We start from the raw sequence: 115343 nt of genomic DNA on the forward strand, positions 1-115343 counted from the left end.
CCCGCACCGCCTCGACGCGCGGCGATTCGGCCACGGGCAGCGGCCACGGGCGGATCGAGTGCGGCGGCATGGTGGGATCGCGGCGGGCGCCGTGCTGCGGTGCGGTTCGTGCTGCGGACATCGGGGATGCTCCTTCTCTGGCGATGCGGTTCGGGGATGGTCGGGTTCGGGCGGCCGGGGCTACCGGTCGTCGGCGCGGAGCCGGCTCGCGAGCGTGCCGGGCCCGTATCCGGCGGGGAATCGTCCGGCGGCGACGAGGGCCGGGACGACCTCCTCGGCGAAGAGCTCGAGGGAGCGCCAGGAGCCCATGGGCAGGGCGATGACGCCGTCGGCCGCGCCCGCGTCGAGCCGCTCGAGGATGCGATCCGCGGCGGCGCGCGGGGTGTCGGCGACGGTCCAGTGCCGGACGTGAGCGGGCGCGCGGATCCCGCTGCGCTCCGCCGACTCCCGGGCCTCCTGCCGCGTCTCGGCCAGCCAGAGCGAGAGCCCGGGCAGGATGCGGGGCGAGGGGCGCCCGGCCGCGGCGGCGAGCCGGGCGGCCTCGCGACGGAGCCGGATGCCGTCCTCGGGCTCCGCGGTCATGGCGAAGATCGCATCGGCGCGGCGCGCGGCGAATGCCAGCGAGGCCGCGGAGCCCCCGGCGTGGAGGAGCGGCAGCGCCGACTCCTCGAACGCCGGCGCGGTGAGCGGGCCGGTCGCGCGGAACGGCCCGTGGGGCTCCGCCGTGCGCACCGCGCCGGGGTCGGCGAACTCGCCCGACTCCCGGTTGAGCCGGAGCACGCCGGCGGGGAAGGTGGCCCGCAGCTCCTCGACGGCCGCGACGAACTCCTCGGCCCGGCGGTACGGGTCATCGACCGGCGGGACGTCGGGGAAGCGGCCGGGATCGGCGAGCGAGGTGACGACGTTCCAACCGGTCCGGCCCTCGGAGAGCCGGTCGAGCGACTGCAGCTGCCGGGCGGCGGAGTACGCCTGCGCGAACGTCGAGGAGAGCGTGGGGACGAGGCCGATCCGGGAGGTCGTCGCGGCGAGCGCGCTCATCACGACGATCGGGTCGAGCGAGGCGAACCCCGGCTCGCGGGACATCGGGGCGGGATCGAGCACGATCGCGTCCGGGCGGAACACGAAGTCGAGCCCGGCGGCCTCGGCGAGTCTCGCCGCCCGCAGCGGGAACTCGAGCGAGAACATCGTCTCGACGCCGCTGTCCCGGCGCCGCCAGGCGTCGCCCTTCAGCCAGGTGGGCGAGAGCGAGAGGCCGATGACGGCGCGCTCGCGAGCCGCCGGGACGCCGTCCGCGGCCGTCACGAGGAGGGGGCCGCGGTGCTGCTGGCGATCGGCACGACCATCGGCGTCTCGAACACGGGATCGCTGAGCACCCGGGCGGTGAGGCCGAAGACGTCCTCGAGCAGGGGCTCGGTGAGCACCTCCTCGGGCCGGCCGCTCGCGGCGAGCGCGCCGTCCTTCATCACGACGAGATGATCGGCGTACCGGGCGGCCTGGTTCAGGTCGTGCAGCACGAGCACCATGGTGCGCGACTCCTCGCGGTTGAGGCGCCGGCAGAGCTCGAGCACGTCGAGCTGATGGGCGATGTCGAGGAACGTGGTCGGCTCGTCGAGGAGCATCGTCGGGGTGTCCTGCGCCAGCAGCATCGCGATCCAGACCCGCTGCCGCTGCCCGCCGGAGAGCTCCTCGACGGCGCGGTCCGCGAGGTCGATCACGCCAGTCGAGCGCATCGCGAGGTCCACGGCGCGCTCGTCGTCCTGCGACCACTGCTGCAGCATCCGCTGATGCGGGAACCTGCCGCGGGCGACGAGATCCGCGACGGTGATGCCGAACGGCGCCGTCGAGGACTGGGGGAGCAGTCCGAGGCGCTTCGCGAGCGTTTTCGGGGCCAGCGAGCGGACGTCCTCCCCGCCGAGCAGGACGCGCCCGGCATCGGGGACGAGCAGGCGCGAGAGCGCGCGCAGGAGGGTCGACTTGCCGCACGCGTTCGGGCCGATGATGATCGTGACCTCGCCCTCGGGGATCGAGACGGTGAGATCGCGCGCGATCTCGCGGGCGTCGTAGGAGAGCGTGACGCGCTCGGCGTGGAGCGAGGAGGGGGATGGCATTGGGGATCCTTGCATGTCAGACCTGCTTGGAGCGGGTCAGGAGCCAGATGAGGTAGAAGCCGCCGATGATGCCGGTGATGCGGCCGATCGGCAGCGTCGCGGTGACCGGCAGCAGCTGGCCGATGAGGTCGGCGACGAGGAGCATCGCGGCGCCCATCGCCCCGGCGCTGAACACCGGCATGGACCGCGAGCGCGAGAGGCGGATGACGAGCTGCGGCGCCGCGAGCGCGATGAACGCGATCGGGCCGGCCGCGCCCGTGGCGAGCCCGGCGAGCACCACGGCGGCGAGCATGAGCAGCAGCCTGGTCCGCTCGACGCGCACGCCGAGCTGCTGCGAGAGGTCGTCGCCCATCTCCATGAGGGAGGCGCGGCGCCCGAGCGCGCCGATGAACGGCACGATGAGGACCACGCCGATCATGACGGGCAGGGCGTGGCCCCAGTTGCGGGCGTCGAGCGAGCCGGAGAGCCAGAGGTTCGCGGCGATGGCGTTGTCGAGCTCGCCCAGCACGAGCATGAGCCCGTTGAGCGCGCCGAGCACCGCGCCGACCCCGATGCCCACGAGCACGAGCCGGTAGCCGCCCGTCACCCCGCCCTTGCGGGAGAGCAGGTACACGGCGGCGGCGGTGAGGATGCCGCCCGCGACCGCGCTCAGGGCGATCTCGAGCGGGGTGCCCTGGAAGATCACGATCTGCGTGATCGCGCCCGTGGCGGCGCCGGTCGTGAAGCCGATGATGTCCGGCGAGCCGAGGGCGTTGCGCGAGACCGACTGGAAGACGGCGCCGGAGACCCCCAGCGCGGCGCCGGCGAAGATCGCGGTGAGCACGCGGGGGAGGCGCAGGTTCTGCACCACGTGCGTATTGCGCCCGTCCTCGCCGCCGAAGAGCGCCGAGAGCACGTCGCCCATGGAGATGTCGAGGCTGCCGACGGTCATGGCGAAGACGCCGAGGACGAGCAGCAGCGCGAGCAGCACCGCGGTGACGGCGACGAGCCGCGGCGAGACGAGCACGGAGAAGCGCCGGGTGCGCCAGACGGCGCGGCGGGGCGGGGCTTCGGTTCGGGTCACAGTTGCACCATCCTGCGGCGGCGGACGAGGTAGACGAAGAAGGGGCCTCCCAGCAGCGCGACCATGATGCCGACGCTCACCTCGCCCGCGACGGGCAGGGCGCGCCCCAGCGTGTCCGCGAACACGAGCAGGAAGGCGGAGATGAGCGCGGAGTAGGGCAGCACCCAGCGGTGGTCGACCCCGACGATGAGCCGCGCGAGGTGGGGCGCGGCGAGCCCGAGGAAGGCGATGGGGCCGGCGGCTGCGGTGGCGGCGCCCGCGAGGACGATCACGACGACCCCCGAGAGGGCCCAGACGCGCGAGGGGTTGCCGCCCAGGGATTTGCTGAGGTCCTCGCCGAGCATCGCGGCATCGAGCGCCCGCGAGAGGAAGAAGGCGGCGACCAGGCCGAGCGCGACGACCGGGGCCACCGCGGCGAGCACGTCGTAGCCGCGGCCGGCGAGGGAGCCGACCATCCAGTGCCGGTACCGGTCGAAGACGTCCTCGGGGCCGTTCACGAGCACGAACTGGGTGAGCGCCGTCATCACGACCGAGAACGCGGCCCCGGCCAGCACCAGGCGCACGGGATTCGTGCCGCGGCGCACGCCGCCGAGCAGGTACACCGCGACGCCCGCCGCGGCCGCGCCGACGAAGCCGAGCAGCATGTACCCGAAGACGTTGGCGATGCCGAAGAACGAGATGCCCGTCGCGATCGCGAGGGCGGCGCCGCCGTTGACGCCGAGGATCCCGGGCTCGGCCAGCGGATTGCGGGTGAGCGACTGCATGATCACGCCCGCGACCCCGAGCGCGAGCCCGACGACCACCGAGAGCAGGGCGCGCGGGATCCGCTGATGGAACACCAGCAGGTGCGCGGAATCCTCCGGGTCGAACGCGAAGATCGCCTGCCAGGTGTCGGCGAGCGCGATCTCGCGGACGCCGATGCAGGCGCTGAAGAACATCGTCACCGCGATCGCGATGACGAGGGGGACGACTCCGAGCCGGCGCCGACGGCGCATCCGCGCGGTGACGGGGGAGGACGACGGGGCGGGGCGGCGCCGGGCGGACCCGGCGCCGCCGCGCCGACTAGTTGCCGAAGTGGTTGACAACGCTGTCGACGATCTCCGTGGCGCTGTACTTGTCGATGCGGAAGGAGTTCAGCCCGAGGCCGTACACCTGCCCGTCCTGCACGGAGGGCAGATTGGCGAGGGTCGGGTCCTCCACGAACGCCTTCGCGCCCTCGTCGTCCTGGCTCAGGATGAATGTGGTGTCGGCGGTGAGCTCGGTGAGGTTCTCGTAGGAGGCGAAGACGAAGTCCTCTCGCTCCTGCGGCTGGGTGTGCCAGTCGGGGTTCGGCTCCTCGATCTCGAAGCCGAGCTGGGCGAGCAGCTGCCCGTGCGGGCCCTCGGCGCGGCCGATGGGGTTGCCCTCGCTGGGGCCGTTGTAGGAGACGATGTTCGCCTGGCCCTCGGGCACGGTGATGCTCGAGGCGGCGTCCTCGACGTAGGCGTCGAACTCGTCGATGCTCGCCTGCGCCTGCTCCTCGAGGCCGGTGGCCTCGCCGAGCTCGACCGCGAGGTCCTGCCAGGTCTGCGCGCCGTAGTCGACGACGATCGTCGGCGCGATCTGCTGCAGCTCGGCGACCTGGTCGGCGACGGAGTCGGCGCCGGTCGCGGCGACCACGATGAGGTCCGCGTCGTAGGCGTAGGCCGCCTCGATGTCGACCTCGCCCGCCGACCACAGGTTCTCCACGCCCTGCTCCTCGGCGACGTCCGCCCACTGGGCGAAGAAGTCGCCGGCGGCGTCGGTGCCCGAGGCGACCAGCGGCGCGTCGATCGCGAGCAGCGTGCCCGAGACCGAGACGGAGGTCGAGACGATGTTCTGCGGCTGCTCGGGGATCTCGGTGGTGGTGCCGTCCGCGTTCTCGAAGGTGCGGGGCCAGGTGCCGCCGTCGGTCGAGGAGGCATCGCCCTCGCCGGTGGATTCGGGCGCGGCGTCGGAGGCGCAGCCGGCGAGCGCGAGGGCGCCGACGGAGAGCGCGGCGAGCCCGGCCAGCAGTCGGGAGCGCGTGGAGCGCGAACGGTTCATGATCGTCCTTTCGGGGGTCGACGATGCGTCGAAGGCCGGCACCGCGGCGGCGAGGGATTCGCGTGGCCGTGGAAGGGCCGGATTCGCGCATCACTGAGCATTGGCTAGGCAAGGCTAGCCTAACCGGAAGGTGTTCGGAATGCCGGGACGCGAACCGGGGGAGAACGGGCTGAAAAACAGCGAGGGGCCGGCGCCGCGATCAAGCATCGCGGCGCCGGCCCCTCGCCGTCGCTAGTGCACGTCGTAGGGGCTGGAGCCGACGCGGCCCGTGCCGTCGAGCGGATCGAGCGCGTCGATCGCCGCGACCTCCGCGTCGTCGAGCGCGAAGTCGAAGACCTCGAGGTTCTCCCGCAGGCGCTCCTCCCGGACCGACTTCGGGAACACGATGTGGCCGTGCTGCAGGTGCCAGCGGATGACGGCCTGCGCCGGGGTGATGCCGTGGGCCGCGGCCGCCTCGGCCACCGCGGGCTCGCCGAACAGGTCGTACTTGCCCTGGCCGAGCGGTCCCCACGCCTCGACGCGCGCGCCGTGCCTCGCGCACCACTCCTTGACCGCGCGCTGCCCGTGCGCGGGATGGAGCTCGACCTGGTTCACGGCCGGCACCACGCCCGTGGCCGCGAGGATGTCGTCGAGGTGCTCCGGCTCGAAGTTGGACACGCCGATGCTGCGGGCGAGGCCAGCGTCGCGCAGCCCCACGAGCGAGGTCCACGCCTGCACGTGATTGCTCCGCCGGGGCGTCGGCCAGTGCACGAGGTAGAGGTCGACCTGTTCGAGGCCGAGCCGCTCGAGGCTCTCCTCGGTCGCGGCCCGGGGCTCCTCGCCCTCGTGGCGGTCGTTCCAGAGCTTGGTGGTGATGAAGAGCTCGTCGCGCGGAATGCCGCTGCTCGCGATCGCGCGGCCGACGCCCTCCTCGTTCCCGTAGATCGCGGCGGTGTCGATGTGCCGGTAGCCGATCTCGAGGGCGCGGCTCACGTGCCGCTCCGTCTCCTCGGGCGGCACCTGGAAGACGCCGTAGCCGAGCTGGGGGATGCTGTTGCCGTCGTTGAGTTCGATCCGGGGTATATCTGCCATCCGGCGATGATAGACCCGCGCCCCGGATCCCATCCGGCGACGGGCGCTATCGTGACGGCATGGGACGCATCATCTTCGACGCGGCGACGACGATCAACGGCTGGATCGCCGACGAGCGGGACTCGCTCGACTGGCTGTTCGAGGTCGAGCAGGGCGCGGAGCCCGACCCCGGGATCGGGCTGCCGACGGACGCGACGGTGCTCGTGGCGGGCTCGACGACCTACGAGTGGATGGTCGCGCAGCTCGAGCTGCTCGAACATCCCGAGCGGTGGCGCGAGAGCTACGGCCGGGCGGTGCTGTTCGTGTTCACGAGCCGCGCGCTCGAGACGCCCCCGGGACTCGACGTCCGGCTGGTGTCCGGGCCGGTGGAGGGGCGGCTGCCGGCGATCCGCGCCGCGGCCGGGGGCGGCGACGTCTGGCTGCTCGGCGGCGGCGATCTCCTGGGCCAGTTCCTCGACGCGGACGCCCTCGACGTGCTGGCGCTCTCGATCGCGCCCGCGGCGCTGCCGGCGGGTGCTCCGCTCCTGCCGCGCCGGGTCGGCGCCGACCGGCTCCGGCTCGTGGAGGCGAGGGCCGTGGGCCAGTTCGCCCGGGTGGTCTACGAGGTGCGCGCCGACGCCTCCGCGCGCCAGCAGCCGGCGAGGTGATCGTCGACCATCCCGGTGGCCTGCATGAGCGCGTACATCGTGGTCGGGCCGACGAACCGGAATCCGCGCGCGCGGAGCGCGGCGCTCATCGCCGTGGACTCCGGCGTGATCGCGGGCACCTCCCGCAGGGAGCGCGGCCGCGGCGCGGCGGCGGGGGCGAATGACCAGAGCAGCTCGTCGAACCCGCCGGGCGCCATCTCCGCGACGAGCCCGGCGTTGGTGATCGCGGCGAGGATCTTCTGCCGGTTGCGGATGATGCCCGCGTCGGCGAGCAGGCGCTCGACGTCGGCGTCCGTGTAGCCGGCCACCGCGCGCGGATCGAATCCGTCGAACACGGCGCGGAACCGGGGCCGCTTGCGCAGCACCGTGATCCACGAGAGCCCCGCCTGGAAGCCCTCGAGCACGAGGCGCTCGAAGAGCGCGGCGTCGCCGTGCACCGGATGCCCCCATTCCTCGTCGTGATATCGCGTGTAGTCGGGCGTCCTGCCCGCCCAGCCGCAGCGGGCGGCGCCGTCCTCGCCGGTGATGAGATCGCTGTCCATGCCGTTCAGCGTACGGTCCTTCCGGGCGCGGCGCGGCGCCCATCCACACCGGCCGGACCTGTGGATGCATGCGCCGCCCACGGCGGAACTGCGAGGATGTCGGGTATGAATCCGAACTCGCAGCCGCCGAATCCGCAGCAGCCGCACCCGCAGTTCCAGGGCCGGCCGGGGCAGGGCCCGCAGCCGTTCGCGAACGCCGGGTCGCCGCGTCCGGCCGCCGGGGGCGTTCCCGGGCAGCCCCCGCGCGGCCCGCAGGGCTTCCCCGCCGAGCCGGTCGGCGGAGGCCGGCCGCCGGCCGTAGGCGGGCCAGCCCCGCAGGCCCCGAACCGCCGGCCGGAGGACGGCATCCGCGAGCGCCGGGCGATCTCGATCAACGGCCTGCTGGGCCTGCTCATCGGCCTCGGGCTCATGGTCGTGGGGGTCGTCGTCGGGTTCAACGGCGCCCGGGCCGCCGGCGACTCCGCGCCGGGCGGGGGCAGCGGCGGCGGCGTCCTGGCGATCGTCCTGGGCATCCTGCTCTTCGTGCTGGGATGGCTGCTGCTGCAGAGCCTCACGATCAACGGCCCGGGCGACTCCAAGGTCGTCCAGTTCTTCGGCTCCTACATCGGCACCATCCGCGCCGAGGGGCTGCGCATGACCGTGCCGCTCACGCGCAAGCGCCCGGTGTCGGTGAAGGTGCGGAACTTCGAGACGCACGAGCTCAAGGTGAACGACGCCGACGGCAATCCCATCAACATCGCCGCGATCATCGTGTGGCGGGTGGCGGACACCGCCCGCGCCGTCTTCTCGGTCGAGCACTTCCAGCAGTTCGTGGCGGTGCAGTCCGAGTCCGCGCTGCGGCACGTGGCCTCGACCCACCCCTACGACGACCCCGGCCCGGGGGAGACCTCGCTGCGGGGCTCGGCCGAGCTGATCTCGCGCGAGATCGCCGAGGAGGTCGCGGCGCGGATCGGCATCGCGGGCCTCGAGGTCGTCGAGGCCCGGATCTCCTCCCTCGCCTACGCGCCGGAGATCGCGCAGTCGATGCTGCAGCGCCAGCAGGCCTCGGCGGTGATCGCGGCGCGCGAGCGCATCGTGGAGGGCGCCGTGACGATGGTGCAGCAGGCCGTGCAGCGGCTCGAGGACGACGGCACCGTGGCGCTCGACGCGGACCGGCGCGCGGAGATCGTGTCGAACATGCTCGTCGTGCTCACCTCCGACCAGACGGTCACGCCGGTCATCAACACGGCGGCGAACCGCCCCGGCTGAACGGAGCGGTAGTCCGCATGCGATGCGGATGCAAGCCCCAGGAACCTCCAGGGGCAGATCGTTACTCTGTCGTAATGAGCACCAGAGGTCGAGGCCGTCCCCCAGTCACCACGCATGAAGCGGTCGAGGAGACCGCGCTCGCACTGTTCGAGGAGCGCGGCGTCGAGAACACGACCGTCGTCGACATCGCCGAGGCGTGCGAGATGAGCAAGACGAGCTTCTTCCGCTACTTCGCCTCGAAGAACGAGATCCTCTGGCGGCCCTTCGACGAGCACGTCGAGCGCATCCGCGAGGGCCTCGCGGACCAGCCGGAGGACAGGCCCGTGACCGCGGCCATCGACGACGCGCTGCGCGCCGCGCTCACCTCGGAGGTCGACATCGCCGGGGTGTGGCTGCGCCGGCTGCGCTTCCAGAGCGCCCCGGACCAGCAGGCGGTCGCGGCGGAGCACTGGGCGCGATGGACGCAGCTCATGGCGCGCTTCATCCGGGTGCGCTCCGAGCCGGCCGAGGACGACCTGCTGCCCGAGACCGTCGCAGGCGCGGTGACCGGCACCTTCACGGCGTTCGTGCGCATCCTCGTGGTGCGGCACCAGATCTCGCCCGACGAGGTGCTGGCGCGGTACGACGAGAAGGTGTCGCCGATCATCCGCGAGCTCCAGCCCTTCGTCGAGCGCATCGAGCGGTAGCCGGGGCGCCCGTCAGGGCGTCGACCGGCGCGCGAGCCGCGAGGGCCACCAGGCCCGCCGGCCGAGATCGTAGACGAGGGCGGGCACGAGCAGGGTCCGCACGACGAACGTGTCGAGCAGCACGCCGAAAGCCACGATGAAGGCGAGCTGCACCAGGAACAGGATCGGGATCACCGAGAGCGCGGCGAAGGTCGCCGCGAGCACGACGCCGGCCGAGGTGATCACCCCTCCCGTGATGGTGAGCCCGCGCAGGACGCCCTGTCGGGTGCCGTGCTCGAGCGATTCCTCGCGCACCCGCGTCATGAGGAAGATGTTGTAGTCGATGCCCAGCGCGACGAGGAACACGAAGCCGTAGAGGGGTACGGCGGGATCGGCGCCGGGGAGGTCGAGGACGCCGTTGAAGACGAGCGCCGAGACGCCCATCGCGGTGCCGAAGGACAGCACGGTCGTGAGGATGAGCAGCACCGGCGCCACCAGCGCGCGCAGCAGCAGCATGAGGATGAGCGTGATCACCACGAGCACGATCGGGATGATGAGGTTCCGGTCGTGGATCGAGGCGTCGTTCGTGTCCACCGCGGTGGCCGTCACCCCGCCCACGAGCGCGTCGGGGCTCGTGCCGGCGAGCTCGGCGCGGAGCGCGCGCACGGTGTCGGCCGCCGCATCCGAGTCGGCGGCGTCCGCGAGCGTGGCCTGCAGCAGCACCTGGCCGTCGACGACGGTCGGCTCGGGGGCCGGCGTCCCCGGCGGGCCGGCCGCCTCGATGCCGGCCTCCGTCACCGGGGCGGTGCCGCTCGGCGAGTCCGCCGCGGCGATCGAGACCGCGTCGAGCCCCTCGTGGCCGAGGAGCAGCTGCGCGGCGTCGTCGAGCTCCGACTCGGGGAGGAGCACGTAGACCGGGCTCCCGGAGCCCTGGGGGAAGTGCTCGCCGAGGGCGACCTGGCCGTCGCGGGCCTCGGACTCGCCGAGTACGAGGTCCGATTGGGGGACGCCGTCGGCGTCGAGCTGGGTCGCCGCGAGGGCGCCGAGCACGAGCACGCCGCTCGTGGCGAGCCACACGACGCGCGGCCGGGCGCTGATGAGCCGCGCGGTGCGCGCCCACAGCCCGCGGTCGGCGACGGCGTGGGGATCGGCCTGCGGCCGGTACTCCGGCCGGCGGGGCCAGAACGCGGCACGGCCGAAGAGGAAGAGGATCGACGGCAGGAGGGTCAGGGCCGCGAGCATCGCGAAGACGATGCCGATCGAGGCCACGGGGCCGAGCGTGGAGTTCGACTTGAGGTCGCTGAGCAGCAGGCACAGCAGGCCGGCGATCACGGTGCCGCCCGAGGCGAGGATCGGCTCGAGCGTGCCGCGCACGGCGTTCCTCGTGGCGAGGCCCTTGTCGGTGGTCTGGCGGAGCTCCTCCCGGTATCTCGCGACGTAGAGCAGCGAGTAGTCGGTGGCCGCGCCGATCACGAGGATGAAGAGGATGCCCTGCGTCTGCCCGCTCAGCAGCAGCACCTCGGCCTTCGCGAGCCACCAGACCGTGAGCAGCGCGACGCAGAGCGCGAACATGCTGGTCGACAGCACGGCGATGGGCAGCAGCAGCGAGCGGTAGACGAGGACGAGGATGACGAGCACGGCGAGGAGCGCGACGCCCAGCAGCAGGCCGTCGATGCCGGCGAAGCCGGCGATGAGATCGGCGCTGAACCCCGCGGGGCCGGTCACCGAGGCGGCGACGCCCTCGGGCAGATCGGCGTTCAGGGCGTCGTGCACGGCGGCGACCACGTCGCCGATCTCCGCGTCCGAGTCGATGGGGAGGAAGGCCTGCGCCGCGAGGCCGTCCTCGGAGGGGAGCACGGGGGAGACGTCCGCCGCGACGCCGTCGATCTCGGCGGCGCGGTCCACGGCCGCGCCGATCGCGTCGAGCGCCTCGTCGTCGAGGGCCTCCTCGCCGACGAACACGACCACGGCGGGGATCGCGTCCGAGTCGCTGAACTCCGGCAGCAGCAGCTGCACCCGCGTCGCGTCGGCCGAATCGGGCAGATAGGCGGTCTGATCGTTCGAGGAGACCTCGGACACCTTGCCGAAATACGGCCCGCCGACGCCCGCCCCCGCCAGCCACAGGAGGATGAGGAGGGCGGGGACGAGCACGCGCGCCCACGTCCGGCCCCGGCTCCGCGTCCCGGTCCGCCCCGATGCATGTGCCATACCGCGAACCTACACCGAAGCCGCCGGACGCGGGCGGAGGCCGGCGATCAGGAGAAGCGCGCGATCTCGATCCTGCGCATCGTCATGAGCGTCTCGTACGCGCGCGGCCGGGTCATGAGGTCGTCCATGTCCTCGGGGACGATCTGCCAGCTCACCCCGAACTCGTCCTTGCACCAGCCGCACGCCTCCGCGTCGGGGACGGCCGAGAGGGCGTGCCAGTACCGGTCGATCTCGGCCTGATCCCGGCAGTTCACCTGCAGGGAGACGCCCTCGGTGAAGGTGAAGCCCTGCTCGACGCCGCTGTCCATCGCGGCGAAATGGCCGCCGCCGAGCACGAAGCGGCCGTGCATGACGGACCCGGGGGAGGCCGGCCCCGTCTGCTCGGGGTACTCGGCGACGGCGCCCATCCGGGAGTCGCGGAAGATCCCGGTCCAGCGCTCCATCGCCGCGCGGGCCCGATTGACGACGGGGCCGCCGAACATGAACGTGGGGATGATCACCGGCTGGAGCTCCCCGGTCGGCTGCGAGAGGAGGAGCTGCCAGCTCGTGCCGAAGCGGTCCTGCACCCAGCCGTACAGCTCCGAGAAGGGGTACGCGTCGAGGGGCATGAGGACCTCGCCGCCCTCGCCGAGCCGCTCCCAGAGCCGCTCGATGTGCCCGCGGGCGTCCGCCCGCGCCGAGGGGTCGACGTTCACCGTGAACGAGATCGCGGGGTTCGGCCGGAACTCGTCGCCCGCGTTGATCGCGATGAACTCTGTGTCGGCGATCTGGAACCCGATGGTCAGCACCTCGCCCGCCATGCTCCGCTGGAACTCCGGCAGCCCCTCGGACGGGTAGTGGGATATCGAGGTCCTGACGGCCTCTGGGAAGGCGCCGAGGTAGAAGTCCACCGCCTCCTCGGCATCGCCGTCGCACCAGATGTTCGGCGTGATGAACTGCATGATGGCTCCTTCGCTCGCAGCGGCGCGGGCGCCGCGCCCGCGCCCTCAGGCTAGGAGCGCGGGCGGGGAATCGCCCGGACGGGAGGTGGGAGAACCGCTCAGGGGGCCGAGACGTACTCCCGCAGGTGCCGCCCGGTGAGCGTGCCCGCCTCCGCCACGAGCGCTCGCGGGGTGCCCTCGAAGACCACGCGGCCGCCCTCGCTCCCGGCCCCGGGGCCGAGGTCGATGATCCAGTCGGCATGGGCCATGACCGCCTGGTGGTGCTCGATCACGACGACCGACTTGCCGGCGTCCACCAGCCGGTCCAGCAGCGCCAGCAGCTGCTCGACGTCCGCGAGGTGGAGGCCGGTGGTGGGCTCGTCGAGCACGTAGACGCCGCCCTTCCCACCCATCCGGGTGGCGAGCTTGATGCGCTGCCGCTCGCCGCCGGAGAGCGTCGAGAGGGGCTGCCCGAGCGTGAGGTAGCCGAGCCCCACGTCCTCGAGCCGGTCGAGGACCTTCGAGGCGGCCGGGGTGCGGGCCTCGCCCTCGGCGAAGAATTCGCGGGCGCGAGAGACGGAGAGCCCGAGCACCTCGCTGATGTCGAGGCCTCCGAGCGTGTACTCGAGCACCTCGGCCTGGAAGCGCTTGCCGCCGCACTCCTCGCAGATGCTCGAGACGGTGGCCATGACGCCGAGCTCGGTGAAGACGAGGCCGAGCCCCTTGCAGGCCGGGCAGGCGCCGGCCGAGTTGGCGCTGAACAGCGCGGGCTTGACGCCGTTGGCCTTGGCGAAGGCCTTGCGGATGGGGTCGAGGAGCCCCGTGTAGGTGGCGGGGTTGCTGCGGCGCGAGCCCCGGATCGCGCTCTGGTCGATGGCGATGAGCTCCTCGCCTTCCCCGATCGCGGCGGGCAGCGAGCCCTCGACGAGGGAGCTCTTGCCGGAGCCCGCGACGCCGGTCACGACGCAGAGCACCCCGAGGGGCACGTCCACGTCCACGTGCCGCAGGTTGTGCGAGTGCGCGTCCCGGATCTCGACGCGGCCGCGGGGCGCGCGGACCTCCTCCTTGAGCGAGGCGCGGTAGGCGAGGTGGGCTCCGGTCAGGGTGCCGCTCCCGCGGAGCGCGGCGACCGAGCCCTCGAAGGTGATCTCGCCGCCGGCGGCGCCCGCGCGCGGGCCGAGGTCCACCACGTGGTCGGCGATCGCGATCGTCTCGGGCTTGTGCTCGACCACGAGCACGGTGTTGCCCTTGTCGCGCAGCTGCAGCAGGAGCTCGTTCATCCGCTGGATGTCGTGCGGGTGCAGGCCGATCGTGGGCTCGTCGAACACGTAGGTGACATCGGTCAGGGCCGAGCCCAGATGGCGGATGAGCTTGGTGCGCTGCGCCTCGCCGCCGGAGAGCGTGCCGGCGGGGCGGTCGAGCGAGAGGTACCCGAGGCCGATGTCGATGAAGGAGTCGAGGGTGTCCGCGATGCTCTCGAGCAGCGGGGCGAGCCCGGGCTCGTCGATGCCGCGCACCCACTCCGCGAGCTCGGTGATCTGCATGCGGCACGCGTCCGCGATGCTCGTGCCGTCGATCCGGGACTCGCGGGCCCCCTCCGCGAGCCGGGTGCCCTCGCAGTCGGGGCAGGCGGTGAACGTCACGGCGCGGTCGACGAAGGCGCGGATGTGCGGCTGCATCGAGTCGCGGTCCTTCTGCAGCATCGACTTCTGGATCTTCGGGATGAGCCCCTCGTAGGTCATGTTCGCCCCCTCGAGCCTCACCTTGACCTGCTCCTTGTAGAGGAAGTCGTGGAGCTCGCGCTTCGTATAGCGCTTGATGGGCTTGCCCGGGTCCATGAACCCGGAGGCGGCGAAGAGCTTCACGTACCAGCCGTCGGCGGTGTAGCCGGGCACCTTGATCGCGCCCTCGCGCAGGCTCAGGTCCTCGTCGTAGATCTCGCCCAGGTCGATGTCGTTGATCACGCCCATGCCCTCGCAGCGGGGGCACATGCCGCCGGTCTGCTCGAAGGTGGCCTTCTCGGCGATCGTGTTGCCGCGCTTGACGGTGATCGCGCCGCTGGCCTGCACCGAGGGGACGTTGAAGGAGTACGCCTGCGGCCCGCCGATCTGCGGCTGCGCGAGACGGCTGAAGAGTATGCGCAGCATCGCGTTCACGTCGGTGGCGGTGCCGACCGTCGAGCGGGGGTTCGCGCCGAGCCGTTCCTGGTCGACGATGATGGCGGTCGTGAGGCCCTCGAGCCGATCGACCTCCGGGCGGGCGAGCGAGGGCATGAACCCCTGGAGGAAGGCGCTGTAGGTCTCGTTGATCATGCGCTGCGACTCGGCGGCGATCGTGCCGAAGACGAGCGAGCTCTTGCCGGAGCCGGAGACGCCGGTGAAGACGGTGAGCCGCCGCTTGGGGATGTCGACGCTGATGTTCTTGAGGTTGTTCTCCCGTGCGCCGATGACGCGGATGACGTTGTGGCTGTCGGCGATGTGGACCGAGGTGTCGCTCATGAGGAACGAGTGTATGCGCGATCCCCGTCGGGCATGGCGAGCCGCAGCACGAGCGCGGCGAACGGCACGAGCGCGATGATGCTCAGTGCGATCGGCAGGGTGAACAGGTCGCCGAGCCCGGCGATCGAGGGGGTCAGCGCGATCAGCCCGAGCCGCATCGTCCAGGCCACGAGCGTGACGCCCGTGTGCTCGCGGATGCCCGGCACGGCGTCCGCCTTCGCGAAGGCGAGGGGGACGGTCACGGCGCTGCTGCACCCCGCGATCGCGAAGCCGACGAGCGTGAGCGCCGCGTCGGGCGCCCAGGCCACGAGGCCCACGCCGAGGAGGATGCCGATGAGGCTCGCGACGATCGTGCGGTTCGCGCCGAAGGCGTTGATGACGGCGTCGCCGAGCAGCCGGCCCGCGAACTGGGCGGCGAGCAGCACGGTGAGCCCGATGCCCGCCGAGGCGGGCTCGATGCCGCGCTCGCCGCTCAGCAGCACCGCGGACCAGTTGTTGCCGATGTCCTCGACGGTGATGCCCGCGATCGCGACCAGCGACAGCGGGATGAGGAACCGCCACGCCGAGGCGGGCACCCTGCCGGGCCGCTCCTCGTCCTCGCCCCGATCGGCGGGGATGAAGGCGGTGCCGGCGATCGCGACGGTCGCCGTGAGGAAGGCGCCCCACACGAGCAGGTGGAGGACGAGCGGCACGCCGAGCGTGGCCGCGAGGGTGCCGACCGCGCCGCCCGCGGCGGCGCCGATGCTCCAGCCCGCGTGCATCGAGGTGAGCACGGATCGCCCCAGCTCCTCCTGGACGCGGAGCCCCTGCGCGTTCTGGGCGACGTCGACGGTCGAGTCGAGGAATCCGGCGAGGAGGAGGCCGAGGACGAAGACCCAGAGCTGCAGCGTCAGGACGCCCACGGCCGCGAGGACGAAGGCGAGGGCGATGCCGCCGGTGCCGAGCACCGTCACGGCGCGCGCCCCGAACCGCCGCAGCAGGACGCCGGGGAGGTGGAGGACGGCGGCCATGCCGATCGTTGTCGCCACCACGACGAGGCCGAACGCGCCCGTCGTGAGCCCGAACGTCTCCTTGACCTCCGCGTAGCGGGCGAGCAGGGTCGCGGGCATGGCGCCGTTCACCATGAACGCGGCGGTTGCGCCGATCCGCGCCCGCCGAAGGGTCCTCGTGTTCCCGTCCGATGCCATCAGCACAGGGAAGCACACGTCGCGGCGCGAAGAAAACCGACGGCCGGTCCGGCGCGCCTCCGAGGAGGGGCGCCGGACCGGCCGGTTGGGACGCCTTCCGAGCTAGTAGCGCTTGAAGGGCTTCCGCCCGCCGCCGTCCCAGTCGTCGCGCCGGCCCCGTCCGCCGCGGTCATCGCGGTCGTAGCCGCCGCGTCCGCCGCGGTCGTAGCCGCCGCGGCCCCGGCGGTCGTCGCGGTCGTAGCCGCCGCGGCCTCCCCGGTAGCCGCCGCGGTCGTCGTTCCGCCCGCCGCGCCCCCGGCCGCCCTTGTCCGGCTTGATGTCGATGTCGCGCCCGCCGACCTGCGTGTTCCGCAGCCGGTCGAGCACCGACCGGTCGAGGTTCTCGGGCAGCTCGACGATCGAGAAGCTCGGGAAGATCTTGATCGAGCCGATCTGCTCGCGCGAGAGGCCGCCCTCGTTCGCCAGGGCGCCGACGATGCGGCCCGGCATCGCGCCGTCGCGCTTGCCGACCTCGATGCGGTAGCCCGTCAGGCCCTCGGAGCTCCGCTCGCGGCGGGGCCCGCGCTCGCGGTCCTCGCCGCGGCGCTCGCCCCGGCCCGAGGTCCGCAGCTCGTCCTTCTGGGGGTCGAGCAGCAGGCGGTCCTCGCCCTGGCCGACCACCGCGAGGGCGGCGGCGACGTCGAGCTCGGGCACGTCGTGGTGGCGCACGTAGTGGTCGATGATGTCGCGGAAGGCGGAGACGCGCTCGGTCTGCTCGAGCGCCTTGGTGATCTCGTCGTCGAACCTGGTGAGCCGCGTCTCGTTGATGTCTGCGACCGAGGGCAGCTGCACCTCGGTCATGGGCTGCCGGGTGGTGCGCTCGATGTGGTTGAGCAGGCGCCGCTCGCGCGGGGTGACGAAGCTGATGGCGATGCCCGAACGGCCCGCGCGGCCCGTGCGGCCGATGCGGTGCACGTAGGACTCCGGGTCGGTGGGGATGTCGAAGTTCACGACGTGCGTGATGCGCTCCACGTCGAGGCCGCGCGCCGCGACGTCGGTGGCGACGAGCACGTCGAGCCGGCCCGACTTGAGATTGTCGACGAGCCGCTCGCGCTGGGCCTGCGGCACGTCGCCGTTGAGCGATCCCGCAGAGAACCCGCGGGCGCGGAGCTTCTCGGCGAGCTGCTCCGTCTCGCTCTTGGTGCGCACGAAGACGATCATGCCCTCGAACTCCTCGACCTCGAAGATGCGCGTGAGGGCGTCGACCTTCTGCTGGTAGGAGACGATCAGGTAGCGCTGCTCGATGTTCGAGGAGGTGGTGGTCTTCGACTTGACCGTGATCTCGGCGGCGTCGTTGAGGTACTTCTGCGAGATGCGGCGGATCTGCGGCGGCATGGTGGCGGAGAACAGGGCGACCTGCTTCTCGGCGGGCGTGTCCGCGAGGATGGTCTCGACGTCCTCCGCGAAGCCCATCTTCAGCATCTCGTCGGCCTCGTCGAGCACGAGGAAGCGGAGCTGGGTGAGGTCGAGGGTGCCCCGCTTGAGGTGGTCCATGATGCGGCCGGGCGTGCCGACCACGACATCCACGCCGCGGCGCAGGGCCGAGAGCTGGCCGCCGTAGGCCTGGCCGCCGTAGATGGGCAGCAGGCGGACGTCGGGGAGCTTTGACGCGAAGCTCTCGAACGCCTCCGCCACCTGCAGCGCGAGCTCTCGGGTCGGGGAGAGCACGAGCGCCTGCGGCGCGCGCTGGCCGGGCTCGATGCGAGAGAGCACGGGCAGCGCGAACGCGGCGGTCTTGCCGGTGCCGGTCTGCGCGAGGCCGACGACATCCCGGCCCTCGAGGAGGGTCGGGATGGTCGCCGCCTGGATGGGGGACGGGCGCTCGTAGCCGATCGCGCTGATCGCTTCGAGCACGGGTGCGCTCAAGCCGAGTTCTGCGAATTTGGGGGTGGCATCGGGCGCCTCGGAGGCGGAACCGTTCGTTTCGGGGCCATTGGAATGAGGCGTCATGCCCTCAAGGCTACTCGCTCCGGCTACCCTTCGACCGCCGTTCGGAAGATCGAGGCCACCGGGGAGTCGTCCGGCAGATCCGCCCGGCGCACCGCGACGACGCGACCGCCGGTGCGCAGCACCCGCGCCGCGATCTCGTCGACGAGCCGGTAGGTGGTCGGCCCGGGCTCCGGGACCGGGAACACGGCGCCGAACTCGTCGATGACCCCCTCGTCGTTCGCCTCGATGTCGAACAGCAGCTCCTCCACCTGGCCGGCGCTGGCCGCCTTCGCCACCGCCTCGAGGTTCGAGCCGGCCCGGCGGTGCGCCTTCTGGGTGCCGAAGCGCTCGCACCACTCCGCGAGGCCGCGCCGGTACTCGCGGTCGAGGACGGCGCGGCCGCGCTGCTCGAGATCCGCGAGCGAGAGCGAGGCGGGGTTCGCCGAGATGCCCTCCTCGAGCAGCGCGCCGTAGCGGTTGACCTGCCGGTACGCCGGATCGAGGTCGGCGGCCGCGGCGAGCACGAGCGGCACCGAGTCCTCGCCGATCTCGGCGAGCACCGCGTCCTGCACGATGGTGCAGTAGCGCCGCTGCTCGATCTTCGGTCCGAGCGTGCCGTCGGCCCGATGCCGGTCGAACCGTCCGGTGGTGACGGAGTTGCTCAGCACGTCCGAGGCGTCCTCGGGGAGCGAGCGCAGCTCGATGCTCCGGCTCGTCGCCGCCGAGTCGAGGTAGAGCAGCCGGACGTCGCCCTCGGTGACGGCGAGCACGTAGCCGGTGTGGGCGAAGCTCGAGGCGCGCACGAGCGGGCCGACGTCGAACCGGTCGCCGACGGCGGTGAGCGGCGCGAGGCGGTTCATCAGGCGGAAGGCGCGGATGCCCTCGGGCGAGGCGAAGACGGCGACGCTGCGAGCCTGGGTGCCCCAGAAGTCGCGATCGCCCTCGAGCTCCCGGATCCGCTCGGCGATCGCCTCGCGCTCGGGCTTGGGGATGTCGATCTCGGCGAGCTCCGCGAGCGCGGCGTTCGCGGCTGATCGGAGCGAGAGGCGCGCGGCCTCGGTGTCGTGGGCGATCGGGGGACGCTGGCCGTCGTCCTTCCCGTGCTCCGCGGCGCTCACGTAGATCGACACGCTCGCCACGTCGCGGTGCCTGGTCAGCTGGGCAAAGTCTTCTGCGGAAGGAATATCGATGCTCATCCCCGCAGGCTAGCCAGCGCCGATCAGAGCCGCCTCAACGCCGAGCGGGCGTGGCCCCGGGCGGATCAGCGAGCGGGGCGCTTCACGCCGCGGCGGGGCTCTGCGGCGAGCGGATCCTCGGGCCACGGATGCTTGGGGTAGCGGCCCCGCATCTCGGCTCGCACCTGGGCGTAGGGCCCGGCCCAGAACGACTCGAGATCGTCCGTGATCGCGACCGGCCTGCCCGCCGGGGAGAGCAGCTGGAGCAGCAGCGGGACGCGGCCGTCGACGAGCCGCGGGGTGCGGAGCCACCCGAAGCACTCCTGCAGCTTGACCCGCAGGACGGGCCGGGGCCGCTCGGTTCCCGGGTCCGGGTAGTCGACGCGGATGCGGGAACCGCTCGGCACCTCGATGCGCTCCGGCGCGAGCTCGTCGAGGCGCGCGGCCTCGGGCCAGGGCAGGAGCCGTCGGAGGGCGCCGAGCACGTCGACGCGCCCGAGCGGGGCGCCGCGGGAGACGGCATCGAGCTCGGGGCCGAGCCACTCCTCGAGCCGCTTCCGCAGCCCGGCGTCGGAGACGTCCGGCCACGGCTCGCCCAGCTCGCCGCGCAGCAGCGCGAGGCGGTTGCGCAGCTGCACCGCCGCGGGCGGCCACGGCAGCATCGAGAGGCCGTCCCGTGCGAGGGCCTCGGCGAGCGCGGCCCGCGCCTGCGCGGGGCTCGGCGCGACCGGGGCGGCCGAGAGCTCGATCGCCCCCAGCCGGCGGATGCGCCGCGCACGGGCCTTCCCGTCCCGCCATCGGGTCTCCACGCGCTCCTCGAGGAGGGGCCCGGCCAGCTCGATGGCGAGATCCGGGTCGATCGGGGCCGCGGCGCGGATGACCGCCCCGCCGGAGGGCCTCCTGCCGAGGTCGGCGATCGCGAGCCAGGGCTGGCCGCGAAGCGCGGCGTCCCGGGGGAGCGAGGCGCCGGTGCCGCCGGCGAGCAGGTAGTCCTCGGACCCCTCGCCGCGGGCCCGGGCGAGCCGCTCAGGATAGGCGAGCGCCGCGATGACGCCGAGCGCCGTGTCGTCCGAGGAGGGCGGGGCGGGGCGGCCGCCCGCAGCCCCCGCGATCCCGGCGAGCCGGTCGGCATCCCGCCGCCAGCGCCGGGCCTCGCGCGAGGAGCCGTCCCGGAGCCGGCGCAGCGCGGCCGCGAGGTCGGCGCCCGGCGCGCGCTCCGCGCTCTCGATCGCGGCGACCAGCTCACCCGCGCGCCGGGGCCCGAGCCGCTCGGCGCCGTCCAGCAGCGCCCGGGCGAGGCGGGGATGCGCCGGCACCTCGGCGAGCCGCCGGCCCCGGGCCGTGACCGCCACGCGCTCCCCGTCGAGCTCGATCGCGCCGAGCGAGCGGAGCGTCTCGTGGGCCAGCGCGAGCGCGCGCGGCTCCGGCGCATCGGGCAGCGCCATGCCCCGGCCGCCGGGGGCGCCCCAGACCGCGAGGGCCAGGGCGGCGGCCGTGAGGTCGCCGCTCAGCATCTCCGGGCGGGCCTCGCGGGGGAAGCCCGCCCACTCGTGCTCGGCGGCGCAGCGGATGGCGATCCCAGGGCCGAGCCGGGCGGCACGGCCCGCCCGCTGGTCGCCCGAGGCCTGCGAGACCGATTCGGTGACGAGCCCCGAGATATTGCGCTCGACGTCGAGCCGCGGCACCCGGGCGAGCCCCGAATCCACCACCAGCCGGACATCGGGAACCGTCAGGGAGGACTCCGCCACCGAGGTCGCGACGATGGCGCGCCTCGGCCCGGGCGCGAGCGCGGCGTCCTGCTCCGCGCTCGAGAGCGAGCCCGTCAGCGGCAGCGCGTCGACGCCGAGGGCCCGCAGCTCGCGCACGACGGCGTCGACCTCGTAGCCGCCCGGCAAGAAGACGAGCACCGAACCCGAATCCGAGGCGCGCATGGCCCCGGCGGCGGTGCGCGCCACGTGCGCGAGGAACTCGCGCGAGACGCCCCGCCGGTCGAGCCGCGCGCCGGCGAACGGCGCCCAGCGGATCTCGAGCGGATGCGGCGCGGCCGGCGCGCGGACCACGGGCGCCGCCTCGCCCGCCGCGCGCCCCAGCAGCGACGCCCAGCGGCCCGCGTCGAGCGTGGCCGACATCGCGAGGATCGCGAGATCCTCCCGCAGCGTCCCGACCTCCGCGAGCATGGCCGCCGCGAGATCCGTGTCGAGATGCCGCTCGTGCACCTCGTCGAGGACGACGGCGTCCACCCCCGGCAGCTCCGGATCCCGCAGCAGCCGGCGCAGCAGGATCCCGGAGGTCACGAACTCGATCCTCGTCGCCGGGCCCGCCCGGCGCTCGCCCCGGATCGAGTACCCGACCGCCTCGCCCACGCGGGTCCCCGCCAGCGCCGCGAGCCGGGAGGCGGCCGCGCGGGCCGCGATCCGCCGCGGCTGCGCCACCAGGACGCGACCGCGCGCGTTCGCGACCGCGGGCGGCACGATCGTCGTCTTGCCGGAGCCCGGCGGCGCCTCGACCACCGCCCGGCCGCGATCGCGCACGGCCCGGTCGAGATCGGGGATCAGCCGCGCCGCGGGCAGCCCCGCCGCGATCGCCTCGAGATCGAACATGGCATCCAGCATGCCACCGTCTGCGTCGCACGAGAGCCGGTCCGGCGCGCGCCGCATCCGACCGCGGCCGGATGCGGCGGGGGAGGCGGCTCGAGGATAATCGTCTCAGTTCATCCTCGGCCCAGGTCACATCGCGACGGAAGGCGATGCCGACCCGCCGGCACAACGCATGAAAGGCCCATCGCCTATGGACTTCGTCCTGACACCCCTGCTGATCGTGGGCGGCATCGTCGCGCTCGTGATCATCGTCGTGATCGCGATCGTGTTCGCGATCATCACCCGCACCTGGTACCGCACCGCCGCAGCCGACGAGGCCCTCGTCATCACGGGCAAGGCCAAGCGCGGCGCCGAGTCCTCGAAGATCGACGTCGTCTCCGGCGGCGGCCTCTTCGTCAACCCCTTCACGCAGCGCTCCTCCAAGCTCTCGCTGCGCTCGCGGTCGATCGAGATCAAGCCCACCGCGCAGGCCGCGAACGGCGTGACCGTGGACGTCGAGGGCATCGCGCTCGTCAAGGTCGGCTCCAACCCCGACTACATCCGCCGGGCCGCCGAGCGATTCCTCTCGCAGGACCGCGCCATCGAGGCCTTCACCACCGAGGTGCTCGAGGGCGCCCTGCGCGGTGTGGTCGCCACGCTGACCGTCGAGACGCTCATGAAGGACCGCAAGGCCCTCGCGGCGCAGATCGCGGAGGGCATCGAGGGCGACCTCGAGCGCCAGGGCCTCGTGCTCGACTCCTTCCAGATCCTCGGCATCACCGATCAGGGCGGCTACATCGAGGCGCTCGGCGCGCAGGAGCTCCAGCGCGTGCACCGGGAGGCCGACACCGCGCGGATCGACGCCGAGCGCGCGGTCGCCAAGCGCCAGATCGAGACGAACACCGAGACGCTCGGCGAGCGTACGGCGTTCCAGGAGTCCGAGGCCGCCGCGAAGGCGAAGGTCGGCCGCGCGAACGCCGAGGCCGAGCAGGCGGAGGCCCTCCGCCGCGCCGAGCTGCAGCAGGCGGTGCTCGAGCAGGAGGCGAACAACAAGCAGTCCGAGCTCGACGCCGAGGTGAAGAAGGTCGCCGACGCGAACCTGTACGACCAGGAGCGGAAGGCCGACGCGCGCGCCTACCAGGAGTCGAAGGAGGCCGAGACCCGCAAGAAGGTCGCGGACGCCGATGCGCAGGCGCGCACCACGGCGGCCCGCGCGGAGGCCGCGGCCCGCACCACGCACGCCGAGGCCGAGGCGGCCGCGAGACGAGCCGAGGCGGATGCCGAGGCCCACGCCCGCCGCGTGCAGGCCGAGGCCGAGGCCGAGGCGATCCGTCAGGCCGGCGAGGCCGAGGCCGCGTCGCAGCTCGCGATCGGCGAGGCGATCGAGAAGCACGAGCAGGCGCTCATCACCCAGAAGCTCATCGACCAGCTCGTGCCGATGGTCGCGGAGTTCGCCAAGGCGCAGACCGCGATCGGCGGCTACACGGTGATCTCGGCCGAGGGCGCGGCGGAGCACCAGGCCGCGCAGTCGGCGGCGACGCTCAAGGCCCCGTTCGACGCGATCAACGCCGCGACGGGCATCGACCTCGGCGCGCTCATCCAGTCGGGCGTGCAGGGAGAGCGCACCGGCTCGGCCCTCGCCGAGGGGATGCGCCGGCGCGAGTCCGCGGAGCCGCAGGAGTAGGCGCTGCGGCGGGTCGCGCGGCGACACGCGTGCGGAGGGGTCCGGCCGGTCGGCCGGGCCCCTCCGTGCATACTGGCAGGCAGCCCGCCGGGCTGGGCGCCGATGCCTTCCTGCTCGGGCCCTTCCATGCATACTGGCAGGCATGACGACCGAATCCAGCGCCGAGCCGAATCGGCTGCCGCCGATAGCCCCCATCACGACCGCCATCGGCCCCGCGGGCCCCCGCGCCCAGGAGGGCCCGCTGCTCCTGCTGCTGCACGGATTCGGGTCGAACGAGCGCGATCTGCCGGGGATCGTCTCCCGGCTCGGGGACGGGTGGGACTGGTGCTCGGTGCGCGCGCCATACCCCGTCCCGACGATGGGCGGTTCCGCGTGGTTCCCGATCGGCCAGTACGCCGAGCTCGATCGCGGGGCCGTGGATGCGGCCGCGGCCGGGCTGGTGGAATTCGTGGACGAGCGGATCGAGCCGGGGCGGCCCGTCGTGCCGGTCGGCTTCTCGCAGGGCGGGCTCATGGCGCTCGAGCTGCTGCGCGCGCGGCCCGACCGGGTGCCGGCGGCCGCGGTGCTGTCGGGATTCGTGGACCCGGCGCCGCACGAGGGCGACGAGGGGCTCGCGGCCCGGGCGCGGCGGGTGTTCTTCGGCCGCGGCGACCGGGACGACTCCATGATCCCTCCCGAGGCGTTCCTCATCACGGAGTCATGGCTGCGGGAGCACTCCGAGGCGACGATCCGCGTGTATCCCGGGCTCGGCCACGCCGTCTCGGAGGAGGAGATCGGCGATCTCGCCGACTTCCTCGCCGGCGCCGTCGAGCGCGGCTGACCGGTCGACCGACCCGCTCCGGGCCGGCGCACCGACCGGGTCAGTCCGCCGGGCCGGAGGCGGGCTCCGCCACGATCTCGCTGGCGCCGTCGGGGCGCACGCGCACGTCGAGCTGCGCCGGGATGCGCTCGTGCATCGAGCGCACATGGCTGATCACGCCGATCGTCCTGCCGCCCTGCCGCAGATCGTCGAGGGTCCGCATCGCCAGCTCGAGGGTGTCGCCGTCGAGCGATCCGAAGCCCTCGTCGATGAACATGGTGTCGAGGGCGATGCCGCCGGCCTGGGCGGAGACGACGTCGGCGAGCCCGAGCGCGAGCGCGAGGGACACGAGGAAGGTCTCGCCGCCCGAGAGCGAGGCGGGGGTCCGCGACCTGCCGTTGTAGACGTCGAAGATCCGCAGCCCGAGCCCGGACTGCCGCTGCCTGCCGGCGAGGCCGTCGTCGAGCTCGAGCTCGTAGCGGCCGGCGGTGATGCCCCCGAGGCGGGCATTCGCCGCGGCGATGATCTCCTCGAAGTGGCCGGCGAGCACGAACGCCTCGAGGTTGATCCGGCGCTCGTTCTGCCCGGAGAGGTCCGACGCGAGCTGCCGCTCGGCCTCGGCGCGTTCGCCGAGCTCATCGAGCCGGCGCATCGCGGCGCGCGCCCGCTCGGCCTCGTCGGCCGCGGTACGGTGCAGGCGTTCCGCGGCCCCGATACGGGTCGCCGCCGCGTTGAGCGCGTCCGCAGCCGTGCGCTCCGCGGTGCGGAGCGGCTCGAGGTCGACCCGGGCCTCGGGCAGGCCGTCGAGGTCCGGCTCCGCGAGGGCGCGGAGCGCCGTGCGCAGCGCGGTGCGATGGGCGTCGAGCTCCTCGGCGAGCGCCCGCCTCGTCGAATCCTCGAGATGCGCCGCGCGCACGGCCCCGGCATCCTCGAACCCGCTCTCGGCGAGCGCGGCGACGAGCGTCTCGCGGGCGGCGTCGGCCTCCTCGCCGGCCGACTCGGCGGCGCGCTCGGCCCGGTTCCGGGCGCGCACGGCCTCGAGCAGCGCCTCCGTCCGCCGCAGTCGGTCCCGTACCGTGTCGAATGCTCCCCGGAGGGCGCGCTGCTCGGCGCGCAGCTGCTCGAGCGCGCCCGCCGCGCGGGTCGCCGCGGCGCGATGCTCCTGGAGTCGCCGGTCGAGCGCCCGGCCGGCCCTCGCGTCCTCGGCGTCGGCGGCGTCGAGCGCCTCGATCTCGGCCGCGAGGGCCGCGGCCCGCTCATCCGCGTCTCGTGCGCGCCCCACCTCGGCGAGCGCCGCCTCGACCCGCGCCGCCGCTGCCGCGATATCGAGTCCGCCGGTCTCGGCGGCCCTCGCGGCGTGCTCCTTGCTCGCCGTCTCGGCGCGTTCGCGGGCCTGCGCGAGCTCCGCATCCGCCTTCGCCGCGGCGTGTTCGGCGGCGTCGATCTCGGCGTCGGAGACCGGCTCGATCGACGCGGCGGCTGGAGCGGGATGCTCGAGCGAGCCGCAGACGGGGCAGGGGCCGCCCGGCCGCAGATCCGCGGCGAGGTGCGGGGCCGCCCCTCGCCAGCGGCGGTCGTAGCGCTCGCGCACCGCCCGCTCCGCCTCGTCGGCGTCGGCCTCCGCCCGCCGCACCGCGGCGAGGGCGGAGCCGAGACGCTCCTCGAGCTCCGGCAGCGCCCGCGCGGCGGCCTCCTGGTTCCGAAGGCGCTCGAGCGTCTCGTCGGCGCGCTCGAGACTCTGGGCGCTCGCGCGCGCCTCGGCCCGACGCTCCGCGAGGCGCTCCCGCGCCTCCGGCCGCTCGGCGCGCCGAAGCTCGAGCTCGGCCGCGCGCGCCTCGAGCTCGCGTACCGTCTTCTCGAGCTCGCGGCAGCGCTCTGCCTCGGACTCGATGCGGTCGTCCAGGTCGGCGCCGTCCGAGAGCGACCCGAAGAGCTCGGTGAGCACCCGCTCCGCGGCCTCGCGAGCGGCGGCGGCCTCGTCGGGAGCCCGGCTCTCCGCGCCTGCCGGAGGCGCTCCGGCGTCACGATCGGAGGGTTCCCCGACGCGCAGGCCGTCGTGCGGCAGGGCGCGGCCGGCCGCCGCCTCGATATGGCACTCCTCGAGGAGATGCGCCCGTGCCTCCTCGAGCCGTTCGAGGGCGGCCGAACGCACCGCACGGCGGCGCTCATCCGCGGCCACGGCGGCGAGCAGCGGACGGGCGCGCTCGTCCGCGGCGAGCCGGTCGGCGACCTCGCTGTCGATGCGCTCCCGATCCGCCTCGCGCTCGGCGCGCTCGGCGCGGGCCGCGTCGCGACGGCGCTGCAGGTCGAGGGTGCGCTCGCCGAGCCGGCGCCGCTCGGATGCGCGCTCGAGCGAGCTCCTGCACCGCGCCTCTCGGGAGCGGCAGTCGGCGAGGTGCGCTTCGCCGCGCTCCAGCAGATGCCCGAGCCATTCGGCGTCGAGAGGCGGATCGTCCGCGGCGGAGCCGGGCGCCGTGCCGCGAGGCTCCGCGTCATCGGGAGCCGTGCCGACGGATTCCCTGCCGACGGATTCCCTGCCGACGGACTCGGTGCCGACGGACTCGGTGCCGAGGCGCCTCGCAACGTCGGATGCGGCGCCGGTCTCGTCCCCGGCGGCGGCATCCCCGGCGCCGTCGATCTCCCGCTCCGCGGCGTCGAGATCGGCCTCGACGCCGCGGAGGCGCACCGCCACGTCCTCGAGCCGCCTGCGCTCGGCCGTGAGCTCCGCGCCCGAGGTCTTCGCGCGTTCGACGACGAGCCCCGCGATCCGCTCGTACCGCCGGGTCCGGAAGAGCGTGCGCAGCAGCCGCTGCCGATTCGCGGAATCGGCGCGGAGGAACTCCTGGAACTTGTTCTGCGCGAGCATGACGACCTGCAGGAACTCGCCCGCCGTGAGGGGGAAGATGCCCGCGAGGAGTTCCGCGACGTCGCGCGCCCTCGTCGCCAGCGCCACCCAGGTCGCCCCCTCGAGCCGTTCGAGCCGCTGGGCCGACGGGCGCACGGTCGTGCCGGTGCCGCGCGCCTTGGCGGCCTCGTACTCGGGCGCCCGGGTCACCCGATGGCGCGCGCCGCCGTGCTCGAACTCGAGCATCACCGAGGTGGGCTCCTCGAGGGAGCAGAACGTGCTGCGCACCTCCTTCGACGCCCCCTCGTAGCGGGGCGTGCTGCCGTAGAGCGCGTAGACGATCGCGTCGAGCACGCTGGACTTGCCGGCCCCGGTCCTGCCCCGGATGAGGAAGAGCCCCTCCTCGTCGAAGCGCGCGAAGTCGATGCGCTGCGGGTCGCGGAACGGCCCGAAGCCCCGGAGCTCGAGGGCGAGGAGCCTCATCGCGATGCCTCCTGCGCGGCGTACTCGTCGAGCGCCTCCTCGAGGATGCGCCGCTCGGCCTCCGTCGGGCCCTGCCCGTTGCGGGTGTGCTCCAGGAAGCGCTCGATGCGCTCCGCGTCGGTCGGGGCCTTCGCGAGCGTCGCCGCGTAGCCGCCGTGCTCCCGCCCGCGTCGCTCGGCGGGGGCGTGCTCGACGTGCACGGCCCGGGGGAACCGCGTGCGCAGCCGGGACATCGCGTCCACGGGGCGGCGCTCATCGGTGAGGGTCGCGGCGACCCAGTGCTCGCGCACGGCCTCATAGTCGGGCGCCTCGAGCAGCGCCCGGAGCGAGTCGCGCAGGCGCACGAGGGGGCGCGGGACGGGCAGCGGCAGCCACTCGGCGCCGGCGAACCCGTGCGCGTCCAGCTCGACCAGCCAGGCGCCCCTGGGGGAGCCGGCCTCGGAGAACGAGTAGTGCAGCGGCGAGCCGGAGTAGCGGACGCGGTCGCGCAGCGTCGCGCGGCCGTGGATGTGCCCGAGCGCCACGTAGTCGAAGCCGTCGAAGACCTCGACGGGCACGACGTCGAGGCCGCCGGCGGTGAGGTCGCGCTCGATGTCCTGGGCGTCCGCGGAAGCAGGCACGCCCGCGGCGAAGCAGTGGGCGATCAGCAGGGAGCGGGGCGAGCCGGAGGCGTCCAGATCGGCGCGCGCGAGGTCGGCGGCCCAGCGCATCGCCGCCTCCTGCGTCCGGCTCGCCGGCGCGCCCTCGACGTGGCGGATGAGGGCCGGCTCGAGATAGGGCACGCCGTAGACGCGCACGGGGCCGTGCTCGTCCCGGAGCTCGATCGCTCCGAAGGCCGACTCGGGATCGGCGATCACGTGGATCCCGGAGGCGCGCGCCCAGCGGGACTGGAAGCGCAGCCGCGAGGCGGAGTCGTGGTTGCCGCTCGTGAGCACCACCCGGGCGCCGGTCTCGTGCAGCGCGACGAGGATGTCGGTGAGGAAGTCGAAGGCCGCGGCCGAGGGCATCGTCGAGTCGAAGACGTCGCCCGCGACCACCACGGCGTCGACCTCGTGCTCGCGCGCCGCCGCGACGAGCGCGAGGAGGGCCTCGCGCAGCTGCGCGGAGACGTCCTCGCCGAAGAACGTCCGGCCGATATGCCAATCGGAGGTGTGGAGAATCCTCATGCGCGCAGGCTAGCGCGAGCCCGCGACATCGGGCTCGGGCAGCACCCGCCGGGCCTGCGCGACGACGAACCAGACGAGCAGGACGGCGATCACGACGTCCGCGGCGATGTAGAAGTAGTGCACCGTCGAGCCGCCGTCGTCGAGGCCGGCGAGCACCGCGTCGGTGTGCCCCGCCAGCAGCGGCCGGATGACGAGGAGCTTGACGAGCAGGACCGCGGCGAGCGCCCCGAAGAGCGTCCAGCTGCGGCGGTCCGCGCGGGAGCGCCGCAGCGCCGCGGCGAGCAGCGCGGCGGTGACGAGCTCGGCGATGTTCATGGCGAGGAAGACGAGGCGACCGATGCCGAGCCCGAGCGGGATCGTGATGCCGGGGGCCTGGAACTTGAGCGGCGCCTCGATGACGTCGATCGCGATGATCATGCCGATCCAGATCGCCGGCAGGACGAGGCGGAGCGCGAGGGAGGCACGGACTGACACGAGGCCGATCCTACTCCCCAAGGCTCAGCCGCCCGGGGCGGTCACGAAGTCGATGAGCTCCTCGACGCGGCCGATCATCGCCGGCTCGAGGTCGCGCCAGTCGCGCACCCGCCCGAGGATCCGCTGCCACGCGCGCGCGATGTCGGCCTGATCCTCGTGGGGGAGGCCCAGCGCCGCGCAGATGCCGTGCTTCCAGGACTGCCCCTTGGGGATCACCGGCCAGGACTCCCGGCCGAGCCGCTGCGGGCGCACGGCCTGCCAGACGTCGACGTAGGGATGGCCGACCACGAGCACCGCGTCGGCGCCGAAGCGCTCGGCGATCGCGTCCGCGATGCGCGACTCCTTGGAGCCCCGCACGAGGTGGTCCAGCAGGACGCCGACCCGTCGCGCGGGGGCGGGGCCGAACTCTGCGAGCACCTCGTCGAGGCGGTCGGCGCCCTCGAGGTACTCGACCACGACGCCCTCGACGCGGAGATCGTGGCCCCAGACCTTCTCGACGAGCTCCGCGTCGTGCCGTCCCTCGACGAAGATCCGTCCCGACCGCGCGACCCGCGCCGTCGCGTCCTCGACGAGGAAGGAGCCGGAGGTGCTGCGGGCGCGGGCCTTCGGCTCGGGCGCGCGGAAGACGAGCCGGACGGCGCCCTCGTCGTCGAAGAAGGTGCTGTGCCGGGGGAACGAGCGCCGGGCGCCGTCGGCATCCTGCAGCGTGACGGTCTCGCGCGTCGCGGAGACGAGCCGGCCGTAGAACTCGGTCACCGGGTCCTCCAGCCACATGCCGCGCCGGGCGGTCGCCTCCCGCGGCGGCCGCGGCTTCCGGCCCTCGCGGAACGCGATCAGGGGATCGCCGTCGTATCGCTCATCGAAGTCCACGCCGTGCAGTGTAGCCGTCGACCCGGCTGAGCGATGTCCCAGGTACTCCGGGGAAGATTGGGGGAGTTTTCGCACCAGTGCCCATGCGGTAGGCTGGAGCATCTTGACCAAGCAGGAGGAATTCATGGCGCAGTTCGACGAACGAGACTCCGAGCAGAGCTCCACCGCCGGCGCCAACCCGGAGGGCGACACCTCGTCGACGATGTCGTTCACCGGGGACTTCAGCGCGCAGCTTGCCGCGCTCATCGCCGGCGGCGTCTCCAAAGAAGAGATGGACTCGATCGGCGCGCTGCCGTCCGGGTCGGCCCTGCTCATCGTTCGCCGCGGCAACAATGTCGGCGCGCGCTTCCTGCTCGACACCGACCTGCAGATCGCGGGCCGCCACCCGAACGCCGAGATCTTCCTCGACGACGTGACGGTCTCGCGGCGCCACGCGGAGTTCACCCGCCAGGGGCGGCACTTCCAGGTGCGCGACCTCGGCTCGCTCAACGGCACCTACTACAACGGCGAGCGCATCGATCAGGTGCAGCTGGCGAACGGCGGCGAGGTGCAGATCGGCAAGTACCGGCTGACCTTCTACGCGTCGCCGCTCGACGCGAACGCCGCCCCGATGGCCGCCGAGTAGCCCGCATGGGGTTGAGTTCCGCAGCGTCCCGCAACTCCGGGGCGCTTCCCAAGCTATCGATCGGGCAGGTGCTCCAGCGCCTCGGCGGCGAGCATCCCGAGCTGACGCCCTCGAAGATCCGCTTCCTCGAGGAGCAGGGGCTCGTGCACCCCGCTCGCACCTCCTCGGGCTATCGCAAGTTCTCGGACGACGATGTCGAACGCATCCGCACGATCCTCTCCCTGCAGCGCGACTACTACCTGCCGCTCAAGGTCATCGGCGAGCACCTCGAGGCGCTCGACCGCGGCGAGCGCCCGGAGCTGCCCGCGCTGGCATCGGCGCGCCCGCAGCACTCCTCCGGCAGCATCCTCGAGGACGCCGCCGAGCTGACGCGGGAGGAGCTGCTGCGCCGCTCCGGCGCGTCGAAGGAGCTGCTCGAGCAGTCGCAGGGCGCCGGGCTGATCCCGCGCGCGGGGCGCTTCCACGAGGACGACCTGCTCGTGCTGTCCGCCCTCATGGAGCTCGAGTCGAGCGGCATCGGGCCGCGCCATCTGCGCCCCTTCCGCACCGCCGCGCAGCACGAGGTCGGGCTCGTCGAGCAGGCGCTCGGGACCCTCAGCCGCAAGCCGGAGTCGACGCATCGCGCGCGCACGGAGGCGAAGGCCGAGGAGCTCACCGCGGCGCTCGAACGGGTCCGCCGGGGGCTCGTGCGCCAGTCGCTGCGGGATCGTCATCAGCACCGATGATCACGGTTTGGTCTCAACCTCAAGTTGAACCTGAACTTCACGGCGTGGCTCCCGAACCGGCCCTCGCGATCTGACACGATCACATCGTTGTTGTTTCGACACTCGAGGTCTGCGAAGGCCTCCCATAGACTGTGTGTGGCCTAGTGGTTCGCCGAAGTCCTCACGCGTCCGCAGGCGCGCCTCGCACGGGGTGTCGTTTCCTGCGGTTAGCGTGGGACGACTCCGCGTCAGGCAAGAAAGGTGACGTCATGAGCGTTGAAGACGGTAGGGAAGCGAAGCGGGAGGTCCGTGAGGAGTTCCTCTTCACCGACGGGCTGCCCGACCTGGACCCCTCGATCGGCTACCGCGGCGCCGTCGCGGCCCGAGTGGCCGGGATCACCTACCGCCAACTCGACTACTGGGCGCGCACCGAGCTGGTGGGGCCGAGCATCCAGGACGCCAGCGGCTCGGGATCGAAGCGCCTCTACTCCTTCCGCGACGTGCTCGTGCTCAAGCTCGTGAAGCGCCTGCTCGAGACCGGCATCTCGCTGCAGCAGATCCGCATCGCCGTCGAGCAGCTGCACGATGCGGGCATCACCGACCTCGCCCAGACGACGCTGATGTCGGACGGTGCGAGCGTCTACCTCTGCACCTCCAACGACGAGGTGATCGACCTCGTCCAGCGGGGGCAGGGCGTGTTCGGCATCTTCGTCGGCCAGGTGCTCCGCGAGGTCGAGGGCAATCTCGTCGACATCGAGACGGATGCCGCCGACCCCATGGACGAGCTCGCGGCCCGCAGGAAGAGCCGCGCCAGCTGAGGATGATCAACTTGTAGGCGTACTACAAGAACCAGGCTCGTAACTTGTCCCAAGTTCGGATATATTGAGTCCGAAATTGTGATTCGGCCAAAGGGGGCTTGGGTGTTCCGAAAAATTCTCGTTGCGAACCGTGGTGAGATCGCCATTCGCGCGTTCCGCGCCGCAGTCGAACTCGGTGTGCGCACGGTGGCGGTCTATCCGTTCGAGGACCGCAACTCGCTGCACCGGCTCAAAGCCGATGAGGCCTACGAGATCGGCTCGCAGGGCTCCCCGGTCCAGGCCTACCTCGACATCGACGAGATCATCCGCGTCGCCCTCGAGAGCGGTGCCGACGCGATCTACCCGGGGTACGGGTTCCTCTCCGAGAACGCCGACTTCGCCCGCGCGTGCGCGGAGAACGGGATCACCTTCATCGGGCCCGCCTCCGAGATCCTCGCGAACGCGGGCAACAAGGTGCACGCGAAGGAGCAGGCCATCCGGGCCGGCGTGCCGGTGCTCGCCTCCTCCGATCCCTCCACGGATGTGGACGCGCTCGTCGCGGCGGCGGAGGAGATCGGCTTCCCGGTCTTCGCCAAGGCGGTCGCGGGCGGCGGCGGTCGGGGCATGCGCCGCGTCGAGCGGCCCGAGGATCTCCGGGATGCGCTCGAATCCGCGATGAAGGAGGCCGAGGCGGCCTTCGGCGACGCGACGATGTTCATCGAGCAGTGCGTGCTGCGCCCGCGCCACATCGAGGTCCAGGTGCTCGCGGACTCGACGGGGCACGTGGTGCACCTCTTCGAGCGCGACTGCTCGGTCCAGCGCCGGCACCAGAAGGTGATCGAGATCGCCCCGGCGCCCTTCCTCGACGAGGACATCCGGCAGGCGCTCTACCGCGACGCGGTCGCCTTCGCCGAGTCCATCGGCTACGTGAACGCCGGGACCGTCGAATTCCTCGTCGACACCGCGGGGGAGCGGGCCGGTCAGCACGTGTTCATCGAGATGAACCCGCGCATCCAGGTCGAGCACACGATCACCGAGGAGATCACCTCGGTGGACCTCGTGCAGTCCCAGATGCTCATCGCCTCGGGCTCCTCGCTCGAGGAGCTCGGCCTCACCCAGGACCGCATCGAGATGCGCGGCTCGGCGATCCAGTGCCGGATCACCACCGAGGACCCGACGCACGACTTCCGCCCCGACTCCGGCACGATCACCACCTACCGATCGGCGGGCGGCTCCGGCATCCGCATCGACGGCGGCACGATCGCCACCGGCTCCGAGGTGCTGCCGTACTTCGACTCGCTGCTGCTCAAGCTCATCGCGCACGGCAAGGACTTCGCCACCGCGGTGCTGCGCGCGCGCCGGGCGCTTGCGGAGTTCCGGGTCCGCGGCATCGCGACGAACATCCCGTTCCAGAGCGCCGTGCTCGGCCACGCCGACTTCCTCGCGGGCGAGCTGTCCACCGGCTTCATCGAGGAGCGCCCCGAGCTCTTCGAGTACCGCAAGCCCGGCGACCGCTCGACCAAGATCCTCAACTGGCTCGCCGACGTCACCGTGAACCAGCCCAACGGCGAGCGCCCGACCGCGGTCCGCGCCCGCGTCAAGCTCCCCGAGCTGCCCGGCGGGGAGCTGCCCGAGGGGGAGCGCGACCGCCTGCTGCGGCTCGGCCCCTCGGAATGGGCGAGGGCGCTGCGCGCCGAGACGGGGCTGCGGGTCACCGACACCACGTTCCGGGACGCGCACCAGTCGCTGCTGGCGACGCGCGTCCGCACGAAGGACCTCCAGCTCGCGGCGCCGTACGTCGCGCACCGGCTGCAGGGCCTGCTCTCGGTCGAGGCCTGGGGCGGGGCGACCTACGACGTGGCGCTGCGCTTCCTCGGCGAGGACCCGTGGGAGCGGCTCGAGAAGCTCCGCGAGGCCATGCCGAACGTGCCCATCCAGATGCTCCTGCGCGGCCGCAACACCGTGGGCTACACGCCCTCGCCCACCGCGGTGACGAACGCCTTCGTCGGGGAGGCCGCCACGACCGGCGTGGACATCTTCCGGATCTTCGACGCGCTCAACGACGTGAAGCAGATGCGCCCGGCGATCGACGCGGTGCTCGAGACCGGCACGGCGGTGGCGGAGACGACGCTCTGCTACACCGGCAACCTCCTCGACCCCCGCGAGGACCTCTACACGCTCGACTACTACCTCCGGCTCGCCGAGGAGATCGTCGAGGCGGGGTCCCACGCGCTCGCCATCAAGGACATGGCCGGACTGCTGCGCCCGGCCGCCGCGAAACGGCTCGTCTCGGCGCTGCGCGAGCGGTTCGACGTGCCCGTGCACCTGCACACCCACGACACCGCGGGCGGCCAGCTCGCGACCCTGCTCGCCGCCTCCGAGGCGGGCGTGGACGCGGTGGACGTGGCCGCCGCCCCGCTGTCCGGCACCACGAGCCAGGTGCCGATGAGCGCCCTCGTCGCCGCGCTGGAGGGCACGGAGCGGGACACCGGGATCGACCTCGACGTGGTGACCGACTTCGAGCCCTACTGGGAGGCCGTGCGCCACATCTACCGGCCCTTCGAGTCCGGTCTGCCCGGCCCGACGGGGCGCGTCTACCGCCACGAGATCCCGGGCGGTCAGCTCTCGAACCTCCGTCAGCAGGCGATCGCGCTGGGGCTCGCCGACGAGTTCGAGCGCATCGAGGACATGTACGAGGCCGCCGACCGCATCCTCGGCCGCATCCCCAAGGTGACCCCGTCCTCGAAGGTGGTCGGCGACCTGGCCCTGCACCTGGTCGCGGTGAACGCCGACCCGGAGGACTTCGAGGCGAACCCGGAACGGTACGACATCCCGGACTCGGTGATCGGCTTCCTCGCCGGCGAGCTGGGGGAGCTCCCGGGCGGCTGGCCCGAGCCCTTCCGCTCCAAGGCGCTCGCCGGCAAGCACCCGCAGATCGAGGTGAAGCCGCTCACCGCCGAGGAGCAGGCGGGCCTCGAGGGGGAGTCCGCAACGCGCCGCTCGACCCTCAACCGGTTCCTGTTCCCGCAGCCCAGCGCGATCTTCGAGGACGTGCGCGAGCTGTTCGGCGACCTCTCCGTGCTCGACACCCTGGACTACCTCTACGGCCTCGAGCCCGGGACGGAGCACCGGGTGCGCCTCGGCAAGGGCGTGGACGTGTTCATCCAGCTCGAGGCCATCGGCGAGCCCGACGAGGACGGGAAGCGCACGGTCATGGCGATGGTGAACGGCCAGCTCCGCCCCGTGCTGGTCCGCGATCGCAGCGTGCAGGTCGACGCCGTGGTGCGGGAGCAGGCCGACCCGAACCAGCTCGGCCACGTGGCGGCGCCCTTCTCCGGCGTGGTCACCGTGCGCGTCGAGCCCGGCGCGAAGGTGAACCAGGGCGACCAGGTCGCGACCATCGAGGCCATGAAGATGGAGGCGTCCATCACGGCCACCTGCACGGGTATCATCGACCGAGTGGTGCTGCACGCACCCGAGGAGGTAGACCACGGCGATCTGCTCGTGGTGATTCGACCCGACGACGCCGCGGGAGCCTCCGACGTCGAGTGACACCGGCGCCGGCCATGGCTCGACGCGGAGAATGCGAGGAGCCATGGCCGGCAGTTCCGCCGAGCAGCCCGGTGCGGAGGAGGTCTTCGATCTCATCGTGATCGGAGCGGGGTCAGGGAACTCGATCCCGTCCCCGGAATTCGCGGATCGCAGGATCGCGATCGTCGACGACGGCCGATGGTTCGGCGGCACCTGCCTCAACGCGGGATGCATCCCCACCAAGATGTTCGTCCGCCCCGCCGAGATCGCTCGCGAGGCGCGGGAGGGCGGCCGCCTCGGCCTCGCCGCGGACTCGGTCCGGCTCGACTGGGCCGCGGTCCGCGACCGCGTGTTCGGGCGCACCGACTCGATCTCCCGCTCCGGCGAGGAGTACCGCGAATCGGGGGAGCGGAACGTCTCCCTCGTGCGGGAGACGGTGCGCTTCACCGGCCCCCGCACGCTGGTCACCGAATCGGGGCGGATCCTGCGCGGCGAGCGCATCGTGATCGGCGCCGGCTCGCGGCCCCGGGAGCTCGAGCTGCTGCCGTTCGGCGGCTCGGTCTTCTCGAGCGACGACGCGCTGCGGCTCGACGCGCTCCCGCAGCGCCTCGCGGTGCTCGGCGGCGGGGTGGTCGCGTCCGAGTTCGCGGCGATCTTCTCGGCGTTCGGCGCGGAGGTGGTGCAGGCCAACCGCTCCCCGCTGCTGCGCTCGCTCGACGGCGAGGTCTCCGAATCCTTCAACCGCATCGCCGCCCGCAACTGGCGCGTGGAGACCGACGCCGCCCTCGAATCGGCCGAGCACGGGGAGGGCGGCTGGCGCCTGGGCTTCGCCAACGGCGCCGCGGTCGAGGTGGACGCGGTGCTCGTGGCCGTCGGACGGGTGCCGAACAGCGATCGGCTCGACACGGCCGCCGCCGGGTTCGACCACCACGAGGACGGCCGGATCGAGGTCGACGCCCATCAGCGGGTTCTCGCGGGCGGCAGGCCGCTCGAGGGCGTCTACGCGCTCGGCGACGTGAGCTCCCCGCATCAGCTCAAGCACGTGGCCAATCACGACGCGCGCGTCGTCGCGGCCAACCTGCTGGCCGAATCCGAGGGGCGGGCGCTCGTCGAGAACACGCTCGGCCCGGTCCCCTCGACCATCTTCAGCTGGCCCGAGATCGCGGTGTTCGGCAGCACCCTCGAGGAGGCGCGCGCCGCCGGCGCGGACGCGCTCGAGGTGCGCCAGGACTACGGCGGGACCGCGTGGGGCTGGGCGCTCGAGGACGAGGAGAGCTTCTGCAAGCTCGTCGTCGACCGCGGCTCCGGCGCGCTGCTCGGCGCGCACATCATCGGCCCGGACGCGCCCATCCTGCTGCAGCCGCTGCTGCAGGCGGCGAGCTTCGGCGCAGGCGTGCGCGGCCTCGCGCGCGGACAGTACTGGCCGCATCCCGCGGCCACCGAGATCATCGAGAACGCCCTGCTCCAGGCAGAGGCGGAGCTGACGGCATCCGCGCCGTCGCAGTCACAGGAGGACGACTAGCAGTGGCAGTTCGCAATATCCGCTACTACGGGGACCCGGTGCTCCGCACCCCGTGCGACCCGATCGCCGAGATCGACGACAGCGTGCGCACGCTCATCCAGGATCTGCTCGACACGACCGACATGGAGGGCAGGGCGGGCGTCGCCGCACCGCAGATCGGCGTCGGCCTGCGGGCCTTCAGCTGGCACATCGACGGCCGGACCGGCTACATGATCAACCCCGTGCTCGAGGAGGTCTCGGGCGAGCCCGAGGAGATCGACGAGGGCTGCCTCTCGGTGCCCGGCCTGTGGTTCAAGACGAAGCGCTACCCCTATGCGCGCGCCCGGGGCATCGACCTCGACGGCGAGGAGATCGTGCTGGAGGGGGAGGGCCTCATGGCGCAGATGATCCAGCACGAGTGCGGGCACCTCGACGGCACCGTCTTCGTGGACACGCTCGCGAAGGACGAGCGCCGCGCGGCCATGCGGCAGATCCGCGAGTCGGACTGGTTCTGAGCCGTTCCGGAAGCGCCGCGCCCCGGGTCCCGATCGGGACCCGGGGCGCGGCGCTTCCGGCTCCTACACCGTGGGGATCGAGGAGGTCCCCGAGTAGATCCGGTCGATCACCGGGGCGATCTGCTCCATCGCGACGTTCCGCTTGAGGGAGAGCTTGGGGGTGAGCGTGCCGTCCTCGATCGTGAACGTGCGGTCGAGGACCTCGAACTTGCGGATGGACTCGGCGCGGGACACGCGCCGGTTGGCGCGGTCGATGACGCCCTGGATGTGCTCGCGCACCCGCGGGTGCGCCGCGGCCTCCGCGAGCGGCATCCCGGGGTCGAGGTCGTGCAGCTCGAGCCACTTCGGCAGCATCTCGGGGTCGAGGGTGACCACGGCCGCGATGAAGGGCTTCTGATCGCCGACCACGATGCACTCGCCGACGATGCCGTCGGCGCGGATCGGATCCTCGAACGCGGCGGGGGCCACGTTCTTGCCGCCCGCCGTGACGATGATGTCCTTCTTGCGGCCGGTGATCGTGATGTACCCCTCCTCGTCGAGCTGCCCGAGATCGCCGGTGCGGAACCAGCCGTCCTCGGTGAACGCGGCCTCCGTGGCCTCGGGGTTGTTCCAGTACTCGCGGAACACGTTGATGCCCCGGGTGAGGATCTCCCCGTCCTCGGCGATCCGGACGCCGCAGCCCGGCAGCGGCGGGCCGACCGTGCCGATCTTGAACCTGCCCGGCAGGTTCACCGAGACCGGCGCGGTCGTCTCGGTGAGCCCGTAGCCCTCGAGCACCTGCACGCCGAGCGCCCGGTAGAAGTGGCCGAGGAAGAGCCCGAGCGGGGCGGAGCCGGAGACCGCGTGCTGGACGCGCCCGCCGAGGGTGGCCCGCAGCTTCCTGAAGACGAGCAGGTCGAACAGCCGGTACTGGAGCCTGAGCCCGAGGGAGGCGCCGCCCGAGTCCATCGCCCGCGAATACGCGACGCCGACGCTCACCGCGCGTCGGAAGATCTTCTCCTTGCCGCCCTCGGACGCCTTCTGCAGCGCCGAGTTGTAGACCTTCTCGAAGACCCTGGGCACCGCCAGCAGGAAGGAGGGCCGGAAGGAGCCGAGGGAGGGCACGAGCCGGGTGGTGTCGTGCTGGTGGCCGACGCGGATGCCGTAGGCCACGCCGATCACCGAGATGAGCCGGGCGAAGACGTGCGCGAGGGTCACGAAGAGCAGGGTCGAGGAGCCCGGCACGTCGATGACCTCGCCGAGGGGCTCCTGGATGTTCCGCGAGAGCTCCACGAAGTTGGAATGGACCAGCACCGTGCCCTTGGGCCGCCCGGTCGTGCCGGCCGTGTAGATGAGCGTCGCGATCGAGTCGCCCCGGGCGTGCGAGCGGGCCTGCTCGAGCCGCTCGTCGCTCACCTCGGCGCCCGCCCCGCGCAGCTCGTCGAGGGCGCCCTCGGCCATCGAGAGCCGCCAGCGCAGCTCGGGGCGGTCGCCCTCGATCTCGTCGTACTTGGCGTCGAGCTCCGGCGTCTGCGAGATCAGCCCCTCCGCGCCGGAGTCCTGCAGGATCCACTGCAGCTGCCCGGGCGAGTTGGTCTCGTACACCGGCACCATGATGGCGCCCGCGTACCAGAGGGCGAAGTCCACGAGCGTCCACTCGTAGCTCGTGTACGCGATGAAGGCGATCCGGGTCTCGGGGACGATGCCCTTCGCGATGAGACCCTTGGCGATGGCCCGCACGTCGTCGTGGAACTCCTTCGTCGTGATGTCGCGCCAGGACTCGCCCTCCGGCACCGCGAACAGCGGCCGATCGGGGGTGGCGGCGACGCGCGCCTCGAGCAGGTCCGTCGTGTTCTGCTCGGGCGCGGGGGCGGCGATGGGCGGAGTGATCCACTCACGTCGGGCTCCGGGAGCCACGGCAGCGGTCGGCGAGTCTGTCATGAGCGTTGCGGCCTTCCAATCGGGGGAACGGGCCGGCGCGGATTCGGCGGCCGCGCATCGTCAGACGATTCGCGGCAGCTCTGCCGCGCCGATGTCCCCCAATAGTAGACAGTCGGGCGCCGGTTTCCGTCAGCCATCGGACCCGCGAGGCGAATCGCGCCCGCACGAATAATAGGGACGGCCGTTCGGTGGGTATGATGTGAGTCGCCCGACGGGAGGATCACCGCATGTTCTATTGGCTGCTCAAGCATCTTGTTGCCGGCCCCGTCGCGCGTCGGCTCTTCCGGCCCCAGGTGGAGGGGGCGGAGAACATCCCCGATAAGGGCGCCGTGATCCTGGCCTCCAACCACCTCTCGGTCATCGACTCCTTCCTGCTGCCCATCGTCATCAAGCGCCGGGTGAACTTCCTCGCGAAGTCCGAGTACTTCACCGGCAAGGGGATCAAGGGCGCGATGGTGCGCTGGTTCTTCACGACCACCGGGATGCTGCCCATCGATCGCTCCGGAGGCAAGGCCTCGGAGGCCTCGCTCCGCACGGGGCTCGAGCTGCTCGAGCGCGAGGGCTGCCTCGGCATCTACCCCGAGGGCACCCGCAGCCCGGATGCGCGGCTGTACCGCGGCCGCACGGGCATCGCCCGGATGGTGCTCGAGGCGGAGACGAACGTCGTGGTCGTCCCCGTGGTCATGGTCGACACCGAGAAGGTCATGCCGATCGGCGCGAAGCGGCCGAAGGCCGGGAAGATCGGCGTCAAGGTGGGCAAGCCCATGGACTTCTCGCGCTACCGGGGGATGCAGCCCGGGCGCTTCGTCCTCCGCTCGGTCACCGACGAGATCATGTCCGAGATCGCCGCCCTCTCGGACCAGGACTACGCTGATATCTACGCGCCGAAGAAGCGCCCCGCGGCGTAGCGCCATCGGCGCCGCCCGTCTTTCTTCCATCCACCCCAATTCCAGCGACATCAAAAAAGGGAACCATGACGATTACCCAGCAGCTTCAGCAACAGGTGAGCGCAGCGGCGGGCCTCGACGCCTGGCGCGAGCTCCCGATCCGTCAGCAGCCGAACTGGCCTGACAAGCAAGCTGCCGCCGCCATCGCCGAGCAGATCGCGACGCGCCCGCCGCTCGTGTTCGCCGGGGAAGTGGATCGTCTCCGGGAGCGGCTGGGCCAGGCCGCCGCCGGCAACGCGTTCGTGCTGCAGGGCGGCGACTGCGCCGAGACCTTCGCCGGCGCCACCGCGGACAAGATCCGCGCCCGGGTCTCGACCATCCTGCAGATGGCGCTCGTCCTCACCTACGGCGCCTCGATGCCGGTCGTGAAGATGGGCCGCATGGCCGGGCAGTTCGCGAAGCCCCGCTCGAAGGACACCGAGACGCGGGACGGCGTCACGCTGCCCGCCTACCGCGGCGACATCGTGAACGGCTTCGCCTTCACGGAGGAGTCGCGCACGCCGGATCCGCAGCGCCTGCTCGACGGCTACCACGTGGCGGTCTCGACGCTCAACCTCATCCGCTCGTTCACGACCGGCGGCTTCGCCGACATGCGCGAGGTGCACTCCTGGAACCAGGGCTTCGCGAAGAACCCCGCCAACGCCCGCTACGACCTGATGGCCCGGGAGATCGACCGCGCGCTCAAGTTCATGACCGCCACGGGCGCCGACTTCGAGGCACTCAAGGAGGTCGAGTTCTACGTCGGGCACGAGGGCCTGCTGCTCGAGTACGAGCGCGCCATGACGCGCATCGACTCGCGCACGAAGCTGCCCTACGACACGTCGGCGCACTTCATCTGGATCGGCGAGCGCACGCGCGATCTCGACGAGGCGCACATGGACTTCTTCTCGCGGGTCAAGAACCCCATCGGCGTCAAGCTCGGCCCCGGCACGGACACCGAGACGATGCTGCGCATCATCGATAAGCTCGACCCCGAGCGCGAGCCGGGCCGCCTCACCTTCATCACCCGCATGGGCGCCCAGAAGATCGGCGACGTGCTCCCGGGCCTGCTCGAGTCGATCAAGGCGGAGGGCTCGACGCCGCTGTGGATCACCGATCCCATGCACGGCAACGGGTTCACCACGGAGCGCGGCTACAAGACCCGCAACTTCGACGACATCGTAACCGAGGTGAAGGACTTCTTCGCAGCCCACAAGGCGGCCGGGACGCACCCGGGCGGCATCCACGTGGAGCTCACGGGCGACGACGTCGCGGAGTGCCTCGGCGGCTCCGACCGGGTCGACGAGGCCGCGCTCGAGACGCGCTACGAGTCGCAGTGCGACCCGCGCCTCAACCACAAGCAGTCGCTCGAGCTGTCCTTCCTCGTGGCGGAGCTGCTGCAGCAGTTCCCCTCGGCCGAGGTGCCGGTGGGCCAGGACAACTGGTAGCCCGAGGCTCGCGCGGAGGCGCCCCGTCGATTCGGCGGGGCGCCTCCGCGTTTCCGGCGGGGACCGCAATGGCGACGCGGACACGTGCTCCGCGAGGGACGGATGACCGCGCACGTCCCGACACGGGAGTACGGCGCCCGGACCGGTCCTGCCGCGGCGAAGCCCCCTGCCGCGGCCGCGGCGGCGAGGAGTCCCGCCGCGGCTAGAACTCGTAGGTCGCCTGGATCGACACCGTCGAGCCGCGCTCGATCTCGTCGCCTCCAGACGGCGACTGGGCGGAGACGACCGCGTCCTCGAGCAGCACCGAGGGGATCGAGTGCGAGACGGAGAACCCGGCGCCCTCGAGCGCCGAGATGGCGTCCTCCGCGTCCATGCCCACGACATCGGGCACCTCGACGAGGTCGGGGCCGAGCGAGACCACGAGGCCGATGTCGGCTCCCGGACGGATCGGGCCCTCGCCGTTCGACTGGCTGATCACCACGCCGGCGGGGATATCGGAGCTGTACTGCTCGTCGGCCACCACGCCGTTGAGACCGACCGCCTCGAGGCTGGCCACGGCCTCCTCCTGCGACTGCCCCGCGACCTCGGGCACCGGCCCCGCGGAGAGCACGAGCCGGATGACCGACTGCTCCGCCATCTGGTCGGGGAGCGCCTCGCCCGCCTCGTCGGTCGCGTAGAGCACCGTATCGGCGTCGGCGGAGTCGAAGACCACCGCCTCCTGCTCCTGCTCGTCGCTGTAGACGAATCCGGCCTCCTCGATCGCGGCCACGGCCTCCTCGCGGGACTTGCCCGCGAGGCTCGGGACGGTGAGGATCTCGGGACCGCCGGAGACGATGAGCGCGATGGCCGAGTCGGGCGCGAGCCTCGTGTCGGCCCCCGGATCCATCGCCATGACGACGCCCTCGGCGACGTCGAGGGAGTGCTCCACCGAGACGTCGCCGACGACGAAGCCCTGCGCGGCGATCTGCGAGGCCGCTTCGTCCTGGGTCTGGCCGACGACGTCGGGGGCGGCGAGGTAGGAGCCGGGGCCGTACCCCTGCCACCAGCCGATGCCGCCGGCGAGGGCCATGAGCAGCAGCACGACGAGGGCGGCGACGATGCCCGAGCGGCGCTTCTGCCGGTTGATCTTCTCGAGGCGCACCGCGGCGAGCGGTGCGCCGTCGGTCTCGGGCGCCGTCACGGCGGCGCCGCCGAGCGCGGCCTCGACCGAGGACGGGTCGGTGGGGGTGGTGAGGCGGTCCCAGTCGGATGACGGCTCGTGGGTCTCGGCCAGCAGCTGCGTCTCGGGATCGACGGGCACCGGCGTGAGCCGCGCGGTCGGGGGAACGGTCGCGCTCGAGGACTCCGCGATGTCCCGCTCGGCCTGGCGGAGCGCCGCGAGCATCGCGCCGGCGTCGGCCGGGCGGTCCTCGGGCTCGCGCTCGGTGGCCCAGACGACGAGGTCGTCGAGCTCCCGCGGCAGCCCCGGCTGATGCTCGCTCGGGGGCGGCACGTTGTCGTTGGCGTGGCGGTAGGCGATGTTCACCGGCTCGTCGCCGCGGTACGGCTGCTCGCCCACGAGCATCTCGTACATCATGATGCCGGCGGAGTAGATGTCGGAGCGGACATCGGCCGTGCCCTGCGTGACGAGCTCGGGCGCGAGATAGGCGATGGTGCCGAGGAGCACCGAGCCGGAGACGGTGTTGGAGGTCGTGGCGCGCGCGAGCCCGAAGTCCGAGAGCTTGATGCGGCCGTCGTCGGCGAGCAGCACGTTCTCGGGCTTGATGTCGCGGTGGATGATGCCCTGCCGGTGGGCGACCTGCAGGCCGGCGAGCACGGCATCCATGATGTCGATGGTCTGCTCCACCGTGAGCCGGTGGTGGTCGTGGAGGAGATCGCGCAGCGTGATGCCGGGCACGTACTCCATGACGATGTACGCGAGCCCCTCGTCCTCGCCCTGGTCGTACACGTTGACGAGGTTCGGATGGGCGAGCTTGGCGGCGGCCTTGCCCTCGCGGATGAACCTGGCGCGGAACGCGTCGTCGGCCGCGAGGTGGTCGTGCATGATCTTGACCGCGACCCGGCGCTCCAGCCGGAGATCGGTGGCCACGTACACCGTGGCCATCCCGCCCCTGGCGATGAGCGAGCGCACCTGGTAACGGCCGTCGATAAGACGGCCGATCAGGGTATCCGGGTTGGCGGGGCTCACGAAGGCGAGGGTAGCCGTCTTTGGCGGAAAAATCGGACTGAAACTCCGATCCGCCCCGCAGCGGGTGCGCGCATCTGCGACTATTGAATCGTGTCAACGCAATACGCAACTACAGAATGGTTCACCCTTCCCGAGGCGGCCGCCGAGCTGGGCGTCTCCTCGGGCCGGCTCCACCGGCTCCGGGAGGAGCGGTTCCTGCTCGCCGTCAAGCACGACGGGCAGCCGAGGATCCCGAAGGACTTCATCCGGGACGGCGAACCCCTGGCCGGACTGCGCGGGACGCTGACGCTCCTGGCCGATCACGGCGTCGTCGACCACGAGGCCATGGAGTGGCTGCTCTCGGTGGACGAGTCGCTCGGGATGACGCCCACCCAGGCGCTGCAGGAGGGGCGGAAGTCCTCGGTGCGCCGCTCGGTGCAGCTCCTCGCGATCTGAACGATCCGGCGGGCCCCGCCGAGCGGGTTCCGCCGTCAGCGCTCGCGCCGGGCGGCGGCCGTGGCGAGCGCGCGGAAGCGCTCGCGCGAGGCCTCGTCGAGGTCGATCGCGTCCATCGCGGCGAGCGCCTCCTCGAGCCAGGCCTGGATGCGCAGCTCGACGGCCTCGAGGGCGCCGAGGCGCTCCAGGTCGCGCTGCATCCGGCCGATCTCGGCGGGCTGCAGATCGGCCGCCCCGAGCCGCTGCTCGAAGAAGTCCCGCGTCGACGCGTCGGCGCGGCGCTCGAGCTCGGCGATGAGCAGGGTCCGCTTGCCCTCGCGCAGGTCGTCGCCCGAGGGCTTGCCGGTGACGCGCTCGTCGCCGAAGACGCCGAGCACGTCGTCGCGGAGCTGGAAGGCGAGTCCGAGGGGGAGCCCCATCGCCCGCACCCGGCCCACGAGCGCGTCGTCCGCGCCGGCGAGCCGCGCGCCGATGACGAGCGGGGCCTCCACCGAGTAGCGGGCCGACTTCGACGTCGCGACGGCGATGGCCCGGTCCGCGCGCTCGTCGCGCGGGATGCGCTGCCATGAGCTCTCCGCCGCCACGTCGAGGACCTGCCCGGCGGTGACCTCCGTGCGCATCCGCACGAACTCCGCGGTCGCCGCCGCGGCGCGCTCGGGGCGCACCCGCCCCGCCCCCTCGATGCGGAGGTCGTCGCTCCACATCAGGAGCAGATCGCCGGCGAGGATCGCGGCGGAGACGCCGAAGTGCTCGGCGTCGCCCACCCAGCCGCGGTCCTCGTGGAGCCGCTCGAACACGCGATGGGTCGAGGGCCGGCCGCGACGCGTGTCGGAGCGGTCGAGGATGTCGTCGTGCACGAGCGCGGCGGCGTGGAAGAGCTCGAGGGAGGCGGCGAAGGCCACCACGGCCTCGGGCAGGCCCGGGTCCGCGTCGGCGGCGGGCATCCGCGCGCCGGCGGCGAGGAACTGCGCGCGCGTGCGCTTGCCGCCGGAGGTGAAGGCCTCGAGCTGGTCGAGCAGGACGCCGAGCTCGGGCCCCATCGCGAGCAGCGCTGGTCGGTGCTCGTCGAAGAGGGATTCGAGGCGGGCGGCGATGGACTCGACGAGGGGGAGACTTTCAGGCACGCTCCCAACCTTATAAGGGTGCGCGCCGTACAATGGAAAGTCACGAACGGACGGCGGGCCGGGCCCGCAGAGCGCGAGGGAATCATGGCACTTTCTGAGCAGGAGCAGCGATTGCTCGAGGAGATGGAGCGCAGCCTCTATCAGAACGATGCGGATGTGGTGTCGACCACGCCCAAGAGCGGCGGCGGCATCTCCGCGAAGGCGATCACCATCATCGTGCTGTCGATCGTCCTCGGAGTCGCGGTCGTGGTGGCGGGCATCGCGTTCCGCGTGCCGTGGCTCGGCCTGGTCGGCTTCGTGCTGATGATCGCCGGCATCATGTGGGCGATCCGCGGAAACGGCGGCGGCGGCGAGGAGTCCGTCTCCGCCGGGCCGACGCCGGCCAGCGGCGGCAAGGGCGCCGGCCGCAAGCCCGCGAAGAGCGGCGGTTCGTTCATGGGCAGGCTCGAAGACCGATGGGAGCGGCGACAGGACGGCGACCTCTAGCCGCCCCACTTCCCTCCCCAACGCCCCCGGGGCCGATCGAAGGATCGGCCCCGGGGGCGTTTTCCATGCCTTTTTCCGGCTACCGCGCTCCACGGGAGGGAAATTCCCTCCACATCCCTCCCCACGGCTGCATGGCAGTGCTTTCAAGGGAACTGCCAGGAAGCGGAGTGCGGAAAAGGGGACTTGGGGCTGGTCTGTGGGGTGATGTGGAGTAAAGTGGGGGCCGGTGGAATCCCCGGGAGAGCGAAGGAGGGCGGGTCATGTTCCTCGGCACGTACTCGCCCAAGCTCGACGACAAGGGGCGGCTCATCCTTCCCGCCAAGTTCCGAGAGGACCTGGCGGAGGGGGTCGTGCTCACGCGCGGCCAGGAGCGCTGCATCTACGTGTTCTCGAACGCCGAGTTCGAGGGCTTCCACGCGCAGATCCGCCAGGCGCCCGTCACCAGCAAGCAGGCCCGCGACTACCTGCGGCTGCTGCTCTCGGGCGCGCACGCCGAGACCCCCGACAAGCAGGGGCGCATCACGATCCCCGCGCAGCTGCGCAAGTACGCCGGACTGGACCGGGAGCTCGCCGTCATCGGTGCCGGCACCCGGGCGGAGATCTGGGATTCGAATGCTTGGAACGACTACGTCGAGGCCAACGAGGCCTCGTTCTCGGAGACCGCGGAGGAGGTGATCCCGGGACTGCTCTAGTCCGACTTCGAGGACTCCGGCCGTTCGACGCTCTGAGGCACCTTCCCCGGCAGCAGAGCGGAGCACGGCTCGGGTTCTGGAAGCTCGGACGCTCGACCCCTCGAGTCTCGAGCGAATCCGGAGGACCATGAAGGATCACGACGACATCGCCGCCATCCACACGCCCGTCATGCTCGACCGCGTCGTCGCGCTCGTGGCGCCCGCGCTCGACCATGAGGGCGCGGTGTACGTGGACGGCACCCTCGGCATGGGCGGGCACGCGGAGGCGGTGCTGCGGGCCTGCCCCGGGGCCCGGCTGATCGGCTTCGACCGGGATGCCGACGCGATCGAGATCGCCTCGGCCCGGCTGGCCCCCTTCGGGGAGCGCGTGCGCACGGTGCATGCGGTGTACGACGAGCTGGCCGACCGCCTGGACGATCTCGGGGTCGAGCGGATCGACGCGGCCTTCTTCGACCTCGGCGTCTCATCGCTGCAGCTCGACGAGGCCGAGCGCGGGTTCTCGTACATGCGGGACGCGCCGCTGGACATGCGCATGGACCGGCAGCACGGCGAGACCGCCGCGGAGGTGCTCGCCGCCCTCGGCGAGCGGGAGCTGCGCGACCTCTTCCACCGCTATGGCGACGAGAAGCTCGCGGGCCGCTATGCCGCGGCCATCGTCGCGGCGCGCGCCGAGGCGCCCATCCGCACGACGGGCCGGCTCGTCGAGATCCTGCAGGCGGCCACGCCCGCCGCGCGCCGGAACTCGGGGCACCCCGCCAAGCGGGTCTTCCAGGCGCTGCGCATCCGCGTGAACGGCGAGCTCGACGCCCTCGAGGCGGCGCTGCCGCAGGCCATGGACCGCCTCCGCGTCGGCGGCCGCCTCGTCGTGGAGGCGTACCAGTCGCTCGAAGACCGCTTCGTGAAGCGCACCTTCGCGGATGCGTGCGAGAGCAGCGCCCCCCGCGACCTCCCCTTCGTGCCCGAAGAGATGCAGCCCCGATTCCGCCTCCTCACCCGGGGAGCGGAACAGGCCCCCGACGAGGAGGCCAACCTCAACCCCCGAGCCAAGCCCGTACGACTGCGGGCGATCGAACGAATCCGGAGCCGGAACGCATGAGCGCAGCCACCCGCATCGCTCCCGCGCGGGAGCAGCCGACCAGGACCACCGAAACCGGCGGGGCGCGGCCCCGCCTGCGCCTCGTCGAGGGGCTCCGCGGCGTCGCGAGGATCTCGCAGCGCGGGGTCTGGGTCGCCCTGGGGCTCATCGCGATCGCCTTCGTCGTGCAGCTGTGGCTCAGCTCGGTCATCGTCGAGGACGCCTACCGGGCCGATACGCTCGAGCAGCAGCACATCGAGCTCGAGCGCGAGCACACCGCCGCGCTGGAGCAGGCCAACGCCGCCGCCTCGCCCCAGCACCTCGCCTCCGAGGCGACCGAGCTGGGCATGGTGCCGGCGGGCGGCAGCGCGTTCCTCGACCTCGACTCGAACTCGGTGGTGTCCGACGGCGCGAGCACGGCGCCGTTGTCGGCTGTCGAGCCGGATCTCGTGGGCAACGCGGTGCTCGATCCCGAGGCGGAGTTGCGCGAGGACGCCGGAGCGTCGGAGGAGAATCCGGCGCAGCCTGCCGTACCGTCTGAGTTCGAAATGGACTCGCCGAGCACGCGATAGACCGTCCGATGCGCCGCCGAGAATGACGAAAGGGAAGGGACTTGGCCTCAGCCCGCCAGAAGAATCTGCGCTCCACCTTCCCGATGATCGCGGTGGGCCTCGTGGTGATCGTCGTCCTGCTGCGGCTGTTCAACCTGCAGGTCGTGGAGGCCGCGACCATCAACTCCGAGGCGGACGGCCGCCGCGGCGTCGTCTCCACGCTGTGGGGCACCCGCGGCTCCATCGTGGATGCGAACGGGAATGAGCTGGCGAGCTCCGTGGACCGCTTCCACGTGACCTACGCCCCCGTGAACATGAGCGACTTCCCCGTCATCAACCCCGCCACCGACGAGGAGGAGACCGTCACGGTCGAGGACTCGCTCGCGGCCATCGCGGAGATCACCTATCAGGACCCGCAGGAGCTGCTCACGAGCGTCGAGGCGACGGTGGCGGCGAATCCCGAATCGCAGTTCGGCTACCTCGCGAGAAGCATCACGCTCGAGCAGTACCAGGAGATCCGGGATCTGCGCATCCCGTGGGTCTACTTCGAGCGCCTGCCGCAGCGGGTGTACCCGAACGGGGCCGTGGCCGGGAACGTCACCGGCTTCATGGGGGACGACGGCCCCCTGGCCGGGATCGAGCTGCAGTACGACTCCTGCCTGGCCGGGCAGAACGGCGAGGAGACGTTCATCCGCTCGCGGGACGGGGTCGCGATCCCCGGCTCGGTGGTGACGCTCACCGAGCCGACGCAGGGCGGCACCATCCACACGACGATCGATCTCGACACCGACTGGCGCATGCGCCAGATCCTCGCCGAGCAGGTCGAGGAGATGGAGGCGAAGTACGGCACCCTCACCGTGGTCGAGATCGCCACGGGCGAGATCGTCTCCGCCGCGGAGTACCCCGGCGTCGACCCGAACCCGGACGCCTTCACCGAGGTCGATCCCGAGTACCGCGGCGCGCTCACGTTCTCCGCACCCTACGAGCCCGGCTCGATCATGAAGCCCGTCACCGCGGCGATGGCCTACGACGCCGGGGTGGTCTCGCCCGACGAGACGATCCGCGTGCCCGACACCTGGCCGGGCTCCGAGGCGGAGTTCGGCGACGACGTGTCGCACGCGCCGGCCGATATGAACATGAACGGCGTCATGGCGGTGTCCTCGAACGTGGGCATCGTGATGTTCGGTCAGCGCATGGACTCGGCCACGCGGTACCAGTACCTGCAGGACTTCGGCTTCGGCTCGCAGACCGGCGTGGGTTTCATCGGCGAGGAGCCGGGGCTGCTGTACCCGCCCGAGCAGTGGGACTCGCACACGAACCTGAGCATCATGTTCGGCCAGGGCGTCTCGACGACGGCAGCGCAGATGGCGGGCGCGTACCAGATCCTCGGCAACGGCGGCACCCAGGTGCCGCTGCAGCTCGTGTCGGGGTGCGAGGCGGCGGACGGCACCATGACCGAGGTTCCGGACGGGCAGACCCAGCAGGTGGTGTCGGCGGAGGCCGCCGCGCTCTCCCTCGAGGCGATGGAGGCGACCGCGACGACCGGCTCGGTGGCCGACCAGGTGCAGGTTCCGGGGTATCGTGTCGGGATCAAGACCGGTACCGCGCAGGTGGTCGATCCCGAGACCGGCCTGTACGAGGAGGACAGCTACATCACGTCGATGGCCGGCGTCGCGCCGATCGACGATCCCAAGTACGTCGTGCTGGTGACCCTGGCCAACCCGGTTAAGATCACTGGTAGCGCCGCGACCGCTCCGGCCTGGCAACAGGCGATGTCGTACGTGCTCGCCGCCAACGAGGTGGCGCCGTCACCGCAGCCGTGGCCCGAGATCACGGTCGAGAACTAGAACACCGCAGGAAAGCATGCCCCGATCCAGCCTTCGTCCGCACCATCCCCGGGCGCGCATCCTCTCCGAGATGTGCGCCGAGTTCGGGATCGAACCCGTGAGCGACGGCTTCGACGCCGACCAGGTCGAGGTCACCGGCGCGGTGAGCGCCGCGGACGGCGTGGAGGAGGGCGACATCTACGTGGCCGCGCCGAGGTGGGTCGACGCCCCCGGCGAGGCGTTCGCGACCGCGGTGGAGCGCGGCGCATCCTGCATCCTCACGGACGCCTCCCTCGCGCCGTACGCGGAGGGACTCGACGTGCCCGTGCTCGTCGTGGAGGACGCGCGGCTCGCGCTGGGCCACATCGCGCAGTGGGTCTACCGCACCGACCCGAAGACGCCCCGGCTGATCGGGGTCACCGGCTCCCTCGGCAAGACCTCGATCGTCTACCTCCTCGACAACCTGCTCGACGCGCTCGGGGTGAAGACCGGCATGTCGACGAACCGGCAGCGCCACGTGGGCGAGGAGCGCATGGACGCCGGCGGGCTCGCGCCCGAGGCCGACGAGCTGCACGCGATGCTCGCGCGGATGCGCGAGGTCGGCGTGCACGTCGCCGCCGTCGAGCTGACGGACGAGGCGGTCTCGGAGCACCACATCGCGGGGCTGTACTTCGACGTGGTCGGCTATCCCGACGCCGGGACGGCGCTCGAGGGCGGCGCGGCCGCCCGGTTCGAGGCCTCCGTGCAGCTGTTCGCCCCGGAGCACGCCCAGCGGGGCGTGGTGAACGTCGACGGGGAGATGGGGCGCCGGCTCGTCGAGGAGACGCGCATCCCGGTGACGACCATCGCCTCCGCCGCCGGCGAGGGCGCCGACTGGTGGGTCGAGTCGGAGCCCCTCGACGAGGGCATCCGGTTCACGATGCACGGCCCGGAGGACCGCGAGCTCCGCTCCTGGACCTCCCAGGAGGGCCCCTACGCAGCGATCAACGCGGGTTCCGCGGTCCTCATGCTGGACAGTGCGGGCTGGGACGTCGAGCAGATCCAAGCCGCCCTCGACCGAGTCGACGGCATCCACCTCGCCGCGGAGGGATCCGCGGCGCCAGAGAGCAGGGGGAGCGCATGATCCCGATGACGCTCGGCGAGATCGCCGACCGCCTATCCGGCCGTCTCGTCACGACTGAGTCCACCGATGCCGGCGCCGTCGTCCGCGGCCGGAGCGACACCGACTCGCGCAATATCGGCGCCGGCGACATCTTCTTCGCGAAGCCGGGGGAGGCCACCGACGGGCACCTGTTCGCGCCGAAGGCCGAGCAGCAGGGCGCGGCGCTGGCCGTGGTCGAGCGCGAGCTCGAGCTCGGCATCCCGCAGATCGTCGTGGAGGACGTCGTCGCGGCGCTCGGGGCGCTGGCCACCGAGGTCGTCGCCCGCGTCCGCGCGCTCGGCCGCATGCGCGTCGTGGCGGTCACCGGGTCGAACGGGAAGACCACGACGAAGAACCTCCTGAAGGCGATCTTCGAGCGGCACGGCAACGTGGTCGCGCCGATCGCCTCCTTCAACAACGAGGTCGGCGCGCCGACCACCTTCCTCCAGGTGGACGAGGGCACCGACACCCTCATCGCCGAGATGGGCGCCAGCAAGGTGGGCGAGATCCGCACCCTCACGGAGATGGCGCGGCCCGACATCGGCATCGTCCTGATGGTCGGCCTCGCCCACGCGGGCGAGTTCGGCGGCATCGAGAGGATCGAGCAGGCCAAGTCCGAGATGATCGAGGCCCTGCGCGAGGGCGGCATCGCGGTGCTCAACGCCGACGACCCGCGCGTCGCCCGCATGGCGGCCAAGGCCCCCGGCCGGATCGTGCGCTTCGGGCGCGGCGAGCAGGCCGACGTGCGGGCGAGCGGCATCGAGGTCTCCCAGGAGGGGACCCGCTTCGTGCTGCACGTGCCCGATCACGAGCCGGTCCAGGTGCGCTTCCCGGTCATCGGCGAGCACCACGTGATGAACGCCCTGGCGGCGACGGCGGCGGCGTACGCCGCCGGCATCCCGGCGACGGACGTCGTCGCCACGCTCGCCGAGGTGACCCGCGCCGAGCGCTGGCGCATGGAGCTCCTCGTCCGGGAGCCCATCACGGTCATCAACGACGCCTACAACGCCAACCCCAACTCGATGGCCGCGGCGCTCCGCACGCTCGCGCAGATCGCCCGGCCCGGGCAGCGCACCGTCGCGGTGCTCGGCGAGATGAGCGAGCTGGGCGAGCAGTCGGTCGCCGAGCACGACAAGCTCGGCGAGCTCGCCGTGCGCCTCGGCATCGCCCAGACCGTCGTCGTGGGGCGCGGGGCCCGGCCGCTCTACCTGGCGGCGGTGGCGCAGGGGAGCTGGGATAATGAGGCGACGTTCGTCGAGGACGCGGATGAGGCCTTCGACTTCCTCCGCGACTACCTGCGCAGCGGGGACCTCGTGCTCGTGAAATCCTCCAACTCGGCCGGCCTGCGGGTACTGGGCGACCGGATCGGAGACTATGTGAAGGGACTCCTCGCTTGATCGCAATACTCGCGGCCGGTGCAATCGGCATGCTGTTCACGCTCTTGCTCACGCCGGTGTTCATCAAGATGTTCAACCGGCTCCGCTGGGGGCAGTACATCCGCGAGGACGGGCCCAAGGAGCACTACGCGAAGCGGGGCACGCCCACGATGGGCGGCATCGTGTTCGTCCTCGGCGCCACCGTGGCCTACTTCGCGGCCACGCTGCTGACCGGGGAGCTGCCCACGGCTGCGGGGCTCGTCGTCGTGTTCATGATGCTCGGCCACGCCCTGATCGGCTTCATCGACGACTTCCTCAAGGTGCGCAAGCACCAGTCGCTCGGCCTCGGCGGCTGGCAGAAGATCCTCGGCCAGGTCATCGTCTCGTCGATCTTCGCCCTCATCGGGCTCCAGTTCGCAAACGAGCAGGGCATCCCGCTCGTCTCGAGCTCGATCTCGATCATCCGCGACACCGGCTTCGACTTCATGATGTTCGGAGCCGTCATCGGGACGATCCTCGTGGTGCTGTGGATCGTGCTCATCACCACCGCCACCTCGAACGCCGTGAACGTCACCGACGGGCTCGACGGCCTCGCCACCGGCGCCTCCATCTTCGCGATCGGCTCCTACGGCGTCATCGGCTACTGGCAGTTCAACCAGGCCTGCGGCACCGACCGGCTCAACCCCTCGGTGGTCCAGGCCTGCTACGAGGTGTACGCGCCGCTGGACCTCTCGATCGTCGCGGCCGCCATCGTCGGCGCCCTCGTCGGCTTCCTCTGGTGGAACACCTCGCCCGCGCAGCTGTTCATGGGCGACACCGGCTCGCTCGCGCTGGGCGGCGCGCTCGCCGCGTTCGCGATCCTCACCCGCACCGAGCTGCTGCTCGTGGTCATCGCGGGCCTGTTCGTGATCGACACGGGCTCGGTCATCGTGCAGCGCCTGTACTTCAAGCTCACCGGCGGCAGGCGCATCTTCCTGATGAGCCCCATCCACCATCATTACGAGCTCAAGGGCTGGGCCGAGCAGACCGTGGTCGTGCGCTTCTGGATCATCGGCGGCCTCTTCGCCGTGATCGGCGTCGCGCTCTTCTACGCCGAGTGGTCGCTCATGAGTGGGGTGCTCACCTGATGGCCGCGCCGCTCGATGCGCTCACGAGCTGGCACGCGGACTGGAAGGGGCTGCGCGTCGCGGTGCTCGGCCTCGGCATGACCGGCTTCTCGGTGGCCGACACCCTCGCCGAGCTCGGCTGCGAGGTGCTCGTGGTCGCCGGCGCGCCCGACGCCGACCGCGAGCAGATCCTGCAGGTGCTCGGCGTGCCCGTGGTCATCGCGGAGGACGCCGACGCGGTGCCGGACCGGCTGCGCGGGTTCGGCGCCGACCTGGTGATCGCCTCGCCCGGCTATCCGCCCCACCACGCGCTGCTGCGCTGGGCCGCCGCGGAGGGCGTCCCGGTGTGGGGCGATATCGAGCTCGCGTGGCGGCTGCGCGACAAGGTCGGCGCGCCCTCCGAGTGGGTGCTCGTGACGGGGACCAATGGCAAGACCACCACCACCCAGCTGGCCGCGCACATGATCGCCGCGGGCGGCGCGCGGGTCGCGCCGGCCGGGAACATCGGCATCCCGGTGCTCGACGCGGTCCGCGACCCCGAGGGGTTCGACGTGCTGGTGGTCGAGATCTCGAGCTATCAGCTCCACCACATCCGCACCGTGTCGCCGTGGGCGGCGGTCGTGCTCAACGTGGCCCGCGATCACATCGACTGGCACGGCTCGTACGAGGCCTACCGCGAGGCGAAGGGGCGCGCCTACGAGCGCACCCGGGTCGCCTGCGTCTACAACCTCGCCGATGAGACCACCCGGCGCCTCGTCGAGGAGGCCGACGTGGCGGAGGGCGCCCGCGCGATCGGGTTCGGCGTGGACGTCCCCGCCGTGAGCGACTTCGGGGTGGTCGACGGGATCCTCGTCGACCGCGCGTTCCTGGCGGAGCGGCGCTCGAACGCGCTCGAGCTCGCGACGCTCGACGACCTCCGCGAGCGGGGGCTCGGCGCGCGGCACCTCGTGGAGGACGTGCTCGCGGCGGCCGCCCTCGCGCGCTCGCTCGACGTGCCGCCCGCGGCCATCCGCGAGGCCATCCGCAGCTTCTCCCCGGACGCGCACCGCAACGAGCGGGTGCTCGAGTCCGAGGAGATCCTCTGGATCGACGACTCCAAGGCGACCAACGCCCATGCGGCGGACGCCTCGCTGCGGGCCTACCGCTCGGTCGTCTGGGTGCTCGGCGGGCTGCTCAAGGGCGTGGACATCTCGCCCCTCATCGCCGAGCACGCGGGCCGGCTCCGCGCGGCGATCCTCATCGGCGCCGACCGCCGGCCCCTCCTCGAGGCGTTCGCGCAACACGCGCCCGGCGTGCCGGTGATCGAGGTGGACGTGAGCGACACTGATGCGGTGATGCCGCGGGCCGCCGCCGAGGCGCGCCGGCTCGCGCAGGCGGGGGACACCGTGCTCCTCGCCCCGGCCGCCGCCTCCATGGACCAGTTCGCGAGCTATTCCGATCGCGGCGACCGCTTCCAGCGGGCCGTCCTCGAATCGACAGGGAAGGGAGTGGACGACGATGCAGACCACTCCGAGACGACCGGGGACGGGAGCGGCCACGGCGCCTGAGCGCGAGGGCGTGCAGACCCTCGCGGAGGCGCCGAAGGGCCGCTCCTTCCGGGTCCGGCTCCCCAAGGCGGATACGCCCGCGAACCTGAACAGCACGCTGCTCGTCGCGATCGTGCTGCTGCTGGTGGGCTTCGGGCTCATGATGGTGCTCTCGAGCTCGGCGGTCGAGGAGTTCGCCGCCGGCCGGGCCTTCTCCTCGAAGTTCCTCCGGCAGGCGATCTTCGCCGCCATCGGGTTCCCCGTCATGTACGCGATCTCGCGCATCCCGCTGCAGTGGCTCACCGGCAACTTCGCGTGGGTGGCCCTCGTGGCGGTGATGGGCCTGCAGGCGCTCGTGTTCACGCCCCTCGGCGTGGAGATCAACGGGAACCGGGCGTGGCTGGACTTCGGCGTCACCACCGCGCAGCCGGCCGAGTTCGCGAAGCTGGCGCTGTGCCTGTGGCTCGGCATGATGACCATCCGGCTCGGCCGCCGCATGGACGACTGGAAGCAGGTCTGGCTCCCGATGGGCGGCCCGGTGCTCGTCGTGCTCGCGCTCGCCATGCTCGGCAAGGACCTCGGCACCGTGATGGTCATGGGCGCGGTGGTCCTCGGCGCCCTCTGGTTCGGGGGCATGAAGATCCGCTACCTCGTCACGGCCGGGATCCTCGCCGTCGGCGGCGCGATCGCGATGGCGATCATCTCGCCGAACCGCGTGGCGCGCATCACCTCCTTCTTCGAGGGGGACTGCGACTACGAGGGGCTCTGCTGGCAGACGGCCCACGGCTTCTACGCGCTGGCGAGCGGCGGCGTCTTCGGGCAGGGGCTCGGCAACTCCACGGCGAAGTGGTCGTGGCTGCCCGAGGCCGACAACGACTACATCTTCGCGATCATCGGCGAGGAGTTCGGACTGCTCGGCTGCGCCGCGGTCGTGCTGATGTTCGCCGCGCTCGGGCTCGTGCTGGTCCGCATCTGGCGCCAGACCGAGAACCCCGCCGGCCGGGTGATCGTCGGCGGCGTCTTCTCCTGGCTCATGTTCCAGGCGTTCGTGAACATCGCCGTGGTCATCGGCCTCCTGCCGGTGCTCGGCGTGCCGCTGCCCTTCCTCTCCTCGGGCGGCTCGGCGCTCGTCACGACGCTGGCCGCCATCGGGCTGGTCCTCGCGGTGACCCGTGAGAACGCGGCCCGCGAGCCCGACCGGGCCCCGACCCGATCCACCGCACCGGGGCGCGGGCCCCGGTCCACGAGAAAGCGACACACCGCATGAGCATCTATCTCCTCGCCGGCGGCGGCACGGCCGGGCACGTCAACCCCCTGCTGGCCACGGCGGATGCGATCCGCGCGGAGCATCCCGAGGCCGAGATCGTCGTGCTCGGCACCCGGGAGGGGCTCGAGTCGAGGCTCGTGCCCGAACGGGGGTACGAGCTCCTCACCGTCGACAAGGTGCCCTTCCCGCGTCGCCCGGATCTCGCGGCCCTCCGCTTCCCCGCACGGTTCCGGAAGGCGGTGCGGGCCGCGCGCCGCATCATCGCGGAGCGGGGCGTGGACGTCGTCGTGGGCTTCGGCGGCTTCGCCTCGACCCCCGCGTACGTGGCTGCCCGCGGGCGGGTGCCCGTGGTCGTGCACGAGGCGAACACCCTGCCCGGGCTCGCGAACAAGCTCGGCGCGCGCTGGGCGGCGGCGACCGCGATGGTGTTCGAGAACACGCCGCTGCGCGGGGGCCGGGTGGTCGGCATGCCGCTGCGCCGCGAGATCGCGGACCTCGACCGGGCGGCCGCCCGGGACGAGGCGATCCGGTACTTCGGCCTCGACCCCGAGCGCAGGACGCTGGTGGTGACGGGCGGCTCGCAGGGCGCCAGGCGCATCAACGAGACGATCCGGGCGCTCGGCCCGCGGATCGCGGGGGAGCGGCACGGGGAGCACGACTGGCAGGTCGTGCACATCGTGGGGCGGATCTCGCCCTTCGAGGATCCGCACCTGCCCGGCTATCACGTCGTCGAGTACTGCGACCGCATGGACCTCGCCTTCGCGGCCGCCGACCTCATCATCTCCCGGGCTGGGGCCTCGACCGTCTCGGAGCTCGCGGCGGTCGGGCTCCCCGCCCTGTACGTGCCCTACCCGGTCGGCAACGGCGAGCAGGCGAAGAACATCGCGACCTTCCTCGAGGCCGATGCGGCGCTGACGATCCGCGACGCCGAGTTCCTGCCGGAGCCCGCCGCCGCCGTGATCCTGCCGCTCCTGGCGGACGAGGCGCGCCTCGAGGCGCTCGGCAGGCGGGCCGGCGAGCTCGGCATCCGGGACGCGGCGGAGCGCATGGTCGCCCTGATCGACGGCACGCTACGCTAAGACCCGAATGCGCCCCGCCGGGCCCTCCCGGCCCCGTGCGCACCGACCGCATAAGGAGCACTCGACTTGATTAGTCCGGACGCACAGGCACAGATCCCCGAGCGGATCGAGAAGGTCCACTTCATCGGCATCGGCGGGTCGGGGATGAGCGGCATCGCGCGCATGTTCCTCGGCCGGGGCGTCGCGGTCTCGGGCTCCGACCGCTCGGCGAACTCCGCCACGGAAGCGCTCGGCGAGGCCGGCGCCGAGATCTTCATCGGCCACGACGCGGCGCACCTCGCGGAGGACGTCGACACCGTGGTGGTGACCTCGGCGCTGTGGCCCGACAACCCCGAGCTCGTGCTCGCGAAGCGGCGCGGCCTGCACGTCCTCCACCGCTCCCAGGCGCTGGTCTGGCTCACCCGCGGCTCGCGGCTGGTCTCGGTGGCGGGCGCGCACGGCAAGACCACCTCCACGGGCATGATCGCGAGCGCGCTGCTCGAGCTCGGCGCCGACCCCAGCTTCGTCAACGGCGGCGTCATCCAGTCGCTCGGGACGAACGAGCACGACGGCGCCGACGCCGAGTTCGTGGTCGAGGCCGACGAGTCCGACGGCTCCTTCCTCTTCTACGACACCGCGATCGCGCTCATCACGAACATCGACAACGACCACCTCGACCACTACGGCACCGAGGAGGCCTTCGAGGAGGCGTTCCGGCAGTTCGCCGACCGGGCCTCCGAGGCCGTGGTCATCTCCTCCGACGACGAGCAGGCGCGCGCGCTCACCGGGCGGCTCTCGCATCCGCGCATCGTCACGTTCGGCGAGGACGAATCGGCGGTCGTGCGGGTGGACGGCATCGAGGGCTCGGGCGCCGGGGTGCGCTTCGACATCGAGTACCGCGGCGAGCGGGCGGCCGGGGAGCTCGCCGTCCCCGGCAGGCACAACGCCCTCAACGCGGCGGGTGCGACGGCCGTGCTGCTCCAGCTCGGCTACCCGCTGGCGGATGCGGTCGCCTCGCTGCGGGCGTTCGGCGGGACGAAGCGCCGCTTCGACCTCCAGGGCGTCGTGGGCGGCGTCTCGGTCTACGACGACTACGCGCACCACCCCGCCGAGGTCGAGGCCGCGCTCTCCGCGGCCCGGTCGGTGGTCGGCGAGGGCCGCATCATCGCGGTGCATCAGCCGCACCTCTACTCGCGCACCCGGGCGATGAGCGACGTGTTCGCCGAGGTCTACGAGCGCCTCGCCGACCACACGATCGTGCTCGACGTCGACGGCGCTCGGGAGGACCCGGTGCCGGGCGTGACGGGGGAGTTCGTCTCGCGGGAGTTCCGGGATCCGAGCCGCGTCGAGTACCGGCCGGACTGGGGGGAGGCCGCCCGCGCGGCGGCCGCCCGGTCGGAGCCGGGGGACTTCGTCATCACCTTCGGATGCGGCAACGTGTACCGGATCGTGCCGCAGCTGCTCGCGGCGCTGGAGTCCGCGTACGGCCCCGAGGCGCCGAAGGTCGCGTAGCCGATGGCCGAGGAGCAGTCCGAGCGGCGCGGCGGCCCGTTCGCGTACTGGCGGGCGGCCTTCGCGAAACGGCATCACGAGCATCGCGAGGTGCGGCGCTTCACCCGCGGCCGCCGGCGCCGGCTGACGGGCTGGCTCATCGCCGGCGGCACGGCGCTCTTCCTGGCCGCGTTCGTGGCGATCGCCATCCTGTCGCCCATCATGTCGGTGCGGGACATCCGCATCGAGGGGGCGGAGCGCCTCGACCCCGAGGAGCTCTCGGCGGCGCTGGCCGATCTCGAGGGCGCCCCCCTCGCGCAGCTGCAGGCCCAGGACGTGGGCGAGCGCCTCGAGCAGTTCGATCTCGTGCAGAGCTACTCCGTGCAGCGGCTGCCGCCCTCCGAGCTCGTCGTGCGCATCGTCGAACGGGTCCCCGTGGGCGTCGTGGTCTCGGACGACCGCATCGACGTGGTCGACGCCGCGGGCGTCACGCTGTGGAGCGACGCGGAGGCGGGGGCGAGCCTGCCGGTGATCCGGGTCGAGGGCGACACGGCCTCCACGGCCTTCGCCGGGGCCGCGCACGTCTCGCTCTCGCTCCCGGCGGAGCTCCGCGCCGAGGTGGAGGCGATCACGGCGAGCTCGCCCGAGGATGTGCGGCTCGAGCTGCGCGACGGCACCGAGGTGCTGTGGGGGAGCGTGGACGATTCGGCGCACAAGGCGAGGGTCTTCGACTCCCTCCGCATCGCGACGGCGGACCAGGGCGTGACCCTCTACGACGTGTCGAGCCCGGAGCGCCCGGTCACCCGCTGAGCATCCGCGGGCGCCCCGCAACCCTCAAGCGCGGGTTGAGACGAGTTTCGGAACTCGCGCAACACGCCCCGCCGCGTGAATGCTCTCCGGAGCCTCGCCGCCTAGCGTTTCCAGAGCAACACCACCCGACCGAAGAGCTCTTCCCTTAAACCGCAACTCGAAGGTTCGCAACGCGCGACCGGACACGGCGCGGCCAGCAGGGCGAGAGTGCGACCACGACAAGGGGACTGTCACGTGTCGAACACCACCTCGCAAACCAATAACTACCTCGCCGTCATCAAGGTCGTCGGCGTCGGCGGCGGCGGCGTCAACGCCGTCAACCGCATGATCGAGATCGGTCTGCGCGGCGTCGAGTTCATCGCCATCAACACCGACGCGCAGGCGCTGCTCATGTCGGACGCGGACGTCAAGCTCGACGTCGGGCGCGAGCTCACCAAGGGACTCGGCGCGGGCGCCGATCCCGAGATCGGGCGCCGCGCCGCCGAGGACCACGTCGAGGAGATCGAGGAGGCGCTCGCCGGGGCCGACATGGTGTTCGTGACCGCCGGCGAGGGCGGCGGCTCCGGTACCGGCGGCGCCCCCGTCGTCGCGCGCATCGCCAAGTCCATCGGCGCGCTGACCATCGGCGTGGTGACCAAGCCGTTCAGCTTCGAGGGCCGCCGCCGCATGGACCAGGCCGAGCAGGGCGTCGCCGCGCTCAAGGAGCAGGTCGACGCGCTCATCGTTGTCCCCAACGATCGGCTGCTCGCCATCAGCGACCGCGGCATCTCGATGCTCGAGGCGTTCGCCACGGCCGACCAGGTCCTGCTCGCCGGCGTCCAGGGCATCACCGACCTCATCACCAACCCCGGCGTCATCAACGTCGACTTCGCGGACGTGAAGTCGGTCATGCAGGGCGCCGGGTCCGCGCTCATGGGCATCGGCACCTCGAGAGGCGCGGACCGATCCGTCAAGGCGGCCGAGCTCGCGGTCGCCTCGCCGCTGCTGGAGGCCTCCATCGAGGGCGCCCATGGCGTGCTCATGTCGGTGCAGGGCGGGTCGAACCTCGGCATGTTCGAGGTGGCGGAGGCCGCACAGCTCGTCCGCGACGCCGTGCACGAGGGCGCCAACATCATCCTCGGCACGGCGGTCGACGACACGCTCGGCGACGAGGTGCGGGTCACCGTGATCGCCGCCGGCTTCGACGGGGGCGACCCCAAGCCCCGCACCGACGGCAATGCCCAGGCGACGCTCGAGGACACGCTCGGCAGCGGCAGTCTCGCGGCGCCCTCGGAGCTGCCCTCGCTCGCCGACGCCACCGCGCGCAATCAGGGCGGGGACCAGCAGGCGGAACCCGAGCAGCGGCCGGTCGACCCGGCCCCCGCCAAGGCGGAGGCGCCCGAGCGGCCCACGGCCCCGGCGCAGAACACCGCCGCCGAGGAGCCCCCGCGCCTCGGCCAGAGCCCGGCCTGGTCGACCGCCGAGGCGCCGACGGTCTCCCCGCGGCAGACCGAGTCCTTCAACGACGACGACTCGGACCTCGACATCCCCGAGTTCCTGCGCTAGGGAGGGCCCGTTGACCGACGGATCCGACGAGCGGCGGGCGCGCGAGGAGGGCGACCTCGAAGCGCGCCTGCTGCGCGTACGGGAGGAGATCGCCGACGCGGCGCGGCAGGCGGGTCGCGATGCGCGGGAGCTGACGCTCATCGCGGTGACGAAGTTCCACCCCGTGGAGCTGCTCGACGCCCTCTACGAGCTCGGCATCCGCGAGTTCGGCGAGAACCGGCATCCCGAGTCGCGGACGAAGGCCGAGCACCTGCACGGCCGCCACCCGGACGCGCGACTCCACTTCATCGGGCAGCTGCAGCGCAAGAAGGCCCGGCAGGTGGGCCGCTACGCCGACATGCTCCAGTCGGTCGACCGCCCCGAGCTCGTCGAGGCGCTGGCATCGCTCGAGCGCGACGCCCCGAGCGCCGGGAGGCCGCTGCCCGTGCTGCTGCAGCTCTCGCTCGACGGCGATCCCGCCCGCGGCGGAGTCCCCCTCGACGCCGCGGCACCGCTGGCGGAGTCGGTGGCGGCGACGCCCGCGCTCGAGCTCCGGGGCGTGATGGCGGTGGCCCCGCTCGGCGCGGATCCGGACGCGGCCTTCGAGCGGACGAGGCTCGCCTCCGAGCGCATCCGCGGGGTGGTGCCGGGGGCGGACATCATCTCGGCGGGGATGAGCCACGACTTCCGCTCAGCGATTTCACAGGGTGCGACACACCTGCGAATCGGCGCGGCAATCACGGGAAAGCGGCCCGAGCGCCCGTAACGTATTCGGCACGGCACATTTCGTCTAAGGAGGCAGCAACGATGGCCAATCCGATTCGCAACGCCATGGTCTACCTCGGTCTCGCCGAGGAGCAGGAATCCGAGCAGGCGGTGAACCAGACCGCCTCGAGGGAGCGGCAGCAGTCCATCCCCACCGAGAACGTCGAGCCGGCGCCCCGCGAGGAGCGGCCCGCGCCCGTCACCCCGATCAACCGCGCGGCCGCGAGCGCCCCCGCAGCGCCCAAGCCGGCCGCGAAGCCGACCCCGATCCCCAATGCAGTTGGAGCGATGAACGAAATCCTTACCGTCCACCCGAAGGCCTATGACAAGGATGCTCAGCTCATCGCCGAGTCCTTCCGCGACGGGGTGCCCGTCATCATGAACCTCTCGCAGATGACCGACGCCGACGCCCGGCGCATCATCGACTTCGCCTCGGGGCTGACCCAGGGGCTCAACGGCAAGATCGAGCGCGTGACGAACCGCGTGTTCCTGCTCACCCCGGAGCACGTGAACGTGCACGGCGAGGAGCAGGGCAAGCCCTCCGAGGACCCCACCTTCTTCGCCTAGCCCCGACCGGGCCGGCGGCGATGTGCCGATACGCCGAGAGCGTACCCGCGGGTACGCTCTCGGCGTTCTTCGTCCGTGGCTGCGAGAATGGACCGCAGCGCCCGGTCCCCGGTCCGCGCCAGTTCCCGGAGAGAAAGATCCTCGACGTTGCTCATCCTTGCTCAAGCGCTCCTCCTGGTCATCAGCCTCTACCTGGCGGTGATGTGGATTCGGTTCATCCTCGACTGGGCGCGGGTGCTCGCACCGCGGTTCCGGCCCCGGGGCATCCTGCTCGTGCTCTTCGAGTTCGTCTACACGCTCACCGACCCGCCGCTGAAGTTCCTGCGGCGCTGGATCAAGCCCCTGCGGGTCGGCCCGGTCGCGCTCGACCTGGCCTGGATCGTGCTGCTGTTCGGCATCCTGCTGCTGCGCTACGGCGTGCAGATCTGGATCTTCACGGGGCTGCGGTAGCGGGCCCGCGCGGCTCGTGCGCACGCCGACGGCTCCTGCGTCTTCCGTGGCCGATGTGACGCGCGAGGCGGTTGTGCCGTAATGTGATCGTTACGCGTTTTGAGCGAACCACGCTCGGAACAGTGCCCCGCGGGGAAACTCGCGATAGGGTTTCACCACTGACCGCAAGCCGTACAGAAAGGGCCGCCATGGCACTGACTCCGGAAGACGTTGTCAATAAGCGCTTTCAGCAGACCAAGTTCCGTGAAGGTTACGACCAGGACGAGGTGGACGACTTCCTTGACGAGGTCGTCGTCGAGCTCCGTCGTCTGACCGCCGAGAACGAGCAGCTCCGCGCTGAGAACGAAGAGCTCCGTGCCGCCGCCTCCGCCGCGCCCCAGGCCGCCGCGGAACCCGTCGCCGAGCCCGCCGCGGTCGAGCCCGAGCCCGCACCGGTCCCCGAGCCGGCGCCGGCGCCGGCCCCTGCGGTCGAGCTGCCCGCGCAGGGCGACGACGCCGAGACCTCCTCCTCGCTGCTGGTCCTCGCCCGTCGCCTGCACGACGAGCACGTGGCCGAGGGCGCCCGCAAGCGCGACGAACTCATCGCCGAGGCCGAGTCGCGCGCCGGCACGCTCGTGCGGGAGGCGGAGAGCGAGTCCCGCCGGCTCCAGGAGGAGTCCGAGGGGCGCGCCCAGCAGATCGTCCGGGATGCGGAGCAGCACGCGCAGAAGGTCGTCGGCGAGGCCGAGACCAAGGAGCGCGAGATCCTCTCGAACCTCGAGACGAGCAAGAGCAAGCTCGAGGAGCGCATCGAGGAGCTGCGCGTATTCGAGCGCGACTACCGCACCAACCTGCGCAGCTACATCGAGAGCCAGCTGAACGATCTCAACGTGTCGAACGCCGAGTTCGACGGCGCCGCCGGCACCCGCTAGCCCCGGGTGACCGAGCGCATCGATACCGAGCGACCGCGATCGTCGCCGCATCGGCCCACCGTGGCCATGCTGGCGGGGATCGCGGTTCTCTGGTTCGCCGTCGATCAGCTGCTCAAGCAGCTCGTCGCCTCGACGATGACCGAGCATCAGCGCATCGAGGTCATCGGCGAGGCGCTCCAATGGGTGTACGTCCGCAACCCCGGGGCCGCGTTCTCCATCGCCTCCGGCCAGACCTGGATCATGACGCTCGTGGCCTCCGCGGTCGTGGTCGCCGTCGCGATCCTCGCGCGGCGCATCCGCTCGCGGCTCTGGGCGGTGGTGTTCGGCATGGTGCTCGGCGGGGCGCTGGGCAACCTCTTCGACCGCCTCTTCCGCGAGCCCGGATTCTTCCAGGGCGAGGTGGTGGACTACATCTACACGCCGTGGATGATGCCGGCGATCTACAACTTCGCGGACATCGGGGTCGTCGTCGGCATGATCGCCTTCGTACTGCTCACCCTGTTCGACGTGCAGCTCGACGGCACCCGGCTCAGGCGGGGCCGGAAGGACGCCGAAGAAGAGGCATCGGCATGATGGAATCGCGGATGCTGCCGGTCCCCGACGGCCTCGACGGCGCCCGCGTCGACGCGGGGGTCTCCAAGCTGCTCGGCTTCAGCCGGACGCGCGTCGCGCAGCTCGCCGAGCAGGGGAGCATCCGGCTCGACGGCCGGGCGGTGGGCAAGTCGGATCACCTCGTCGCCGGCGCGATGCTCGACGTCGAGTGGGAGCCGGAGCGCCCCGTGACGGTCGAACCGATCGAGGTGCCTGAGCTCCAGATCGTGCACGACGAGCCCTCGTTCGTCGTCGTCATGAAACCGGTCGGGGTCGCCGCGCATCCCTCCGTCGGCTGGACGGGCCCCACTGTCCTCGGGGCGCTCGCCGCCGCGGGGTTCCGCATCTCCACCTCGGGCCAGCCGGAGCGGCAGGGCATCGTGCACCGGCTCGACGTCGGCACCTCCGGGCTCATGGTCGTCGCCAAGACGGAGCGCGCCTACTCGGTGCTCAAGCAGGCCTTCCGGGACCGCACGGTGCACAAGGTCTACCACGCCGTCATCCAGGGCCTGCTCGACCCGCTCGCCGGCACGATCGACGCCCCGATCGGCCGGGCCCCGGGCGCGACCTGGAAGTTCGGCGTCGTGGCCGACGGCAAGCCGTCGATCACCCACTACGAGACCCTCGAGGCCTTCCGCCGCGGCTCGCTCGTGGAGATCCATCTCGAGACGGGGCGGACGCATCAGATCCGCGTGCACATGTCGGCCCAGCACCATCCGTGCATGGGCGATCCGCTCTACGGCGCGGATCCGCGGCTCGCCGCGGCGCTCGGGCTCGAGCGCCAGTGGCTGCACGCCGTCGAGCTCGGCTTCACGCATCCGGAATCGGGGGAGCGGGTCGCCTTCGTCTCGGAGTACCCGGCGGACCTGCAGGACGCCCTCGACACGCTGCGCGCCGGGCGGGTCTAGGCGCGACCCGCCGAGCCCGTCGGGGCCGTCAGTAGGATGGATACCCCGCATCTTCCTGGAGGTTCAATTTGGGCGCCAACGACCAGTTCGTGCATCTGCACAACCACACCGAGTACTCCATGCTCGACGGCGCGGCGAAGATCGACGAGCTGATCAAGACCGCCGCGGAGATGGGCATGCCGGCCATCGCCACGACCGACCACGGCAACATGTTCTCGGCGTACGAGTTCTACCGCACGGCGAAGAAGTACGACATCAAGCCGATCATCGGCACGGAGGCCTATCTCACCCCGGGCACGCACCGCGGCGACAAGTCCCGGGTGCAGTGGGGCAACGGCGGCGGCGACGACGTCTCGGGCGGCGGCGCCTACACGCACATGACGATGGTCGCGGAGACCACGGAGGGGATGCACAACCTCTTCCGGCTCTCGAGCTACGCCTCGATCGAGGGCCAGTACTTCAAGCCCCGGATGGACCGCGAGCTGCTGCAGCGGTACGCGAAGGGCGTGATCGCGACCACCGGCTGCCCCTCGGGCGAGGTGCAGACCCGGCTGCGGCTCGGCCAGTGGGACGCGGCCGTCAAGGCGGCGGGGGAGTTCCAGGACATCTTCGGGAAGGAGAACTTCTTCCTCGAGCTGATGGACCACGGCATCTCCATCGAGCGGCGGGTGCGCGACGACCTGCTCAAGCTCGGCAAGCACCTCGACATCCGCCCGCTCGTGACGAACGACCTCCACTACACGCACAAGGAGGACGCGGTGCACCAGGAGGCGCTGCTGTGCGTGCAGTCGGGCTCGACCCTCGACGACCCGCACCGGTTCAAGTTCGACGGCGAGGGGTACTACCTCAAGTCGGCGGAGCAGATGCGGCACCTGTGGTCCGATTTCCCCGAGGCCTGCGACGAGACGCTCGCGATCGCCGAGCGCTGCACCGCGGAGTTCGACGAGTCGGCGAACTACATGCCCCGCTTCCCGGTGCCCGAGGGGCACACCGAGGCGAGCTGGTTCCACGAGGAGGTGCAGCGCGGGCTGCACTACCGCTACGGCGAGACCATCCCCGACGAGTCGCAGGCCCAGGCGGACTACGAGACCGGCATCATCACCCAGATGGGCTTCCCGGGGTACTTCCTGGTCGTCGCCGACTACATCCAGTGGGCCAAGGACAACGGCATCCGGGTGGGCCCGGGCCGCGGCTCCGGCGCCGGCTCGATGTGCGCCTACGCGCTGCGGATCACCGACCTCGACCCGCTCCAGCACGGCCTCTTCTTCGAGCGCTTCCTCAACCCGGACCGCGTCTCGATGCCCGACTTCGACATCGACTTCGACGACCGCCGGCGCTCCGAGGTGATCCGCTACGTCACCGAGAAGTACGGCGACGAGCGCGTCGCCCAGATCGTGACGTACGGCACGATCAAGTCGAAGCAGGCGCTCAAGGACGCCTCGCGCGTGCTCGGCTACCCGTTCTCGGTGGGCGACCAGCTCACCAAGGCGATGCCGGACGCGGTCATGGGCAAGGACATCCCCCTCGCCGGCGTCTACGACCCGGACCACGAGCGGTACAAGGAGGCCGGGGAGATGCGCGCCGTCATCGACGCGAACCCCGACTTCCAGAAGGTCTTCGAGACCGCCAAGGGCCTCGAGGGGCTGAAGCGCCAGTGGGGCGTGCACGCCGCCGGCGTGATCATGTCCTCGGAGCCGATCATCGACGTGATCCCGCTCATGAAGCGCGAGCAGGACGGCCAGATCGTCACGCAGTTCGACTACCCCTCCTGCGAGTCGCTCGGCCTGATCAAGATGGACTTCCTCGGGCTGCGGAACCTCACGATCCTGTCGGACGCCATCGAGAACATCGAGGACAACCGGGACGAGACGATCGACCTCGAGACGCTGCCGCTCGAGGACGAGGGCACCTACCAGCTGCTGAGCCGCGGCGACACGCTCGGTGTCTTCCAGCTCGACGGCGACGGGCTCCGGAGCCTGCTGCGGCTCATGAAGCCGGACAGCTTCGAGGACGTCTCGGCGACGATCGCGCTCTACCGCCCCGGGCCCATGGGCGCGAACTCGCACACGAACTACGCGATGCGCAAGAACGGGCAGCAGCAGATCACGCCCATCCACCCCGAGCTCGAGGAGCCGCTCAAGGAGATCCTCGCCGAGTCCTACGGCCTCATCATCTACCAGGAGCAGGTGATGGCCATCGCGCAGAAGGTGGCGGGCTACTCGCTGGGACAGGCAGACCTGCTCCGCCGGGCGATGGGCAAGAAGAAGAAGGCCGAGCTGGACAAGCAGTTCGACCGCTTCAAGCAGGGCATGAACGACAACGGCTTCTCGGACGCCGCCGTCCAGGCGCTGTGGGACATCCTGCTGCCCTTCTCGGACTACGCCTTCAACAAGGCGCACTCGGCGGCCTACGGCGTCGTGTCCTTCTGGACCGGCTACCTCAAATGCCACTACGGCCCCGAGTACATGGCCGCGCTGCTCACCTCGGTGGGCGACTCGCGCGACAAGCTCGCGGAGTACCTCAACGAGTGCCGGCACATGAAGATCCAGGTGCTCGCCCCCGATGTGAACGAGTCGACGCTGCGCTTCCGCGCGGTCGGCCAGGACATCCGCTTCGGGCTGGGCGCCGTGCGCAACGTCGGCGCCCAGGTCGTGGCCGACATCGTCCGCGAGCGCGAGGAGCACGGCAAGTTCGCCTCCTTCCACGACTTCCTCAAACGCGTATCGCTGAACGTGCTGAACCGTCGCACCGTCGAATCGCTCATCAAGGCCGGGGCCTTCGACTCGATGGGGTACACGCGCCGGGCCCTCGTCGAGATCCACGAGTCGGCCATCGACGCCGCCGTCTCGCGCAAGCGCAACGAGGCCCACGGCCAGGTCGACCTCTTCGCCGGCCTCATGGAGTTCGAGGAGGAGGAATCGGTCGTCCCCGCGCGTCCCGAGTTCACGCGGCGCGACAAGCTCGCCTTCGAGCGGGACATGCTCGGCCTGTACGTCTCGGACCACCCCCTCAAGGGGCTCGAGGTCGAGCTCTCGAAGCTCAGCGCGATGCCCATCCTCAACCTGCTCGGCGACACGACCGTGCGCGATGGCGAGCAGGTGCAGATCGCGGGGCTCATCACGACGGTGCAGCATCGCATCGCCCGCAATTCCGGCAACCCCTACGCGCTCGTGACGGTCGAGGACTTCGGCGGCGAGATCACCGTGATGTTCCTCGGCAAGACCTACCTCGAATACCAGGCCGAGCTGCAGAGCGACGCCATCGCGGTGGTCCGCGGGCGGGCGCAGCATCGCGACGACGGGCTGAACATCACCGCGCAGGGGCTGACGATCCCCAACCTCTCGGTGGGGGAGGACCGCCCCGTCACGCTCACGATCCCCGATACCCGGGCCACCGAGACGCTCGTGCAGGGCCTCGACGAGCTGCTGCGCCGCAACGCGGGCGAATCGGAGGTGCTGCTGCGGCTGCAGACGCCGCAGTCGATCCGCAAGTTCGAGCTGCCGCACCGGGTCGAGGCGGGCTCGGCGCTGTTCTCCGAGCTCGCCGCGCTGCTCGGACCGGGATGCGTGGAGTAGGGGCGGAGGCGCCTCGTCGCGCATAGAATGGGGTCATCATGATGCAGACGATCGATCTGCGCGGCCGTGACCTCTCCACGAGCGAGCTGCGCGCCACCCTTCCCCGCCCCGAGCTCGACGTGACGGAGGCCCTCGAGGGGGCGACCAGCCTCATCCGGGACGTGTGGGAGCGCGGGGAGTCGGCGCTCCTCGAGCAGGCCGAGCGCTTCGACCGGGCCCGTCCCGAGCGCATCCGCGCCGAGCGCGCCGAGATCGACCGCGCCGTGGCGGAGCTCGACGGCGAGGTGCGCGCGGCCCTCGAGGAGATGATCGCCAGGGTCCGCAAGGGCTCGGCGGCGCAGGTGCCGCCGCCGGTGCGGACCGAGCTCGCCCCCGGCGCGGTGATCGAGCAGCGCTGGGAGCCGGTCGAACGGGTCGGACTCTACGTGCCTGGCGGCAAGGCCGTCTACCCCTCCAGCGTGGTGATGAACGTCGTCTCGGCGCAGGCCGCCGGGGTGCGCTCGATCGCGATCGCCTCGCCGCCGCAGGCCGAGTTCGGCGGCGCGGTCCACCCCACCATCCTCGCCGCGGCGGGGCTGCTCGGCGTGCACGAGGTGTACGCGATGGGCGGTGCGGGCGCCGTCGGCGCCCTCGCGCACGGCGTGGCCTCGCTCGGGCTCGAGCCGGTGGACGTGGTCACCGGCCCCGGCAACGTGTGGGTGGCGGCCGCCAAGCGCGCCGTCTCGTCCGTGGTGGGCATCGACGCCGAGGCCGGGCCGACGGAGGTGCTGATCATCGCGGACGGCACGGCCGACGTCGAGCTCGTCGCCGCCGACCTGCTCGGGCAGGCGGAGCACGACGAGCTGGCCTCGGCCGTGCTCGTCACCGACGACGCCGCGTTCGCCGGGCGCGTGGACGAGGCGGTCGAGCGGATCACCGGCGCGACCAAGCACCGCGATCGCGCGGAGGCCTCGCTGCGGGGACGCCAGTCGGCGCTCGTGCTCGTCGACGACCTCGCCGAGGCGGCCCGGGTCTCGAACGCCTACGGCCCCGAGCACCTCGAGATCCAGACGGCGGACGACGAGTCCGTGCTCGCGGGCATCACGAGCGCCGGCGCGATCTTCATGGGCCCCTATTCCCCGGTGCCGCTCGGCGACTACATCGCGGGCTCGAACCACGTGCTCCCCACGGGCGGCCAGGCGATCCACTCGTCGGGCCTCGGCGCGCACACCTTCCTGCGGGCCCAGCAGGTGATCCGCTACGACCGCGCCGCCCTCGACGCCGTGCGCGGACACGTGCGCGCGATCGCGGTCGCCGAGGACCTGCCCGCCCACGCCGACGGCGTCGACGCCCGGTACGGGGAGGGCCCCGCCGCCGCGCGCTCCGACACCGGCAACTGACGAGGAGACCCCTGTGCACTGCCCCTTCTGCCGACACGACGACTCGCGCGTGGTGGATTCGCGCCTCATCGACGACGGGAACGCGATCAGGCGGCGACGCCAGTGCCCGAACTGCTCCAAGCGCTTCTCGACCATCGAGACCGCCAGTCTCAACGTGATCAAGCGCACCGGGGTCGCCGAGCCCTTCTCGCGCGACAAGGTGGTCTCGGGGGTGCGGAAGGCCTGCCAGGGTCGCCCCGTCACCGACGCCGATCTCGCCCAGCTCGCCCAGAAGGTCGAGGAGCGCATCCGCGCGAGCGGCAGCTCGCAGGTCGAGGCCAACGACATCGGCCTCGCGATCCTGCCCTTCCTCCGGGAGCTCGACGACGTGGCCTATCTGCGATTCGCCAGCGTGTACCAGAGCTTCGCCTCGGTCGAGGACTTCGAGCAGGCCATCGACCGGCTGAAGACCGACGGCCTCACCCCCAAGTACGCGAACGAGGATCTCGACGACGAAGCCGTCGATGACGCCGCCGATCGCTGACCGACCCCGACAACGAAGGACTCCTCCGACCGTGCTGACCCGTGGAGCGCGCTGCGCCTATCGAATCGTCTTCAACTCGGTGCTCCGGCGCATGGACGCCGAGCGCGCGCACGCCTTCGCGGCGAACGTGATCCGCATGATCGGCGGCAACGCGATCCTGCGCCGGCTCGCGACCGCGGTCGCGCGGCCCGACCCGTCGCTGCGGGTGCGCGCGCTGGGGCTCGAGTTCCCCTCGCCGTTCGGCCTCGCGGCCGGGTTCGACAAGAACGCCGCCATGATCGACGGGCTCGCCGCGATCGGGTTCGGGCACGTGGAGGTGGGCACCGTCACCCCGCTCGCGCAGCCGGGCAACCCCCGGCCCCGCATGTACCGCATCCCGCGCGACCGCGCGCTCATCAACCGGATGGGCTTCAACAACGACGGCGCGCAGGCCGCCGCGGACGCGGTGGGGAGGCGACGTACCGACAGCGCGATCGTCGGCGTCAACATCGGCAAGAACAAGGCGACGCCCGCCGAGCGGGCGGTGGACGACTACGTCGCGGCGGCCAGGGCGGTGCGGGCCGTCGCCGACTACCTCGTGATCAACGTCTCCTCGCCGAACACCCCGGGGCTGCGCGGCCTGCAGGAGCTCGACGCGCTCGAGCCGATCCTGCGCGAGACGAAGGCCGCGGCGGAGGGCGTGCCGCTGCTGCTGAAGATCGCGCCGGACCTCGAGGACGAGGCGATCCGCCGCATCTGCGGGCTCGTGGTCGAGGTCGGCCTCGACGGGCTGATCGCGACCAACACCACGATCGCGCGCGAGCCCCTCAGCGAACGGGCGCGCGTGGTCGAGGCCTACGGCGCCGGCGGGCTGTCGGGGCGGCCCCTGCGCCGGCGCTCGCTCGAGGTGCTCGAGGTGGTCCGGGCGGCGCTGCCCGAGGACTGCTGCATCATCTCCGCCGGCGGGGTGACGGACGCCCACGACGTCCGGGAGCGCCTCGAGGCCGGCGCGACGCTCGTGCAGGGCTTCACCGCGTTCATCTACGAGGGCCCGCTGTGGGCGGCCTCGATCAACCGCGGGCTCGTCGGGAAGCGCTGAAGACAGGGGCGCGGGGCCGGTTCCCCCGAACCGGCCCCGCGCCCGCGCCCCGGACTCAGCGGCCCGTGAACTCGACCTTCGTGAAGCGCTTGACCTGCGGCTTGGGCATGCGCATGAACCGCATCTGCATCGATCGCCCGACGGCGCCGAGGATGAAGCCCTTCTCGACGCGGTCCTGGCCCACCACCTCGGCCACGCGCTTGCGGACGATCCGGCCGTAGACGATGCCCTCGATGATGCAGACCGCGAGGAAGGACCAGATGAAGGCCATGGCCCAGATCGCCGCGTACGTGGTGGGGAAGAACGTGGCGATGATCACGAGGAACATGAGCGGGATGAGCAGCTCTCCGAGGGTGAAGCGGGAATCGATGTAGTCCCGCAGGAACCGCTTCTGCGGGCCGCGCTCGTTCGGCCGCAGGTAGCGGTCGTCGCCGCGCGCCATCCCCTCGCGGGCCTCCGCCTGCTGCATGCGGGTCCTGGCCTGCGCCTGCCGGCGCGCCTCCTTGCGGTCCTCGGGCACGAGCGGCCGGAAGTTGGCGGCCTGCGCGTCGCGACGGCGGGGCGTCGGCCCCTTCTTGCCGCTCCCGGACTTGGGGGCGTCCTGGGGGGTCTCCTCGCGTGCCGGTTCTTGCTTGGCCATGAGTTCCTTCGTCGGTGATGGGAGGGAGAAAGCGGAAGGGCTGCGCCCGTAACCTCTCAAGCTTAACCCGTGGCGCGCGCCGCCCGGGGCGAGGGGCGAGCGCTCGCAGCGAACGCCGCCACTATCAGGTGCGGCGGCGCGAATCGACTCGGCCGGGCGAACATGACGCGGCATGACGCAGATGACGGCATGCGTCGCCGGATTACGTAACAATTCACCGGGCCGACGCGCGGCTTCCTAGGCTCTCACCAGCGCGGCGGACCGGATTCCGCCGCAGACGGTATCCACCACGCTCTCGGCTCGATCGCCGAAGGACCGGAAGGCTTCGATGACACATCGCACGCGCATCCTCACGACCGTGGCCGCCACCTCCGCGGCAATGCTGCTGCTGGCCGGGTGCGGCGGCAACGGGGGCGGCGGGGGAGACGCCGCCGGCGAGCCGGTGCAGGGCGGCACGCTCGCGTTCGGCATCCCCGACGACATGGGCTGCATCGACCCGCAGCAGGTCTCCAGCAACGACAACATCAACATGGCGAAGCAGACCGTGGCCTCGCTGACGGCGCAGGACCCGGAGACCTCCGAGATCGTCCCGTGGCTCGCCGAGGCGTGGGAGATCAACGACGACTCGACCGAGTTCACGTTCACCCTCAAGGAGGGGACGAGCTTCGCCGACGGCACGCCGATCGACGCCGAGGCCGTGAAGGCCAACCTCGAGGCGATCCAGGGGCTCGCCGAGGCCTCGCCGCTCGGGGCGACCTACCTCGAGGACCTCTCGGAGATCGAGGTGGTCGACCCGCAGACGGTGACCATCCGCTTCGCGGAGCCCTCCGCCCAGTTCCTGCAGGCGACCAGCACGCACGCGCTCGGGCTGCTGAGCGTCGACTCGCTCGACCTCTCGCTCGAGGAGCGCTGCGCCGGCGACTACGTGGGCTCGGGGCCGTTCACGCTGGTGGAGTACACGCCCGAGAGCTCCGCGGAGTTCGCCGGCCGCGAGGACTACGCATGGGCCCCCGCCTACGCCGAGAACCAGGGCGCGCCCTATCTCGCGACCCTGCAGTTCACGGTCATCCCGGAGGCGTCCACGCTCACCGGCGCGCTGCAGTCGGATCAGATCCAGTCCTCGGCGAACATCTCCCCGCTCGACCAGCAGGTGCTGGCCGACGCCGGCTTCAGTCTCGAGAACCGGGCGAATCCCGGCATGGTCTACTCGTGGGTCCCGAACCACGACCACCCGGTCTCGGGCGACCCCGCCGTGCGCGAGGCGATGATCCACGCGCTCGACCGCGACGCGTTCGTCGAGCTGCTCACCGAGGACGACCGCCCCGCGACCTCCCTGCTGTCCGACGTCACGCCGAACTACACCGACCACTCCGAGCTGCTCTCCCATGACTCCGGCCACGCCGAGCAGGTGCTCGAGGACGCGGGCTGGATCGAGGGCGAGGACGGCATCCGCGAACGCGACGGCGAACGGCTGACCTTCACCGTGGACTACTGGCAGCCCACGACCGATCAGCTGCAGCTCATGCAGCAGCAGCTGCGCGAGGTCGGCATCGACATGCAGCTCAACCTCATCACCGTGTCCGAGATGTTCTCGACGATCAACGACGAGGGCAACACCGGCCAGTGGGCGAACCTGACCCGCGCCGACGCGGACGTGCTCCGCTCGAGCCTCGGGGACAACGCGCTCTACACCAGCCACCGCGACAACCCCGAGGCGGACGGGCACATGATCGCGCAGTCCCAGATCACCGACCCCGAGGAGCGCCAGGTGGAGGTCGACGCGGCGGTCGAGAGCTTCCTCGAGAACGCGGACGTCATCCCCGTGTTCCAGCTGTCGACCACGATCGCCTCGACCCCGACCACCCACGGCGTCTCGTTCGACGGCTCGAGCCGCATCGAGTTCCAGAGCGCCTGGACGGAATAGCGGATGGCGGGATACATCCTCCGACGAGTCGGATTCGGCCTCTTCATCGTGTGGGCCGCGTTCACCATCGTCTTCGGGATCCTCTACCTGCTGCCGGGCGACCCGGTCGCCGCCGCGGTGGGCGCCTCCGGGGTGGGCAGCGAGGCGGCGATCGAGCAGCGCCGCGAGGAGCTCGGCTTCAACCGGCCCTGGTACGAGCAGTACTTCTCGGCCCTCGTCGCCGCGATCACGGGCGGCTTCGGGCGGACCATCGCCACGAACGAGGTCGCGCTCGACGTCATCCTCCGGGCCCTGCCCAACACGCTGCAGCTCGCGGGCCTCGCACTCGTGTTCACCGTGGTCATCGGGGTGGGCGTCGCGGTGCTCGCGACCCTGCCTCGCGCCGGGTGGCTGCGCCGGCTCATCGCCGGGCTGCCGCCGGTGGCGGTCGCGATCCCGACCTTCTGGCTCGGCATCGTGCTGCTTCAGGTGTTCTCCTTCGGGCTGGGCTGGTTCCCGGCCTTCGACCGCAACGACTTCCCCTCGCTCGTGCTGCCGGCGCTCACGCTCGGCATCGCGACCGGCTCGTACCTCGCGCAGGTGCTGACGGCCGGGCTCCGCACGGAGATGGCCTCGCCCTATATCGAGCAGGTGCGCGCCAAGGGCGCCTCCCGCAGCCGTCAGGTGTTCGGCCACGCCCTCCGCAACGCCGCCCTCCCCGGCCTGAACATCGCAGGCGTGCTCGTCGGGGGCCTCGTCGGGGGCACCGTGGTGACCGAGACCGTGTTCTCGCGCGACGGTCTGGGACGGGTGATGATCGATGCGGTGAACAAGCAGGAGACCCCGATCGTGCTGGGGGTCGTGGTGCTCGCGGCCGTCACCTTCGTGATCGTCACGCTGCTCGTCGACCTCATCACCCCGCTCATCGACCGCCGCATCGTCGTCCGCGCGCAGCGGGCGAGCGCCTAGGAACGGAGGGAAGACCATGAGTGAAGCAGTCGCCACCGCGGCCGTGCCCGCGCCCGTCGAGCCCTCGGGGCCGCGTCGCCGGGCGACGCTCGGCCGCGGACGCCGGGTGCTCGGCAACCTCGGGCTCGGACTCGCGATCCTCGTACTGCTCGTCGTGATCGCGTGGGCGATCTGGCCGGGCTTCTTCGCCCCCTACGACCCGCGGCAGCCGATCTCGGGCGCCCGGCTGCTGCCTCCCGGGGGCGAGCACCTGTTCGGCACCGACAACCTCAGCCAGGACCTCTATTCGCGCATGGTGCACGGCACGCGGGCCTCGCTGAGCGCGGCGGCCCTCGCCGTGGCGTGCGGATTCGTCGCGGGCAGCCTGCTGGGGCTCCTCGCGGGCTACCTCCGCGGCTGGATCGACGAGGCGCTCATGCGCGTCGTCGACGTGCTGCTCGCGATCCCCGCCATCCTCCTCTCGCTCGCGATCGTGGCGGCGCTCGGCTTCGGGACGCTCAACGTGGCGATCGCGGTCGGCGTGACCTCGACGGCGGCGTTCGCGCGCGTCATGCGCTCGTCGACGCTCCGCGGCGCCGAGGCGGTCTACGTGGAGGCGGCGCGCATGAGCGGGGCGCGGTGGTACACGGTGATCGGCAGGCACGTGCTGCCGAACTCGATCGCGCCCGTGCTCGCCATGGCGGCGCTGGAGTTCGGCACGGCCCTGCTCGCGATCTCGGCGCTGAGCTATCTCGGCTTCGGCGCGCCGCCGGACGTTCCGGAATGGGGCGCCCAGGTCGCCGCCGGGCGCGACTACATCTCGACCGCCGGCTGGCTCACCGCCCTCCCCGGTCTCGTGATCGTCGCGGTCGTGCTCTCGGCGAGCGTGATCTCGAGCCGGCTCAACCGATTGGACCGCGGACGGTGACCCCCGAAACGACGATGGAGAACGAAGTGACCCCACAGCCCGTCCGGGACGAGTCCCCGTGTCGCGCATTGCTCGAGATCGAGGATCTGCACGTGGACTACGTCGTCGGCGGCCGCGAGGCCCCCGCCGTGCGCGGCGTCGATCTCGAGATCGGCCGGGGCGAGATCGTCGCGATCGTGGGGGAGTCCGGCTCGGGCAAGTCGACGGTCGCCCGCTCGATCCTCCACCTGCTCGCGGGCAACGCCCGGGTCCGCGCGGGCGGGCTCCGCTTCGACGGCCGCGATCTGCAGGGGCTCGGCCGCCGCGAGTGGCGGGACGTCCGGGGCCGGGAGATCGCGCTGGTGCCGCAGGACCCCACGCTGTCGCTCGACCCGCTGCTGCCGGTCGGCCGCCAGGTGGCCGAGACGCTGCGCATCCACGGCCTCGCGGAGAAGGCGGCCGCCGAGGAGCGGGCGGTGGCGCTGCTGGCCGAGGCCGGCATCCCCGAGCCCGCCGAGCGGGCGGGGCAGCTGCCCTCGGAGTTCTCGGGCGGCATGCGGCAGCGGGCGCTGATCGCCTCCGCGCTGGCCGGCGACCCGAAGCTGCTCATCGCCGACGAGCCCACCTCCGCGCTCGACGTCACCGTGCAGCGGCAGATCCTCGACCGGATCGAGGAGCTCCGCCGCGAGCGGGGCATCGCGGTGCTGCTCATCACGCACGACCTGGGCGTCGCGGCCGACCGCGCCGATCGCGTGGTCGTGATGCAGCAGGGCGGGATCGTCGAGGCCGGCAGCGCCGAGCAGGTGCTGGCGAACCCCTCGCATCCCTACACCAGGCGGCTCGTGGCCGCGGCGCCGGGGCTGAGCGCCGCCCGGGTGACCGAGCGGACCCCCGAGCCCGCGCCCGAGGCGCGGACGCTGCTGCGGCTCACCGACCTGCACAAGGAGTTCCGGGTGCGCGGCAGCGCGGAGACGGTGCGGGCCGTGGACGGCGTGAGCCTCGACATCCGCGAGGGCGAGACCTACGCGCTCGTCGGCGAGTCGGGATCCGGCAAGTCCACGACCGCGCGCCTGGCGCTGCACCTCGAACGCGCCGATGCGGGGCGGATCGAGTTCGCCGGCGAGGACGTCACGGGCTTCCGCGGGGAGCCCCTCCGCAGGCTGCGCCGCCGGTTCCAGCTCGTGCACCAGAGCCCGTTCGCCTCGCTGGACCCCGCGATGCGCATCGCCGAGATCGTCCGTGAGCCGCTGCGCTCCTTCAAGATCGGCACCAGGGCGGCGCAGCGCGAGCGCGTGGCCGAGCTCGTCGACGCGGTGTCGCTGCCCGCCGACGTGCTGTGGCGCCGGCCGGAGGAGCTCTCGGGAGGCCAGCGCCAGCGCGTGGCCATCGCCCGGGCGCTCGCCACCGAGCCGGAGTGCATCGTCCTCGACGAGGCCGTCTCGGCGCTCGACGTCTCCGTGCAGGCGCAGGTGCTCGAACTGCTCGCTCGGCTGCAGCGGGAGACCGGCGTCGCCTACCTCTTCATCACGCACGACCTCGGCGTCGTCCGCGAGATCTCGCATCGGGTCGGCGTGCTCCGGCGCGGCGAGCTCGTCGAGACCGGGCGCACCGACGAGGTCCTCGCGCACCCCGAGCATCCCTACACCCGATCGCTGATCGACGCGATCCCCGGCACCCGCCTCAACGGATCGACGAAGGAGTAAGTCATGACCCGCACCCAGTTCGGCCTCGCACTCGGGGTCAACGGCCTCGGATGGGATCCTGCGGCCGGCGGCGGCGCCGGCGCCGCCGACCCGGCGTTCTGGTCGCGCACGGCGATCGCCGCCGAGGCCGCCGGCTTCGACGTGCTCACCTTCGAGGACGCCCCCGCGCTCGCCGCCGGCTCCGGCCAGCCGGCGCGACTCGACTCCTTCTCGCTCGCGAGCTGGCTCGCGCCGCAGACGAGCCGCATCGGCCTCGTCCCCGCGGGCACGACCGCGCTGCAGGAGCCCTTCCACGTCGCGACCGCGACGCAGACCCTCGACTTCGCCTCCCTCGGCCGCGCCGGGCTGCGCCTGCGGATCGGGCTCGCCGAGGAGGAGTTCGCCGCCTACGGCAAGGAGGGCTTCGGCCGCATCGAGGAGATCAACGCGCTGCCCGAGGCCGAGCGGGACGCGGTGCTCCGCCGCCCGTTCGACGAGGCGCTGGAATTCGCGCAGATCGTCCGGCTGCTCTGGGACTCGTGGCAGGACGACGCCGAGATCCGCGACGTCGCGACGGGCCGCTTCCTCGACGCGGACCGCATCCACAACCCCGAGTTCCGCGGGCGGTTCCTGTCGGTGCACGGCGCGTCGATCACGCCGCGGTCGCCGCAGGGCCAGCCGCCGGTCTTCGCGCTCGCGCACCAGCGCATCCCCTACGAGTTCGCCGCCGCCACCGCCGACGTGGCCTTCATCACCCCCTTCGACGACGCCGACCTCGACGCGCGCCGCGCCGAGGCGCTGGCGGCGATCGACCGGACGGGCAGAACCGGGCAGCCCCTGCAGCTCTGGGCGGACATCGCCGTCTCATTGACGGGGGATCGCGGCGCCGCGGCGCCGACCGCGCTCGACACCGGGGTCTACGCGTCGTCCGCCGCGGAGCTCGTCGACCGCATCCTCGCCTGGCGCGAGCGCGGCATCGAGGGCATCCGGCTGCGCCCGCTCGACACCGAGCGCGATCTCGAGCGCCTGGCCGAGGAGGTGCTGCCCGCCCTCCGCGAGGCGGGCGCGGCGCCGGCGTCCGAGACCGGGACGCTCCGCGATCGACTCGGCCTGCCCGAGGCCGCGAACCGCTTCACCGGCGAAGCACCGTTCACCGCAGCATTCAACGCGCCCGAGGAGGCCCGCGCATGACCAGCCACCGCCAGATCCGCTTCGCCGCCCACTTCCCGGGCGTCAACCAGCAGACCGTGTGGTCGGACCCGGCCTCCGGCAGCCAGATCGCGTTCGAGTCCTTCCGCCGCTTCGCGGAGGTCGCCGAGCGCGGGCTCATGGACTACGTCTTCCTCGCCGAGGGGCTCCGGCTGCGCGAGCAGAACGGCCGGCTGCACGAGCTCGACGTGGCGGGACGCCCCAACACGGTGGGGATCCTCTCCGCGCTCGCCGCGGTCACCGAGCACATCGGGCTCATCGGCACGCTGTCGGCCACCTTCAACGAGCCCGCCGACCTGGCCCGCCAGCTGCAGACGCTCAACGTGCTCTCGAACGGCCGGGCCGGGTGGAACATCGTCACCACCTCGAACGAGTTCACCGGCGCGAACTTCCGCCGCGGCTACTACCTGCCGCCCGAGCAGCGGTACCCGCGGGCGCAGGCCGTCGTGGACGCCGCGCGGGGCATCTGGCGGGCGAAGCCGGGCGACCCGGCCACCGAGGTGGCCACCGGCCACGAGTTCTTCGAGATCCGGACCACCGGGACGATCCCCGCCGAGCCCGGCTTCGAGCCGGTGCTGGTGCAGGCGGGCATGTCGGAGGTCGGCCGGGACTTCGCGGCGACCAACGCCGACGTGATCTTCTCGCACTACGCGGACCTCGAGCAGGCGCGCGCCTTCCGGGAGGACGTCTCGCGGCGGCTGCTCGAGCGGGGCCGCCGGCCCGAGGACCTCAAGGTGATGCCCGCCACGGCGTTCGCGATCGGCGACACCCCCGAGGAGGCGCAGGAGCGCTCGCTCGAGATCCGCCGCGCGCAGGTGAGCCCGCAGACCGCGATCTCCTACATCGAGCAGGTGTGGGGCCGCGACCTGTCGGACCACGACCCGGACGGGCCGCTGCCGTCCTTCGACCCCGCCGACGACCACGTCGCCGCGGGCTGGGTGAACACCTACCAGGACCGTCACGCCCGGGCCGCGGCCTGGCGGGAGCTGTCGGAGCGCGAGCATCTCTCGATCCGGGATATCGCGATCCGCGAGTACGGCGGGCCGAACTTCGTCGGCACGCCCGAGCAGATCGCGGACGAGATGATCCGCGCCGTCGACGGCGGCGCGGCGGACGGCTTCACCCTCATCGGGCACCTCGTGCCGGACGGCCTGCTCGAGTTCGTCGAGCGGGTCGTCCCGATCCTGCAGGAGCGCGGGGCCTACCGCACCGAGTACCCCGAGCGGGCGTCGCTGCGCGAGCTCATGGGTACCCGGGCCGCGCCATTCGACGTCGACCGGGTGCGGTCGCGCCCGGAGGCCCGGGTATGACCGGACCCACGCGTCGCGCGGCCAGGCTCGTCGACCACGACGGGCACCTCGCGACGCGCTGCATCACCTTCGTGGGGGCGGGACCGCGCACTGCCGGGATCGTCGAGCGGCTCATCGCGAGCCAGCCCGAGATCGACGACCGCCCGCTCATCCTGCACCTGATCGACCCGCACCCGCCCGGCGCGGGCCGGATCTGGCGCGACGCCCAGTCGAGCCTGCTCAAGCTCAACTCGATGGCCTGCGACATCACCATGTTCACGGACGAGTCCTGCACGATCGACGGCCCGGTGCGCCCGGGGCCGACGCTCGCGGAATGGGCGGAGCAGGTGCGCGCCGGGCGCATCCGGGGCGTGGACCTCGACGAGGGGACCTCGCCGGCCCTCCGTCTCGAGCTCGAGGAGCTCGGGCCGACGAGCTTCCCCTCGCGACGGCTGCACGAGCGCTACATGACGTGGTTCCTCGAGCAGGCCGTGGACGGCCTCGGCGCCGGATCGAAGGTCATGTGGCACCGGGACGAGGTCGTGCGCGTGAGCGACGACCCCTGCGGCGCGCAGGTGGTCACGCTCGCGAGCGGCGACGAGCTCACGACCGACCTCGTCATCTACTCCTTCGGCCACCTCGGCAGCGAGCTCATGGGAGAGGGCAAGTACCTCCTCGACTTCGCGGCGATGAAGGGCGCCAAGTACCTCGAGCCCTGCTATACGGCGGATGCCGACCTCGACCGCTTCGAGCCCGGCGAGGAGGTCCTCGTGCGGGGCATGGGCCTCGCCGCGATCGACCTGCTCGTGCTCATGAACGAGGGGCGCGGCGGCCGGTTCGTCCGCGAGGACGGGCGCCTGCGCTACCACCCCTCCGGCCGCGAGTCCACGCTGCTGCTCGGCTCGCGCCGCGGCGTGCCGTACCGCTCGAAGGTGTCCTCCGTGCCGCGCGGCGACGCGTACGCGCCCCGCTACTTCACGGCGGACATCGCGAAGCGGATCGCCGCGACCACCCGCGGCCTCGACTTCAGCGACCACCTGTATCCGCTCATCCGCCGGGAGCTGCTGCACGGCTACTACCTCGAGCTCTTCACCGGCTCGCCCGACCGCGTGGCCATGCCCTGGGAGGACTTCCGCGAGGGGCTCGACCATCTCGATCTCGACGGGGCGCCGTTCCACGAGCTCGTGGCCCGGGCGGTGCCGGACGAGGCCGACCGGCTCGACCTCGCGCGCTTCGACAGGCCCCTCGCCGGGGTGGAGTTCGAGTCCGCCGAGGAGCTGCAGTGCTGGACCCGGGAGTACGTGCTCGACAACGTCGAGCGCAGCACGGATCCGCGCTACTCGGAGTGGCAGGCGCTGTTCAACGCGATGCTCTTCGCCTACCTCGCCGCCTCGGAGATTTCCACCTCGCCTAATTGGGACGGCACGTCCTACGTGCGCGAGTACCAGCGGCGCTGGTACAAGTTCTTCAGCTACGTCGGCTCGGGGCCGCCGCCGGAGCGGCTCGAGGAGCTCGTCGCGCTCTCGGAGGCGGGGGTCGTCGAATTCCTGGGCGCGGGCGTGCTCGTGCATGCGGATCCGGAGACGGGCGAGTTCGTGGCGCGGAGCGCGAGCGTGCCCGGCGAGCGCCGCACCCGCGCGCTCATCGACGCCTGGCTCCCCGAGGCGAGCATCGAGCACACCGATTCGCCGGTGCTCCGGGATCTGATCGGCTCGGGGGTCGGCCGCGAGCAGCAGGTGGGCCCCGTCACGAGCGGCCTGGTCGAGGTGCGGCAGTCCGACGCGCGCGTGATCCGCCGAGGCGGCGGCGTCCACCCCCGCCGGTTCGCGGTCGGCCCGGGCACCAGCCGGCCGAACGCGGGCGCGTTCTCGCGCCCGCGCATCAACGCCCTCGCGTTCCGGGAGTGGGACTCGGTGGCCCGGGCCGTGCTGCTGGAGCTGCGGCGCATCCGGGACGAGGCCGGGACGCCGTACGAGCCCCCGGCCTCCGAGCGGCCCGAGCGGGATCCGCAGGATCTGGCCGACGCGTTCGACTCGGCGGCCTACTACACCCCCGACGCCGGTGCGGAGGACCTCGTCGGCCGCTGATCCCCATAAGCTGTGGTGCATGACTGAATCTTCTGCAGAGGACATCGGGGCGGATCTCCGCGAACGCGTGCGGCTCGGGATGCCGGACGTGATCGCCCGCCTGTGCGATCTCGTCCGCATCCCCTCCGTGAGCTGGGACGAGTTCGACCGCGAGCCGGTGCGCCGCAGCGCGGAGGCCGTCGCGGGCCTGCTCGAGGCGACCGGGCTGTTCGACTCGATCGAGGTGCGGCAGTACGACGACGTCGAGGGCCGCCCGGGGCAGCCCGCGGTGCTCGCGCACCGACCGCCGCTCGAGGGCCGGCCCACGGTGCTGCTGTACGCGCACCACGACGTCCAGCCGCCCGGGGACCCGGCCGACTGGCGCACGCCCGCCTTCGAGCCCACCGTGATCGGCGACCGCCTGTACGGCCGCGGGGCGAGCGACGACAAGTCCGGGGTGCTCGTGCACATCGGCGCCCTCGAGGCGCTCCGCGACGTGCTGGAGTCGCGCGGCGAGCCGCTCGGCGTCGGGATCTCGGTGCTCGTCGAGGGCGAGGAGGAGAACGGCTCGCGCAGCTTCGACCGCTTCCTCGAGCACCACCGCCGCGAGCTCGAGGCGGACTACATCATCGTCGCCGACAGCGACAACGTCTCGGCCGAGACCCCGTCGCTCACCGTGGCCCTGCGGGGCAACGTCGCGTTCAACCTGCGCATCCGCACGCTGGAGCACGCCTCGCACTCGGGCATGTACGGCGGCCTGGCGCCGGACGCGATGCTCGCGGCCGTCCGGCTGCTGAACACGCTCTGGGACGAGCACGGCGCCGTGGCGGTGCCCGGGCTGCGCTCCTACGACGGGGAGGTGCCCGAGGCCGATGCCGAGGAGCTGGCCGCGGAGGCCGGCGTCCTCGGCGGCCGGCTCATCGGCACCGGGCCGCTCAACTCGCGCATGTGGTTCCAGCCCTCGATCACCGTGACGGGCATCGACGCGCCCGATGTCGCGAACGCCTCGAACACGCTGCTGCCCGAGGTGCGCGTCCGCATCTCCGGCCGGGTGGCCCCGGGGCAGACGGGGGAGTCGTACGCCGAGGCGCTGCTCGCGCACCTGCGCGCGAACGCGCCGTTCGGGGCGCGGCTCGAGGTCGAGTCGATGGACATCGGCGAGCCGTTCCTCGTCGACCCCGACGCGGAGGGCGTGGCGCGGATGACCCGCGCGATGGGCGAGGCCTGGGGCCGGCCGGCCGGCCGCACCGGCATCGGCGGCTCGATCCCCATGATCTCGAGCCTCGTGGAGACGTTCCCCGCCGCGCAGGTGCTCGTCACCGGCGTCGAGGATCCGGGGACGCTCGCGCACTCGCCGAACGAGTCCCAGCACCTCGGCGTGCTCCGGCGCGCGATCGAGAGCGAGGCGAGATTCCTCGCGGGATTGCTCGCCGCGGGCGCGGACGGGGAATAATCGAATCGACGACGGCGTTATGCAGTTGAAGACGCGGGAGCCGCGTCGGACGCCGTCCCAGGACAATGGAGGAAGCATGACGACCACGCTTGAGGGCATCACCGTGACGGAGAACACGCACAACGTCGCGCTCACCGCGACGGCGGTCGAGAAGGTGAAGGCCCTGCTGAACCAGGAGGGACGGAGCGACCTGCGCCTGCGCATCGCGGTGCAGCCGGGCGGCTGCTCGGGGCTCATCTACCAGCTCTACTTCGACGAGCGCGAGCTCGAGAACGACGCCTGCGTCGACTTCGACGGCGTCGAGCTCATCGTCGACGAGATGAGCGCGCCGTACCTCGACGGAGCGCAGATCGACTTCTCCGACACGATCGAGAAGCAGGGCTTCTCGATCGACAACCCGAACGCCTCGGGCAGCTGCGCCTGCGGCGATTCGTTCCACTAGCGATGGCCGTCGACGCGCCGAAACGCACCGCGGGTGCGCGCATCCTCCCGATGCGCGCACCCGCGGTGCGTTTCCCTCCGAAGCCCGGCGGATGCTCGCCACGCGGGCGCCCCGGCGTGACGAGCCCCTGACCAAAACGGGCTACACTGGGAATCATCTGTATGCGTCTTCTCGAAAGGTCCAACGTGCGGAAGAACCACCGGAAAAAGTGGACAGCGCTGTCGCTCGGCTCTGTCCTTGCGCTCGTGCTCGCCGGATGCACGGCGCAGGAGCTCAACGGCTACATGCCGGGTCTTCCTGGCACCACCGATATCGGTGACATCATCGCGAACTTCTGGGTGCACTCGTGGATCGTGCTGCTCGCGATCGGCTTCCTGGTCTGGGGCCTGCTCATCTGGGCGAACGTGGTGTACCGCCGCCGGAAGAACGAGACCGGCATGCCGGTGCAGATGCGCTACCACATGCCGATCGAGATCCTCTTCACGGTCATCCCGGTGATCCTCGTCGGCGGCTTCTTCGCCTTCACCGCCCGCGACCAGGCCGTGGCGCAGGAGGTCTACAGCGAGGAGGAGACCGAGGTCTACATCGAGGTCTACGGCAAGCAGTGGGCCTGGGACTTCAACTACCTCGAGACGGGCAGCGCCGAGTACGACGGCGGCGTCTACTACGAGGGCGTCCAGGCGGTCGAGCTCACGGACGAGGAGGGCGCCACGACCGGCGAGATCGACCACGGCCAGCTGCCGAAGCTCTACGTCCCGGTCGGCGCGAACGTCACGATCGACCTGAAGTCGCGCGATGTGGCCCACTCGTTCTGGGTCCCCGACTTCCACTACAAGCAGGACACGATCCCGGGCCAGACCAACCAGTTCTCGTTCGTGCCCGAGCGCGAGGGCGTGTACATGGGCAAGTGCGCCGAGCTCTGCGGCGAGTACCACTCGATGATGCTCTTCGAGGTGCACGTGGTCTCGCAGGAGGAGTACAACGCCTACATCGAGTCGCTGCGCGAGGCCGGCAACGAGGGCGCGCTCGGCGACGAGTACAACCGCAACCAGCACAACCCGGGCGACAGCGTTCCGGTCATCGAACACGACGAACAGCACTAGGCGAGGGTGAGAATGACTTCGACTTTGAACAGGCCCGCTGCCTCGGGCGCCGAGGCGGCACCCGAACGAGACCTCTCGGTCAACAAGGCGGGGAAGAAGGGCAACCTCCTCCTCAACATGCTGACCACCACCGACCACAAGATGATCGGGTACATGTACCTGGCCTCCTCGGTCGTGTGGTTCTGCATCGGCGGCGTCATGGCGCTGCTCATCCGCGGCCAGCTCTTCGCCCCCGGCATGGAGATGATCGCGACCAAGGAGCAGTACAACCAGCTGTTCACCATGCACGGCACGATCATGCTGCTCATGTTCGCGACCCCGCTGTTCTCCGGCTTCGCGAACGCGCTGCTGCCGCTGCAGATCGGCACCGCGGATGTGGCGTTCCCGCGCCTCAACGCGTTCGCGTACTGGCTCTACTCCTTCGGCGCGATCATCGCGGTCATGGGCTTCCTGACCCCGCAGGGCGCGGCCTCCTTCGGCTGGACCGCGTACACGCCGCTGTCGCTGACGACGTTCTCCCCGGGCATCGGCGGGAACCTGTGGATCGCGGGCCTCGCGCTGACCGGCTACGGCACCATCTTCGGCGCCGTGAACTTCATCACCACCATCATCACGATGCGCGCTCCGGGCATGACGATGTGGCGCATGCCGGTGTTCACCTGGAACACCCTGATCACCTCGATCCTCGTGCTCTTCGCGTTCCCGGTCCTCACCGTCGCGTGGTTCGCGCTGCTCATGGACCGCGTGTTCCTGACGCACATCTACGACGTCGACTTAGGCGGGGCGATCCTCTACCAGCATCTGTTCTGGTTCTTCGGCCATCCGGAGGTGTACGTCATCGCGCTGCCGTTCTTCGGCATCGTCTCGGAGATCTTCCCGGTGTTCAGCCGCAAGCCGATCTTCGGGTACAAGACGCTCGTCCTCGCGACCATCGCGATCGCCGCGCTCTCGGCCTCGGTGTGGGCGCACCACATGTACGTCACCGGCTCGGTGCTGCTGCCCTTCTTCGCGCTCATGACGATGCTCATCGCGGTGCCGACGGGCGTGAAGATCTTCAACTGGCTCGGCACGATGTGGCGGGGCTCGATCACCTTCGAGACCCCCATGCTCTGGTCGCTGGGCTTCCTCGTGAGCTTCGTCTTCGGCGGTCTCACGGGCGTCATCCTCGCGTCGCCGCTGCTCGACTTCCACGTCTCCGACACCTACTTCGTGGTCGCGCACTTCCACTACGTGATCTTCGGCACGGTCGTCTTCGCCATGTTCGCGGGCTTCTACTTCTGGTGGCCGAAGTGGACGGGCAAGATGCTCAACGAGCGCCTCGGCAAGATCCACTTCTGGATCCTCTTCATCGGCTTCCACATGACGTTCCTCGTGCAGCACTGGCTCGGCGTCATGGGCATGCCCCGCCGCTACTACACGTACCAGCCGGAGGACAACTTCACGTGGATGAACCAGGTGTCGACCATCGGCGCGATCATCCTGGCGATCTCGATGATCCCGTTCTTCCTGAACGTGTTCCTCACGCACCGCCGGGGCAAGAAGGTCACCGTCAACGACCCGTGGGGCTACGGCGGCTCGCTCGAGTGGGCGACCAGCTGCCCGCCGCCGCGCCACAACTTCACGTCGATTCCGCGCATCCGCTCGGAGCGCCCGGCCTTCGACCTCAACCACCCCGAGTACTCGGCTCCCGGTTCGCACGATGAACCCGTCGCCGCTGGCGGAAAGGCTTAGGTAGCAGCAAGATGCGCACAACTCGCAATATCCTCTGGGGACTCACCGTCTTCTACGCCCTGATGGCGGTCATCTACTCCGCCTGGACCGGGTTCATCGAGAAGGAGCTGGAATGGGTCGGGGCCGTGGCCTTCGTGCTGATGACCCTGTTCACCGCCTTCATCGCGTGGTACCTGGGGCTGGAGAACAAGCCGTTCTCCCGGAAGCCGCTGCCCGAAGACCGTGAGAACGCGGAGATCGCGGACGCCGACGAGGACCTCGGCTTCTTCATGCCGAGCTCGATGTGGCCAGTGGTCACGGCGGCGGGCGTGGGCCTGGTCTTCGCGAGCATCGCCGTGGGGTGGTGGCCCGCGTTCTGGTTCGCGCCGGCCGCGATCGTCGGCCTGCTGGGCTGGATGTTCGAGACCTACCGGGGCAAGTTCGGCCACTAGCCGCTCTCCCGCCCACGAAGGGGCCCGCTCGGGCTCGTCGCATACACTGTGCGACATGTCTGAGCAGGCCCCTTCGGCGTTTCCGCGCATCGCCCACCTCCGATATCTGGCCCAGGGGCTGGCGCCCGGACGGCAGGATGCGACGGCGTTCGACGCGGCGCGCAGGCTGCTGTGCACGCAGGGGCAGCACCTCGGCGGGGTGGTGGCGGCGCTGGCGCTGCGCAGCGGAGGAGACGCCGCCGCGGTGGAGGCCGCCTTCGACCGGGGTGAGATCGTCCGCGGCTATCCGATGCGGGGCACGGTCTTCGCGGCCCCCGCCGAGGACCTGCAGTGGATGAACGCCCTGGGCGGCGCGCGCTCGGTGCGGAGCGCGAATCGCCGGCGCGAGCAGCTCGGGCTCTCCGAGCCGCTGCTGGAGCGCATCGAGGGGGAGATCCTCGACATCCTCGCCGGCTCCGAGCGGGGCGCGCTGTCGCGCACCGAGATCGCGGAGGCGCTCGAGGCGCGGGGCATCCCGCTCGAGGCCCCGCAGCGCTACCACGTGTTCTTCACCCTCATCGCCCTCGGCCGGCTCGTCTACGGGCCGCTGCGGGGCTCCGAGCACCTCGTGGTCGACGCCGCCTCCTGGCTGCCGGAGACGAGCACGCTCGAGGCGCGCTTCAACGGCGACGAGCTCGCCGCGATCGCCGAATGGCTGCACCGCTACCTCCGCGGCCACGGCCCGGCCACCATCCGCGACTTCGCGTGGTGGACGAAGCTGCCGCTCGGCCGCATCCGGAAGGCGGCCGAGGCGCGGCCGCTCGAGACGGAGCTGGAGGGCTACGGCGCGGACCCCTCGGGCGAGGCGCTGTGGGGCGCTCCCGGGCTCCGGGAGGCCGCGGCCGGGGTGGAGGAGGAGCTCGTCGCCCCGCGCCTCCTGCCGCCCTTCGACGAGCTCCTGCTCGGGTACGGCGAGCGGGGCGCGATCGTGCACGAGGACCACCACCGGCGCATCGACCCGGCGCGGAACGGCGTGTTCAAGCCGGTCGTCTACGTCGACGGCCGCCTGATCGGCACCTGGTCGGCGAAGACCTCCGGAAGATCGCGGCGATTCGAGTTCCTGCCCTTCGAGGCGGATGCGGCGGGTCCGGCCGCCGCGGCGCTCGAGGCCGTGCACGCCGACTACCCGCATCGGGGCTGAGACCGGCTGACGCGCCGGAGGCGATCCGGGCGGCCTCCTCGAGATACGAACCCGACGATCAGTCCGGACCACGGGCCCGACGACGGGCCCTCGAGCACGGGCCCGGCGATGACCCAGGGGCCCGCAGCCCCGGCGGTCGGCCCCTGGCCACGCACCCGACCAACGGCCCCGAGCCGAGGCGCAAACGACCGCGGCCCCGGGAGCAGTGCTCCCGGGGCCGCGGTCGAAGCGGTGAGCGGCTAGTGCAGCTCGCCGTGGTCGTGCTTGGCGGCCTCGACCTCGGCGCGCGTCGTGGCCTCGATGCGGTCCGCGTAGAACCACCGCGACAGGCGTGCGCGCATCTTGCCCTTGGTCTTGCCGGTCTCGGGGTCGACGTAGGGCTTGACCGGGGTGTACGTGTCGAAGTTGTTGATCGCGAACTGCTCCTCGTCCGTGAGCGGCACGTGCACCTCCTGGAACTCGCCGTGGGGGAGCCGGATGATGCGGCCCGACTCGTGGCCGTGGAGGGCCAGGGTGCGGTCGTGGCGCTGCAGCGCGATGCATGCGCGGTGCGTGATGATGAAGACGATCACCGTGCCCGCGGTCATCCAGAACTGCAGGATGTGGATCACGTGCTCCATCGCCATGGAGAAGTGGGTGGCGATGAGGTCCGAGGAGGCCGCGGCCCACATCGACGCGTAGAAGCTCATCCAGGCGGCGCCGAGCGCGGTGCGGAACGGGGCGTTGCGCGGACGGTCGAGCAGGTGGTGCTCGCGCTTGTCGCCGGTGATCCACGACTCGAGGAACGGGTACACGAACAGGCCGATGACGAAGATGCCCATGAGCAGGAACGGCACCAGGATCGCCAGCGAGAGCGTGTAGTTGCCGAGCGCGATTTCCCAGCCGGGCGGGATCAGTCGGAGCGCGCCGTCGCCGAAGCCGATGTACCAGTCTGGCTGGGTGCCGGCCGACACGGGCGACGGGTCGTAGGGCCCGTAGTTCCAGACCGGGTTGATCTGGAAGAGCGAGGCGATGAGGAAGATCAGGCCGAGGACGATGAACATGAAGCCGACGGCCTTGCCCGCGAACACGGGGAGGACGGGGTTGCCGACGACGTTCTGCTCGGTGCGGCCCGGGCCGGCCCACTGGGTGTGCTTGTGCACGACCATGAGCAGGAGGTGCAGCACGAGGAACGCGATGAGCAGCGCCGGCAGGATCATGATGTGCAGCGAGTAGAGCCGCGGCACGATGTCGCCGCCCGGGAACTCGCCGCCGAAGAGCAGGAACGATATCCAGGTGCCGATGAGCGGCACGGCCTTGATCATGCCGTCGACGATGCGCAGACCGTTGCCCGAGAGCAGGTCGTCGGGGAGCGAGTAGCCGGAGAAGCCCTCGAGCATCGCGAGGATCCACAGCACGAGGCCGATGATCCAGTTGAGCTCGCGCGGCTTGCGGAAGGCGCCGGTGAAGAACACGCGGGCCATGTGCAGCATGATCGAGGACACGAACAGCAGCGCTGCCCAGTGGTGGACCTGGCGCATGAGCAGGCCGCCGCGGACGTCGAAGGAGATGTCGAGGGTCGAGGCCATCGCCGCCGACATCCCGACGCCCTTGAGCGGCACGTACTGCCCCTCGTAGGTGACGTGCGCCATCGACGGGTCGAAGAAGAACGTGAGGAACGTGCCCGAGAGGAGGATGGCGATGAAGCTGTACAGCGCCACCTCGCCGAGCATGAACGACCAGTGGTCGGGGAAGATCTTGCGGCCGAACTCCTTGACGGCGCCCGAGATGCTGGTGCGCTCGTCGATCCAGACGGACGCCTTGGCGATGGCGCTGTCCTCGGCGACCGGTGCCTTATACGTTGTAGTCATGACGACGCTCCCAGAAGGTCGGGCCAACAGGTTCGTGGAAGTCGCTCTGCGCGACGAGGTAGCCTTCGCCGTCCACCTCGATGGGGAGCTGGGGGAGCGGGCGGCCCGCGGGGCCGAAGATGACCTCGCAGTGGTTCGTCACGTCGAACTGCGACTGGTGGCAGGGGCACAGCAGGTGATGCGTCTGCTGCTCGTAGAGGGCCACGGGGCAGCCCACGTGCGTGCAGACCTTCGAGTAGGCCACGATGCCGTGGTACGACCAGTCCTTGCGCTCGGGCTTCTCGTTGAGGCGGTCCTCGGGGAGGCGCATGAGCAGCACGATGGCCTTGGCCTTCGCGTTGAGCATCTCCTCGCCGTGGTGCATCTCCGTCAGCGTCTCGGGGATCACGTGGAAGGCCGAGCCGATGGTGACGTCCGAGGCCTTGATGGGTGTGCCGGAGGGGTCGCGCACGAGGCGGACGCCCTTGTCCCACATGGTCTCGTGGAGGAGGTCCACGGGGTGCTCGTTGTTGCCGTTGTAGAGGTCGCGGAACAGCACGATGCCGGGCAGCGGCAGCGCGAGCACGGCGGTGATGAGCGAGTTGCGCAGCAGCTTGCGGCGCGAGAAGCCGGACTCGTCGTTTGCCTTCGCGAAGATCTCGGTGACGCGCTGGGCCGTCGCGGGGGAGGCGCCCGTCTTGTGGCGGGCCTCGGACAGCTCCTCATCCTTCATGAGGTACTTCGCCCAGGCCACGGCGCCCACGCCGAGGGACAGCATGCCGAGCGCGATGCCGGCGCCGAGGAGGAAGCTGTGCAGGCGCACGCTCGTGATGTCCTCGCGGTCGATCGGCCAGATGAAGTACGCGAACATCGCGAAGAGGGTGCAGGCGAGGGAGACCCAGAAGAGCAGCGTGATGACCCGCGCGGCGTTCTTCTCCTTCTTCGGATCGCTGTCGGTGACCCGATGCCCGTGCTCGGGCATGCCCGGATCCTCGTAGGCGTCGTTCGAGACGAGCGCCGTACCGGAATCGACCGAGCGATCGGACGAATTGGCGGTTCGGAGCTCCCCGCCGTGTTCGTCTTCAGCCATGGTTGTCCCTTTCTGGGTTAAGGATGAGTGAAAGCTAAGTTGAGGGCGCGCCGCTGCTAGTTGGGGCGCGAGGTGAGCCAGATGGCGAAGCCGACAGAGGCTCCGATGCCGAACACCCAGATGAAGAGCCCCTCTGCGACGGGGCCGACCCCGCCGAGGTTGTAGCCGCCGACCATGTTGGTGTTCTCGGTCATCCAGCGGATGGCCGTGATGATGTCGGCCTTGTCCTGCGGGCTGAGGTTCGTGTCGCTGAAGACCGGCATGTTCTGCGGGCCCGTCTGCATGGCCTCGTAGATGTGCGCGGGCTCGACCGTCTGCAGCTCGGGGGCGTACTTGCCCTCGGTGAGCGCACCGCCGGCCGCGGCCACGTTGTGGCACATCGCGCAGTTGATGCGGAATAGCTCGGCGCCGTGGGCGGCGTCGCCGTCGGCCTGGAGGTACTGGTCCTCGGGGATCGCGGGGCCGGGGGCCAGGGAGGCGACGTACGCGGCGAGCTGCAGGGTCTGCGTCTCATCGAACTGCTGCGGCTTGGCGGGGGCCTGGGGTGCGTTCGACTGCATCGGCATGCGGCCGGTGCCGACCTGGAAGTGGACGGCCGCGGCGCCGACGCCGATGAGGCTCGGGCCCTCGGAGGTGCCGACCGCGTCGATGCCGTGGCACGTCGCGCAGTTCGCGTTGAAGAGCTTCTCGCCCTCCGCGATGGTCTGCGTGGACGTCATGTCGACGTCCACGGTGTCTTCCGCCGCGTTTGCGACCAGCGTGTCGACCGCGCCGTAGGCGCCGCCCGTCAGCAGCAGCCCGAGGCTCAGCAGAGCCGCGGTGGCGAGGGGGGTGCGGCGGGCCCGTTTGCGTGACTTCTTCGCGGCGGGACGATGCTTGGTTGCAAGTGACATTGGAAAATCTCTCTCGACAGGGACGGCTGGCCGCTAGGCGATGTAGGGGAGGATGTAGATGACGAAGAAGAGGCCCACCCAGACCACGTCAACGAAGTGCCAGTAGTACGAGATCGCCATTGCACTGTGGGTCTCGCGCTGGCCCATCTTCCTCACGGCGTAGATCCGCACGATCACCACGAAGAAGGCGAGGATGCCGCCGAGCACGTGGAGGCCGTGGAAGCCGGTGGCCATGAAGAAGGAGCTGGTGAAGCTGTTGAGGTTGAGCACGTAGCCCTCGCTCACGAGCGTGGCGTACTCCCAGACCTGACCGGCCATGAAGACCGAGCCGAGGAAGGCCGAGAGGTAGTACCACTCGACGCAGCCCCAGCGCTTGCCGTCGCGGAAGGCCTGGCCGCGCTCGGCCGCCATCACGCCGATCTGGCAGGTCACCGAGCTGGAGACCAGGATCGCGGTGTTCACGGCGGCGAACGGGATGTTCATGATGTCGTGGCCGGCCGCGAACTGCTCCGGCGCCATCGCGCGAAGCGTGAAGTAGATCGCGAAGAGCCCTGCGAAGAACATCACTTCCGAGCCGAGCCACACGATGGTGCCGATGGCTACGGTGTTTGGACGGTGCACCCGAGGTGCCGTTGATGCAGGATTGAGGGAAGTCACGTGTTCCATTATGACGGATTTCCCAGGTTCGCCAAGTTTGCACGCGCGGGCGAGTCTCGCTATTCCCGATCCCCCTTCGCCGCCGGTTCGGCGGGCTCTTCGGGCGGGGCTAGAATTTCCCGCATGACGGATCTCATGACCTGGCCGGCGATGCTCGACTCCCTCCTGAACGGCGAGGACCTCTCGGTCCGCCAGGCGACCTGGGCGATGGAGCAGGTCATGCGCGGCGAGGTCACGGAGGCCCAGCTCGCGGCGTGGCTCGTCGCCCTGCGCGCCAAGGGGGAGACCGTCGAGGAGCTGGTCGGCTTCCGGGACGCGGTGCTCGCGCACGCGGCCCCCACCGACATGTCCACCTGGGGCGTCGACATCGTGGGCACGGGCGGCGACATGGTCGGCACCGTGAACGTCTCGACCATGTCCTCGTTCGTGATCGCGGGCTCGGGCGTGCCGGTGCTCAAGCACGGCGGCCGGGCCGCCTCGGCCAAGTCCGGCGCCTCGGACGTGCTCTCGGCGCTCGGGGTGGTGCACGGAGCCGACGTCGAGACGCAGCGGCGCGTGTTCGAGGAGACGGGCATGACCTTCCTCTACGCCTCCCTCTTCCACCCGGGCTTCGCGCACGCGGGGCCCGTGCGCAAGCAGCTCGGGGTCTCCACCGTCTTCAACTACCTCGGGCCGCTCACCAACCCCACCCGCGCCGAGGCCTCGGCGGTGGGCGTGGCCCGCCGCGAGGCGATCCCGCTCATCGTGGGCGTGTTCCGCACCCGGGGCGCCGCGGCGCTCGTGTTCCGCGGGGACGACGGCCTCGACGAGCTGACCATCACCGGGTACTCGCACATCTGGGAGGTCGTCCGCGGCGATGTGGCCGAGCACGACGTCCACCCGCGGGATCTCGGCCTCGGCACCTACGAGGTGGACGAGATCCTCGGCGGTACGCCGGAGGAGAACGCGGCGGTGGCGCGCGAGACGCTCGGCGGAGGCGGCCGCCCGGCGGTGCGCGATATCGTGCTGCTCAACTCCGCGGCGGGCATGGTCGCCTACGACCTCGCGAAGAACCCCGACTCCTCGGAGCGGCCCATCCGGGACCGGCTCGCCGAGAAGATCGAGGTTGCCCGTGCCACGATTGACTCGGGAGCGGCGCTGGAGCAGCTCGACCGCTTCGTCGCGGCGACGAAGCGGTTCGCAGCCGAGCAGTAGCCGCATCCACCCAACCGACCCACCAGGCGAAGGAATCACCATGGCCGATGTAATCAGCAAGACCGTCACCCTGACCAACGAGACCGGGCTGCACGCCCGCCCCGCCTCGGAGTTCGTGAAGGCCGCGAGCTCCTACGACGCGGACGTGAAGGTGAACGGCGTCGACGCCAAGAGCCTGCTCGGCATCATGGCCATGGGGGCCAAGAAGGGCACCGAGCTCGAGATCGCGGCCTCGGGCGCGCAGGCGCAGGATGCCGTCGACGGCCTCGTCGCGCTCGTGGAGTCCGGCTTCGGCGAGTAGTCCCGCCGCCCAGGCGGACGAGCCACCCCGGCCGGCGCGGCAGCGCGGCCGGGGTGGCCTACACTTGGGGGCGATGTCCAGGTCTTCACAAGCAGCGCCGGGCCCGCGGGTCGCCGCGTGGTACATCCGCAGCCCGCTCGCGCGGACCACGGTCTCGATCATCGCGCTCACCTTCACGGCGTGGGTCGTCTCGTTCTTCCTCATCGTCTACACCACGGAATCCGGGGCCGCCTCCCTCGAGGCCCGGGGGTTCGGTCCGCTGCTGCTGAGCTGGCTCGCCCTGTCGGCGGTGGTGTCGGGCGGCTACGGGCTCGGCTACCTGGTGCTGCGGAACCTCGCGGACGGCCAGCGCATGTACCGCAGGCAGGAGGTGGTCAAGCTCGCGCTCGCCGAGTCGATCGCCTCGATGTGCGGCGGCTTCGCGATCGGCTTCCTCCCGATGATCATGATGGCGGACCTCTTCCTCATGCTCGCCTGGACCTTCGCGGTGGGCATCCTCTTCTCCTTCGCGGTGATCATGCCCCGGTACGCGCAGGGCTGGCAGCGGGCGCTCGACGAGGGCTACGGGCATGAATAGCCCGGGCGCGCGGGGAACGGCGCGCCCGGATCGGCTGTGGACCCCGCCCTTCGCGGGCGTGATGGTGCTCAACGGCGTCACCATGCTGAACTTCCTCTTCCTCATGTCCTCGATGACGGGGTACGCGGTGTCGGCCTTCGGCGCGGGGGAGACGCAGGCGGGCCTGGCGGCGGGCACGTTCGTGCTCGGCGCGCTGCTGGCCCGGGTGTTCGTGGGCAAGTTCACCGACCTCGTCGGCAGGCGGCGGATGCTCGTCATCGCGGCCGCGATCATGCTGCTCGGCTCCTTCGGCTACTTCCTCGCGAGCGCCTTCCCGCTCCTCGTCCTCGTCCGAGCGGTCCAGGGCGCAGCGTTCGGCGCCGTGTCCAACGTGGCGAGCACGGTCTCGATGTCGATGATCCCCGTCTCGCGCCGGGGCGAGGGCGTGGGGTGGTTCACGCTCTCCGTGACGATCTCGCAGGCGATCGGCCCGGCGCTGGGCCTGTGGCTGATGTCCTACGGCGACTACCGGATCCTCTTCGGCGTCGGCGCAGGCCTGTGCTGCGTCGCGGCGCTCCTCGCCCTGCTGCTGCCGATCGAGGAGATCGCGCTGTCGGCGGGCGACCGGGCGGCGCTGCGCAGCTGGCGCCTCGACCGCATCCTCGAGCCCCGGGCCCTGGCGATGGGCTGCCTCGCGCTGCTCGTGGTGCTGCCCTGGTCGGGCATCCTCACCTTCATGAACGGCTACGCCGAGGAGGCCGGCCTGCTGCCGTTCGCGAGCGCCTTCTTCCTCGTCTACGCCGCCGGCCTCGCGGTGGCGCGGCCGATCGCGGGCCGGCTGCTCGACCGGCTGAGCGACAACGCCGTGATCCTGCCCGCGCTGCTCGCGCACGTGCTCGCGCTCGTCCTCTTCGCGCTCAAGCTCGGCCCCGCGGGGTTCTTCGCGAGCGCGGTGCTGCTCGCGTTCGGCTACGGCTCCCTCGTCCCGCTGTGGCAGGCGATCGCGGTGCGGCGGACTCCCGCGGCCCGCACGTCGATGGCGATCTCGACCTTCTACATCGGCCTCGACCTGGGCACGGGCGCGGGGCCGGTCGTGCTCGGCGCCGTGATCGGCCTCGGCCTGGCCTATCGGGACCTGTTCTGGCTGCTCGCGGCCTGGTCGGCGCTCGTCGCGGCCGTCTACCTGCTGCTGCACGGGCGCACCGCGGCGCCTCGCGCCCGTCGTCGCTGAGGGCGCGCCCGGGGCCTACTTTCCTGACCGTGCGTACAGTAATGTAGGGCTCGAGGTTCGAAGACGAAGGAGTTCTCCCATGCCCGAAGCGTTCATCATCGACGGCGTCCGCACCGCCGTCGGACGATACGGGGGCGCGCTCTCCGGAGTGCGGCCGGACGACCTCGCGGCCGTGGTGATCGGCGAGGCGGTGCGCCGCGCGGGCATCGACCCCGAGGCCGTCGACGAGGTGATCCTCGGCAACGCCAACGGCGCCGGCGAGGAGAACCGGAACGTCGCCCGCATGGCCTGGCTGCTCGCGGGGCTGCCGGACTCGGTGCCCGGATTCACGGTCAACCGGCTGTGCGCATCCGGCATGACCGCGATCACCGCCGCCTCGCAGATGATCCGCGCCGGAGACGCCGATCTCGTGGTGGTCGGCGGCGTGGAGTCGATGACGCGCGCGCCGTGGGTCATGGCGAAGCCCGGCGCGCCCTGGGCGAAGCCGGGCGAGGTGCACGACACCTCGATCGGCTGGCGCTTCCCGAACCCGAGATTCGAGGAGGGGCCGCTCTCGCGCGAGGGCAGGGCGACGTTCTCGATGCCGGAGACGGCGGAGGAGGTCGCGGAGCGGTTCGGGATCGGCCGCGAGGATGCCGACGCTTTCGCGGTGCGCTCCCACGAGCGGGCCTTCGCGGCGATCGCCGCGGGCCGGTTCGACCGGGAGATCGTGCCGGTCGAGGCGGCCGGGCGGAAGGGCGCGGTGACGGTGGTCGACCGGGACGAGGGGCCCCGGGAGGGCACCACGCTCGAGGTGCTGGCCCGGCTGCGCCCGGTCGTGAAGCCGGGCGGGGTGGTCACGGCGGGCAACTCCTCCTCGCTCAACGACGGCGCCTCGGCGCTCGTGATCGCCTCGGACGCCGCCGTCGAGCGGCACGGGCTCGCGCCGCGCGCCCGGATCGTCGGCGGCGCCTCGGCGGGCGTGGCCCCCGAGATCATGGGCATTGGGCCCGTGCCGGCCACCCGCAAGGCGCTCGCCCGGGCGGGCTGGGGCATCGGCGATCTGGGCGCCGTCGAGCTCAACGAGGCGTTCGCGACCCAGTCGCTCGCGACCATCCGCGAGCTGGCGCTCGACGAGGCGGTGGTCAACGCGAACGGCGGGGCGATCGCGCTCGGGCATCCGCTGGGCTCCTCGGGGGCGCGGATCGTCGTCACCCTCCTCAACCGGCTGGAGCAGGAGGGCGCGGCGCGCGGGCTCGCCACGATGTGCGTCGGGGTGGGGCAGGGGTCCGCGCTGCTGCTGGAGCGCGCGGCATGAGCGGCGGCGAGGGCGTCCCGAGCGGGTTCGAGCGGCTGCGGGTCGAGTACGGCCCGGACCGGGCCACGGTGCTGCTCGACCACGCCGCGACCCGCAACGCGATCGACCTGCGGATGGTCGAGGAGCTGCACGCCGTCTGCGCGGAGCTCGAGCGCGCGCCGAGGATCCTCATCATCGCGGGGGCGAACGGGCTGTTCGCGTCGGGCGCGGATATCGCGCAGCTGCGCGAGCGGCGGCGCGAGGACGCGCTGGCGGGCATCAACGCGACGATCTTCGAGCGCATCGCGAGGCTCCCCATGCCGGTCATCGCGGCGATCGAGCGGTACGCGCTCGGCGGCGGCGCGGAGCTCGCCTACGCCGCGGACTTCCGCATCGCCACCCCGGACGTGCGCATCGGCAACCCGGAGACCGGCCTCGGGATCATGGCCGCGGCGGGGGCGACCTGGCGGCTGCGCGAGCTCGTCGGCGAGCCGCTGGCGAAGGAGATCCTGCTCGCCGGCCGGCAGCTCGACGCGGAGGAGGCGCTCGCCTGCCGGCTGATCGGGGAGGTGCACGAGGCCGAGGCGCTGCTCGACGCCGCGAACGCCCTGGCGGACCGCATCGCGGAGCAGGACCCGCTCGCGGTGCGGATCACGAAGTCGGTCTTCCACACGCCGCGGGAGGTGCATCCCCTCATCGACTCGCTCGCGCAGGGCATGCTCTTCGAATCCGAGGCGAAGTTCGAGCGGATGCAGGAGTTCCTCGACGCCCGCGAGTCCCGGCGGCGGCGCCGGGCGGAGCGGGCGCAGGAGCACGAGGACGGGAGCGGAGCATGATCGAGGAAATCGGATTCCCCGGGCGAGTCGGCGTCATCGGCGGCGGCCGGATGGGCGGGGGGATCGCGCACGCGTTCCTGCTGGCGGGCTCGGAGGTCGCGGTGATCGAGCGCGACGAGGCGGCCGCGGCGGCCGCGCGGGACAGGATCGCCGGCTCGGTCCGGCGATCCGTCGAGCGCGGGGCCGAGGGCGTGGACGAGGCCGAGGCGCTCGGCCGGCTCGAGACGGCCGCGGGCTACGAGGCGCTCGCCTCGGCGCAGCTCGTCGTCGAGGCGGTTTTCGAGGACTTCCGGGTGAAGGCGGATGCGCTGCGCCGGGCCGAGGCGAGCACGGCCGCGGGCACGGTGCTCGCCTCGAACACCTCGTCGATCTCGCTCGGCGAGCTCTCGGCGGCGCTCTCCCGGCCGGCCGACTTCCTGGGCCTGCACTTCTTCAACCCGGTGCCGGTCTCGGCGCTCGTCGAGGTCGTCATCGCGCCGGGCACCTCGCGGGCGCTCGCCGAGTCCGCGCCCGAGTGGGTGCGGCGGCTCGGGAAGACGCCCGTCGTGGTCCGGGACGCGCCGGGATTCGCGTCCTCGCGGCTCGGCGTCGCGCTCGCGCTCGAGGCGATGCGGATGGTCGAGGAGGGCGTGGCGAGCCCGGAGGACATCGACGCCGCGATGGAGCTCGGCTACCGGCACCCCTCCGGGCCGCTCCGGACGACCGATATCGTCGGGCTCGACGTCCGGCTCGGCATCGCCGAGTACCTCGCGGCGCAGCTCGGGGACCGGTTCGAGCCGCCGCGGATCCTGCGGGAGAAGGTCGCCCGAGGGGAGCTCGGGAAGAAGTCCGGGCGCGGCTTCTACGACTGGGCGTAGCGCGGCGCTCGCCCGGGGCGGGGTTCTCGCGTACGCTGGAGATGCATTACTGAACGAACGGTTGGTAAAGATGCCGGCCGTCGAGGCGAGGGACCGATCGCGCGACGAGGCGCGACGAGGAGGACGGACGAGGATGACCGAGACGACGACCGCAGCCGATTTCGTGCCGAGCTTCGTGCGCGGCGACTGGTGGACGCCCGCCCCCGGGGCCTGGGCCACGCCGATCCGCGACACCTCCACCGGCGAGGAGATCGCCCTGGTCCCGAGCGAGGGCCTCCCGATCGCCGCGGCGGTGGACCACGCGCGCGGGGCGGGGCGCGAACGGCTGGGCGAGCTCACGATCCACCAGCGCGCGCTCAGGCTCAAGGAGCTCGCGCTGCACCTGAACGAGCGCAAGGCCGAGCTCTACGAGCTCTCGCAGCGCAACGGCGCGACGAAGGGGGACTGCTTCTTCGACGTCGACGGCGGCATCGGCGTGCTCTTCACGATGAGCTCGAAGGCCCGTCGCGAGCTGCCGAACTCGAACGTCGTGATCGACGGCGCCCTCGAGCCGCTCTCGAAGGACGGCTCCTTCTCGGGCGAGCACATCTACACGCGCATCCCCGGCATCGCGGTCGAGATCAACGCCTTCAACTTCCCGGTGTGGGGGATGCTCGAGAAGTTCGCGCCCGCCTTCATCGCCGGGGTGCCGAGCATCGTCAAGCCGGCCACCCCCACGAGCAACATCACCGCGGCCTGCGTGCGGCTCATCGTCGAGTCGGGCATCCTCCCGGACGGCGCGCTGCAGCTCATCGCCGGCTCCGCGCGCGACCTGCTCGACCACCTCGACTATCGCGATATGGTGGCGTTCACGGGCTCGAAGCGCACCGCCGACGCGCTGCGCCGGCACCCGAACGTCCAGGAGGGCGGGGTGCGGTTCACCGCGGAGGCCGACTCGCTCAACGCGGCGATCCTGGGGCCGGACGTCACGACGGAGGCCCCGGAGTTCGCGGCGTTCGTGCGCGCCGTGGTCACCGAGATGCAGGTGAAGGCCGGGCAGAAATGCACGGCGATCCGGAGGGTGATCGTGCCGCACGCCCTCGTCGAGCCCGTGATCGAGGCCGTCTCCGCGCGGCTGCGCGAGAAGGTCCGGGTGGGCGACCCGCGGGCGGAGGGCATCACGATGGGCGCCCTCGCCTCCTTCGACCAGCTCGCGGACGTGCGCGCCGCGGTCGACTCCCTCGTCGAGGCGGGCGGGCGGGTCGCGTACGGCAGCACCGACTGGCCGGACGCGACTGCGGGGGCGTTCATCGAGCCCGTCGTGCTGCGGTGGGACGACAACCGCGCGGAGGCGCTGCACGCGACCGAGGCCTTCGGCCCCGTGACCTCGGTGCTCGGCTACGACACGCCGCAGGAGGCGGCCGAGCTCGCGGCCCTCGGCGCCGGCTCGCTCGTCGCGACCGTGTGCACCTTCGACATGGAGGTCGCCGGCACGATCGGCCGCGCCATCGCGGGGCACCACGGACGCATCCACCTGCTCAACCGCGAGAACGCGCGGACCTCGACCGGGCACGGCTCGCCCATGCCGCACCTCGTGCACGGCGGTCCCGGCCGGGCGGGCGGCGGCGAGGAGCTCGGCGGCGTGCGGGGCATCCTCCACTGCATGCAGCGCACGGCGGTGCAGGGCACCCCGGACCTGCTCACGGCGGTCACCGGGGTGTGGCACCGCGGCGCGGCGCAGCGGCGCGTCGGCGCCCCCGAGTTCGGCGGCGCCCCCGAGGGGGAGGGCGGCGCGGCGCACCCCTTCCGCAAGGCGCTCGACGCGCTCCGCATCGGCGACGCGTTCGTCTCGCCGCTCCGCCGCGTCCGCGCGGAGGATATCGCGGAGTTCGCCCGGACGACCGGCGACGTGTTCTACGCGCACACCGAGCCGGCCGCGGCCGAGGCGAACCCCTTCTTCCCGGGGATCGTCGCCCACGGCTACCTGCTGGTGAGCTGGGCGGCGGGCGAGTTCGTCGCGCCCGGGCGCAGCGCGGTGCTCGCGAACTACGGCCTCGAGCACCTCCGGTTCCTGACCCCCGTCGCGGTGGACGACTCCCTCCGGGTCGAGCTCACCGCCAAGCGCATCACGCCGCGCGAGACGGACGACTACGGCGAGGTGGTGTGGGACGCGGTGCTCTACAACCAGCACGACGAGATGGTCGCGACCTACGACGTGCTGACGCTGGTCGGCAAGCGCGAGGAGCAGTCCCTCGGGGGCGGCGAGTAGGCGACCGGCGGGGCGGCCGCCGGTCAGCGGGGCCGGAGCCCGTCGAAGACGAGGCCGACCACGAGGTCGCCGAGCGCATCTGCGTCGAGGGATCCGCCGGGCCGGTACCACTCGGTGATCGAGTTCACCATGCCGAACACGAGCCGCGTGGCGGTCTTCGGGTCGATCTCGGCCCTGAGCTCGCCGGCCTCGTCGGCGTCGCGGACGAGGTCCGCGACGGCGCGGTCGAAGCGGCGGCGCCGGGCCAGGGCCTCGCGCTCGAGCTCGGTGTTGCCGCGCAGCCGCAGCAGCAGCGTCACCGATTCGAGCTCCCGCACGAGCGCGTGCACCGTGCCGCGCAGCACGAACTCGAGCCGGGCGGTGATCGGCTCGGCGGCGGGCTGCCCCGCGAGGACGGTCTCGAGGGAGGAGAGCGCGCGGTCCAGCGCGCTCGCGAGGAGGTCCTCCTTGCTCGCGACGTGGTGGTAGATCGCGGATTTCGAGACCCCGAGCCGCTCCGCGATCATGCCGACGGTGGTGGCCTCGTATCCGTGCTGGTTGAACAGCTCGACGGCCGCCGTGATGACGTCCCGCCGGTCGTTGCCCGGTCGTCCCCGCTTCGGCGTCTTGGTGATGGTCTCGTTCGAGGTCATGGCTCTCTCTGCTCGCGCGATGCGATCCCGCGGATGCGCCGGGATCCGAGAACGGGTGGCGGCGAAGAACGCCGCCACCCGTGCCCGCGCCGCACCGTCTCAGTGCGATCGCTCGTGCCGAGGATACTCGCTGACATCGCGGTCGCGATAGTCGTGCACTCGCTTGGCCTTGCCCTCGGAGCGGGGCAGCGTGTCGGGCTCGACCACGCAGACCCGCACGCTGGAGCCGATGGTGAGCTTGATCGACTCCTGCAGGCCCCGCCCGCAGGCCTCGCCCGCGGCGGCGTCGAACTCGGGCCGGCGCTCGATCACGACGGTGAGCTCGTCGAGCCGCTTCGGGCGGGTGAGCTCGAGGTGGTACTGGGGCGCGAGCGCCTCCTGCCGCAGCGCGAGCTCCTCGATCTGCGAGGGGAAGAGGTTGACGCCGCGGAGGATGATCATGTCGTCGGTGCGCGAGCGGACCTTCTGCATCCGGCGCATGGCGGGCCGCGCGTCTCCGGGCAGCAGCCGGGAGAGGTCCTTGGTCCGATAGCGGATGATCGGCATCGCCTCGCGGGTGAGCGAGGTGAACACGAGCTCGCCCTCCTCGCCGTCGGGCAGCACCCGGTCGAGCCGGTCGGGGTCGACGATCTCGGGGAGGAAGAGATCCTCCCACACGGTGGAGCCCTGCTGGTGCTCCGCCGACTCGCCCGCGACCCCGGGGCCCATGAGCTCCGAGAGCCCGTAGATGTCCACGGCCTTGACGCCGAGGCCCCGCTCGAGCTCCTGCCGGACCTCCTCGGACCAGGGCTCCGCGCCGAGGATGGCGATCTCGATCGGGGTATCGGTCGGATCCATGCCGTTGCCGCGCATGTAGTCGAGGATCGTGAGCAGATAGGACGGGGTGCACATGATGATCCGCGAGCCGAAGTCCTTCATGAGCTGCACCTGCCGCGGCGTCTGCCCGCCGGACATGGGGACGACGGTGAGGCCGGCCTTCTCGGCGCCGGTGTGGGCGCCGAGGCCGCCCGTGAACAGGCCGTAGCCGTACGCGTTGTGCACGATATCGCCCGGGCGGGCGCCGGCGATGCGCAGCACGCGGGCGACGCCCTGCGCCCACACGTCGAGATCGCGCTCGGTGTAGCCGACGACCGTCGGCCGGCCCGTGGTGCCCGAGGAGGCGTGCACCCGGCGCACCTGCTCCATGGGCACCGCGAAGGTCTCGAACGGGTAGTTCCGCCGGAGGTCCTCCTTGGTCGTGAAGGGGAACTTCGCGAGGTCCTCGAGGCGCCGCAGGTCGTCCGGGTGCACGCCGTGCTCGTCGAACTTCCGGGTGTACATGGGCACGTGCTCGTAGGCGTGCCGGAGGGTCCAGCGGAGGCGCTCGAGCTGCAGCGCCTCGAGCTCCTCGCGGCTCATCTGCTCCTCGGGGTCGAGTCCCTCGAGGTCGAATGGGAGTGCGTTCACAGCGGTTCCTTCTCGGCCCGTGTCGGCCGTGTCGTCGTTGACGGTGGGCGGGCGTCCCGGATCTCCGTCGATCCGGGAGGCCGGTCACGCCCGGGGCTTGGGGATGGTGCGGCTGCGGCCGCGGAAGAGCATGATGCGCACGGGCTCCTCGTCCTCGGGCCCGCGGGCGAAGACCTCGATGTCGTAGACGCCGCTGCGGCCCTCGTGGACGGCCTTGGCGTGCGCGGTGAGGGTCTGGCCCTCCACCGCGGGGCGGAGGAAGTTCACGTCGACGCCCGAGGCGACCGTGATGGTGCCGTCGTCCTCGTGCGAGTTGCAGGCGAGCGCGAAGGCCGTGTCGGCGAAGGCGAAGACCATGCCGCCGTGGGCGATCGCGAAGCCGTTGAGCATCTCGCGCCGCAGCTCCATCTCGAGCACCGCCTCGCCCGGCAGGCTCTCGAGCACGCGGATCCCCATCCACCGGCTCGCGAAGTCGTCCTCGAGGATGCGGTGGCCCCGTGCCAGGGAGCCGTAGGAGACCGGGGTCGGTTCCGTCGTCATTCTTCACCCCTTCGTGAATTCCTGAACAGGTCTACAGTAAAGTGCCCGGTCGGGGGCTTGTCAAGGTGGGAATCCGCCCCGCCCTGCTTGACCTGGCGGGAATCCGGCATAAACTGAACGTACGGTCTGTAAATGCCCGGCCGCGGAGCGCCGGGCCGGAACGATCGCCCACCGCAACGGCGCAGGACTGACGATCGACGCGAAGGAGACGCCCGAGATGTCGAGCAACGTAACCGAGATTTCCCCCGCGGAGCAGCCCTCCGAGGCCGCGCTCGAGCGCGCGCAGGCGCAGTTCGACGCGATCATCGCCGAGGACTCCCGCATCGAGCCCGCCGACTGGATGCCCGAGGCCTACCGCAAGACGCTGACCAGGCAGGTCGCCCAGCACGCGCACTCCGAGATCATCGGGATGCAGCCCGAGGCGAACTGGATCACGCGGGCGCCCTCGCTCAAGCGCAAGTCCATCCTCGTCGCCAAGGTGCAGGACGAGGCCGGGCACGGGCTGTACCTCTATTCCGCGGCCGAGACGCTCGGCACGACCCGCGACGAGATGACGCAGCAGCTCCTCGACGGCAAGGCGAAGTACTCCTCGATCTTCAACTACCCGGCGCGCTCCTGGGCCGACATGGGCGCGATCGGCTGGCTCGTGGACGGCGCGGCGATCTGCAACCAGGTGCCGCTGTGCCGCTGCTCCTACGGCCCCTACGGGCGCGCCATGGTCCGCATCTGCAAGGAGGAGTCCTTCCACCAGCGCCAGGGCTGGGAGATCCTCTACACCCTCTCGCACGGCACCGCGGAGCAGAAGCAGATGGCCCAGGACGCCGTCGACCGCTTCTACGGCCCGGCCCTGCAGATGTTCGGCCCGCCGGACGACCAGTCGCCGAACTCGAAGCAGTCGATGGCCTGGAACGTCAAGCGCTTCTCGAACGACGAGCTGCGCCAGCGGTTCGTCGACATGATCGTGCCGCAGGCGGAGGCGCTGGGGCTCACCCTGCCCGACCCGGACCTGCGCTGGAACGAGGAGCGCGGCCACTACGACTTCGGGGAGCTCGACTGGGACGAGTTCTTCGGCGTGATCAAGGGCAACGGCCCCTGCAACGCGCAGCGGCTCGCGCGCCGGCGCGAGGCGCACGAGAACGGCGCCTGGGTGCGCGAGGCGGCCGCCGCCTACGCGCGCAAGCAGGCCGAGGCGGCCGCGGAGCAGGCCGCCGCCTAGCCCGACCGGACGCGTTCGACACTCGATGGGGAGAATACGAATGAGCAGCACCGAATCCACCGCCCCCCGACGCAGCCAGTGGCCGCTCTGGGAGGTCTTCGTCCGGTCCTCGCGCGGGCTGAGCCACGTGCACGCGGGCTCGCTGCACGCGCCCGACGCGCAGATGGCGCTCCGCAACGCGCGCGATCTCTACACGCGCCGCAACGAGGGCGTCTCGCTCTGGGTGGTGCGCAGCGAGGACATCACGGCCTCGGACCCCGATCAGAAGGACGCCTTCTTCGAGTCCGCGCAGGGCAAGCAGTACCGCCACGCGACCTACTACACGAAGTCGGAGGGGGTGAAGCACCTGTGACCGCCGGCTCCGGATTCGACTCCGCCACGCGCATCTCCGCGGGCTACGCGCTCAGCGCCGAGGAGATCGCCGGCTCGGGCCGCATCGCCGAGGAGGACGTCGCGCAGTACGCGCTCCGGCTCGGCGACGACGCGCTCGTGCTCGCGCAGAACATGATCTGGTGGGTCTCTCGCGCGCCCGAGCTCGAGGAGGACATCGCCCTCGGCAATATCGCCCTCGACCTGCTCGGCCACGCCCGGGTGCTGCTGACCTATGCCGGGAGCGCCTGGGGGCGCAGCGAGGACGACCTCGCCTACTTCCGTGAGGAGGAGGAGTTCCGCTGCCTGCACCTCGTGCAGTTCCCGGGGCACGACTTCGCCGAGACCATCGCCCGGCAGCTCATCTTCGCGGAGTACGCGTTCGAGCTCCACTCCCGGCTGCGCGGATCCTCGGACGAGACGCTCGCCGCCATCGCCACCAAGACGGCCAAGGAGCTCGACTACCACGCCGACCACGCCGAGCAGTGGACGCTGCGGCTCGGGATCGGCACCGAGGAGGCCAACCGCCGGCTGCAGGCGGCGCTCGACTACTTCTGGCCCTATCTCGACGAGCTCTTCGAGGACGACGAGCTCATCGACCGGCTCGACGGGGTGGTGCCCCGCCCCTCCGAGCTGCGGGAGCCCGTGCTCGAGCGCATCACCGCGACGATCGAGGAGGCCGGGCTGCGGGTCCCCGACGTCAGGCAGGCCGCGACCGGCGGCCGCCGCGGCGAGCACCGCGAGGCGCTGGGCCCGCTGCTCGCGGAGATGCAGGTGCTCGCCCGCAAGCACCCCGGCGCCACCTGGTAGGCCGCGATGCAGCAGCACACCAGCCCACCGGCGGCCACGAGGCCCGAGGACCGGGCGGCGGCCCGCGTCTGGGACGTGGCGCGCACCGTCAAGGACCCCGAGATCCCCGTGCTCGACATCGCCGAGATCGGCATCCTCCGCGACGCGCTGGTCGCCGAGGACGGGACCGCGCAGGTGATCATCACGCCCACCTATTCGGGCTGCCCCGCCATGGACGCGATCAGGGCCGACGTCGAGCACGCGCTCCGCGAGGCCGGCTACGAGCGGGTCGAGGTGACGCTCACGCTCACCCCGGCCTGGACCACCGACTGGATGACGCAGGAGGGCCGGCGCAAGCTCGAGGAGTACGGCATCGCCCCGCCCACCGGCAGCTCCGCGATGGGCATGCGCCGCGGACCGAAGCGGCTCGCGCTGGCTGTCCGCTGCCCCCGGTGCGGCTCCATCGAGACCAATGAGCTGAGCCGCTTCGGCTCGACCTCGTGCAAGGCGCTGTACCGCTGCGCCTCCTGCCGCGAGCCATTCGACTACTTCAAGGTGCACTAGTGACGACGAACGAGGCGCGGAAGCGCGCGGTATTCCACCCCCTGGAGGTGAGCGCGGTGCGCCGCCTCACCGACAACGCGATCGAGGTGTCCTTCGCGGTGCCCGAGCCGCTCCGGGACGAGTACGACTACGTCGCGGGGCAGTACGTGGCGCTGCGGACCGAGATCGACGGGCAGCAGGTGCGCCGGAGCTACTCGATCTGCGAGGCGCCGACGCCCGGGACCATCAAGGTCGGCATCAAGCGGGATCTCGGCGGCCTGTTCTCGAACTGGGCGAACGACACGCTCGCGGCGGGGGACACGATCGAGGTGATGAGCCCGCAGGGGCTGTTCGTGTCGAAGCACGAGTTCACCGGCATGAACGACGCCGACCGCGTGAGCGGCGAGGCCGTGGCCCGCGGCGAATCGCATTTCGTCGCGGCTGCGGCGGGGTCCGGCATCACCCCGATCATCGCGATCGCGAAGTCGCTGCTCGAGCATCCCGGCACGCAGGTGGATCTCGTCTACGTCAACCGCGCGGCGTCCGAGGTGATGTTCCTCGAGGACCTCGCCGACCTCAAGGACCGGTATCCGGCGAGACTCGCGATCCACCACGTGCTCTCGCGCGAGCAGCGGCAGGCGCCCATCTACTCTGGCCGGCTCGACGCCGAGAAGCTCGGGCAGCTCCTCGACCGGCTCATCGACGTCGAGCGGGTGGACGAGTGGTTCCTCTGCGGCCCCTTCGACCTGGTCCAGCTCATCCGGGACGAGCTCGCCGGGCGCGAGGTGCCCGCCGACCGAATCCGCTACGAGCTGTTCTCCACCGGCCAGCCGGGGGAGGGCGCGCAGGCGAACCGCGGGAGGCCCGTGGAGGTCGACCCGGAGGGCGAGAACTTCGAGATCGGGTTCGTCCTGGACGGCCTCAGCGGCGAGGTGAAGTCGCCGAAGGACGCGCACGAGACGGTGCTGAACGCCGCCCTGCGGGTGCGCGCGGACGTGCCCTTCGCCTGCGCGGGCGGCGTGTGCGGCACCTGCCGCGCCAAGGTCGAGCGCGGCACGGTGGAGATGGCGGAGAACTACGCGCTCGAGGCCGACGACGTCGAGAACGGGTACGTGCTCACCTGCCAGTCCAGACCCACCTCGGACCGCGTGCTCGTCGACTTCGACAAGTAGCGGATCGGAACGCACGGAGGAGGATGCCCATGGGCATGATCGACCTGACCATCACGGAGGGGCTCGCCGAGCTCGTGCTGGACGCGCCCGCGAGGCGCAACGCGCTCGACGCGGAGGCGCTCGAGGAGCTCTCGGGCGCGCTGCGGGCCGCGGAGAGCCGCGGCGCGCGGGCGCTGCTGCTCAGGGGCGCGGGGCCGGGCTTCTGCGCGGGCCGCGACATCTCGGCGGTCGACCCCGCCACCGACGACGTCGACGACTTCCTCGGACGACGCGTGACGGGCGTGCTGCGGCAGCTCGCCGAGTTCCCCGCACCCACGTTCGCCGCGGTGCACGGTGCGTGCCTCGGCGTGGGGCTGGGGCTGGCGATCGCCGCGGACGTGGTCTACGTGGGCGAGCGCGCGAAGATCGGCTCGCCGTTCGCGAACCTCGGGGCGACCCTCGACTCCGGCGGCCACTGGCTCTTCGTCGAGCGCCTCGGGCCGCATCGGGCGCTCGACCTCGTCTACACCGCGGAGCTCATGTCGGGCCGCGAGGCCGTCGAGCAGGGACTGTTCAGCCGCTGGGTGGCGGATGAGGAGCTGCTCGAGTTCGCTCGCGCCCGAGCGCGGCGGGCGGCTGAGGGGGCGCGACTCGCCTTCGCCGCGTCCAAGGGGCTCGTGGCGGAGATCCGCGATCGGCGGCTCGGGCTATGGGAAGCGATCGCCGCGGAGAACCGGGCGCAGGCGGCCCTGTGCGCGAGCGAGGACTACGCCGAGGGGTTCCGCGCGTTCCAGGAGAAGCGCGCCCCGCGGTTCCGCGGTCGCTGACTAGGCGGCGCCGTCCGCCGCGCCGGGGGCGTCGCCCATGAGCCGGCCGACGGCGTCGACCGCGGCCTCGAGCTGCGCCCCGGAGGCGTCGCGCTTCGCGAGCCCTTCGGGGAGGCTGCGGATCGCCCCGTCCTTCGCACTGGCACGGGCCGGCGCGGGGCCGACCCAGGCGAGCGCGAGCCGGGATTCCGAGCGCACGAACCGCTGCGCGCGCACGCCGCCGGTCGCGCGGCCCTTGGCCGGGAACAGCGCGAACTCGCTCGTCTTCGCGCTGCCGAGCACGTCGCCGAACAGCGCCTCGTCGGCGCCGGGCTCCGCGATGGTCACGACCACGGCGCGCTCCGCCTCCTCCGCGGCGAGCACGCCGAAGCTGATGACCTGGGCCCCGGGGGAGAGCTTCATGCCCGCCATGCCGCCGGCGGCGAGCCCCTGGGGTCGGACCAGGCCGGCCGAGTAGTGCAGCAGCTGCGCGTCGCTCGAGACGAGCACGAGCTCCGAGTCGTCGTCCGCGCGGGCCGCGCCGACGACCTCGTCGCCGTCCTTGAGCGCGATGGCGCTCAGCTCGTGCTGGTTCTTCCACTCCACCGGGTTCACCCGTTTGACGACGCCCTGCCGGGTGCCGAGCGCGAGGGGCGCGTCCACGCCGAGCGGCACCAGGCCGACGATCCGCTCCGAGCGGTCGGCGATGCCGAAGTACTCGCGGGCGGAGACGCCCGCGCTCATGAGCACGGACGCGGCGGGGGAGGAGGGCAGCGAGACCGCGGTGGCGCGATGCACGACGCCACGGTTCGTGACGGCGCCGATCGCGCCGAGCGTGGTCGTGGCGACGTCGGCGAGGATCGCGTCGTGCTTGGAGCGGCGCCGCGGCTGCGCGAACGAGGCGTCCTCGCCGAGGTCCACCCGCAGGATCCGGCCGGTCGCCGAGAGCAGCACGCGGGTCGGCGCGTCCGGCACCTGCAGCGCCGTCTCGGCCCCCTTCTTCGCGGTGCGGGGCGAGGCGCGCACCTCGGCGTCGCCGCTGATGAGCATCGTCCGGCGCGGGGTCGCGAACCGCTCGGCGGTGTCGGCGAGCTCGGCGCCGACCTGCTCGCGCAGCAGCCGCTCGGAGGCGAGCAGCGCCTCGAGCTCGGCGATCTCGTCGCGCAGGCGGCCCGCCTCGGCCTCGAGCTCGATGCGCGAGAACTTCGTGAGCCGGCGCAGCCGCAGCTCGAGGATGTACTCGGCCTGCAGGTCGCTGAGGTCGAAGACGAGCTTGAGCCGGTCCTGCGCCGCCTCGGCGTCGTCCGAGGAGCGGATGATCTGGATGACCTCGTCGATGTCGAGGATCGCGATGAGCAGCCCCTCGACGAGGTGCAGCCGGTCCCTGCGCTTGCCGAGCCGGAACTCGCTCCGCCGCCGCACCGCCGAGATGCGGTGGCGCAGATAGACGTCGAGGAGGTCGCGGAGCCCCAGCGTCTGCGGCGCCTCGTCGACGATCGCCACGTTGTTGATGTGGAACTGCTCCTCGAGCGGGGTGTGGCGGTAGAGCTGCTCCAGCACCGCCTCGGGCACGAAGCCGGTCTTCAGCTCGATCACGAGCTTCATGCCGTGCTTGCGGTCGGTGAGGTCCTGGACGGCGGAGATGCCGGCGAGCTTCTTCGACTGCACGCCCTGCTTGATGCGGTCGATGACCTTCTCGGGGCCGACGAGGTAGGGCAGCTCCGTCACCACGATGCCCTTGCGGCGCGCGGTGACGTTCTCGATGGAGACCGTCGCGCGCATGCGGAACGAGCCGCGGCCGGTCGAGTAGGCGTCGCGGATGCCGTCGAGGCCGATGATGCGCCCGCCGCCGGGCAGATCCGGCCCGGGGACGTGCCGCATGAGCTCGTCGAGCGTCGCCTCGGGATTCGCGAGCAGATGACGGGCCGCCGAGATCACCTCCCCGAGGTTGTGCGGCGCCATGTTCGTGGCCATGCCCACCGCGATGCCGGAGGCGCCGTTGACGAGGAGGTTGGGCCAGGCGGCCGGGAGCACCTCGGGTTGCTGCAGCGAGTTGTCGTAGTTCGGGACGAAGTCGACGACGTCCTCGTCGAGCGACTCGGTGAGCGCGAGGGCTGCCGCGGTGAGCCGCGCCTCGGTGTACCTGGGCGCCGCGGGGCCGTCGTCGAGGGAGCCGAAGTTGCCGTGGCCGTCCACGAGCGGCACGCGCTGGGTGAAGGGCTGCGCGAGCCGTACGAGGGCGTCGTAGATCGCGGTGTCGCCGTGCGGGTGCAGCTTGCCCATGACGTCGCCGACCACGCGGGCCGACTTCACGTGCCCGCGGTCGGGCCGCAGGCCCATCTCGGTCATCTGGTAGAGGATGCGCCGCTGCACCGGCTTGAGCCCGTCCCTCGCATCGGGCAGCGCCCGCGAGTAGATCACCGAGTAGGCGTACTCGAGGAACGAGCCGCGCATCTCCTGCGAGACATCGACGTCCTCGATCCGCTCGACCTCGGAAGCGGAAGCAGTCGTCTTCGCCATGCGCCTCTTCTTCTCCTCGTTGCCGGCCCGGGGTGCCGGGTCGCGAATCACTGGCGGCCGCAGGCGATGACTCGCCTATGAAAAGATGGCCGGATGGAGCCAATCGTATTCAACAGCGACGGAATCGCGCCGACGCTCGCCGACGTGTTGCCGAACTGCCTCGCCGCGATGCGGGGCGAGCGCGGCCGGATGGGGCTCCCGGCGGTGCGCGGGGCGGTGGTGGTGCTGGTCGACGGCCTGGGCGAATCCCTGCTGCGCACGCGCGGCGGGCACGCCCGGCACATCGTGCGGGGCTGGCGGCCCGAGGACATCGCGGTGAGCTTCCCCTCGACGACGGTCGCGGGCATCACCTCGCTCATGACGGCCTCGCAGGCCGGCGCGCACGGCCTGGTGGGCTACTCGATCTGGGATCGCCGGACCGAGGAGTACCGCAACCAGTTGTCGGGGTGGGGCGAGGGGATGGATCCCGCGACGTGGCAGCTGCGGTCCACGGTCTTCGAATCGCTCGTCGCGGACGCGGACCCGATCGAGCCGTTCGTGGTCTCGACCGAGGACTACCGCGATTCGGGCCTCACGAACGCCTCGCTGCGGGGCGGCGGGTACCACGGGGCCGAGACGATGCTCGAGCGGGCCGAGCTGGCCGCGCGGCTGTGCCGGAAGGCGAGGCGGCCGCTCGTCTATCTCTACAACGCCGAGCTGGACCAGATCGGCCACAAGCGCGGGACCGAATCGGGCACCTGGCTCGAACGGCTCGAGGAGCTCGACCACGCGATCGCGAGGCTGCTGGATTCCCTGCCCGAGGACATCGGCGTGCTCATCACCGCCGATCACGGCATGATCGACATCCCGCGGGAGGCGCAGATCGACCTGCCGCCCGCGCTGCTCGAGGACGCGACGGCGGTGGCGGGGGAGCCGAGGCTGCGGCACGTCTACCTCCGGGACGAGGCGCGCGGGGACGTCCGCGCGCTCGTCGAGCGGTTCCGCGAGGCCGAGGGGGACCGGGCCTGGGTCTACGGGCAGGAGGAGCTGCTCTCGACGGGCCTCTACGGCGCCGAGATCGCGTCGGCCGCACGCGAGCGGATCGGCGACATCGTGATCGCGGCCCGGGCGCCGGTCACGTACTTCACCGAGACGATGCCCGCGAGCATGCGGCTCATGATCGGCCAGCACGGCTCGCTGACGAACGAGGAGACGGTCGTCCCGCTCATCCGCCACGGCGCGTTCCGCTGACGCGCCGGGCTCAGTCCTCGTCGCTCCGCGTGCCGAAGACGATCTCGTCCCAGCTGGGCATCGAGGGGCGGCCCCCGCGCTTGCGGGAGGAGCGGCCGCGGCCGCCCGCGGGCTCCGACCGGCTGTGGTCGATCAGGGAGTCGGGCTCCGAGGGCTCCGCCTCGGGCGCCTCCTCCTCTTCCGCGCCCTCCGCTGGGGCCGCCGAGGGGTGCTGCGCATCCCCGCCGCGGGCGAAGGGGGTCACGGTGCTCGACCCGCGGCCGCCCAGCTCGTACTCGGCCTCGCCCTCGACGTCGAGCTCGGCCTCCTCGGCGTAGGGGGAGTGCTGCCGCTCGCCGCGCCGGCGCCGCAGCGCCTCGAGCAGGTCCTCCGTCTCGTGCTGCGCGGGCGAGTGCTGGTCGGCCGGCGCCGTCGGCTGCTCCTCCGGCTCGGGCTCCTCGGCGCCCCGATGCTCCGCATCCGCGCCGACCGCGCGGAGATGCGGGCCGGCGAGCGAGCTCGGCTCGCTCTGCTGGGAGAGCGTGATCGCCGCGGGGGAGACCGGGTGCAGCGTGCGGGCGCGGGCGTTGAACTCCCAGAGGGCGCTGCGCGCGACGTCGTCGGCTGTGAACTCGAGGCCGATGTGCCACCCGGTCTCCGGATCCTTCCAGGCGTCCCAGCCGATGCCGGTGGCGCCGAGCTGCTCGAGGCGGCTGTCGATGGCGACGCCGAAGGTCGCGCCCTCGGCGGACATGGGATCGATCGGCGACATGAGGCGCACCGCCACGGCGCGGGCCTGGTCGACGATGTAGGCGCGCTCGGCGAGGATCGGGCCCTCGAAGCGCTGCACCGTCGCGAGATCGGCGCCGGTCTGCTCGACGACCTCCTCCACGCTGCGCCCGGCCCGGATCAGCTGCTGGATCTGGCGCGGGGGCACCCTGGGGCCCTCCGGCCGGGCCGCCGGCTTGGGGCGGAGCGCATCCCGCAGCACGTCGTCGGCGCGCAGGCGGAACCGCTCCCCGCGATCATCGGTCGCGATCAGCCAGTCGTCCTCGAGACCGACGAAGCGTAATTCCTGCATTCGAGACACCTCCACTACGATCCCGCCAATGGTCACAGACGAGTGCCCGGTTCTCCCGGATCGACCCCGCGCGCCGCCGAAACTGACCGCCCGGTAAACACGAGTTGCGTGTACCGTGCGCGTAGTGCAGAATAGCGCGCCGACAGGGGTTATTAACGCCTCAATTCGATTTCGACCACTTTGGACGGTTATGGCCACCGACTACGACGCACCGCGTAAGACTGAAGAAGATGCAGACTCGATCGAGGCGCTCAAGGAACGCGTGCCCGCGTCGGCGTCGCCCAATGTCGATATCGATCAGGGGGACGGCGTCCACGGCTTCGAGCTGGATGCCTCCGACCTCACGGACGTCGAGATCGAGACGGTGGTGATCCCGCGCCAGGACGACGAGTTCACGTGCATGGAGTGCTTCCTCATCAAGAACCGGTCGCAGCTCTC

General features: G+C 71.7%; 99 protein-coding genes (2 of these 99 cut by a window edge). 67 read left to right on the plus strand and 32 right to left on the minus strand.

Annotated features, from left to right (window positions below):
* The 7 genes from FM112_RS10545 to FM112_RS10575 all read right to left on the minus strand — a co-directional run.
* A protein-coding gene (locus FM112_RS10545) for an alpha/beta hydrolase-fold protein (protein ID WP_087007281.1) crosses the window boundary here: on the minus strand, positions 1 to 121 show its beginning. The gene continues 1172 nt to the left of window position 1, outside the view; the window shows 121 of its 1293 coding nt (coding positions 1-121); it begins with the start codon at positions 119 to 121; its stop codon lies beyond the left edge, outside the window.
* Between the two features lie 59 nt (positions 122 to 180).
* Positions 181 to 1302: an LLM class flavin-dependent oxidoreductase gene (locus FM112_RS10550; protein WP_087007283.1), complete on the minus strand. Its 1122-nt coding sequence runs from the start codon at positions 1300 to 1302 to the stop codon at positions 181 to 183.
* Entirely contained in the window at positions 1299 to 2108 is an 810-nt protein-coding gene (locus tag FM112_RS10555; RefSeq protein WP_087007285.1) for an ABC transporter ATP-binding protein, read from the minus strand. The genes FM112_RS10550 and FM112_RS10555 overlap by 4 nt, the downstream gene beginning before the upstream one ends.
* A gap of 16 nt (positions 2109 to 2124) precedes the next feature.
* Positions 2125 to 3171 carry an iron chelate uptake ABC transporter family permease subunit gene (locus tag FM112_RS10560; protein ID WP_087007287.1) on the minus strand — a complete coding sequence of 349 codons (1047 nt, stop codon included), beginning with the start codon at positions 3169 to 3171 and terminating at the stop codon, positions 2125 to 2127.
* Positions 3168 to 4256: an iron ABC transporter permease gene (locus tag FM112_RS10565; RefSeq protein WP_217874520.1), complete on the minus strand. Its 1089-nt coding sequence runs from the start codon at positions 4254 to 4256 to the stop codon at positions 3168 to 3170. Before FM112_RS10565 ends, FM112_RS10560 begins: the two co-directional genes overlap by 4 nt.
* Positions 4234 to 5235 (minus strand): Fe2+-enterobactin ABC transporter substrate-binding protein, encoded by a 1002-nt coding sequence (gene fepB / locus FM112_RS10570; protein WP_087007289.1) that lies wholly within the window; start codon positions 5233 to 5235, stop codon positions 4234 to 4236. The genes FM112_RS10565 and fepB overlap by 23 nt, the downstream gene beginning before the upstream one ends.
* A gap of 231 nt (positions 5236 to 5466) precedes the next feature.
* Positions 5467 to 6306: an aldo/keto reductase gene (locus FM112_RS10575; RefSeq protein WP_087007291.1), complete on the minus strand. Its 840-nt coding sequence runs from the start codon at positions 6304 to 6306 to the stop codon at positions 5467 to 5469.
* A 59-nt stretch (positions 6307 to 6365) separates the two neighbouring features.
* Here FM112_RS10575 and FM112_RS10580 point away from each other — a divergent pair, with 59 nt between their 5' ends.
* Complete coding sequence (locus tag FM112_RS10580; protein ID WP_087007293.1) at positions 6366 to 6953, plus strand: dihydrofolate reductase family protein; 588 nt, start codon at positions 6366 to 6368, stop codon at positions 6951 to 6953.
* Here FM112_RS10580 and FM112_RS10585 read toward each other — a convergent pair.
* On the minus strand, positions 6905 to 7495 hold the full coding sequence (locus FM112_RS10585; protein WP_087007295.1) for a DNA-3-methyladenine glycosylase I: 591 nt from the start codon (positions 7493 to 7495) through the stop codon (positions 6905 to 6907). The two genes, FM112_RS10580 and FM112_RS10585, sit on opposite strands and share 49 nt — an antisense overlap.
* Before the next feature lie 105 nt (positions 7496 to 7600).
* Between FM112_RS10585 and FM112_RS10590 the strand changes: the two genes are divergently transcribed.
* A complete protein-coding gene (locus FM112_RS10590; RefSeq protein ID WP_254910452.1) occupies positions 7601 to 8743 on the plus strand; it encodes an SPFH domain-containing protein in 1143 nt (380 codons plus the stop codon).
* A 74-nt stretch (positions 8744 to 8817) separates the two neighbouring features.
* Positions 8818 to 9429: a TetR/AcrR family transcriptional regulator gene (locus tag FM112_RS10595; protein ID WP_176386785.1), complete on the plus strand. Its 612-nt coding sequence runs from the start codon at positions 8818 to 8820 to the stop codon at positions 9427 to 9429.
* A 12-nt stretch (positions 9430 to 9441) separates the two neighbouring features.
* On the opposite strand, the gene FM112_RS10600 is transcribed toward FM112_RS10595, so the two are convergent.
* The 7 genes from FM112_RS10600 to hrpB all read right to left on the minus strand — a co-directional run bounded on the left by FM112_RS10600 (position 9442) and on the right by hrpB (position 21964).
* Entirely contained in the window at positions 9442 to 11616 is a 2175-nt protein-coding gene (locus FM112_RS10600; RefSeq protein ID WP_087007298.1) for an efflux RND transporter permease subunit, read from the minus strand.
* Between the two features lie 47 nt (positions 11617 to 11663).
* A complete protein-coding gene (locus FM112_RS10605) occupies positions 11664 to 12557 on the minus strand; it encodes a VOC family protein (protein WP_087007300.1) in 894 nt (297 codons plus the stop codon).
* Positions 12558 to 12655: 98 nt separating this feature from the next.
* Positions 12656 to 15034: an excinuclease ABC subunit UvrA gene (locus FM112_RS10610; protein ID WP_087007303.1), complete on the minus strand. Its 2379-nt coding sequence runs from the start codon at positions 15032 to 15034 to the stop codon at positions 12656 to 12658.
* A complete protein-coding gene (locus FM112_RS10615; RefSeq protein ID WP_140400657.1) occupies positions 15031 to 16221 on the minus strand; it encodes an MFS transporter in 1191 nt (396 codons plus the stop codon). The genes FM112_RS10610 and FM112_RS10615 overlap by 4 nt, the downstream gene beginning before the upstream one ends.
* Before the next feature lie 102 nt (positions 16222 to 16323).
* On the minus strand, positions 16324 to 18210 hold the full coding sequence (locus tag FM112_RS10620; RefSeq protein WP_087007308.1) for a DEAD/DEAH box helicase: 1887 nt from the start codon (positions 18208 to 18210) through the stop codon (positions 16324 to 16326).
* Between the two features lie 23 nt (positions 18211 to 18233).
* Positions 18234 to 19385 (minus strand): hypothetical protein, encoded by a 1152-nt coding sequence (locus tag FM112_RS10625; protein ID WP_087007310.1) that lies wholly within the window; start codon positions 19383 to 19385, stop codon positions 18234 to 18236.
* A 65-nt stretch (positions 19386 to 19450) separates the two neighbouring features.
* Entirely contained in the window at positions 19451 to 21964 is a 2514-nt protein-coding gene (hrpB, locus tag FM112_RS10630; RefSeq protein WP_254910453.1) for an ATP-dependent helicase HrpB, read from the minus strand.
* Positions 21965 to 22151: 187 nt separating this feature from the next.
* Here hrpB and FM112_RS10635 point away from each other — a divergent pair, with 187 nt between their 5' ends.
* A complete protein-coding gene (locus FM112_RS10635; protein WP_254910454.1) occupies positions 22152 to 23624 on the plus strand; it encodes an SPFH domain-containing protein in 1473 nt (490 codons plus the stop codon).
* A gap of 142 nt (positions 23625 to 23766) precedes the next feature.
* Entirely contained in the window at positions 23767 to 24444 is a 678-nt protein-coding gene (locus tag FM112_RS10640; RefSeq protein ID WP_087007312.1) for an alpha/beta hydrolase, read from the plus strand.
* A 40-nt stretch (positions 24445 to 24484) separates the two neighbouring features.
* Here FM112_RS10640 and FM112_RS10645 read toward each other — a convergent pair whose 3' ends face one another.
* From FM112_RS10645 to FM112_RS10660, 4 genes are read right to left on the minus strand one after another with little or no spacing between them, the layout of a single operon-like run.
* Entirely contained in the window at positions 24485 to 27751 is a 3267-nt protein-coding gene (locus tag FM112_RS10645; protein WP_087007314.1) for an AAA family ATPase, read from the minus strand.
* Positions 27748 to 28917: an exonuclease SbcCD subunit D gene (locus FM112_RS10650; RefSeq protein ID WP_087007316.1), complete on the minus strand. Its 1170-nt coding sequence runs from the start codon at positions 28915 to 28917 to the stop codon at positions 27748 to 27750. Before FM112_RS10650 ends, FM112_RS10645 begins: the two co-directional genes overlap by 4 nt.
* A gap of 9 nt (positions 28918 to 28926) precedes the next feature.
* Complete coding sequence (locus tag FM112_RS10655) at positions 28927 to 29391, minus strand: hypothetical protein (protein ID WP_087007318.1); 465 nt, start codon at positions 29389 to 29391, stop codon at positions 28927 to 28929.
* Between the two features lie 24 nt (positions 29392 to 29415).
* Positions 29416 to 30261, minus strand: coding sequence for a DUF3097 family protein (locus tag FM112_RS10660; RefSeq protein WP_254910457.1), 846 nt, complete (start codon positions 30259 to 30261; stop codon positions 29416 to 29418).
* Between the two features lie 202 nt (positions 30262 to 30463).
* Here FM112_RS10660 and FM112_RS10665 point away from each other — a divergent pair, with 202 nt between their 5' ends.
* From FM112_RS10665 to def, 6 genes are all read left to right on the plus strand, one after another.
* Positions 30464 to 30886: an FHA domain-containing protein gene (locus FM112_RS10665; RefSeq protein WP_176386789.1), complete on the plus strand. Its 423-nt coding sequence runs from the start codon at positions 30464 to 30466 to the stop codon at positions 30884 to 30886.
* Between the two features lie 11 nt (positions 30887 to 30897).
* On the plus strand, positions 30898 to 31611 hold the full coding sequence (locus tag FM112_RS10670) for a MerR family transcriptional regulator (RefSeq protein ID WP_087007506.1): 714 nt from the start codon (positions 30898 to 30900) through the stop codon (positions 31609 to 31611).
* 248 nt (positions 31612 to 31859) lie between these two features.
* The gene (locus FM112_RS10675; protein ID WP_087007322.1) at positions 31860 to 32408 is read left to right on the plus strand and encodes a MerR family transcriptional regulator; all 549 of its coding nucleotides are present in this window, start codon (positions 31860 to 31862) and stop codon (positions 32406 to 32408) included.
* Between the two features lie 102 nt (positions 32409 to 32510).
* Positions 32511 to 35939 (plus strand): pyruvate carboxylase, encoded by a 3429-nt coding sequence (locus FM112_RS10680; protein ID WP_087007324.1) that lies wholly within the window; start codon positions 32511 to 32513, stop codon positions 35937 to 35939.
* A 43-nt stretch (positions 35940 to 35982) separates the two neighbouring features.
* Complete coding sequence (locus tag FM112_RS10685; protein WP_087007326.1) at positions 35983 to 37440, plus strand: mycothione reductase; 1458 nt, start codon at positions 35983 to 35985, stop codon at positions 37438 to 37440.
* Between the two features lie 2 nt (positions 37441 to 37442).
* On the plus strand, positions 37443 to 37934 hold the full coding sequence (gene def / locus FM112_RS10690; protein ID WP_087007328.1) for a peptide deformylase: 492 nt from the start codon (positions 37443 to 37445) through the stop codon (positions 37932 to 37934).
* 63 nt (positions 37935 to 37997) lie between these two features.
* Here def and FM112_RS10695 read toward each other — a convergent pair whose 3' ends face one another.
* Positions 37998 to 39854 carry a long-chain fatty acid--CoA ligase gene (locus FM112_RS10695; RefSeq protein ID WP_087007331.1) on the minus strand — a complete coding sequence of 619 codons (1857 nt, stop codon included), beginning with the start codon at positions 39852 to 39854 and terminating at the stop codon, positions 37998 to 38000.
* A 227-nt stretch (positions 39855 to 40081) separates the two neighbouring features.
* Between FM112_RS10695 and FM112_RS10700 the strand changes: the two genes are divergently transcribed.
* Together FM112_RS10700 and FM112_RS10705 are read left to right on the plus strand one after the other, a co-directional pair.
* Positions 40082 to 40762, plus strand: coding sequence for a 1-acyl-sn-glycerol-3-phosphate acyltransferase (locus FM112_RS10700; protein ID WP_087007332.1), 681 nt, complete (start codon positions 40082 to 40084; stop codon positions 40760 to 40762).
* Between the two features lie 65 nt (positions 40763 to 40827).
* Positions 40828 to 42228, plus strand: coding sequence for a class II 3-deoxy-7-phosphoheptulonate synthase (locus FM112_RS10705; protein ID WP_087007334.1), 1401 nt, complete (start codon positions 40828 to 40830; stop codon positions 42226 to 42228).
* 202 nt (positions 42229 to 42430) lie between these two features.
* Here the strand turns inward: FM112_RS10705 and pknB are convergent, their stop codons facing one another.
* Positions 42431 to 44416, minus strand: coding sequence for a Stk1 family PASTA domain-containing Ser/Thr kinase (gene pknB, locus FM112_RS10710; RefSeq protein WP_087007336.1), 1986 nt, complete (start codon positions 44414 to 44416; stop codon positions 42431 to 42433).
* 90 nt (positions 44417 to 44506) lie between these two features.
* On the opposite strand from pknB, the gene FM112_RS10715 reads away from it, so the two are divergent.
* Positions 44507 to 44851 carry an Rv2175c family DNA-binding protein gene (locus tag FM112_RS10715; RefSeq protein WP_087007338.1) on the plus strand — a complete coding sequence of 115 codons (345 nt, stop codon included), beginning with the start codon at positions 44507 to 44509 and terminating at the stop codon, positions 44849 to 44851.
* A gap of 35 nt (positions 44852 to 44886) precedes the next feature.
* Here FM112_RS10715 and FM112_RS10720 read toward each other — a convergent pair whose 3' ends face one another.
* On the minus strand, positions 44887 to 45975 hold the full coding sequence (locus FM112_RS10720) for a polyprenyl synthetase family protein (protein ID WP_254910458.1): 1089 nt from the start codon (positions 45973 to 45975) through the stop codon (positions 44887 to 44889).
* A gap of 84 nt (positions 45976 to 46059) precedes the next feature.
* Here FM112_RS10720 and FM112_RS10725 point away from each other — a divergent pair, with 84 nt between their 5' ends.
* From FM112_RS10725 to FM112_RS10840, 24 genes are all read left to right on the plus strand, one after another.
* Complete coding sequence (locus FM112_RS10725; RefSeq protein ID WP_087007340.1) at positions 46060 to 46461, plus strand: DUF3040 domain-containing protein; 402 nt, start codon at positions 46060 to 46062, stop codon at positions 46459 to 46461.
* Positions 46462 to 46721: 260 nt separating this feature from the next.
* The gene (mraZ, locus tag FM112_RS10730) at positions 46722 to 47153 is read left to right on the plus strand and encodes a division/cell wall cluster transcriptional repressor MraZ (RefSeq protein ID WP_087007342.1); all 432 of its coding nucleotides are present in this window, start codon (positions 46722 to 46724) and stop codon (positions 47151 to 47153) included.
* 127 nt (positions 47154 to 47280) lie between these two features.
* A complete protein-coding gene (gene rsmH, locus FM112_RS10735) occupies positions 47281 to 48249 on the plus strand; it encodes a 16S rRNA (cytosine(1402)-N(4))-methyltransferase RsmH (protein ID WP_087007344.1) in 969 nt (322 codons plus the stop codon).
* Positions 48246 to 48800: a hypothetical protein gene (locus tag FM112_RS10740; protein ID WP_087007346.1), complete on the plus strand. Its 555-nt coding sequence runs from the start codon at positions 48246 to 48248 to the stop codon at positions 48798 to 48800. The genes rsmH and FM112_RS10740 overlap by 4 nt, the downstream gene beginning before the upstream one ends.
* Before the next feature lie 41 nt (positions 48801 to 48841).
* Positions 48842 to 50626, plus strand: coding sequence for a penicillin-binding protein 2 (locus FM112_RS10745; protein WP_087007348.1), 1785 nt, complete (start codon positions 48842 to 48844; stop codon positions 50624 to 50626).
* A gap of 16 nt (positions 50627 to 50642) precedes the next feature.
* Positions 50643 to 51728, plus strand: a complete 1086-nt coding sequence (locus tag FM112_RS10750) for a Mur ligase family protein (protein WP_087007350.1) — start codon at positions 50643 to 50645, stop codon at positions 51726 to 51728.
* Positions 51725 to 53143 carry a UDP-N-acetylmuramoyl-tripeptide--D-alanyl-D-alanine ligase gene (murF, locus tag FM112_RS10755; protein ID WP_087007352.1) on the plus strand — a complete coding sequence of 473 codons (1419 nt, stop codon included), beginning with the start codon at positions 51725 to 51727 and terminating at the stop codon, positions 53141 to 53143. The genes FM112_RS10750 and murF overlap by 4 nt, the downstream gene beginning before the upstream one ends.
* Positions 53140 to 54249: a phospho-N-acetylmuramoyl-pentapeptide-transferase gene (mraY, locus tag FM112_RS10760; protein ID WP_087007354.1), complete on the plus strand. Its 1110-nt coding sequence runs from the start codon at positions 53140 to 53142 to the stop codon at positions 54247 to 54249. Before murF ends, mraY begins: the two co-directional genes overlap by 4 nt.
* On the plus strand, positions 54249 to 55775 hold the full coding sequence (gene murD / locus FM112_RS10765) for a UDP-N-acetylmuramoyl-L-alanine--D-glutamate ligase (RefSeq protein WP_087007356.1): 1527 nt from the start codon (positions 54249 to 54251) through the stop codon (positions 55773 to 55775). Before mraY ends, murD begins: the two co-directional genes overlap by 1 nt.
* On the plus strand, positions 55726 to 57021 hold the full coding sequence (gene ftsW, locus FM112_RS10770) for a putative lipid II flippase FtsW (protein ID WP_087007358.1): 1296 nt from the start codon (positions 55726 to 55728) through the stop codon (positions 57019 to 57021). The genes murD and ftsW overlap by 50 nt, the downstream gene beginning before the upstream one ends.
* Positions 57018 to 58100, plus strand: coding sequence for a glycosyltransferase (locus FM112_RS10775; protein WP_087007360.1), 1083 nt, complete (start codon positions 57018 to 57020; stop codon positions 58098 to 58100). The genes ftsW and FM112_RS10775 overlap by 4 nt, the downstream gene beginning before the upstream one ends.
* 66 nt (positions 58101 to 58166) lie before the next feature.
* Complete coding sequence (gene murC / locus FM112_RS10780; RefSeq protein ID WP_087007362.1) at positions 58167 to 59591, plus strand: UDP-N-acetylmuramate--L-alanine ligase; 1425 nt, start codon at positions 58167 to 58169, stop codon at positions 59589 to 59591.
* A 3-nt stretch (positions 59592 to 59594) separates the two neighbouring features.
* On the plus strand, positions 59595 to 60380 hold the full coding sequence (locus FM112_RS10785) for an FtsQ-type POTRA domain-containing protein (protein ID WP_087007364.1): 786 nt from the start codon (positions 59595 to 59597) through the stop codon (positions 60378 to 60380).
* A 234-nt stretch (positions 60381 to 60614) separates the two neighbouring features.
* Complete coding sequence (gene ftsZ, locus FM112_RS10790) at positions 60615 to 61925, plus strand: cell division protein FtsZ (RefSeq protein ID WP_087007366.1); 1311 nt, start codon at positions 60615 to 60617, stop codon at positions 61923 to 61925.
* Between the two features lie 10 nt (positions 61926 to 61935).
* Positions 61936 to 62670, plus strand: coding sequence for a YggS family pyridoxal phosphate-dependent enzyme (locus FM112_RS10795; protein ID WP_087007368.1), 735 nt, complete (start codon positions 61936 to 61938; stop codon positions 62668 to 62670).
* 41 nt (positions 62671 to 62711) lie between these two features.
* On the plus strand, positions 62712 to 63236 hold the full coding sequence (locus tag FM112_RS10800) for a cell division protein SepF (RefSeq protein WP_087007370.1): 525 nt from the start codon (positions 62712 to 62714) through the stop codon (positions 63234 to 63236).
* A 147-nt stretch (positions 63237 to 63383) separates the two neighbouring features.
* The gene (locus FM112_RS10805) at positions 63384 to 63686 is read left to right on the plus strand and encodes a YggT family protein (RefSeq protein ID WP_087007372.1); all 303 of its coding nucleotides are present in this window, start codon (positions 63384 to 63386) and stop codon (positions 63684 to 63686) included.
* 188 nt (positions 63687 to 63874) lie between these two features.
* Entirely contained in the window at positions 63875 to 64597 is a 723-nt protein-coding gene (locus FM112_RS10810) for a DivIVA domain-containing protein (protein WP_087007374.1), read from the plus strand.
* Positions 64598 to 64603: 6 nt separating this feature from the next.
* Positions 64604 to 65170, plus strand: a complete 567-nt coding sequence (gene lspA, locus FM112_RS10815) for a signal peptidase II (protein WP_087007376.1) — start codon at positions 64604 to 64606, stop codon at positions 65168 to 65170.
* Positions 65170 to 66096 (plus strand): RluA family pseudouridine synthase, encoded by a 927-nt coding sequence (locus FM112_RS10820; protein WP_087007378.1) that lies wholly within the window; start codon positions 65170 to 65172, stop codon positions 66094 to 66096. Before lspA ends, FM112_RS10820 begins: the two co-directional genes overlap by 1 nt.
* Positions 66097 to 66164: 68 nt before the next feature.
* Positions 66165 to 69671 (plus strand): DNA polymerase III subunit alpha, encoded by a 3507-nt coding sequence (dnaE, locus tag FM112_RS10825; protein WP_087007380.1) that lies wholly within the window; start codon positions 66165 to 66167, stop codon positions 69669 to 69671.
* A 38-nt stretch (positions 69672 to 69709) separates the two neighbouring features.
* Complete coding sequence (gene hisD / locus FM112_RS10830; protein ID WP_176386787.1) at positions 69710 to 71050, plus strand: histidinol dehydrogenase; 1341 nt, start codon at positions 69710 to 69712, stop codon at positions 71048 to 71050.
* A 13-nt stretch (positions 71051 to 71063) separates the two neighbouring features.
* A complete protein-coding gene (gene nrdR, locus FM112_RS10835; protein ID WP_087007382.1) occupies positions 71064 to 71573 on the plus strand; it encodes a transcriptional regulator NrdR in 510 nt (169 codons plus the stop codon).
* Between the two features lie 31 nt (positions 71574 to 71604).
* The gene (locus FM112_RS10840) at positions 71605 to 72651 is read left to right on the plus strand and encodes a quinone-dependent dihydroorotate dehydrogenase (RefSeq protein ID WP_254910459.1); all 1047 of its coding nucleotides are present in this window, start codon (positions 71605 to 71607) and stop codon (positions 72649 to 72651) included.
* Between the two features lie 55 nt (positions 72652 to 72706).
* On the opposite strand, the gene FM112_RS10845 is transcribed toward FM112_RS10840, so the two are convergent.
* Positions 72707 to 73291 carry a DUF3043 domain-containing protein gene (locus FM112_RS10845; RefSeq protein ID WP_087007387.1) on the minus strand — a complete coding sequence of 195 codons (585 nt, stop codon included), beginning with the start codon at positions 73289 to 73291 and terminating at the stop codon, positions 72707 to 72709.
* Positions 73292 to 73619: 328 nt separating this feature from the next.
* On the opposite strand from FM112_RS10845, the gene FM112_RS10850 reads away from it, so the two are divergent.
* The 13 genes from FM112_RS10850 to FM112_RS10910 all read left to right on the plus strand — a co-directional run bounded on the left by FM112_RS10850 (position 73620) and on the right by FM112_RS10910 (position 89635).
* Positions 73620 to 75215: an ABC transporter substrate-binding protein gene (locus tag FM112_RS10850; RefSeq protein ID WP_087007389.1), complete on the plus strand. Its 1596-nt coding sequence runs from the start codon at positions 73620 to 73622 to the stop codon at positions 75213 to 75215.
* A gap of 3 nt (positions 75216 to 75218) precedes the next feature.
* On the plus strand, positions 75219 to 76163 hold the full coding sequence (locus tag FM112_RS10855; protein ID WP_087007390.1) for an ABC transporter permease: 945 nt from the start codon (positions 75219 to 75221) through the stop codon (positions 76161 to 76163).
* 16 nt (positions 76164 to 76179) lie between these two features.
* The gene (locus FM112_RS10860; protein WP_087007392.1) at positions 76180 to 77070 is read left to right on the plus strand and encodes an ABC transporter permease; all 891 of its coding nucleotides are present in this window, start codon (positions 76180 to 76182) and stop codon (positions 77068 to 77070) included.
* Between the two features lie 26 nt (positions 77071 to 77096).
* On the plus strand, positions 77097 to 78752 hold the full coding sequence (locus tag FM112_RS10865; protein ID WP_254910460.1) for an ABC transporter ATP-binding protein: 1656 nt from the start codon (positions 77097 to 77099) through the stop codon (positions 78750 to 78752).
* Positions 78753 to 78755: 3 nt separating this feature from the next.
* Positions 78756 to 79922, plus strand: coding sequence for an LLM class flavin-dependent oxidoreductase (locus FM112_RS10870; protein WP_087007396.1), 1167 nt, complete (start codon positions 78756 to 78758; stop codon positions 79920 to 79922).
* Positions 79919 to 81250 (plus strand): LLM class flavin-dependent oxidoreductase, encoded by a 1332-nt coding sequence (locus FM112_RS10875; RefSeq protein WP_087007398.1) that lies wholly within the window; start codon positions 79919 to 79921, stop codon positions 81248 to 81250. Before FM112_RS10870 ends, FM112_RS10875 begins: the two co-directional genes overlap by 4 nt.
* The gene (locus FM112_RS10880) at positions 81247 to 83316 is read left to right on the plus strand and encodes an FAD/NAD(P)-binding domain-containing protein (protein ID WP_087007400.1); all 2070 of its coding nucleotides are present in this window, start codon (positions 81247 to 81249) and stop codon (positions 83314 to 83316) included. Before FM112_RS10875 ends, FM112_RS10880 begins: the two co-directional genes overlap by 4 nt.
* A gap of 19 nt (positions 83317 to 83335) precedes the next feature.
* Entirely contained in the window at positions 83336 to 84748 is a 1413-nt protein-coding gene (locus tag FM112_RS10885; RefSeq protein WP_087007402.1) for a M20/M25/M40 family metallo-hydrolase, read from the plus strand.
* Positions 84749 to 84824: 76 nt separating this feature from the next.
* Positions 84825 to 85190, plus strand: a complete 366-nt coding sequence (locus FM112_RS10890; RefSeq protein WP_087007404.1) for an iron-sulfur cluster assembly accessory protein — start codon at positions 84825 to 84827, stop codon at positions 85188 to 85190.
* Between the two features lie 161 nt (positions 85191 to 85351).
* Positions 85352 to 86293 (plus strand): cytochrome c oxidase subunit II, encoded by a 942-nt coding sequence (coxB, locus tag FM112_RS10895; protein WP_087007406.1) that lies wholly within the window; start codon positions 85352 to 85354, stop codon positions 86291 to 86293.
* Between the two features lie 12 nt (positions 86294 to 86305).
* A complete protein-coding gene (gene ctaD / locus FM112_RS10900) occupies positions 86306 to 88024 on the plus strand; it encodes a cytochrome c oxidase subunit I (protein WP_087007408.1) in 1719 nt (572 codons plus the stop codon).
* 11 nt (positions 88025 to 88035) lie between these two features.
* Entirely contained in the window at positions 88036 to 88455 is a 420-nt protein-coding gene (locus FM112_RS10905) for a cytochrome c oxidase subunit 4 (RefSeq protein WP_087007411.1), read from the plus strand.
* A gap of 55 nt (positions 88456 to 88510) precedes the next feature.
* Positions 88511 to 89635, plus strand: a complete 1125-nt coding sequence (locus tag FM112_RS10910; RefSeq protein ID WP_087007413.1) for a winged helix DNA-binding domain-containing protein — start codon at positions 88511 to 88513, stop codon at positions 89633 to 89635.
* 239 nt (positions 89636 to 89874) lie between these two features.
* Here the strand turns inward: FM112_RS10910 and FM112_RS10915 are convergent, their stop codons facing one another.
* Genes FM112_RS10915 through FM112_RS10930 form a run of 4 tightly spaced genes read right to left on the minus strand, consistent with a single transcriptional unit; the run spans position 89875 to position 94113 of the window.
* Positions 89875 to 91485 (minus strand): cytochrome bc complex cytochrome b subunit, encoded by a 1611-nt coding sequence (locus FM112_RS10915; RefSeq protein WP_087007415.1) that lies wholly within the window; start codon positions 91483 to 91485, stop codon positions 89875 to 89877.
* Positions 91469 to 92554: a ubiquinol-cytochrome c reductase iron-sulfur subunit gene (locus FM112_RS10920; protein ID WP_087007417.1), complete on the minus strand. Its 1086-nt coding sequence runs from the start codon at positions 92552 to 92554 to the stop codon at positions 91469 to 91471. The genes FM112_RS10915 and FM112_RS10920 overlap by 17 nt, the downstream gene beginning before the upstream one ends.
* A 56-nt stretch (positions 92555 to 92610) precedes the next feature.
* A complete protein-coding gene (locus FM112_RS10925) occupies positions 92611 to 93447 on the minus strand; it encodes a cytochrome c (protein WP_087007419.1) in 837 nt (278 codons plus the stop codon).
* A 33-nt stretch (positions 93448 to 93480) separates the two neighbouring features.
* Entirely contained in the window at positions 93481 to 94113 is a 633-nt protein-coding gene (locus tag FM112_RS10930) for a heme-copper oxidase subunit III (protein WP_087007421.1), read from the minus strand.
* A 114-nt stretch (positions 94114 to 94227) separates the two neighbouring features.
* Here FM112_RS10930 and trpD point away from each other — a divergent pair, with 114 nt between their 5' ends.
* The 8 genes from trpD to paaZ all read left to right on the plus strand — a co-directional run bounded on the left by trpD (position 94228) and on the right by paaZ (position 102603).
* Entirely contained in the window at positions 94228 to 95298 is a 1071-nt protein-coding gene (gene trpD, locus FM112_RS10935) for an anthranilate phosphoribosyltransferase (protein WP_087007423.1), read from the plus strand.
* A gap of 40 nt (positions 95299 to 95338) precedes the next feature.
* Positions 95339 to 95599, plus strand: coding sequence for an HPr family phosphocarrier protein (locus FM112_RS10940; RefSeq protein WP_087007425.1), 261 nt, complete (start codon positions 95339 to 95341; stop codon positions 95597 to 95599).
* A 73-nt stretch (positions 95600 to 95672) separates the two neighbouring features.
* Positions 95673 to 96176, plus strand: coding sequence for a hypothetical protein (locus FM112_RS10945; RefSeq protein WP_087007427.1), 504 nt, complete (start codon positions 95673 to 95675; stop codon positions 96174 to 96176).
* A complete protein-coding gene (locus FM112_RS10950) occupies positions 96169 to 97386 on the plus strand; it encodes an MFS transporter (protein WP_087007429.1) in 1218 nt (405 codons plus the stop codon). The genes FM112_RS10945 and FM112_RS10950 overlap by 8 nt, the downstream gene beginning before the upstream one ends.
* Before the next feature lie 79 nt (positions 97387 to 97465).
* Entirely contained in the window at positions 97466 to 98683 is a 1218-nt protein-coding gene (locus FM112_RS10955) for an acetyl-CoA C-acyltransferase (RefSeq protein ID WP_087007431.1), read from the plus strand.
* Positions 98680 to 99498: an enoyl-CoA hydratase/isomerase family protein gene (locus FM112_RS10960; protein WP_087007433.1), complete on the plus strand. Its 819-nt coding sequence runs from the start codon at positions 98680 to 98682 to the stop codon at positions 99496 to 99498. Before FM112_RS10955 ends, FM112_RS10960 begins: the two co-directional genes overlap by 4 nt.
* Positions 99495 to 100355, plus strand: a complete 861-nt coding sequence (locus FM112_RS10965) for a 3-hydroxyacyl-CoA dehydrogenase family protein (RefSeq protein ID WP_087007435.1) — start codon at positions 99495 to 99497, stop codon at positions 100353 to 100355. The genes FM112_RS10960 and FM112_RS10965 overlap by 4 nt, the downstream gene beginning before the upstream one ends.
* Positions 100356 to 100488: 133 nt before the next feature.
* Entirely contained in the window at positions 100489 to 102603 is a 2115-nt protein-coding gene (gene paaZ / locus FM112_RS10970) for a phenylacetic acid degradation bifunctional protein PaaZ (RefSeq protein WP_087007436.1), read from the plus strand.
* A gap of 23 nt (positions 102604 to 102626) precedes the next feature.
* Here the strand turns inward: paaZ and FM112_RS10975 are convergent, their stop codons facing one another.
* From FM112_RS10975 to FM112_RS10985, 3 genes are all read right to left on the minus strand, one after another.
* On the minus strand, positions 102627 to 103235 hold the full coding sequence (locus FM112_RS10975) for a TetR/AcrR family transcriptional regulator (RefSeq protein WP_087007438.1): 609 nt from the start codon (positions 103233 to 103235) through the stop codon (positions 102627 to 102629).
* Between the two features lie 99 nt (positions 103236 to 103334).
* Positions 103335 to 104633, minus strand: a complete 1299-nt coding sequence (locus tag FM112_RS10980; RefSeq protein WP_087007512.1) for an AMP-binding protein — start codon at positions 104631 to 104633, stop codon at positions 103335 to 103337.
* A gap of 132 nt (positions 104634 to 104765) precedes the next feature.
* A complete protein-coding gene (locus FM112_RS10985; RefSeq protein ID WP_087007440.1) occupies positions 104766 to 105221 on the minus strand; it encodes a hotdog fold thioesterase in 456 nt (151 codons plus the stop codon).
* 217 nt (positions 105222 to 105438) lie between these two features.
* Between FM112_RS10985 and paaA the strand changes: the two genes are divergently transcribed.
* From paaA to FM112_RS11015, 6 genes are read left to right on the plus strand one after another with little or no spacing between them, the layout of a single operon-like run.
* Positions 105439 to 106437, plus strand: a complete 999-nt coding sequence (gene paaA, locus FM112_RS10990) for a 1,2-phenylacetyl-CoA epoxidase subunit PaaA (RefSeq protein WP_087007441.1) — start codon at positions 105439 to 105441, stop codon at positions 106435 to 106437.
* A gap of 40 nt (positions 106438 to 106477) precedes the next feature.
* Positions 106478 to 106789: a 1,2-phenylacetyl-CoA epoxidase subunit PaaB gene (gene paaB, locus FM112_RS10995; protein ID WP_140400658.1), complete on the plus strand. Its 312-nt coding sequence runs from the start codon at positions 106478 to 106480 to the stop codon at positions 106787 to 106789.
* Positions 106786 to 107616: a 1,2-phenylacetyl-CoA epoxidase subunit PaaC gene (gene paaC / locus FM112_RS11000; RefSeq protein WP_087007445.1), complete on the plus strand. Its 831-nt coding sequence runs from the start codon at positions 106786 to 106788 to the stop codon at positions 107614 to 107616. Before paaB ends, paaC begins: the two co-directional genes overlap by 4 nt.
* A 6-nt stretch (positions 107617 to 107622) precedes the next feature.
* A complete protein-coding gene (gene paaD / locus FM112_RS11005) occupies positions 107623 to 108159 on the plus strand; it encodes a 1,2-phenylacetyl-CoA epoxidase subunit PaaD (protein WP_087007447.1) in 537 nt (178 codons plus the stop codon).
* Positions 108159 to 109310 (plus strand): 1,2-phenylacetyl-CoA epoxidase subunit PaaE, encoded by a 1152-nt coding sequence (gene paaE / locus FM112_RS11010; RefSeq protein ID WP_087007449.1) that lies wholly within the window; start codon positions 108159 to 108161, stop codon positions 109308 to 109310. The genes paaD and paaE overlap by 1 nt, the downstream gene beginning before the upstream one ends.
* A gap of 35 nt (positions 109311 to 109345) precedes the next feature.
* Complete coding sequence (locus tag FM112_RS11015) at positions 109346 to 110116, plus strand: enoyl-CoA hydratase/isomerase family protein (RefSeq protein ID WP_087007513.1); 771 nt, start codon at positions 109346 to 109348, stop codon at positions 110114 to 110116.
* On the opposite strand, the gene FM112_RS11020 is transcribed toward FM112_RS11015, so the two are convergent.
* Positions 110117 to 112615, minus strand: coding sequence for a DNA topoisomerase (ATP-hydrolyzing) subunit A (locus tag FM112_RS11020; RefSeq protein ID WP_087007451.1), 2499 nt, complete (start codon positions 112613 to 112615; stop codon positions 110117 to 110119).
* 93 nt (positions 112616 to 112708) lie between these two features.
* Between FM112_RS11020 and FM112_RS11025 the strand changes: the two genes are divergently transcribed.
* Positions 112709 to 113845 (plus strand): alkaline phosphatase family protein, encoded by a 1137-nt coding sequence (locus FM112_RS11025; RefSeq protein WP_087007453.1) that lies wholly within the window; start codon positions 112709 to 112711, stop codon positions 113843 to 113845.
* A 10-nt stretch (positions 113846 to 113855) separates the two neighbouring features.
* On the opposite strand, the gene sepH is transcribed toward FM112_RS11025, so the two are convergent.
* The gene (sepH, locus tag FM112_RS11030) at positions 113856 to 114905 is read right to left on the minus strand and encodes a septation protein SepH (RefSeq protein WP_087007455.1); all 1050 of its coding nucleotides are present in this window, start codon (positions 114903 to 114905) and stop codon (positions 113856 to 113858) included.
* Between the two features lie 190 nt (positions 114906 to 115095).
* On the opposite strand from sepH, the gene FM112_RS11035 reads away from it, so the two are divergent.
* Positions 115096 to 115343, plus strand: the 5' portion of a protein-coding gene (locus FM112_RS11035) for a DUF4193 domain-containing protein (protein WP_087007457.1). It continues 49 nt past the right edge of the window; the window shows 248 of its 297 coding nt (coding positions 1-248); the start codon lies at positions 115096 to 115098; the stop codon falls past the right edge of the window.

Origin of the sequence: Gulosibacter sp. 10, from assembly GCF_900163695.1 — a bacterium.
In the GTDB taxonomy this organism is placed as follows: Bacteria; Actinomycetota; Actinomycetes; order Actinomycetales; family Microbacteriaceae; genus Gulosibacter.

Bases quoted from the DNA above. Each gene is read 5' to 3' on its own strand.
- FM112_RS10555 (WP_087007285.1), bottom strand. From the start codon at position 2,108: ATGCCATCCCCCTCCTCGCTCCACGCCGAGCGCGTCACGCTCTCCTAC.
- fepB (WP_087007289.1), bottom strand. From the start codon at position 5,235: ATGAACCGTTCGCGCTCCACGCGCTCCCGACTGCTGGCCGGGCTCGCC.
- FM112_RS10575 (WP_087007291.1), bottom strand. From the start codon at position 6,306: ATGGCAGATATACCCCGGATCGAACTCAACGACGGCAACAGCATCCCC.
- FM112_RS10580 (WP_087007293.1), top strand. From the start codon at position 6,366: ATGGGACGCATCATCTTCGACGCGGCGACGACGATCAACGGCTGGATC.
- FM112_RS10585 (WP_087007295.1), bottom strand. From the start codon at position 7,495: ATGGACAGCGATCTCATCACCGGCGAGGACGGCGCCGCCCGCTGCGGC.
- FM112_RS10590 (WP_254910452.1), top strand. From the start codon at position 7,601: ATGAATCCGAACTCGCAGCCGCCGAATCCGCAGCAGCCGCACCCGCAG.
- FM112_RS10595 (WP_176386785.1), top strand. From the start codon at position 8,818: ATGAGCACCAGAGGTCGAGGCCGTCCCCCAGTCACCACGCATGAAGCG.
- FM112_RS10600 (WP_087007298.1), bottom strand. From the start codon at position 11,616: ATGGCACATGCATCGGGGCGGACCGGGACGCGGAGCCGGGGCCGGACG.
- FM112_RS10605 (WP_087007300.1), bottom strand. From the start codon at position 12,557: ATGCAGTTCATCACGCCGAACATCTGGTGCGACGGCGATGCCGAGGAG.
- FM112_RS10610 (WP_087007303.1), bottom strand. From the start codon at position 15,034: ATGAGCGACACCTCGGTCCACATCGCCGACAGCCACAACGTCATCCGC.
- FM112_RS10615 (WP_140400657.1), bottom strand. From the start codon at position 16,221: ATGGCATCGGACGGGAACACGAGGACCCTTCGGCGGGCGCGGATCGGC.
- FM112_RS10620 (WP_087007308.1), bottom strand. From the start codon at position 18,210: ATGACGCCTCATTCCAATGGCCCCGAAACGAACGGTTCCGCCTCCGAG.
- FM112_RS10625 (WP_087007310.1), bottom strand. From the start codon at position 19,385: ATGAGCATCGATATTCCTTCCGCAGAAGACTTTGCCCAGCTGACCAGG.
- hrpB (WP_254910453.1), bottom strand. From the start codon at position 21,964: ATGTTCGATCTCGAGGCGATCGCGGCGGGGCTGCCCGCGGCGCGGCTG.
- FM112_RS10635 (WP_254910454.1), top strand. From the start codon at position 22,152: ATGGACTTCGTCCTGACACCCCTGCTGATCGTGGGCGGCATCGTCGCG.
- FM112_RS10640 (WP_087007312.1), top strand. From the start codon at position 23,767: ATGACGACCGAATCCAGCGCCGAGCCGAATCGGCTGCCGCCGATAGCC.
- FM112_RS10645 (WP_087007314.1), bottom strand. From the start codon at position 27,751: ATGAGGCTCCTCGCCCTCGAGCTCCGGGGCTTCGGGCCGTTCCGCGAC.
- FM112_RS10650 (WP_087007316.1), bottom strand. From the start codon at position 28,917: ATGAGGATTCTCCACACCTCCGATTGGCATATCGGCCGGACGTTCTTC.
- FM112_RS10665 (WP_176386789.1), top strand. From the start codon at position 30,464: ATGTCGTTCACCGGGGACTTCAGCGCGCAGCTTGCCGCGCTCATCGCC.
- FM112_RS10675 (WP_087007322.1), top strand. From the start codon at position 31,860: ATGAGCGTTGAAGACGGTAGGGAAGCGAAGCGGGAGGTCCGTGAGGAG.
- FM112_RS10685 (WP_087007326.1), top strand. From the start codon at position 35,983: ATGGCCGGCAGTTCCGCCGAGCAGCCCGGTGCGGAGGAGGTCTTCGAT.
- FM112_RS10695 (WP_087007331.1), bottom strand. From the start codon at position 39,854: ATGACAGACTCGCCGACCGCTGCCGTGGCTCCCGGAGCCCGACGTGAG.
- FM112_RS10700 (WP_087007332.1), top strand. From the start codon at position 40,082: ATGTTCTATTGGCTGCTCAAGCATCTTGTTGCCGGCCCCGTCGCGCGT.
- FM112_RS10705 (WP_087007334.1), top strand. From the start codon at position 40,828: ATGACGATTACCCAGCAGCTTCAGCAACAGGTGAGCGCAGCGGCGGGC.
- FM112_RS10725 (WP_087007340.1), top strand. From the start codon at position 46,060: ATGGCACTTTCTGAGCAGGAGCAGCGATTGCTCGAGGAGATGGAGCGC.
- mraZ (WP_087007342.1), top strand. From the start codon at position 46,722: ATGTTCCTCGGCACGTACTCGCCCAAGCTCGACGACAAGGGGCGGCTC.
- rsmH (WP_087007344.1), top strand. From the start codon at position 47,281: ATGAAGGATCACGACGACATCGCCGCCATCCACACGCCCGTCATGCTC.
- FM112_RS10740 (WP_087007346.1), top strand. From the start codon at position 48,246: ATGAGCGCAGCCACCCGCATCGCTCCCGCGCGGGAGCAGCCGACCAGG.
- FM112_RS10750 (WP_087007350.1), top strand. From the start codon at position 50,643: ATGCCCCGATCCAGCCTTCGTCCGCACCATCCCCGGGCGCGCATCCTC.
- murF (WP_087007352.1), top strand. From the start codon at position 51,725: ATGATCCCGATGACGCTCGGCGAGATCGCCGACCGCCTATCCGGCCGT.
- murD (WP_087007356.1), top strand. From the start codon at position 54,249: ATGGCCGCGCCGCTCGATGCGCTCACGAGCTGGCACGCGGACTGGAAG.
- ftsW (WP_087007358.1), top strand. From the start codon at position 55,726: ATGCAGACCACTCCGAGACGACCGGGGACGGGAGCGGCCACGGCGCCT.
- FM112_RS10775 (WP_087007360.1), top strand. From the start codon at position 57,018: ATGAGCATCTATCTCCTCGCCGGCGGCGGCACGGCCGGGCACGTCAAC.
- FM112_RS10785 (WP_087007364.1), top strand. From the start codon at position 59,595: ATGGCCGAGGAGCAGTCCGAGCGGCGCGGCGGCCCGTTCGCGTACTGG.
- FM112_RS10800 (WP_087007370.1), top strand. From the start codon at position 62,712: ATGGCCAATCCGATTCGCAACGCCATGGTCTACCTCGGTCTCGCCGAG.
- FM112_RS10810 (WP_087007374.1), top strand. From the start codon at position 63,875: ATGGCACTGACTCCGGAAGACGTTGTCAATAAGCGCTTTCAGCAGACC.
- FM112_RS10820 (WP_087007378.1), top strand. From the start codon at position 65,170: ATGGAATCGCGGATGCTGCCGGTCCCCGACGGCCTCGACGGCGCCCGC.
- hisD (WP_176386787.1), top strand. From the start codon at position 69,710: ATGATGCAGACGATCGATCTGCGCGGCCGTGACCTCTCCACGAGCGAG.
- FM112_RS10845 (WP_087007387.1), bottom strand. From the start codon at position 73,291: ATGGCCAAGCAAGAACCGGCACGCGAGGAGACCCCCCAGGACGCCCCC.
- FM112_RS10850 (WP_087007389.1), top strand. From the start codon at position 73,620: ATGACACATCGCACGCGCATCCTCACGACCGTGGCCGCCACCTCCGCG.
- FM112_RS10855 (WP_087007390.1), top strand. From the start codon at position 75,219: ATGGCGGGATACATCCTCCGACGAGTCGGATTCGGCCTCTTCATCGTG.
- FM112_RS10860 (WP_087007392.1), top strand. From the start codon at position 76,180: ATGAGTGAAGCAGTCGCCACCGCGGCCGTGCCCGCGCCCGTCGAGCCC.
- FM112_RS10870 (WP_087007396.1), top strand. From the start codon at position 78,756: ATGACCCGCACCCAGTTCGGCCTCGCACTCGGGGTCAACGGCCTCGGA.
- FM112_RS10875 (WP_087007398.1), top strand. From the start codon at position 79,919: ATGACCAGCCACCGCCAGATCCGCTTCGCCGCCCACTTCCCGGGCGTC.
- FM112_RS10880 (WP_087007400.1), top strand. From the start codon at position 81,247: ATGACCGGACCCACGCGTCGCGCGGCCAGGCTCGTCGACCACGACGGG.
- FM112_RS10885 (WP_087007402.1), top strand. From the start codon at position 83,336: ATGACTGAATCTTCTGCAGAGGACATCGGGGCGGATCTCCGCGAACGC.
- FM112_RS10890 (WP_087007404.1), top strand. From the start codon at position 84,825: ATGACGACCACGCTTGAGGGCATCACCGTGACGGAGAACACGCACAAC.
- coxB (WP_087007406.1), top strand. From the start codon at position 85,352: ATGCGTCTTCTCGAAAGGTCCAACGTGCGGAAGAACCACCGGAAAAAG.
- ctaD (WP_087007408.1), top strand. From the start codon at position 86,306: ATGACTTCGACTTTGAACAGGCCCGCTGCCTCGGGCGCCGAGGCGGCA.
- FM112_RS10905 (WP_087007411.1), top strand. From the start codon at position 88,036: ATGCGCACAACTCGCAATATCCTCTGGGGACTCACCGTCTTCTACGCC.
- FM112_RS10910 (WP_087007413.1), top strand. From the start codon at position 88,511: ATGTCTGAGCAGGCCCCTTCGGCGTTTCCGCGCATCGCCCACCTCCGA.
- FM112_RS10915 (WP_087007415.1), bottom strand. From the start codon at position 91,485: ATGACTACAACGTATAAGGCACCGGTCGCCGAGGACAGCGCCATCGCC.
- FM112_RS10920 (WP_087007417.1), bottom strand. From the start codon at position 92,554: ATGGCTGAAGACGAACACGGCGGGGAGCTCCGAACCGCCAATTCGTCC.
- FM112_RS10925 (WP_087007419.1), bottom strand. From the start codon at position 93,447: ATGTCACTTGCAACCAAGCATCGTCCCGCCGCGAAGAAGTCACGCAAA.
- FM112_RS10930 (WP_087007421.1), bottom strand. From the start codon at position 94,113: ATGGAACACGTGACTTCCCTCAATCCTGCATCAACGGCACCTCGGGTG.
- trpD (WP_087007423.1), top strand. From the start codon at position 94,228: ATGACGGATCTCATGACCTGGCCGGCGATGCTCGACTCCCTCCTGAAC.
- FM112_RS10940 (WP_087007425.1), top strand. From the start codon at position 95,339: ATGGCCGATGTAATCAGCAAGACCGTCACCCTGACCAACGAGACCGGG.
- FM112_RS10945 (WP_087007427.1), top strand. From the start codon at position 95,673: ATGTCCAGGTCTTCACAAGCAGCGCCGGGCCCGCGGGTCGCCGCGTGG.
- FM112_RS10950 (WP_087007429.1), top strand. From the start codon at position 96,169: ATGAATAGCCCGGGCGCGCGGGGAACGGCGCGCCCGGATCGGCTGTGG.
- FM112_RS10955 (WP_087007431.1), top strand. From the start codon at position 97,466: ATGCCCGAAGCGTTCATCATCGACGGCGTCCGCACCGCCGTCGGACGA.
- FM112_RS10960 (WP_087007433.1), top strand. From the start codon at position 98,680: ATGAGCGGCGGCGAGGGCGTCCCGAGCGGGTTCGAGCGGCTGCGGGTC.
- FM112_RS10965 (WP_087007435.1), top strand. From the start codon at position 99,495: ATGATCGAGGAAATCGGATTCCCCGGGCGAGTCGGCGTCATCGGCGGC.
- paaZ (WP_087007436.1), top strand. From the start codon at position 100,489: ATGACCGAGACGACGACCGCAGCCGATTTCGTGCCGAGCTTCGTGCGC.
- FM112_RS10975 (WP_087007438.1), bottom strand. From the start codon at position 103,235: ATGACCTCGAACGAGACCATCACCAAGACGCCGAAGCGGGGACGACCG.
- FM112_RS10980 (WP_087007512.1), bottom strand. From the start codon at position 104,633: ATGAGCCGCGAGGAGCTCGAGGCGCTGCAGCTCGAGCGCCTCCGCTGG.
- FM112_RS10985 (WP_087007440.1), bottom strand. From the start codon at position 105,221: ATGACGACGGAACCGACCCCGGTCTCCTACGGCTCCCTGGCACGGGGC.
- paaA (WP_087007441.1), top strand. From the start codon at position 105,439: ATGTCGAGCAACGTAACCGAGATTTCCCCCGCGGAGCAGCCCTCCGAG.
- paaB (WP_140400658.1), top strand. From the start codon at position 106,478: ATGAGCAGCACCGAATCCACCGCCCCCCGACGCAGCCAGTGGCCGCTC.
- paaD (WP_087007447.1), top strand. From the start codon at position 107,623: ATGCAGCAGCACACCAGCCCACCGGCGGCCACGAGGCCCGAGGACCGG.
- FM112_RS11015 (WP_087007513.1), top strand. From the start codon at position 109,346: ATGATCGACCTGACCATCACGGAGGGGCTCGCCGAGCTCGTGCTGGAC.
- FM112_RS11020 (WP_087007451.1), bottom strand. From the start codon at position 112,615: ATGGCGAAGACGACTGCTTCCGCTTCCGAGGTCGAGCGGATCGAGGAC.
- FM112_RS11025 (WP_087007453.1), top strand. From the start codon at position 112,709: ATGGAGCCAATCGTATTCAACAGCGACGGAATCGCGCCGACGCTCGCC.
- sepH (WP_087007455.1), bottom strand. From the start codon at position 114,905: ATGCAGGAATTACGCTTCGTCGGTCTCGAGGACGACTGGCTGATCGCG.